The organism is Sorangium sp. So ce367 (assembly GCF_051520455.1).
Classification (GTDB): Bacteria; Myxococcota_A; Polyangia; order Polyangiales; family Polyangiaceae; genus Sorangium; species Sorangium cellulosum_B.
In genome coordinates, this window is record NZ_CP150334.1 from 11,400,415 (window position 1) to 11,515,757 (window position 115,343).

General features: G+C 71.8%; 90 protein-coding genes, 2 tRNA genes and 2 pseudogenes (1 of these 94 running past the window's edge). 44 read left to right on the forward strand and 50 right to left on the reverse strand.

Annotation, left to right across the window (positions count from 1 at the left end; genetic code table 11):
• The 3 genes from WME97_RS43260 to WME97_RS43270 all read left to right on the forward strand — a co-directional run.
• Positions 1-1,201 carry the 3' portion of a type VI secretion system Vgr family protein gene (locus WME97_RS43260; protein WP_437546673.1) on the forward strand. It extends 959 nt beyond the left edge of the window, so the window shows 1,201 of its 2,160 coding nt (coding positions 960-2,160); its start codon lies off the left edge, out of view; it ends in the stop codon at positions 1,199-1,201.
• Between the two features lie 59 nt (positions 1,202-1,260).
• Complete coding sequence (locus tag WME97_RS43265) at positions 1,261-2,130, forward strand: hypothetical protein (RefSeq protein WP_437546675.1); 870 nt, start codon at positions 1,261-1,263, stop codon at positions 2,128-2,130.
• 74 nt (positions 2,131-2,204) lie between these two features.
• Entirely contained in the window at positions 2,205-5,336 is a 3,132-nt protein-coding gene (locus tag WME97_RS43270) for a hypothetical protein (protein ID WP_437546677.1), read from the forward strand.
• A 19-nt stretch (positions 5,337-5,355) separates the two neighbouring features.
• Here the strand turns inward: WME97_RS43270 and WME97_RS43275 are convergent, their stop codons facing one another.
• The 4 genes from WME97_RS43275 to WME97_RS43290 form a co-directional block, all read right to left on the reverse strand.
• The gene (locus WME97_RS43275) at positions 5,356-6,240 is read right to left on the reverse strand and encodes a zinc metalloprotease HtpX (protein WP_437546678.1); all 885 of its coding nucleotides are present in this window, start codon (positions 6,238-6,240) and stop codon (positions 5,356-5,358) included.
• Positions 6,241-6,501: 261 nt separating this feature from the next.
• The gene (locus tag WME97_RS43280; RefSeq protein WP_437546680.1) at positions 6,502-7,155 is read right to left on the reverse strand and encodes a hypothetical protein; all 654 of its coding nucleotides are present in this window, start codon (positions 7,153-7,155) and stop codon (positions 6,502-6,504) included.
• On the reverse strand, positions 7,152-8,084 hold the full coding sequence (locus WME97_RS43285) for an ABC transporter permease (protein ID WP_437546682.1): 933 nt from the start codon (positions 8,082-8,084) through the stop codon (positions 7,152-7,154). Before WME97_RS43285 ends, WME97_RS43280 begins: the two co-directional genes overlap by 4 nt.
• Positions 8,085-8,131: 47 nt before the next feature.
• A complete protein-coding gene (locus WME97_RS43290) occupies positions 8,132-10,324 on the reverse strand; it encodes a MopE-related protein (protein ID WP_437546684.1) in 2,193 nt (730 codons plus the stop codon).
• Between the two features lie 137 nt (positions 10,325-10,461).
• Here WME97_RS43290 and WME97_RS43295 point away from each other — a divergent pair, with 137 nt between their 5' ends.
• Positions 10,462-11,889, forward strand: a complete 1,428-nt coding sequence (locus tag WME97_RS43295) for a sensor histidine kinase (protein ID WP_437546686.1) — start codon at positions 10,462-10,464, stop codon at positions 11,887-11,889.
• A gap of 152 nt (positions 11,890-12,041) precedes the next feature.
• Here WME97_RS43295 and WME97_RS43300 read toward each other — a convergent pair whose 3' ends face one another.
• From WME97_RS43300 to WME97_RS43310, 3 genes are all read right to left on the reverse strand, one after another.
• Complete coding sequence (locus WME97_RS43300) at positions 12,042-12,482, reverse strand: hypothetical protein (RefSeq protein WP_437546688.1); 441 nt, start codon at positions 12,480-12,482, stop codon at positions 12,042-12,044.
• Positions 12,483-12,515: 33 nt separating this feature from the next.
• Positions 12,516-12,932 carry a hypothetical protein gene (locus WME97_RS43305; RefSeq protein WP_437546690.1) on the reverse strand — a complete coding sequence of 139 codons (417 nt, stop codon included), beginning with the start codon at positions 12,930-12,932 and terminating at the stop codon, positions 12,516-12,518.
• An 85-nt stretch (positions 12,933-13,017) separates the two neighbouring features.
• A complete protein-coding gene (locus WME97_RS43310; protein ID WP_437546692.1) occupies positions 13,018-14,139 on the reverse strand; it encodes a site-2 protease family protein in 1,122 nt (373 codons plus the stop codon).
• A gap of 259 nt (positions 14,140-14,398) precedes the next feature.
• Between WME97_RS43310 and WME97_RS43315 the strand changes: the two genes are divergently transcribed.
• The gene (locus tag WME97_RS43315; protein ID WP_437546694.1) at positions 14,399-16,489 is read left to right on the forward strand and encodes a carotenoid oxygenase family protein; all 2,091 of its coding nucleotides are present in this window, start codon (positions 14,399-14,401) and stop codon (positions 16,487-16,489) included.
• Here the strand turns inward: WME97_RS43315 and WME97_RS43320 are convergent.
• On the reverse strand, positions 16,471-17,094 hold the full coding sequence (locus tag WME97_RS43320; RefSeq protein WP_437546695.1) for a hypothetical protein: 624 nt from the start codon (positions 17,092-17,094) through the stop codon (positions 16,471-16,473). The genes WME97_RS43315 and WME97_RS43320 overlap by 19 nt on opposite strands.
• Positions 17,095-18,121: 1,027 nt before the next feature.
• Between WME97_RS43320 and WME97_RS43325 the strand changes: the two genes are divergently transcribed.
• A complete protein-coding gene (locus WME97_RS43325) occupies positions 18,122-18,871 on the forward strand; it encodes a hypothetical protein (RefSeq protein ID WP_437546697.1) in 750 nt (249 codons plus the stop codon).
• A 231-nt stretch (positions 18,872-19,102) separates the two neighbouring features.
• Here WME97_RS43325 and WME97_RS43330 read toward each other — a convergent pair whose 3' ends face one another.
• The 3 genes from WME97_RS43330 to WME97_RS43340 form a co-directional block, all read right to left on the reverse strand.
• On the reverse strand, positions 19,103-20,932 hold the full coding sequence (locus tag WME97_RS43330) for a glycoside hydrolase family 15 protein (RefSeq protein WP_437546699.1): 1,830 nt from the start codon (positions 20,930-20,932) through the stop codon (positions 19,103-19,105).
• 74 nt (positions 20,933-21,006) lie between these two features.
• Complete coding sequence (locus tag WME97_RS43335) at positions 21,007-21,555, reverse strand: response regulator transcription factor (RefSeq protein WP_437546700.1); 549 nt, start codon at positions 21,553-21,555, stop codon at positions 21,007-21,009.
• Positions 21,552-22,853: a sensor histidine kinase gene (locus tag WME97_RS43340; RefSeq protein ID WP_437546702.1), complete on the reverse strand. Its 1,302-nt coding sequence runs from the start codon at positions 22,851-22,853 to the stop codon at positions 21,552-21,554. Before WME97_RS43340 ends, WME97_RS43335 begins: the two co-directional genes overlap by 4 nt.
• A 169-nt stretch (positions 22,854-23,022) precedes the next feature.
• Between WME97_RS43340 and WME97_RS43345 the strand changes: the two genes are divergently transcribed.
• Positions 23,023-23,745 carry a hypothetical protein gene (locus tag WME97_RS43345; protein ID WP_437546704.1) on the forward strand — a complete coding sequence of 241 codons (723 nt, stop codon included), beginning with the start codon at positions 23,023-23,025 and terminating at the stop codon, positions 23,743-23,745.
• Here the strand turns inward: WME97_RS43345 and WME97_RS43350 are convergent.
• The 4 genes from WME97_RS43350 to WME97_RS43365 form a co-directional block, all read right to left on the reverse strand.
• Positions 23,730-24,230: a hypothetical protein gene (locus WME97_RS43350; RefSeq protein WP_437546706.1), complete on the reverse strand. Its 501-nt coding sequence runs from the start codon at positions 24,228-24,230 to the stop codon at positions 23,730-23,732. The two genes, WME97_RS43345 and WME97_RS43350, sit on opposite strands and share 16 nt — an antisense overlap.
• The gene (locus tag WME97_RS43355; protein ID WP_437546708.1) at positions 24,227-24,607 is read right to left on the reverse strand and encodes a phage holin family protein; all 381 of its coding nucleotides are present in this window, start codon (positions 24,605-24,607) and stop codon (positions 24,227-24,229) included. The genes WME97_RS43350 and WME97_RS43355 overlap by 4 nt, the downstream gene beginning before the upstream one ends.
• A 238-nt stretch (positions 24,608-24,845) precedes the next feature.
• Entirely contained in the window at positions 24,846-25,724 is an 879-nt protein-coding gene (gene prmC / locus WME97_RS43360; RefSeq protein WP_437546710.1) for a peptide chain release factor N(5)-glutamine methyltransferase, read from the reverse strand.
• 2 nt (positions 25,725-25,726) lie between these two features.
• Positions 25,727-27,154 (reverse strand): phosphomannomutase/phosphoglucomutase, encoded by a 1,428-nt coding sequence (locus WME97_RS43365; RefSeq protein WP_437546711.1) that lies wholly within the window; start codon positions 27,152-27,154, stop codon positions 25,727-25,729.
• Between the two features lie 281 nt (positions 27,155-27,435).
• On the opposite strand from WME97_RS43365, the gene WME97_RS43370 reads away from it, so the two are divergent.
• From WME97_RS43370 to WME97_RS43395, 6 genes are all read left to right on the forward strand, one after another.
• A complete protein-coding gene (locus WME97_RS43370; protein WP_437546713.1) occupies positions 27,436-28,578 on the forward strand; it encodes a hypothetical protein in 1,143 nt (380 codons plus the stop codon).
• A gap of 37 nt (positions 28,579-28,615) precedes the next feature.
• Positions 28,616-29,161, forward strand: coding sequence for a 16S rRNA (guanine(966)-N(2))-methyltransferase RsmD (gene rsmD / locus WME97_RS43375; RefSeq protein WP_437546715.1), 546 nt, complete (start codon positions 28,616-28,618; stop codon positions 29,159-29,161).
• A gap of 253 nt (positions 29,162-29,414) precedes the next feature.
• Entirely contained in the window at positions 29,415-29,957 is a 543-nt protein-coding gene (locus tag WME97_RS43380) for an AgmX/PglI C-terminal domain-containing protein (RefSeq protein WP_437546716.1), read from the forward strand.
• A gap of 10 nt (positions 29,958-29,967) precedes the next feature.
• A complete protein-coding gene (locus WME97_RS43385; RefSeq protein WP_437546718.1) occupies positions 29,968-30,387 on the forward strand; it encodes a hypothetical protein in 420 nt (139 codons plus the stop codon).
• Positions 30,388-30,406: 19 nt separating this feature from the next.
• Complete coding sequence (gene truA / locus WME97_RS43390; protein ID WP_437546720.1) at positions 30,407-31,291, forward strand: tRNA pseudouridine(38-40) synthase TruA; 885 nt, start codon at positions 30,407-30,409, stop codon at positions 31,289-31,291.
• A 79-nt stretch (positions 31,292-31,370) separates the two neighbouring features.
• Complete coding sequence (locus WME97_RS43395; RefSeq protein WP_437546721.1) at positions 31,371-32,573, forward strand: exo-beta-N-acetylmuramidase NamZ family protein; 1,203 nt, start codon at positions 31,371-31,373, stop codon at positions 32,571-32,573.
• 16 nt (positions 32,574-32,589) lie between these two features.
• Here the strand turns inward: WME97_RS43395 and WME97_RS43400 are convergent, their stop codons facing one another.
• On the reverse strand, positions 32,590-32,976 hold the full coding sequence (locus WME97_RS43400) for an SPW repeat domain-containing protein (RefSeq protein WP_437546723.1): 387 nt from the start codon (positions 32,974-32,976) through the stop codon (positions 32,590-32,592).
• A gap of 443 nt (positions 32,977-33,419) precedes the next feature.
• Positions 33,420-33,968 carry an HD domain-containing protein gene (locus tag WME97_RS43405; protein WP_272102011.1) on the reverse strand — a complete coding sequence of 183 codons (549 nt, stop codon included), beginning with the start codon at positions 33,966-33,968 and terminating at the stop codon, positions 33,420-33,422.
• A gap of 635 nt (positions 33,969-34,603) precedes the next feature.
• Between WME97_RS43405 and WME97_RS43410 the strand changes: the two genes are divergently transcribed.
• Together WME97_RS43410 and WME97_RS43415 are read left to right on the forward strand one after the other, a co-directional pair.
• The gene (locus tag WME97_RS43410) at positions 34,604-36,436 is read left to right on the forward strand and encodes an OmpA family protein (RefSeq protein ID WP_437546725.1); all 1,833 of its coding nucleotides are present in this window, start codon (positions 34,604-34,606) and stop codon (positions 36,434-36,436) included.
• 179 nt (positions 36,437-36,615) lie between these two features.
• Positions 36,616-38,163: a DUF3344 domain-containing protein gene (locus tag WME97_RS43415; protein WP_437546727.1), complete on the forward strand. Its 1,548-nt coding sequence runs from the start codon at positions 36,616-36,618 to the stop codon at positions 38,161-38,163.
• Between the two features lie 15 nt (positions 38,164-38,178).
• Here the strand turns inward: WME97_RS43415 and WME97_RS43420 are convergent, their stop codons facing one another.
• From WME97_RS43420 to WME97_RS43430, 3 genes are all read right to left on the reverse strand, one after another.
• Positions 38,179-39,177: an Rpn family recombination-promoting nuclease/putative transposase gene (locus WME97_RS43420; RefSeq protein WP_437546729.1), complete on the reverse strand. Its 999-nt coding sequence runs from the start codon at positions 39,175-39,177 to the stop codon at positions 38,179-38,181.
• A 726-nt stretch (positions 39,178-39,903) separates the two neighbouring features.
• A complete protein-coding gene (locus tag WME97_RS43425; protein WP_437546731.1) occupies positions 39,904-41,901 on the reverse strand; it encodes a zinc-ribbon domain-containing protein in 1,998 nt (665 codons plus the stop codon).
• A 212-nt stretch (positions 41,902-42,113) separates the two neighbouring features.
• Entirely contained in the window at positions 42,114-43,538 is a 1,425-nt protein-coding gene (locus WME97_RS43430) for a hypothetical protein (RefSeq protein ID WP_437546733.1), read from the reverse strand.
• 929 nt (positions 43,539-44,467) lie between these two features.
• Between WME97_RS43430 and WME97_RS43435 the strand changes: the two genes are divergently transcribed.
• Both WME97_RS43435 and WME97_RS43440 read left to right on the forward strand, forming a co-directional pair.
• Positions 44,468-46,789: an SdrD B-like domain-containing protein gene (locus WME97_RS43435; RefSeq protein WP_437546735.1), complete on the forward strand. Its 2,322-nt coding sequence runs from the start codon at positions 44,468-44,470 to the stop codon at positions 46,787-46,789.
• Positions 46,790-47,217: 428 nt separating this feature from the next.
• Entirely contained in the window at positions 47,218-47,688 is a 471-nt protein-coding gene (locus WME97_RS43440) for a response regulator (RefSeq protein WP_437295895.1), read from the forward strand.
• 55 nt (positions 47,689-47,743) lie between these two features.
• Here WME97_RS43440 and WME97_RS43445 read toward each other — a convergent pair whose 3' ends face one another.
• Entirely contained in the window at positions 47,744-50,632 is a 2,889-nt protein-coding gene (locus WME97_RS43445; protein ID WP_437546737.1) for an Eco57I restriction-modification methylase domain-containing protein, read from the reverse strand.
• 385 nt (positions 50,633-51,017) lie between these two features.
• Between WME97_RS43445 and WME97_RS43450 the strand changes: the two genes are divergently transcribed.
• The gene (locus WME97_RS43450) at positions 51,018-51,701 is read left to right on the forward strand and encodes a DsbA family protein (protein WP_437546739.1); all 684 of its coding nucleotides are present in this window, start codon (positions 51,018-51,020) and stop codon (positions 51,699-51,701) included.
• 94 nt (positions 51,702-51,795) lie between these two features.
• The gene (locus tag WME97_RS43455; protein WP_437295898.1) at positions 51,796-52,875 is read left to right on the forward strand and encodes a hypothetical protein; all 1,080 of its coding nucleotides are present in this window, start codon (positions 51,796-51,798) and stop codon (positions 52,873-52,875) included.
• A gap of 117 nt (positions 52,876-52,992) precedes the next feature.
• Here the strand turns inward: WME97_RS43455 and WME97_RS43460 are convergent, their stop codons facing one another.
• Positions 52,993-53,943, reverse strand: a complete 951-nt coding sequence (locus tag WME97_RS43460) for a LysR family transcriptional regulator (RefSeq protein WP_437546740.1) — start codon at positions 53,941-53,943, stop codon at positions 52,993-52,995.
• Between the two features lie 292 nt (positions 53,944-54,235).
• On the reverse strand, positions 54,236-55,636 hold the full coding sequence (locus WME97_RS43465; protein WP_437546742.1) for a glycoside hydrolase family 6 protein: 1,401 nt from the start codon (positions 55,634-55,636) through the stop codon (positions 54,236-54,238).
• Between the two features lie 755 nt (positions 55,637-56,391).
• Here WME97_RS43465 and WME97_RS43470 point away from each other — a divergent pair.
• Positions 56,392-57,687, forward strand: a complete 1,296-nt coding sequence (locus WME97_RS43470; protein WP_437546744.1) for a metallophosphoesterase — start codon at positions 56,392-56,394, stop codon at positions 57,685-57,687.
• 1,223 nt (positions 57,688-58,910) lie between these two features.
• On the opposite strand, the gene WME97_RS43475 is transcribed toward WME97_RS43470, so the two are convergent.
• Both WME97_RS43475 and WME97_RS43480 read right to left on the reverse strand, forming a co-directional pair.
• Positions 58,911-60,197, reverse strand: a complete 1,287-nt coding sequence (locus WME97_RS43475) for an Hsp70 family protein (protein WP_437546746.1) — start codon at positions 60,195-60,197, stop codon at positions 58,911-58,913.
• 137 nt (positions 60,198-60,334) lie between these two features.
• On the reverse strand, positions 60,335-61,858 hold the full coding sequence (locus tag WME97_RS43480; RefSeq protein WP_437546748.1) for a serine/threonine-protein kinase: 1,524 nt from the start codon (positions 61,856-61,858) through the stop codon (positions 60,335-60,337).
• An 815-nt stretch (positions 61,859-62,673) separates the two neighbouring features.
• Between WME97_RS43480 and WME97_RS43485 the strand changes: the two genes are divergently transcribed.
• Positions 62,674-64,596 carry a methionine--tRNA ligase gene (locus tag WME97_RS43485; protein WP_437546750.1) on the forward strand — a complete coding sequence of 641 codons (1,923 nt, stop codon included), beginning with the start codon at positions 62,674-62,676 and terminating at the stop codon, positions 64,594-64,596.
• 416 nt (positions 64,597-65,012) lie between these two features.
• On the opposite strand, the gene WME97_RS43490 is transcribed toward WME97_RS43485, so the two are convergent.
• The 4 genes from WME97_RS43490 to WME97_RS43505 form a co-directional block, all read right to left on the reverse strand.
• Positions 65,013-65,168 (reverse strand): hypothetical protein, encoded by a 156-nt coding sequence (locus WME97_RS43490; protein WP_436626287.1) that lies wholly within the window; start codon positions 65,166-65,168, stop codon positions 65,013-65,015.
• A 473-nt stretch (positions 65,169-65,641) separates the two neighbouring features.
• Positions 65,642-66,856, reverse strand: a complete 1,215-nt coding sequence (locus tag WME97_RS43495; protein ID WP_437546752.1) for a poly(ethylene terephthalate) hydrolase family protein — start codon at positions 66,854-66,856, stop codon at positions 65,642-65,644.
• The gene (locus WME97_RS43500; RefSeq protein ID WP_437546754.1) at positions 66,853-67,974 is read right to left on the reverse strand and encodes a hypothetical protein; all 1,122 of its coding nucleotides are present in this window, start codon (positions 67,972-67,974) and stop codon (positions 66,853-66,855) included. The genes WME97_RS43495 and WME97_RS43500 overlap by 4 nt, the downstream gene beginning before the upstream one ends.
• Positions 67,971-68,987 carry a transposase gene (locus WME97_RS43505; RefSeq protein WP_437555610.1) on the reverse strand — a complete coding sequence of 339 codons (1,017 nt, stop codon included), beginning with the start codon at positions 68,985-68,987 and terminating at the stop codon, positions 67,971-67,973. The genes WME97_RS43500 and WME97_RS43505 overlap by 4 nt, the downstream gene beginning before the upstream one ends.
• On the opposite strand from WME97_RS43505, the gene WME97_RS43510 reads away from it, so the two are divergent.
• From WME97_RS43510 to WME97_RS43520, 3 genes are all read left to right on the forward strand, one after another.
• Complete coding sequence (locus WME97_RS43510) at positions 68,951-69,088, forward strand: hypothetical protein (protein WP_437555694.1); 138 nt, start codon at positions 68,951-68,953, stop codon at positions 69,086-69,088. The two genes, WME97_RS43505 and WME97_RS43510, sit on opposite strands and share 37 nt — an antisense overlap.
• Before the next feature lie 3 nt (positions 69,089-69,091).
• Positions 69,092-69,385 carry a hypothetical protein gene (locus tag WME97_RS43515; RefSeq protein WP_437555695.1) on the forward strand — a complete coding sequence of 98 codons (294 nt, stop codon included), beginning with the start codon at positions 69,092-69,094 and terminating at the stop codon, positions 69,383-69,385.
• 118 nt (positions 69,386-69,503) lie between these two features.
• Positions 69,504-72,587 (forward strand): glycoside hydrolase family 3 protein, encoded by a 3,084-nt coding sequence (locus tag WME97_RS43520; RefSeq protein ID WP_437546756.1) that lies wholly within the window; start codon positions 69,504-69,506, stop codon positions 72,585-72,587.
• 527 nt (positions 72,588-73,114) lie between these two features.
• Here the strand turns inward: WME97_RS43520 and WME97_RS43525 are convergent.
• Positions 73,115-73,270, reverse strand: a complete 156-nt coding sequence (locus tag WME97_RS43525) for a hypothetical protein (protein WP_436626287.1) — start codon at positions 73,268-73,270, stop codon at positions 73,115-73,117.
• On the reverse strand, positions 73,267-73,845 hold the full coding sequence (locus WME97_RS43530) for a transposase (RefSeq protein WP_437555612.1): 579 nt from the start codon (positions 73,843-73,845) through the stop codon (positions 73,267-73,269). Before WME97_RS43530 ends, WME97_RS43525 begins: the two co-directional genes overlap by 4 nt.
• Here WME97_RS43530 and WME97_RS43535 point away from each other — a divergent pair.
• The gene (locus tag WME97_RS43535) at positions 73,809-73,946 is read left to right on the forward strand and encodes a hypothetical protein (protein WP_237244081.1); all 138 of its coding nucleotides are present in this window, start codon (positions 73,809-73,811) and stop codon (positions 73,944-73,946) included. The two genes, WME97_RS43530 and WME97_RS43535, sit on opposite strands and share 37 nt — an antisense overlap.
• On the opposite strand, the pseudogene WME97_RS43540 reads toward WME97_RS43535, so the two are convergent.
• Together WME97_RS43540 and WME97_RS43545 are read right to left on the reverse strand one after the other, a co-directional pair.
• A pseudogene (locus tag WME97_RS43540) lies at positions 73,911-74,063 on the reverse strand (hypothetical protein); the annotation flags it as partial. The gene WME97_RS43535 and the pseudogene WME97_RS43540 overlap by 36 nt on opposite strands.
• 26 nt (positions 74,064-74,089) lie before the next feature.
• Entirely contained in the window at positions 74,090-74,272 is a 183-nt protein-coding gene (locus tag WME97_RS43545; RefSeq protein WP_437546758.1) for a hypothetical protein, read from the reverse strand.
• Positions 74,273-74,752: 480 nt separating this feature from the next.
• Here WME97_RS43545 and WME97_RS43550 point away from each other — a divergent pair, with 480 nt between their 5' ends.
• From WME97_RS43550 to WME97_RS43565, 4 genes are all read left to right on the forward strand, one after another.
• Positions 74,753-75,913 (forward strand): Kelch repeat-containing protein, encoded by a 1,161-nt coding sequence (locus WME97_RS43550; RefSeq protein WP_437546760.1) that lies wholly within the window; start codon positions 74,753-74,755, stop codon positions 75,911-75,913.
• A 276-nt stretch (positions 75,914-76,189) separates the two neighbouring features.
• Positions 76,190-78,103: an ATP-binding protein gene (locus WME97_RS43555; RefSeq protein WP_437546762.1), complete on the forward strand. Its 1,914-nt coding sequence runs from the start codon at positions 76,190-76,192 to the stop codon at positions 78,101-78,103.
• Between the two features lie 112 nt (positions 78,104-78,215).
• The gene (locus tag WME97_RS43560) at positions 78,216-79,349 is read left to right on the forward strand and encodes an RNA ligase family protein (RefSeq protein WP_437546764.1); all 1,134 of its coding nucleotides are present in this window, start codon (positions 78,216-78,218) and stop codon (positions 79,347-79,349) included.
• On the forward strand, positions 79,346-80,077 hold the full coding sequence (locus tag WME97_RS43565) for a nucleotidyl transferase AbiEii/AbiGii toxin family protein (RefSeq protein WP_437546766.1): 732 nt from the start codon (positions 79,346-79,348) through the stop codon (positions 80,075-80,077). Before WME97_RS43560 ends, WME97_RS43565 begins: the two co-directional genes overlap by 4 nt.
• A 50-nt stretch (positions 80,078-80,127) precedes the next feature.
• Here the strand turns inward: WME97_RS43565 and WME97_RS43570 are convergent, their stop codons facing one another.
• On the reverse strand, positions 80,128-81,387 hold the full coding sequence (locus tag WME97_RS43570; RefSeq protein WP_437546768.1) for a cellulase family glycosylhydrolase: 1,260 nt from the start codon (positions 81,385-81,387) through the stop codon (positions 80,128-80,130).
• Positions 81,388-81,904: 517 nt separating this feature from the next.
• Positions 81,905-82,123: a heavy-metal-associated domain-containing protein gene (locus tag WME97_RS43575; RefSeq protein ID WP_437546770.1), complete on the reverse strand. Its 219-nt coding sequence runs from the start codon at positions 82,121-82,123 to the stop codon at positions 81,905-81,907.
• Between the two features lie 380 nt (positions 82,124-82,503).
• On the opposite strand from WME97_RS43575, the gene WME97_RS43580 reads away from it, so the two are divergent.
• The 4 genes from WME97_RS43580 to WME97_RS43595 all read left to right on the forward strand — a co-directional run bounded on the left by WME97_RS43580 (position 82,504) and on the right by WME97_RS43595 (position 88,500).
• Positions 82,504-82,833, forward strand: a complete 330-nt coding sequence (locus tag WME97_RS43580; protein WP_437546772.1) for a FeoA family protein — start codon at positions 82,504-82,506, stop codon at positions 82,831-82,833.
• Positions 82,830-84,791, forward strand: a complete 1,962-nt coding sequence (gene feoB, locus WME97_RS43585) for a ferrous iron transporter B (protein WP_437546774.1) — start codon at positions 82,830-82,832, stop codon at positions 84,789-84,791. The genes WME97_RS43580 and feoB overlap by 4 nt, the downstream gene beginning before the upstream one ends.
• A 79-nt stretch (positions 84,792-84,870) precedes the next feature.
• Positions 84,871-87,411 carry a PAS domain S-box protein gene (locus WME97_RS43590; protein WP_437546776.1) on the forward strand — a complete coding sequence of 847 codons (2,541 nt, stop codon included), beginning with the start codon at positions 84,871-84,873 and terminating at the stop codon, positions 87,409-87,411.
• Positions 87,412-87,660: 249 nt separating this feature from the next.
• Positions 87,661-88,500 (forward strand): SDR family NAD(P)-dependent oxidoreductase, encoded by an 840-nt coding sequence (locus WME97_RS43595; protein WP_437546778.1) that lies wholly within the window; start codon positions 87,661-87,663, stop codon positions 88,498-88,500.
• Between the two features lie 59 nt (positions 88,501-88,559).
• Here WME97_RS43595 and WME97_RS43600 read toward each other — a convergent pair whose 3' ends face one another.
• Together WME97_RS43600 and WME97_RS43605 are read right to left on the reverse strand one after the other, a co-directional pair.
• Positions 88,560-89,975 carry a sugar porter family MFS transporter gene (locus WME97_RS43600; protein ID WP_437546780.1) on the reverse strand — a complete coding sequence of 472 codons (1,416 nt, stop codon included), beginning with the start codon at positions 89,973-89,975 and terminating at the stop codon, positions 88,560-88,562.
• A gap of 68 nt (positions 89,976-90,043) precedes the next feature.
• Positions 90,044-90,250 carry a hypothetical protein gene (locus WME97_RS43605; protein WP_437546782.1) on the reverse strand — a complete coding sequence of 69 codons (207 nt, stop codon included), beginning with the start codon at positions 90,248-90,250 and terminating at the stop codon, positions 90,044-90,046.
• 358 nt (positions 90,251-90,608) lie between these two features.
• On the opposite strand from WME97_RS43605, the gene WME97_RS43610 reads away from it, so the two are divergent.
• Positions 90,609-91,334 carry a hypothetical protein gene (locus tag WME97_RS43610; RefSeq protein ID WP_437546784.1) on the forward strand — a complete coding sequence of 242 codons (726 nt, stop codon included), beginning with the start codon at positions 90,609-90,611 and terminating at the stop codon, positions 91,332-91,334.
• A gap of 192 nt (positions 91,335-91,526) precedes the next feature.
• Here the strand turns inward: WME97_RS43610 and WME97_RS43615 are convergent, their stop codons facing one another.
• Positions 91,527-91,976, reverse strand: coding sequence for a hypothetical protein (locus WME97_RS43615; protein ID WP_437546786.1), 450 nt, complete (start codon positions 91,974-91,976; stop codon positions 91,527-91,529).
• 287 nt (positions 91,977-92,263) lie between these two features.
• Here WME97_RS43615 and WME97_RS43620 point away from each other — a divergent pair, with 287 nt between their 5' ends.
• Positions 92,264-93,070 (forward strand): SDR family oxidoreductase, encoded by an 807-nt coding sequence (locus tag WME97_RS43620; protein WP_437295922.1) that lies wholly within the window; start codon positions 92,264-92,266, stop codon positions 93,068-93,070.
• A gap of 83 nt (positions 93,071-93,153) precedes the next feature.
• Here WME97_RS43620 and WME97_RS43625 read toward each other — a convergent pair whose 3' ends face one another.
• The 4 genes from WME97_RS43625 to WME97_RS43640 are packed head-to-tail and all read right to left on the reverse strand — an operon-like array spanning position 93,154 to position 95,263.
• Positions 93,154-93,495: a hypothetical protein gene (locus WME97_RS43625; protein WP_437546788.1), complete on the reverse strand. Its 342-nt coding sequence runs from the start codon at positions 93,493-93,495 to the stop codon at positions 93,154-93,156.
• Positions 93,492-94,127, reverse strand: a complete 636-nt coding sequence (locus WME97_RS43630; RefSeq protein WP_437546790.1) for a type I restriction endonuclease — start codon at positions 94,125-94,127, stop codon at positions 93,492-93,494. Before WME97_RS43630 ends, WME97_RS43625 begins: the two co-directional genes overlap by 4 nt.
• A gap of 28 nt (positions 94,128-94,155) precedes the next feature.
• A complete protein-coding gene (locus tag WME97_RS43635) occupies positions 94,156-94,590 on the reverse strand; it encodes a hypothetical protein (protein ID WP_437546792.1) in 435 nt (144 codons plus the stop codon).
• Positions 94,577-95,263 carry a DUF433 domain-containing protein gene (locus tag WME97_RS43640; protein WP_437546794.1) on the reverse strand — a complete coding sequence of 229 codons (687 nt, stop codon included), beginning with the start codon at positions 95,261-95,263 and terminating at the stop codon, positions 94,577-94,579. The genes WME97_RS43635 and WME97_RS43640 overlap by 14 nt, the downstream gene beginning before the upstream one ends.
• Here WME97_RS43640 and WME97_RS43645 point away from each other — a divergent pair.
• The gene (locus WME97_RS43645) at positions 95,262-95,489 is read left to right on the forward strand and encodes a hypothetical protein (protein WP_437546796.1); all 228 of its coding nucleotides are present in this window, start codon (positions 95,262-95,264) and stop codon (positions 95,487-95,489) included. The genes WME97_RS43640 and WME97_RS43645 overlap by 2 nt on opposite strands.
• A 303-nt stretch (positions 95,490-95,792) precedes the next feature.
• Here WME97_RS43645 and WME97_RS43650 read toward each other — a convergent pair.
• From WME97_RS43650 to WME97_RS43660, 3 genes and pseudogenes are all read right to left on the reverse strand, one after another.
• Positions 95,793-96,011: pseudogene (locus WME97_RS43650) on the reverse strand (type I restriction-modification system subunit M N-terminal domain-containing protein); the annotation flags it as partial.
• 530 nt (positions 96,012-96,541) lie between these two features.
• Positions 96,542-96,614 (reverse strand) — tRNA-Lys (locus WME97_RS43655).
• A 79-nt stretch (positions 96,615-96,693) separates the two neighbouring features.
• Positions 96,694-96,767 (reverse strand) — tRNA-Arg (locus WME97_RS43660).
• A gap of 352 nt (positions 96,768-97,119) precedes the next feature.
• On the opposite strand from WME97_RS43660, the gene WME97_RS43665 reads away from it, so the two are divergent.
• Entirely contained in the window at positions 97,120-98,172 is a 1,053-nt protein-coding gene (locus WME97_RS43665) for a penicillin-insensitive murein endopeptidase (RefSeq protein WP_437546797.1), read from the forward strand.
• 13 nt (positions 98,173-98,185) lie between these two features.
• On the opposite strand, the gene xth is transcribed toward WME97_RS43665, so the two are convergent.
• Positions 98,186-98,995 (reverse strand): exodeoxyribonuclease III, encoded by an 810-nt coding sequence (gene xth, locus WME97_RS43670; RefSeq protein WP_437546799.1) that lies wholly within the window; start codon positions 98,993-98,995, stop codon positions 98,186-98,188.
• A gap of 79 nt (positions 98,996-99,074) precedes the next feature.
• Positions 99,075-99,962: an alpha/beta fold hydrolase gene (locus WME97_RS43675; RefSeq protein ID WP_437546800.1), complete on the reverse strand. Its 888-nt coding sequence runs from the start codon at positions 99,960-99,962 to the stop codon at positions 99,075-99,077.
• Positions 99,963-100,015: 53 nt separating this feature from the next.
• Here WME97_RS43675 and WME97_RS43680 point away from each other — a divergent pair, with 53 nt between their 5' ends.
• Positions 100,016-100,582 carry a pentapeptide repeat-containing protein gene (locus WME97_RS43680; protein WP_437546802.1) on the forward strand — a complete coding sequence of 189 codons (567 nt, stop codon included), beginning with the start codon at positions 100,016-100,018 and terminating at the stop codon, positions 100,580-100,582.
• A gap of 49 nt (positions 100,583-100,631) precedes the next feature.
• Here the strand turns inward: WME97_RS43680 and WME97_RS43685 are convergent, their stop codons facing one another.
• Positions 100,632-101,294, reverse strand: coding sequence for a response regulator (locus WME97_RS43685; RefSeq protein WP_044970202.1), 663 nt, complete (start codon positions 101,292-101,294; stop codon positions 100,632-100,634).
• Between the two features lie 345 nt (positions 101,295-101,639).
• Between WME97_RS43685 and WME97_RS43690 the strand changes: the two genes are divergently transcribed.
• The 6 genes from WME97_RS43690 to WME97_RS43715 all read left to right on the forward strand — a co-directional run bounded on the left by WME97_RS43690 (position 101,640) and on the right by WME97_RS43715 (position 112,163).
• Positions 101,640-102,053, forward strand: coding sequence for a response regulator (locus WME97_RS43690; RefSeq protein WP_437546804.1), 414 nt, complete (start codon positions 101,640-101,642; stop codon positions 102,051-102,053).
• Between the two features lie 88 nt (positions 102,054-102,141).
• Complete coding sequence (locus WME97_RS43695; RefSeq protein ID WP_437546806.1) at positions 102,142-105,186, forward strand: glycoside hydrolase family 65 protein; 3,045 nt, start codon at positions 102,142-102,144, stop codon at positions 105,184-105,186.
• Complete coding sequence (locus WME97_RS43700; protein ID WP_437546808.1) at positions 105,180-106,169, forward strand: universal stress protein; 990 nt, start codon at positions 105,180-105,182, stop codon at positions 106,167-106,169. Before WME97_RS43695 ends, WME97_RS43700 begins: the two co-directional genes overlap by 7 nt.
• 123 nt (positions 106,170-106,292) lie before the next feature.
• Positions 106,293-108,656, forward strand: a complete 2,364-nt coding sequence (locus WME97_RS43705) for an AAA family ATPase (RefSeq protein ID WP_437546810.1) — start codon at positions 106,293-106,295, stop codon at positions 108,654-108,656.
• 62 nt (positions 108,657-108,718) lie between these two features.
• Positions 108,719-109,534, forward strand: coding sequence for a hypothetical protein (locus tag WME97_RS43710; protein WP_437546812.1), 816 nt, complete (start codon positions 108,719-108,721; stop codon positions 109,532-109,534).
• Between the two features lie 562 nt (positions 109,535-110,096).
• On the forward strand, positions 110,097-112,163 hold the full coding sequence (locus WME97_RS43715) for an ATP-binding protein (RefSeq protein WP_157907273.1): 2,067 nt from the start codon (positions 110,097-110,099) through the stop codon (positions 112,161-112,163).
• A gap of 26 nt (positions 112,164-112,189) precedes the next feature.
• Here WME97_RS43715 and WME97_RS43720 read toward each other — a convergent pair whose 3' ends face one another.
• Both WME97_RS43720 and WME97_RS43725 read right to left on the reverse strand, forming a co-directional pair.
• Positions 112,190-112,711: a M17 family peptidase N-terminal domain-containing protein gene (locus WME97_RS43720; RefSeq protein WP_437546814.1), complete on the reverse strand. Its 522-nt coding sequence runs from the start codon at positions 112,709-112,711 to the stop codon at positions 112,190-112,192.
• A gap of 5 nt (positions 112,712-112,716) precedes the next feature.
• A complete protein-coding gene (locus WME97_RS43725; RefSeq protein ID WP_437546816.1) occupies positions 112,717-114,339 on the reverse strand; it encodes a thiamine pyrophosphate-binding protein in 1,623 nt (540 codons plus the stop codon).
• Positions 114,340-115,343: the final 1,004 nt, after the last annotated feature.

Sequence of the window (115,343 nt, forward strand, 5' to 3'; positions counted from 1 at the left end):
GTGCCGGCTGCTGGGCGCCGGGGCGATGTTCACGCTCGAGCACCCGACCTCGAAGTGGAACGGGTCCTACCTCGTCACCGCGATCGAGCACCTCGCGCACGAGCGCGGCTACTTCGCGGCTGGAGGCGGCGAGCAGGAGCCGTATCGGTGCCGCTTCGAGGCCATCCGGTGCGGCCAGGACGGGGAAGAGGCCGCGTCGCGCTTCGTCCCTGCCCGGATCACACCGCGGCCGCGGATCCACGGCAGCCAGACGGCGATCGTCACCGCGGAGCCGTCCGATCCGGAGGCCGAGATCAACGTCGGAGGGCCCTCGGCCATCGGCTGCGTGCGCGTGCGCTTCCACTGGGACATCGACGTGGGCCGCCACGAGAGGGAGGCGACGTCGTGCTGGGTGCGCGTCAGCCAGATGTTCGCCGGCGGGCGCGGGCACGGCGCGGTCTGGCACCCGCGCGTCGGCGACGAGGTGGTCGTCGACTTCCTCGAAGGCGACCCCGACCGGCCGCTGATCACGGGGCGCGTGTACAACGGGATCAACCTCCCGCCGGAAAACGCGACGAAGCGGCCGACGTACAGCGCCATCAAGAGCTACACGAGCCCGTTCGACGGCAACTACAACCTGCTGTCGTTCGAGGACGCCCAGGGCGAGGAGGAGATCCGCCTGCACGCGGCGCGCGATCTCACGACGGAGATCACCCGCAACGCGAGCCGGACCGTCGGGGTCGACGACGCGACCGAGGTGGGCGGGGACCAGAGCACCCGCGTGGCCGGATCCCAGTCGACGAGCGCGGGATCCATCACGCAGAGCGCCGGGACCACGGTCGGCGTCCACTCCGGCACCGGGATGACGCTCTCGGCCGGGACGACGTTCGTCGGCTCGGCCGGAGAGAACATGTCGCTCGGCGCAAGCGGCAACAACACCATCACGGCCGGATCCCACCTGTCGCTGGGCGCGCCGATCATCGAGATCACGGGCGAAGGGAACATCAACGTGGACGCCCCCTGGATCGACATCAAGGGAGGACCGAAGCTCCGGGCCGGCGCCGCGCTCGTCGAGGTCAATGGCGCCGCGACCGTCCTGATCAACGGCGGAAGCTCGATCTCGATCAAGGGCGGCACGATCAACGTCTCCGGGGGGACGGTCAACGTCACCGGAGAGGGGACCGTGACGATCAAGGGCGCGGTCGTGAACCTCAACAGCTGATCGGCTCGACCGGAGAGGACGCGCGCCGCGGGCGGGCGCGCGCCGGAGGAACCAGGAAGATGGCGAGAGACGCAACGAAGGCGTCCGGAACGACCCCGGCCGATCCCCCCGAGATGACACACGGCGGGCTGACCATCGAGCGGTATGGCGAGATCTCCGCGCACCTGCGCCGCTTCCCGCGCTCCGCCAAGGCGGAGGTCCTCGCCCGCCTGAACGTCGCTGACGCGGACTGGGATGCCGCGGTGTGCGGGTGGACCGACGCGCTCGCCGACGAGAGCGCCGACGGCGGCGAGGCCCTCTCGAACCGCTTCTGCCGGGCCTTCGCCGGGGCCGAGGCGCGCCTTCGGCGCGAGCAGCCGGCGCTCGCGTCGCTCGGCCCGCTGCCGGCGGCGATCCCGCCGGCGCTGGCGGCGGTCCCGCCGGGCATGCGGCACTTCACGAGCCTGCGGGAGACCGTGGAGGCCTCGGCCGAGGCGTTGCGCAGGCCGGCGCTCCCGTTCGCGCCCCGCGCGCCCGGAGGACCTGGCGAGGGCGACGCGCGCGCGACACCCCTCGCGGATCGCGCGCGATCGTCGACTTCGCCCGCCCGAGCTGCGGCCCCGCCCGGGGGCGAGACCGCCGACCTGTCGACCGCCGTGGCCTCGGCGCTCGGCCAGGAGAATCCGCTGCCCTTCCCCAGGGCGCCCGCCGGCGCTGCACCCGCCGCCGCGGCGCTGTCGCTCGAGCGACATGCGGCGATGTGCGCGGAGATCGCGATAGCCCCCGACAAAGGGGCGGAGATCATCGCGCGTTACGGGCTGACGGAGGCGACACGAGCGCAGGCGGATGAGCACTGGCGAGCGCGGATCGCGGCGGAGGCGGCGACGGGAGACGCATGGCGGCGGGCCTATATGCTCCACCGGGACTGGCTGCTAGGCCGCTCCTCCTGAGAGGGCCCGTATCGACGCCGGCAGCGCGCCTGACGCCTGCACGCTCGCCAGGAGCTGCGGTACCGTTCGCCCCCATGCCGGGATCTCAGCCCTATCCGTTTGCGTTCTTCGGGGCAGCGCCGAGCGACTGGTTCGACCTCGAAGGGGACCTGTTCTCCTACGAGCTCTGCTTCGTGGCGCCCCCGGACGCGGCCGCGCGGCGCGCCGTCGGCGAGGCGTGGGAGCGGGCGCTCGACGCGCGCGCGGTGGAGCACGGCGAGCCCTTCCAGTGGGCCGATCGCTGGGCGCTCGTGCGGGTGCGGCCGGCGGGGTGGAGCAAGGCGTGCGTCGCCGACATGGCGCGCGCGGTCCAGCAGGCCCTCACCGCGGCGCACGGCGCGCACCCGATCGAGGTGGCCTCCCTGGCCGAGGCGATCGAGAGCGACAGCGACTGGGACGCCTGGTCCGCCGAGCAACGACCCGAGCCCCCGACGGGCCCGAGGTGGCCCGTCGAGCTGCCCCGCTTCGGCGGTGGCAAGCGCTTCGACGCCGCGTGCGCGGTGGATCCGGCGGTCGAAGCCGCGCGCGAGGCGGCGCGCGCCGCGCCCCCCGAGGAGAAGCGCTCATCGGCGAGCACGGCGGGCGACGACCACGACGCGGACGAGACGGACGAGGTGGAGGCCAGCGACGACGACGACACGCCCAGGGTCATCTCCGGCGGGCTCCGGCTGGAGCGCGTGCCGGGGTACAAGGCGCCCGAGCCCCCCGACGAGCAACGGAAGCTCTTCGGGCGGAGCGGCGAGGTGCAGATCGCGCCGAACGGCCTCGTCTTCGGCGTCGCCAAGCCGAAGCGAAAGCCGCCTGTCGCCGCGTGGATCGAGCACGGCGAGCTCCGCACCGCTCAGGGCGATCCGCTCGCCACCACGACCGGCGCTCACGTCGCCGCACGCGACGACGGCGGCGCGGCGCTGATCGGGGAGGATTCGGAGGCCGTATGGGAGGTCGTGTTCGCGGAGGGCTCCGTGCGGCGCCTCTTCAAGCACGACGAGCCGTTCTCCGACGTCGCCTACGGCCCGGAGGGCCGGGTGCTCGTGCTCGCGGGCTCGATCGACGCCTACCGGCGGGAGGGCTCGGACGTCGCGCTCGAGGGGCGCTGGGACCTCGACGGCTACGGGATGCAGTCGGTGTTCGGCGGACGCCTGCTCCTCGTGAAGTGCTTCGACGACGAGGACGAGAGCGCGGACGGCGTCACCCTCCTCGGCTACGACGGATCGACGATGCGCCGGCTGGCCCGCGTGCGCATCTCGATCGGCGACATCGTGATCGACGGCGCCCGCGTCATCGTGGAGGACGGCAGCGAGTACTACGCGCTGCTCGGCCTGGAGGAGCTCGCCGCGCGCTTCGCCGCGCAGCCGGACGCCTTCCCCGAGCTGAAGAAGCGCGAGCCCGGCGACGAGGACGAGGACGAGAGCGCGTCCGGCGAGGGCGACGACGAGGGCGAGAGCGCGTCCGGCGAGGGCGACGAGGACGAGGACTCCCGGCCAGAGGTGCTGGAGGGCGCGCTCCGCCTGGAGCGGCGGAGGTCGCGCGAGGTGCCGCCCGAGCCCGAGATCGAGCGCGCGGAGCGCGATCTGTTCGGGTCGAGCTCCTGTGTCTCGGTCGCGCCCGGCGAACGCGTCTACGGCATCGCGAAGCTCCGGCGCAAGCCGGCGACGGCCGCCTGGATCGAGGGCGGGGAGCTCAAGCGCGCCGAGGGCGAGGCGCTGCCCAGCCCCCACGGCTACATCGCGGCGCGGGAGGACGGCGGCGCGGTGCTGTACGGCTTCGACTACGAGCTCGTCGCCGAGCTCTCCTTCGCGGACGGCAAGCTGCGCCGCCTCTTCGAGCACGAGGCGTCGATCTCCGAGATCGCCTACGGCCCGGAGGGCCGCGTCATCCTCGCCACGGACGAGTCCCTCGACGTCTACCGCCGCGAGGGAGAGGGCGCCGTCCTCGAGCAGCGCTGGGGCGTGAGCGGTTACGGCCTGACCCCCGCCCTCGGCGGCCGGCTGCTCCTCGTCAAGAGCTACGAGGGCGAGGACTCCGAGGACGGGCTGACCCTCGTCGGCTTCGACGGGAGCAAGCTGCGCCGCGTGGGCCGCGTGAAGGCCTCCGTGGGCGACGTCCGGATCGCCGAGGGCCGGGCCTTCATGGATCACATCGGCGACACCTACGAGCTGCTCGGCCTCGACGCGCTGGTCGAGCGGCTGGCCACGGACCCCGACGCGTTCCCCGAGGTCGCCCTGTACACGCCGTCCGAGGAGGACGATGACGACGACGAGGCGCCGGAGTCAGGCCCGAGGAAGGCGCCCGAGGAGTACGCCATCGAGCCCGCCCCGGGCCGCGTCGGCGTGCGCTACCTGGGCAAGCAGCGCCCGCTGCCGGAGGACGAGGAGGACGTCCCGAGGGACGTGCGCGCGCGTTTCGGAGCGGGCGCGCGGGAGCTCGAGCGCTACCGCCCCGCCGACGTGTACATCGGGTGGAAGAAGGAAGCCCGGCGCTCCTTCGTCTTCGCCGTGCTGAAGGACGGGGAGCTCATCGAGACCGCGGTGAAGGCGAGCTCCCCCTCGTCGACGGGCCTTGTGAACGCGGATCGGAGCGCCGCGCTCGTGGCGACCGACGGCGACGCCAAGCTCTGGTGGGTGGACCTCCCGCACGGCAAGCCGGTCCTCGTGCACGACTTCAGCAAGGAGGAGAGCGAGGACGAGATCTACACGCTCGAGGCGCTCGCCTCCGGGCGGGTGATCGTGGGCACCTCGTCGGAGACCTGGATCTTCTCGGTCAGCGGCGGCGCGTCCAGGCTGGAGGCGCGCGGCGACCTGGATCTGCGCGTCGTGGAGAGCGCCGCGGGGGGCCGTGTGGCCGTGCTGGAGGCCTCCGAAGGCAAGCCCATCCGGGTCTGGGGCGTCTACGACGATGGCGTCCGCACGCTCGCCGAGCTCGAGCCGGAGCCGCTCAGCTTCGAGCCGAGCGCTGACGGCAAGTTCTTCTTCGAGGCCGTGAATCGCCTTGGCTGGTATGAGCTCGTCAACCTCGAGGACGCCTGGGAGGCCGGGCGCCGTGACACCTCTGGCGAGCACTACCCGCGCGTGGCGCTCGCGCCGAAGCCCCCCGAGCAGGACGAGGACGACGACAGCGACGACGAGGACGGCGACAGCAACGACGAGGATCCGCAGTCCGTGGAGTGAAGGCGGCCGCTGCCCGCCGTCAGGCCATCACGCTCGAAAAGCCCCGCGCCGTCCGGCCGCTCGACGCCATCGAGAGCAGCCGGCTCACGCGCTCCTCCGTCGTCGGGTGCGTCGAGAACCACTTCAGCACCGAGCCAGCCCCGGCGAGCGGGTTGACGATGAAGAGGCTGGCCGTCGCGGGGCGCGCCGCCTCGGGGGGAACGAGCGCCACGCCGTGCTCCAGCTTGGACAGGGCGCTGGCGAGCGCCTCCGGGTCCCCGGACAGCTTGGCGCCGAGCTCGTCCGCCATGTACTCGCGCGACCGCGAGATGCCGAGCTGCACGAGGGTCGCCGCGATCGGCGCCACGATCGCGAGGGCCAGCCCGCCGAGCGGGCTCGCGCCGTCCTCGTCGTCCGACGATCCGCCGAATATCCCGGCGAAGCTCACGGCATGGGCCACCCACGTGATGCCCGAGGCGAACGCCGCCGCGATCGTCGATACCAGGATATCGCGGTTCTTGATGTGCGCGATCTCGTGCGCCAGCACGCCGCGCAGCTCACGCTCGCTCAGGAGCTGCATGATGCCCTCGGTCACCGCCACGACGCCGTGCTCCGGGTTGCGCCCCGTGGCGAAGGCGTTCGGCTGCGCGTCCGGGATGACATAGACGCGGGGCTTCGGGATCCCCGCCCGACTCGAGAGCTCCTCCACCATCCGGTGCAGCCCCGGGGCCTCGAAGGGCGAGACCTCGGCGGCTCGGTGCACCGCGAGCACGATGCGGTCGGACATGAAATAGGCACCCAGGTTCATCGCGAGCGCGAGCACGCCGAACAAGACGAGGTACCCGGGCCCCAGCGCCCCGCCGATGGACACCAGGATTGCCGACATGACGCCGAGCAACAGGATCGTCTTGATCTGATTCTTCATGAACTTCGTTCCCTCCTCGGAACGGAGCGCTGCAAGAGCCGCTCCCCCGAGATCGATGTGTCGCGCGTGTCGCATTGCAATACCGCGCGCCCCCCGATCAGCAGACGTCGTGTCCTGCGGATTCCCGCCTGTGGCTCTCCCGACCGCCACCCCTGCTGGCCCGCCCCATTTCGCCCCGCCGCCCCGTTTCGCCTCGCGGCCCATTCCACCTCTGACACCGCGATACGCGAGCTCAGCGCGGAATGCGCCCGCCAGCGCGCCTCACGCCTGCCAGATCGCCAGGAGCCACACCGCGACGCCCGCCGCGCACACCGCGAGCCCCGGCGCCGCCTTCGGCCATACCCACTGCCCCGTCACCGTGACCCCGCGCCGGACCACCCAGACGGCGCCCGCGACCCACGCCGCGAACGCCCCGACGAGGGCGACCACCCAGCCGACCCGCGGCGCGTCGTCGCGCGCGAGCGCCGCGAGGTGCTGCCGCTCGACCGTCGCGGCAGGCTCTGTCCGCGTCCCCGGCGGGCGCGGCGCGGCCGCCGAGAGGCGGGCGATGGCCGCGTTGGCCAGCTCGAGATCCTCCGCGTGCGGCGTCGTGAGCCACCGCGTCTCCAGGGCGGCCGTGCGCACCGCGCGCCACGCGAAGAGCGCCGTGTCGGCCCGACCGAGGCCCTCCGCGGCCGTCGCGAGCGCGATCAGCCGCTCGTACGCCACCCGGACGTGCGGCGCCCCGGGGGCGTACCAGCCCGCCGCCCGCCGCGCGTGGAGCGCGGCCGCGTGCGCGTCGCCGGCGCGCAGGGCGTCCGTGCTCTCCGCGATCTCCCGCTCGCCCGCGGCCACCACCCGCAGCGACGCCGCGCCGACGAGGAAGCCGGCGACCGCGAGGCCGCGCAGCACGCCGAGCACGACCGAGAGCCTCACAGAAAGTCGCGTCTCTTGAAGACGAACGCCGCCACCGACAGGAGAACGAGCGCCCACCCGGCGCACGTGATCGCCGCCCAGCCCAGGTACACGAGCAGGTTCGCGTCAGCGACCTCGCCCGCGAGCAACGGGCGCGGCGGCACGTAGATCTGGAGGTTCGGGACCACCTTGGAGAAGGCGCGCGCCGCGGCGCTGATCTGGGGGCCGAAGTACTTCACCGGCAGCCGGGCGAGCGAGTCGGCGTTGCGCCCGATGAGGAAGACGCCGAGCGTGAGCAGCGAGGACAGGAACGGCGTCGAGAACGACGAGAACAGCGTCGCCACCGCGGCGACGATGCCGACCTCGAGGAACGCGAGCGCGCTGCCCGCGAGCACGACGCGCCGCTCCGTCGGCGCGCCGTCCGCGAAGAGCACGCCGAGCAGGAGGAAGACCGCCGCCCAGGGGACGAACCCGTACGTGCGCGCCATCGGCGAGCGCCACGCCACGAGCCCGAGCGCCGCGAGCGAGGCGGCCCCGGCGCCCGCCACGAGGGCCAGCGAGCGGCCGGCCAGCACCGCGCTGATCTGCAGGACGAGCCCGGCGTCGGCCAGGATGAACACCCCGAGCGTGAGCAACGTGCCGAGGTACTTGCCGACGAGGTACTCGCCGCGGCGCACCGGGCGGGCCAGGATCGGGAAGATCGTCTTCTGCTCGAGCTCGCGGTACAGCGACGTCGCGCCGATGATGACCGCGACCGCGATGCTGAAGAGCGAGATCGACGCGACGCCGAGGTCGCTCACGACCCGCGCGCCGTTGCGGAGCGTGTAGGCGCCGACGATGATCGAGTAGAACGCGACCGCGAAGGCGACGCCCGCGAGGCCGATGAGGATGCGCGCCCGAAGCGATTCCCGGTAGGTGTTGAGGGCGATCGCAGAGATGCGGCCGAACATCGGGGCGACGTTAGCAAGGGACGGGGGGAGCTTGAAAGGGCCGCGGGTCAGGGGCCGGCGCCGTCCCCGGGGTCGACGACCCGCACGTCCAGGAACCAGAGGCCGTGCGCGAGCGCGTGGCCGTCGATCTGGAGGTAATACACGCCAGGATCGAGCACGAGATCGAGGAAGCTCCGCTGGGGATCCGTACCGATCGTGCAGGAAAGCGGCATTTCGACGCCGGGACAGCCCGGGCCGCGGCGGACCGAGAGCAGCGTGTCGTAGCTCGAGCCGGCCATGTCGAGCACGACCCGCCTCCGCGCGGTCAGCGTGAGCCGGAGGAGCTGGTCCCGGGCGCCGCCCTCCTCCGTGCCGGCGCGGTCGCAGCCGGCGTCGAAGTCCGCGGCGGCGTTGGCCGTGTTGCCCTGGAAGAAGCCGCCGCTCTCCGGGATCTCCAGCGCCCCCTCGCACGCGTCGGAGAAGGGCACCAGCGTGGGCGGCACCGCAGGCCGGACGAACGCCGTCACGCTCACGGGCTGGCCGAGCTGCGCCTCGGCCACGACCCGGTACGACCCCGGCGCGACGTTGCGCCGCGCGCTCCGGAGCGGCGTGACCTCCCCCTCGCTGCACGCGAGCCGATCGCCCTCGCCGCCGCACGCCGGCGTGGACAGGGCGATCGCGCCGGTGTCGCCGGCCGACAGCTTCTCGACGAGCAGCACGTCGGACGCGACCGGCAGCTCGAGCGCGTACACGGCGTCGACGGCCGCCGGGCCGCAGCCGAGATCCACGTCGTCCTGGTGGCCGAGCAGCGACACGGAGACCGTCCGGTTCGGCGCGAGCTCGGCCGCCCCTTCGCACGCCTCGTCCGGCGGCGGCTCGGTCGGCGGCGAGAGCTCCAGCGTGACGAGCACCGAGGTCGGCGCCGTCGCGGAGACCGCCACGGCGTACACCCCCGCGGGCAGCGCGCGCCGGAAGAGGTGCGGCGCCGCCGCCGTCTGGCACGCGAGCTCGTCCTCCGGCAGCGCGCACGCGGCGCTCCGCAGCGAGAGCGAGGGATCGCCGTCGCCGTCGGTCGAGATCGCGTAGAGGTCGACGTCCTGGGGCTCGGCGAGCTCGAACGTGTACACGAGCTCCCCGAGCCCGGTCTCGCACGCGGTCCCGAGATCCAGGGCGGCGTCGAGGATCGTCGCCAGCGCCGGCGCCCCCGGCGAGAGGGGCGCCGCCGTGCCGCACGTCTCGTTCTCCGGCGCCGGCGCCGGCGGCAGGAACGCCACGTCGACGATGACCGGCGCGCCCACCTTCGTCGTCACGTAGAGCGGCAGCGCCGTCGCCCGCTCCGGATCGCCGAGGCCGCGGGCCCGGAGCTTCGCGAGCTTGCCGCCGTCCGCCGTCTCGTGGGGCCCCCCGCACGCGAGCTCGGTCGCGGCATCGCCGCACTGGCCGGCGAGCGTCACGGCGACGTCGGTGGCCTCCGTCTCCGCATCGGGGGCCTCCGTCCGCGCGGTCACCTCCACGTCGACAGGCGGCCCCGGCGGCAAGATCACCGCGGCCACGACGTCGTGCGTGCTCGCAGGGCGGGGCAGGCCGCACGAGCTCGCGTAGTGGAAGCCCGCGCCCGCCGTCGTCATCGCGTACGAGCCCGGCGCGGAGATCTCCAGCGCGTCCAGGCACGTGTCGTGCTCCGGAGACACACAGCCGCCCTCGTCGGCGCGCCCGTTGCAGTCGTCGTCCCGATCGTTGCCGCAGACCTCGGGCTGCGCCGACGACACCGTGGGATCGGCGTCGTCGCAGTCGCCCCCGCCGCAGTGCTCGTCGGGATCGCCGTCGAGATCGGCGTCGCGCGGCGCGCTCGAGCACGTCTTTGTCGCCTCGTCGCACGCGTCGATCGTGCAGGTGCTCTGATCGTCGCACGCGACCGGCGCGCCGGGCACGCAGCCGAGCCGCGGGTTGCAGCGCTCGACGCCGTCGCAGTGGACGTCGTTCTGGCAGGCGCTGTCGTCCGGCGTGAAACGGCACCGCCCGAGGGCGGTGTCGCACGCATCGAAGGTGCAGGGAAATCCGTCCTCGCACTGATCGTCGTCGACGCACGGGCCGCCCAGCGTCGGGTCCGCTGGAGCTTGCTCGCCGCCGGCGCCGCCCTCACCGCCCTCGCCGCCCGCTCCACCGGCCGACGGGAAGGGGCTCGGGGCGCTCGAGGCGCAGGCGGCGCCGGAGAGCGCCGCCGCGGCGACCGCTCCGCAGAGGAGAGCGAGACGCGTCAAGGAGGAAGGCGGCAAGAAGGAGGAAGTGTGAGTCCGCATCGAACGAGGTGAGCGGCAATGAGCGTAGCAGGGCACCGCCACGTCTGGCATCATGGCGCGCGATTCCGCCGAGCGTCGCGGATAGAGGGAAAAACAGGGTGACCAGCGACAGATTGACCCGACCCGAGCTGACGTGGCTGCTGGCGCAGGAGGCGCGGAGCGCCGCCCAGAAGCTCCGCCAGGGCGTGGGGATGATCGCGACCGAGAGCGCGCCGCCGCCGACGCCGTCGCCCGACGACAGCTCGGGCGGCGTCGAGAGCACGCTCAACCGGCTCGACGAGGCGGTGAGCATGCTCGCGTCGCTCCACGGCCGCCCCCTGCCGCGCGGGCGGCGCGGCCGCGTCGACCTGACCGCGCTCCTCTGGGAGGTCGCGCCCGAGGCGCGGGTGCAGATCGAGATGGGCGAAGGGACCACCGTGTTCGGCGACGAGACCGAGCTCCGGCGGATGCTCCAGGTGCTCATCGCGCAGGGCGGCGACCCCTCGAGCCTGACCGGGGCGCCCGACGTGAGCATCCACCGCGTCGGCGACGAGGTCAGCGTCCGGGTCAACCTCGGCCCGGAGACGCCCGTGAACTTCGAGACCGAGCGCGTGTGGCTGTCGCGCATGGCGCTGCGCTACGGCGGCCGGCTCGAGCTCGACGGCCTGATGCAGACGCTGACGCTGCCCGCCGAGGTCGATCTCCAGCGCCTCGAGGTCGAGAGCCTCAAGAAGGAGCTCGCCGCCGCGCAGGCCCAGGGCGAGGCGTACGCGCGCGAGCTCGCCGCCGTCTTCTCGCGGGTCGAGGGCGAGCGCGAGCGCGGGTCGCTGTCCGGCGTCATCTCGCGGCTCGGCGGCAGCGAGCCGGTGTCGCACCTGCCGCCGAGCGGCGACAGCCTCGCGGTGCTCGTCGCCGCGGTGCGCGTGCTCGGCACGCAGCTGCGCGGCATCCTGTCGGCGATCGGCCGCGACATCGCGCCGCTCCGGACCCACGGCGGCGACGCGGGCGAGACGGCCTCGTCGGTGGGGCGCCACGTGACGGCGGCGTCAGAAATTGTCAGTGATCTCGCCAGGTTGGGCGCGTGTCCGCTCCACGAGTTCCCGCGCCACTGCGACGTCGCCGACGTGCTGCGCGACGTCGTGAAGGACGATCTCGCGCGCGCGGCCCGCCACGACGTGCGCGTGGTGGTGGAGGCGCCGGAGACCGCGCAGGAGGTGGTGCCGCAGGGCGCGCTGACGGTGCTGCTGCACGCGCTGCTCGATCACGCCATCAGCGCGTCGCCGCCGGGCAGCGAGGTGCTCGTCTCCCTCTCCGAGGGCCCGAGCGGGGTCGAGATCACCTTCGACGACGCCGGTCCGCCCCTCCCGGCCGCGGCGCGGAGCGTCGTGCTGAGCCGCGACTTCGAGGCGGTCGCGCAGGGCCGCCCGCCGGCGCTGCCGCTCATCGCGGCGCACGCGATCGCCGCCCATACGAACTACGGTATCGCCATCGAGGACGGTCCGCGGGGCGAGACGCGGGTGCGGCTCACGATCCCGCGATCGGGCTAGCGCCGCGTGGCAGAAATCCTGCCACGGCTCTGCCTCGCGAGCGGAGAGAGATTCAACGCAAAGGCGCCAAGTCGCAAAGGCGCAAACCTGCACAAAATCTGTTCTTTTTTGCGCCTTTGCGGCTTTGCGCCTTTGCGTTGAAATCTCGCCTGCTACCGCAGGAATGAGCTCGGCGGGAAGTCGACGTCGAGGTTGAGCGTGGCGCCGCGCACGATGTTGATGTCGTCCACCGTCAGCGTCGTGGTGACGGGGCGGTCGTTGCCACGCTCCACCAGCGTCGCCGTGGCCGTGTACTCATCGGGCGGGAGATCCACGGTGATGCTGAAGTCGTCGCAGCGCGCGTAGTCTCTCGCCACCTCGCGGCTGCCCCGGTAGACGATCAGCTCGAAATCCGCTCCTCCGCGGCTGTGCTGGGAGCACGCCCGCGAATCGATCCGGTTGGCCACGGTCCACTCCAGCGTCAGGCTCCCGACGGCCTGCACGGGCCGCGGCCGGCGCTGGGGGCTGGGCTCCACGTCGACGATGCACCCCAGGGCCAGGAAGCTCGATAACGCGAGGCCGCAGAGGGGAAAGACGCTCTTCTCCTGATTCATCCTCGTACCCGTCCTTTCGCTGCTGCCCCGCTGTCAACGAGGTGTGTAGTAACGGCGCCCCCGCTCGCGCGGATAGCTCAGCTCGCGCTCCGGCACGTACCGCGGCGACGTCCGGAACGTCTGCCTGTAGCGCTCGAGCTCCATGGGCTCTTCCTCGAAGATGACCCAGCCCCGGTTCGTCGGGTAATACCAGCGGCCGTCGACCAGGTACGCATACGTCCCGCGGAAATAGACGCGCGGATACGCGGCGATCTCCACCGGGACGACCTCGGCGCGCACCGCCGGAACGCCGGACACGACGAACCCCCCCTCGGTCCCGACCGTGCCCATACACCCCATGAGCAGCGAGGCGCCGACCACGAGCGCAGCCGCGGCGAGCGAGGCCCTCGTCACACCGAGAGATCTGGACCGCCCTCGCACGGGCGGAGTCACGTTGTTGCTCTGCTTCACGTCATTGCTCCTCCGAGCGCAACTCAGCAACGCGAGTGCCAGCGCGGCCCGACTCGAGATCTCCGGATCTCCGCCGGCGCGGCGCTCAGCGGGCCGCGCGGAGCGCGCCGGCGAGCGCGAGCGCGCGCTGGATCTCCGCCGACGTCACCAGGCCGATCACGCGCTCGCCCTCGTCGAGCACCGCGATCACGCTCGCCTCGCCGCTCGCCAGCGCGTCGAACGAGCGGGACGCGTCGTCGTCCGCGTGCGCTCTCGGCACATCCACGGGCATCACCGCGCCGACCGTCGCCGGCGCGGCGCCGCCCTGCAGCTGGCGCGCGAGATCCCAGACCGTGACGACGCCGATCTCGCGGCGCCCCTCGCCGTCCCGGGGATCGTCGATGACCCGCGCGCCGACCAGGTTGTGGCGCAGGAGCCGCTCGGCCACCGCCCGAGGGCTCTCGTCCGCATACGCCTCGCCGAGCCGATCGGTCATGAACCGCGCGACCGGGATGCCGCGGAGCAGCTCGTTCGTGCTGGAGCGCGCCTGCTCGGCCGACGCCCCCATGTAGACGAACATCGCGATGAGCACCAGGATGAGGTTCCACGAGAGCAAGCCGAAGAGCCCGAAGGCCACCGCCATCACCTTGCCTGTCGCCGTGGCGATGCGCGTCGCGCGGGTCCGCCCGAGACGGCGCAGGAGCAGCCCGCGCAGCACCCGGCCGCCGTCCATCGGGAAGGCCGGCAGCAGGTTGAACGCGCCGAGGAGAGCGTTCGTGATCGCGAAGGCCACGAGCGCGGCGCCGATCTCCGCCGGCGCCGGGAGCAGCCGATACGCGACGTAGCTGCCGAGCGCGATACCGAAGCTCATGAGCGGGCCGGCGAACGCCATCCACGCCTCGTGCTCGGGATCGTCGCGCTCCATCTGCGAGACGCCGCCCAGCATCATCAGCGTGATCGCGCGCACCCGGATCCCGTTCTTGAGCGCGACGAACGAGTGGGCCAGCTCGTGCACGAGCACCGCCACGAACAGCCCGACAGCCAGGATCGCCCCCCAGGCGAGCGGCGGCAGGCGCATCTCCTCGCGCGGAATCCCGAGCGACGACGCGATCACCGAGAACTGCGACGACGCCACATAGGCCACGTACGGCAGGAAAATCAGCAATGTGATGTGCAGCCGTATCGGGATTCCGCGGATCCGCAGGACTGTCAGCCCCTGGTCGAACATGTGCCTCCTGATCCACAGGTACAGATGGGGCCGACAAGCACCTTCGCAAGCCGCCGAGACAGCGCCAGTGCGCGGAAGACCAGGGCAGCCGCGCGGCGCCGCCACGCAATGCAGAGAGGGGCGCGGCGCTGCGAGGGCGCCAGCGCGCGTCCGTCCCAGGCGGGAATCACGGGGAGGGGAGCGTGTTCGGAGGCGCGCGGCGCAGCGCGGCGCCCACGCGGCGCGCGGATTGGCGTAGCTTGGTGTGACCGAGGTCGTCATGCGCCAGCGCGTCCCCGATGCATTGATGGCAGCGAGCACGGAAGAGCTGACGAAGGTCGAGCTCGCGGTCCTTGAGTCATCCCACTCGGGCGGCGTGCCGAGGGACCTCACGGGCCACGTGTTCGCGATCGGGCCCGTCGGCTCGGTGGACGGCGACCTACCCAGAGCGGACGGCGCGCCGATCCTCAATGGCAATGGGATGATCTACCGGCTCGACTTCGGCCGCGGCGCGGCGGTCCGGCTGACCTCGAAGATCGCGCGCACGCCCTGTTATCACGCGGACGCCGCCTCGCGCCCCGGCACGCGCTTCGAGGCGCTGGGCTTCCGTGACGCAGGGCTGCTCCGCTTCTCGCCGCACCTCGGCCTGCGGAACCACCTCAACACCGCGTTCGTGCCCATGCACGCGCCGCGCGCGCCCGCGCGCCTGCTCGTCACGAGCGACACGGGCAGGCCCTACGAGATCGACCCGGCCACGCTGGAGCTCGTCACGCCGGTCGGGCGCAACAGCACGTGGTACCCGGCCGCGCCCGTCGATCACCCCTTTCCGATGACGCTCTCGAGCGCGCACCCCTGCTTCGACGCGGAGCGGGGCGAGCTCCTCACCGTCAACTACGGCCGCTCGCTCCTCCACCTGTTCGTCGCGTCGCTGCCGCGGCTCGACGAGCTCGGCGCGCTCCCGCGCTCGTGGGATCGGCTCGCCGCGGCGGCCGCGTCGATGATCGAGCAGCAGCTCGTCCGCCCGAGGGCGGACCGGATCGAGGCGTTCGCCAAGCGGGCGCTCGAGCTCCTGCCCGCGCGCCTCCGCCCGAGCGCGCCGCCCGGGCCGGGCGACCTCCTCGCGCGGCAGGCGGCGCGCTTCGGCGGCGTGGCGCTCGACGAGCCGGCGGGCGACTTCGCGTTTCTCCTGCGATGGGACGGCCACAACGAGCCCGAGCGGCACCCGCTGGTCCTGCCGAGCGGCGCGCCGGTGCGCATCGAGCAGAGCGTGCACCAGATCGGCCTGACGCGGCGCTGGGTCGTGCTCGCGGACACGGCGTTCAGGATCGGCCTGGAGAGCGTGGCGTTCCGGGGCTCCAAGGAGAGCCCCGGGATCGAGCGCCTCGTCCGGTCGCTCCTTACGATGCCCCACGAGCCGAGCACGACGTTCTACCTGGTCCGGCGGGACGCGCTGCGGCCGGGCGGCGGGCCTGTCGTGGTGAAGCGGGTCGTCGTCCCGCTGGAGACTCTCCACTTCCTCGTCGACTACGAGGACGCGGGGGACCGCATCACCGTGCACGCGGCGCACAACTGCGCGACGGATCATGGGGAGTGGCTCCGGCCCTGCGATCGGCACGCCGCCGACAAGACGCCGGCGCCGCCGCGCCTGCGCGGCCTGTTCCCGCTCGGGCAGGCGGACGTGAACCGGATCGGCCGGTATACCCTCGACGCGGCGGCCGAGCGCGTCGTGGACCAGGCGGTGTTCGCCGATCCCGCGCGGGCGCTCGGCGTCGGCCTCTATGCGTACCGGGAGACGGGCGCGTCGTGGATGCCGCCCGATCGCCTCGAGAACGTCTACTGGCGCGGCGGCGGGATATGGGATGAGCTGTCGACCGAGTTCATCGACCGGCTCTATGCGGCGCACCCGCACAGGTCGCTCCCCCTCCCGGCGCTCCGCCGGATGCGCGCGGAGGGCGGCCACCCCGACAGCCTGTTCCGGTTCAACCACCGCGCGATGCGGATCGAGGATCGCTACGAGTTCCCGCGGCGCGCCGTGGGGTCCTGGCTCAGCTCGCTTCAGTTCGTCCCGCGGCGCGGCGGCAGCGGGGCCGACACGGACGGCTACGTCGTGGCGATCGTCGCGACGCCGTGCCGCGCGGAGGTCTGGATCTTCGACGCGACGAACCTGGCGCGAGGGCCGCTCTGCAAGCTGGGACACCCGTCGTTCCGGCCGGGGCTGACCCTCCACACGGCGTGGCTCAACTCGGTCGCTCCGTGGAGGGGTGGATACAGGGTGCCGGTGCGGGAGGATTACGAGGAGTTCGTGGCAGAGGCCCCCGGGGAGCAGGTGAAGGCGCTCTTCGAGGAGGAGGTCTATCCGCGGTTCGCGTGAGCCGCGGAGAGGAAAGGCTGGGAGCCGCGAGACGAGGGCGGCTCGGCGCAGCGCGGGGGGACCTCGGCCCCGGGGCCGTCGACCCGCTCGAGCAGCACGCCCGTGGCGCCGTCTCCCAGGATCTCCGTGATCTGGTGGTTACCCCACGGCTGCCCCTCGCGCAGGCGCCGCGACCGCACGTCGCTCGCCACGATGAGCACGCGCCGACACCCCCTGTCGAGGTGCCGATTCGCCAGCTCGACGGCCGCGGAAAAACCGCCCTGAGCGGGCGTGAGATCGATCGTCAGCGCGGGCACGAGGCCGGCCATGCACGCGGCCAAGGCCGCCGCGCCCGCGTCCCCTCCCCCGCCGTCGTCGCCCGTCATGATGAGGACATCGACGAAGGGATCGCGGAGCCGCCCCACCTCGATGAGCTCCCGCAGCACCGAGGCGGCCATGGAAAGCGTGGTCTCCGTCGCGCCGGCGAAGCGCCGCTCCGCGACCCCCGTCGCCTCGTGCAGCCAGTCCGCAGCGTGAGGGAGACCGTAGCTGGTGATGAGCTCCTGGTTCGTGACGACGCGCTCCGGCAGATAGGCGGCGACGGCCGCGATGCGACGCTGGACCATGTTTCTGCTCTGTTACGGCGCCGCGACCGACGCGCGCCGATCCTGCAAACCTTGGCCAGGGCAGCTCGATCCGGCGCTCCACCACCGCCGTTCGGCCAACGCCGAGCACGCTGGAGAGCCAGCGTCCTGGACGACATGAGACAACCCACCACCGAGTCGTCGAGAGCCGTGGGGCAAACTACACAATCAGATGCTCCCTCCCCGTCACCGACATCCTCCACTGGACCATTTACAGAACGTCCTGCGCAAGTGGGAATAACAGCCGATTCGGCTCCGTCCGCCGCCGGAGCAGGAAAGCGCCGCAGCGGGAGGGCCCTATTGCGACGCGGGCGGTCCCGTCGCCCGCTCGCCGCGTCGCGTCGCGCTCCAGCGGACGATTCCGACCGGAAGCGACAATTCCGCTCTCACGGGCAGAGGGATGCACAAACGTGTCGGAACGCGAGGCGCTGAGCAGGCAGGGCGCAGGGCGCATCTCTCGCCCGGACGGCGCCATCGAATTCGCCCGATCACGTCCGTTTGTGTCCGATCGCATCCGCCTGTGTCCGATCACGTCCGATCACGTCCGGTTGGGTTCGATCACGTCCGATCACGTCCCGTGATGTCGACGCGTCGTGAGCCCGCTCTTTTCTGGATCCGGAGGGAGGTTCACCCTGTTTTGAGGACACCTCCGCTCGCCGCGGCCACGGCGCGGGAGCGCGCGATCCGCGCCGCGGGGCGCCGCGCTCGCGTCTTCCTTCTTCCCGCGCGGCCCCGCGGCGCGCGGCGGGGCTCCTTCTATCCTATTTATCGTCATCGCGACGCCGCTCCAGCGAGCGCCGCGCTCGCCCGGATCCACCGCGATTGAATCGCGGAGAAATCCCAGGGGAGCGCAGATGCGAGGAGCGCCTGATTCGCGGACTCCATCCCGCGAATCCATGCTGTGCGAAGCGGCAGCCTCTGCACAGAAGAGCGAGGCACACAGCCTGCTCTTGGGTGCACCAAGGTGTTCGGGGGCCGCAAGGCTCATCAGGAACACCGGGGAGGACCAATGATCTCGATGCACAAGACGATGGGTTTCGCGATGATGCTGGCGCTCGGTGCCGGGTGCGCGGTCGGCGCGGACGACGACTTCGATATGGATGATGAGAGCGTCGACTCCGCGAACAGCGCGCTCGAGGCGGACGAGCGCGGCGGATACGCGTCCCAGTCGCAGGCTCAGGCTCAGGTCGGCCAGATGGGGCCCAGCAAGCTCGGTCTGCCCCCCAGCAAGGGTCTGCCCTCGAAGGGCGTTCCGATGCTCCCCAGCAAGGGCGAGCTGCCCAGCAAGGGCGGGCTCCTTCCCAGCAAGGGTGAGTTTCCGACCAAGGGCCTCCCGACCAAGGGCGGCTACCCGACCAAGGGCGGATACGCGCAGCAAGGCCCGGCGCAGCTCGGCCAGGCGTCCGACCTCTCGCAAGCTCAGATCGGCCAGGCGGGCCCGGCGCAGCTCGGCCAGGGCCCGGCGCAGATCGGCCAGGCGGGCCCGGCGCAGATCGGCCAGGCGGGACCGGCGCAGATCGGCCAGGCCGGCGTGGGGCAGGTGGGCGTGGTCGGGCAGGAGACCGGGCAGCGTGAGGGCGAGCGCTTCTTCGGCGGCTGCGGCGGCTTCGGCGGCTGGGGCGGCTTCGGCTGGGGTGGCTTCGGCGGCCTCGGCTGCGGCTTCGGCGGCGGCGCCCTCGTCTCGTCGTTCACGAGCTGCACGACGGCCATCATCCCGACGTTCGGCGGCTTCGGCGGCTTCGGCGGCTGCGGCTGGTGATCTGACCTCACCCTGCTGGCCGGCGCCAGGGGCTCCACGTCGCAGGATCCCTCGGCGCCGCGCCAGCCCCCTCCTCTGACGAGGCTCGCGAGCGCCGGCCGCCCGGGGTTGGATATCCCGGGCTGCCGGCAGCTGCTCTCTCCCCTTCGCCGCTCGCGCACGAGCCACGCCCCGCCGCTCGCCGGCGGGGGCGCGCGAGGACCCAGATCCGACCTTCAGCCGCCCTGACCTTCAGCCGCCGTGACCGAGCGCGCGATCCAGGTAGAACGCCGCGCTGACCAGGCCGAGGTGGGTGAACGCCTGGGGGAAGTTGCCGAGCAGCTCTCCGCTCGGCCCGATCTGCTCGGAGTAGAGCCCGAGGTGGTTGGCGTACGTCAGCATCTTCTCGAAGATGAAGCGCGCGTCGTCGAGGCGGCCAGCGCGCGCGAGGGCCTCGACGAGCCAGAAGGTGCAGATGCTGAACGTGCCCTCCTTGCCGGTCAGGCCGTCGCCCGCGCCCTTGCCGAGCTCGTAGCGGTGGACGAGCGTGTCGCTCGCGAGCTCCTCGAGCGTGCGGTCGAGCGTGCCGAGGATCCGCGGATCGGTCGGGGAGATGAAGCGCATGAGCGGCATGAGCAGGTTGCTCGCGTCGAGCGCGCTCGAGCCGAAGGCCTGCACGAACGTCCTCCGCTGCGCGTCCCAGCCGCGCGCCATGATCGCCTCGTAGATGTCGTCGCGCGCGCGCGCGACCCGCTGCCGATCGAGCGGCAGAGAGCGCTTGTCGCTGAGCCGCAGCGTCCGGTCGAGCGCGACCCAGCACTGGAGCTTCGAGTAGACGAACTGCTGCTTGCCGCCGCGCACCTCCCAGATGCTCTCGTCCGCGTGCTCCCAGCTCTGACATACCCAGGTTGCCATGCGCCGGAGCTCGCGCCAGAAATCATAAGAGATGGGAGATCCGTATTTGTCGAAGAGATATACCGAGTCGATGAGCTCGCCGTAGATGTCGAGCTGGAGCTGCGTCGTCGCCCCGTTGCCGACGCGGACCGGCCGCGACCCGCGGTAGCCGTCGAGGTGGGTGAGCGCGACCTCGGGTAGCTCGTGGCGTCCGTCGATGCCGTACATGAGCTGCAGCGGCCCGGTGGGGCCGTCCTCCTCGGAGACGCGGGCGCTCAGCCATTCCATGAAGCGCGCGGCCTCCTCGGTGTAACCGAGCCGGAGGAAGCCGTAGAGCGTGAACGCGGCGTCGCGCACCCAGACGTAGCGATAATCCCAGTTGCGGACCCCGCCGATCTCCTCGGGCAGGCTGGTCGTCGCCGCGGCGACGATCGCGCCTGTCGGCTCGAACGTGAGCAGCTTGAGGACGAGCGCCGAGCGGTCGACCATCTCGCGCCAGCGCCCCTTGTAGCGCGAGCGGGCGAGCCACGACCGCCAGAAGGCGACCGTGCGCCGGAGCGCGTCCTCGCCGTCGATCGGCGTGGCGAGCAGATCGGCGCTGGCCGTCCAGTCCTCGACCTGGCGCAGCGAGAACGTGGCCGACTCGCCGGGCTGGAGCACGAAGTCCGCGGTGACGCCGCCGGCGCCGTCGCTCGACAGGGGCACCGGGCTGATGAGCGCCAGGTCGACTCCATCGGAGTCGAAGACGGCGCCGCGCGGGTCGTCGAGGATCAGGCGGTGGGGGCGGCGGGCGAAGTCGATCGCGGGGCGGCAGGCGAGCCGGAAGCGCACCGCGCCGCGGACGGCCCGCGCGACGCGGACGATCTGGTGCATCCCGCGGCGGTAGGCGCCGTACGTGTCCCGGTGGATCGGCATGAAATCGCAGACCTCGCCGACGCCGTCCACGTCGAGGAAGCGCGTGAGCAGGACGTTGGTGTCGGGCATGTACATCTGCTTGTTCCGCGACGCGCCGTTCGCCGCGGAGAGCGCGAAGCGGCCGCCGCGCTCGTCGTCCAGGATGGCCGCGAACACGCTCGGGGAGTCGAAATGGGGGAGGCAGCACCAGTCGATGGATCCATCGATCCCGACCAGCGCGACGGAGTGCATGTCGCCGATGACGCCGTAGGACTCGATCGGTTTGTAGGGCATGGCCTCTCCATAGGGCCCGCTCGACCGAGCGGAACCGCCTCTCGTGGATCCTCCCCGCTACCCCCTCACGCCCCTCACGATCTCGGCGGCAGGCGCGAGAGCTTCCGCTGGAGCGAGCGGCGGTGCATCCTGAGCTTGCGCGCCGCCTCCGAGATGTTCCCCTCGCAGTCCGCGAGCACGCGCTGGAGGTACTCCCACTCCACCCGATCGAGCGACGGGAGGTCCTCGTCGTCATCGCCGCGCGCGGCCGGGGCGACGCCGAGCAGCGACCGCGCGCACTGGGCGGCGTCCACCGGCTTGGTCAGGTAATCGACCGCCCCGGCCCGGATCGCCGCCACCGCGTTCGCGATGGTGCCGTATCCGGTGAACACCACGATACGGATGCCGTCATCCATGCTCCGCAGCGTCCCCACGAGGTCGATCCCGCTCTGCCCTGGCATCCGGACGTCCACGAGCGCGTACTCGAACACGTGCCCTCGCGCCATCGCCGCGGCCTCCTCGGCGCTGGCGGCGAGGGACACAGCGAACCCGCTCTTGCCGAGCGCCTGCCCGAGCGCGGTCCGGAAGGTCGCGTCGTCGTCGACGATGAGCAGCGTCGGCTCGCCGGCGGCCTCGGAGCTCATGAGTCCACCGGCGCGAGGCGCAGGGCGACGCGCGTGCCGCGCGCGCCGCGCTCGTCAGGCCCCTGCCTCGGCGACACGGTGAGGCAGCCGCCGACCTGCTCGATGAGCGTCCGCACAAGGTAGAGCCCGAGGCCCATGCCCTCGCCGGGCGCCTTGGTGGTCACGAACGGCTCGCCGAGCCGCCCTTCCAGGCCGGGCGCGACGCCCGCGCCGCTGTCCTCGACGCTGATCACCGGCGCGCCGCCCTCGTCCCCGATGGTGACCACGATCGGCTCCGCGGCCGCGGGGCTCGGCCCGAGCGCCTCGAGCGCGTTGTCGAGCAGCGCGAACAGGGCCGCCTCGACGTCGGCCGCGTCGAGCGGCACCGTGCGGCGCGGCGCGAGATCGCCGCGCACCTCGACCGCGACGCCGGGGTGCGCCGCCTGCCACGCCTGCACGCCGCGCCGGGCCGCCTCGCCGACCTCGACCCCGGCGCGCAGGTCGTTCGCCCGGACGTCCGCCCGCATGCGCGCGATCACCACGCGGCAGCGCTCGACCTGCTCCGCGATCGTCCGGGCGCGGCGCCGCGCGGCGTCGCTCGATCCGGGGTCGCCGAGGCTCTCCCCGGCGAGCACCGCGATCGTGCCGAGCGGGGTGCCGAGCTCGTGGGCGGTGCCGGCCGCGAGCGCGCCGAGCGCCTGGAAGCGGGACGCCTCCTCCGCGCGCCGGCGCAGCGCCGCGTTCTCGGCCGCGCTCTCGTCGAGCGCGCGGCGGACCTTCAGGAGGACGTGGGCGACGAGCGCCGCGCTCAGCACGAAGGCGAGGAGCATCCCGTAGAGGTGGGTGGAGAACGCGCCGTGCTCCGGGTGGCTCGGGCAACACGCGCCGGCGGGGAGCGCGAAGAGCGCGGCGAAGAGGCAGGCCGCGAGCGCCGCGAGCGCAAAGGTCGTCCGCGGCGGCAGGAGCGCCGCGGCGAGGGCGACGTGCACGAAGAAGAGGGCGCTGAACGGGTTGCCCGCGCCGCCCGACGCGGCGAGGACCCCGGCGATCGCGACGAGATCGAGCGCCACGACGCCGGCGACGAGCGCCGTCTGCGCGCCCCGCTCCGACCGCACCCGCCGGTCGAGGGCGAGGTTGAGCCCGGCGGCCAGCGCCAGGATGGGCACGGCGATGGCGTACCGGACGTGATAGCCGAACAGCGCCTCGTCGACGGCCAGGGTCGCCGCGAGCAGCGCGAACACCGCCCAGCGCAGCCCGACGAGCCACCGGAGGACGATCCCGCCCGCCGGCGCCCGCTCCAGGGAAGCTTCGTGCGTCACGGCGGGATCCTAGCGCGAACGCCGAGGGGCCGCGCTCACCGCGGCGAGGACACGGCACGAACACGGGCGATCCTCCCGTGCGACGGCGCGCCGTCCGGCCCGCGCCGGTCCGCGCCGAGCGGCGGATTGCGATGCCGAGCCCCGCGTCATCGTATAGGAAAGGGAGCCCATGGCGACGTGTCCCCACCTCCGCCACCTCCGCCACCTCCGCCACCTCCGCCACCTCCGACGCGCGCGCACGTTCGCGCTGCCGGCGCTCCTTGGCCTCAGCCTGCTCCCCGCGGCCGCCGCGGCGCAGCCGGCGGCGTCCGGAGAGACGCCCGCCGCCGACCCGCTGTTCGCGCCCAGATCAGCCGTGCGGCGCAGCGGGCTCACCGCGGGCATCGCCGGAGGCCTGGCGCTCGGGAGCGCCGCCGGCTTCCAGAACGACGTCCAGAAGATCGGATTCCAGCGCCATTACACCGAGACCGGCGTCGGGATCGGCGGGGGAGGCTACGTCTGGATCGGCGGCGCGCTCGCGGACTGGCTCACGTTCGGCGCGGCCTTCGGCGGACACGGCCTGAGCGCAGCCGACCACGCCTCCCTCGCCGGCGGGTTCATGCTCCACACCGAGGTCTTTCCGCTCTTCTCGCTCGCGGATCGGTGGAGGGACGTCGGCCTCACCTTCGACGCCGGCACGGGCGTCGCGTACACGACCGCCGACGCCGACGGCGCCGAGGTCATCGACGGCGCCCTGCCGGCCCGCATCGGAGGCGGCGTGTTCTACGAGGGGATCCGGCTCTGGAAGGTGGCGATGGGCCCGTGGCTCTACGCCGACTACACATGGAGCACGTCCGTCCGCCAGCCCGGGTTCTACCTGGGGTGGCGCACCGCCCTCTACACCGGGCCCTGACCGGACGGCGGCCTGGTCCTCGACGTCGCGGCGCTGAGCTCGAGCGGGCTCCGCCGCGCCTGCGCGTCCCCCTCCGGGAGCGCCAGCGTGAGCCGGACGCCGCGCCGGATGAGCTGCATCGCCACGTACGACGCCATGCCCACCAGGATCCTCCGGCCGATCTCGCGGGACACGCTCGGCTTGCCGCGCGGCGCCACCTGCTCCGGGTGCCGCCAGAAGCGCACGAGCGCGCGGAGGCGCTCGCCGCCCAGCCGCTCGCTGCGCGCGCGCGCCCCCTTGATCAGCGCGATCGCCGCCGCGCCGCCCGCGATCGCGAGCAGGAGCCCGCCGGCGAGCACCTCGGGGCCGTGCCGGCGCACCCGCGACCGCACGTCGACGAGCGCGTGGCGCCGCCGATCGAGCGCCTCGATCGTGTGCATCAGCCGGTCGCGCAGCTCGTCCGCCCTGCGCTCGAAGTCCGCGCGTTGACCGTTCAGCCCCTTCATACGAGCTCCCGGACCAGCCGGACGTCCGCACCGAGGCGGCCCCGGGTCCTCTCGAGCGGCCTCCTCGGCGCGCGCTTGTAGCCGACCGCGCCCACCACGATCGCCAGCGCGATGAACGCGAGCCCGATCAGCAGCGCCGGCAGCGGCGCCGGCGCGATCGCCAGCGCGATCGCGACGAGCACCAGCGCGACCCCGAGGAGCGCCGCGGCCGCCGCGGCGCCGAGAGCGACGCACGACGCCTTCGCCCGCGAGATCTCCTCGTTCATCTCGTCGCGCGCCAGCGCGACCTCCACCTGCATCAGCTCCCTGGCCTCGGCGATCGCCTCCTTCACGAGATCTGCCGTCGAGCTCTCCGGCCTGGGATCCACCTGCCTCATGGGACACCTCTTCGCCTCGCGGCGTGAACGCGCTCGGGGGCGGCGCAGGCAGCCGGCGGCGCGCGGGCCACCGCCGAGCCCCCCGCCACCGACTGCGCCACGCCACCCTCGCCGTGCGTCGCTGTGCATACAGCGCGCCAGCCCCATCCTCGCGGAGGCGTGCGCGCTGCGCGGCCCTCGCGGAGGCCGCGCCATGCGGCCGCCGCGCCCGCTCTCGCCCTCTCTGGGCGGCGGGCGATCAGGGCAGGACGCCGGAGACCACGCGCTCGTGCCCGCCGTAGTCGAGGTGCCTCGAGACGCCGCCGAACCCCGCCGCGGCGAAGAGCTCTGCCACCGCGCCCGCCTTGCCGGCCTCGACCTCCATGGCCAGCACCCCGCCGGCGGCGAGCAAGGCCGGCGCGCCCGCGACGATCCGGCGCGTGAAGACGAGGCCGTCCGGGCCCCCCGCGAGCGCGAGGTGGGGCTCGTAGCCGCGGATGTCGATCTGCAGCGCGGCGACGTCCTCGTCCGGAATGTACGGTGGGTTCGCGGTGATCAGGTCGAAGCGAAGGCCGGACGGCACGCCGGCGAAGAGATCCGAGCGCAGGAACCCCGCGTTGACCGCGCCGAGGCGGAGCGCGTTCTCGCGGGCGACGGCGAGCGCGCCGTCCGAGATGTCGACGCCGAGGACGCGGCTGGTCGGCCGCTCGCACGCGAGGCTGATAGCGACGCAGCCCGACCCGGTGCACAGGTCGAGCACGCGCGCGGAGAGGGCGAGGTGCCTCGTCCGGGCGAGGCCGACCTCGACGAGGATCTCGGTGTCGGGGCGGGGGATGAGCACGCGCGGATCGACGCGGAACGGGCGGCCGTAGAACTCCCGCACACCGAGGAGATAGGCGACCGGCTCGCCGGCGCGGCGGCGCTGGTGCAGATCGCGGTAGGCGGCGAGCTCGGCCCGGTCGAGTGGCCGCTCGGCGTCGATGAGCAGCCCGACGCGATCGATGCCCAGCACCTTGCCGAGCAGGAGCTCGGCGTCGAGGCGCGCCGAGGACGCGCCGCGCTTCTTCAGGTCGCCCGTGGCCCAGGTGATCACCCGCCGGATCGTCCAGGCCTCGCTCTGCTGCTCGCCTTCGGACATGGTCACGGGAGCGGGGCGGCGGCGACGGCGTCGCGGACGGCGGCGGTGACGACGGCCTCGACCTCGGCGCGGGCCGCGTCGCGGTCCGCGACGGACCGCCCCTCGAACCGCAGCACCAGGATCGGGCCGGTGTTGGAGGCGCGGCAGAGGCCCCAGGCCCCGCCGCCGAAGTCGATGCGCGCGCCGTCGATGTCCACGACCGGACGGGCGCGGCGGAAGTGCTCGGTCACGCGGCGGACGACCTCGAACTTCACGGCGTCGGGGCAGTCGACGCGGATCTCGGGGGTGGCGAACGTCTCCGGCACGTCGGCGAGCAGCTCGCCGAGGGGCCGCCGCGCCCGGGCGACGATCTCGAGCAGGCGGACCGTCGCGTAGATCGCGTCGTCAAACCCGAACCACCGATCGGCGAAGAACATGTGCCCGCTCATCTCGCCGGCGAGCAGGGCGCCCTCCTCTTTCATCTTGGTCTTGATGAGCGAGTGGCCCGTCTTCCAGAGGATGGGGCGCCCGCCGCGCGCGGCGATGTCGGCGTAGAGCGTCTCGGAGCACTTCACCTCCCCGAGCACGGCCGAGCCGGGGCGCTCCGCGAGGAGCGAGCGCGCGAACAGGAGCAGCAGCTTGTCCCCCCAGAGCACCTCGCCGCGCTCGTCGACAACGCCGATCCGATCGCCGTCGCCGTCCCACGCGACGCCGAGCGCGGCGCCGGTCGCGAGCACGCGGGCGCGGAGCGCCTCGAGGTTCTCGGGCACGGTCGGGTCCGGGTGGTGGTTCGGAAAGAGGCCGTCGATGTCGCAGAAGAGCGCGTCCGGCGCGAAGCCGAGCGCCTCGAGCGTCCGGACGCCCAGCGGGCCGGCCGCGCCGTTGCCGGCGTCGATCACGAAGCGGACGTCGGTGCCGGGCAGGCGGGCCGCGGCGCGCACCGCCGCGATGTAGTCCTCCGCGAGATCGACCTCGGTGAGCGCGCCCCGCGCCGCCGCGCCGCCGCGGCCATCGGCGCCGCCCTGCTCGATGAGATCGGCGAGCGCCTGGATGTCCTCGCCGAAGAACGAGGCCTTGCCGCGCATGAGCTTGAACCCGTTGTCCGGCGCCGGGTTGTGGCTCGCCGTGATCATGATCGCGCCGTCGGCGTGGAGGTGGTGCGCCGCGAAGTAGAGCAGCGGCGTCGGCCCCACCCCCGCCGAGATCACGTCGGCGCCGCCCGCGAGCAGGCCGTCCGTGAGGGCGGAGAACAGCCGGTCGCTCGAGAGGCGGCCGTCCCGGCAGACCGCCACCTCCGGCCGAGCCCGGCGAGGAGGCGCCCCCGCGGCGAGCTCGCGGCCGAGGAGCCTGGCGAACGCGGCGCCGAGCTCGCGCGCGAGCTCGCTCGTGAGGTCGCGCTCGGCGGCGCCGCGGATGTCGTACTCGCGGAAGATGTGTCGGGGGACCTTCATGGACCAGGCAGAGGAGCACGCGGCGCCCGCGCTGCACGGCGGGCCGGCGCCCAGGACGCTCTGACACGGCGCAATCGTGGGCGAAACGAAAAACGCCGCCCGCGCAGCGTGGGCTCGCCGGCTCGTCGTCGCGCTCGCCGCCGCCTCGCCGCGCCGTCATCGCGATCGCGCCGCCTCGCCTCGCCGACATCGCGATCGCGCCGCCGCGCCGCCTCGCTGGCTCACGGATTGCGTTCCTGGCCGCCGGGCGGGTAACTTGGGCGCGTGGAGCCCAGGACCACATGATGACGCGCGCACAGAGGACCGGTCTCGCTGCCGTGGTGGCCCTCCTCGCCTGCAGCAACGCCGCCCATGCGGCGGAGCCGTCGCCCACCGCCCTGCCGATCACCGTCGTCGTCCTCCGGACAGACGACGCCTACGACCAGGCCGGCGCGCTGACCCAGGCGCTCCGCTCCGCCATCAAGGACGCCCCGGGGTGGTCGGTCCGCGAGGAGGATTTCTCGCTCGAGGTCCTGACGCTCTCCCTCCAGTGCGACGATCGGCCCGACGCGGGCTGCCAGGCCCGCATCGCCGACCAGATCAAGAGCGACCGCTACATCTGGGGCATGCTCCGCAAGAGCGACACCGAGGTCGAGGGCGAGCTGCACCTCTGGACCCGCGGCAAGCCCGAATCGAGCGTGCCGGTGAAGTACAGCGCGAACCTCACCGAGGCCAACGACGAGCCGCTCCGCAAGATCGCCGCGGAAGCGATCGCGAAGCTGACCGGCGGGCCGCCGAGCGGGGCTCTCCGCGTGAGGACGGGCGCCGCGCAGGCAAGCGTCTTCATCGACGGAAAGCCCGCCGGCAACGTGCACAACGGCGAGGCGACCTTCACGGTCACGGCCGGGCCGCACGACGTGCGCGTGAAGTCGGCCGGCTTCCTCGACTCCCAGGCGTCGGTCGTGGTCCTGCCCGTCGCCACGACGGACGTCGCGCTCAGCCAGATGCCAGCCGAATCGACGCAGACCAACTGGAAGCGCATGGGCGGGTTCATCGGCCTCGGCGCGGGCGCGGTGTTCGGCTCCGTCGCCGTCATCAGCTCCGTCCAGGTCGCGAGCATCCAGAGCGACGCGCGGTATGTGGCCTACCGAGGGCTGTTCACGGAGAACGTCGAGGACGTCTGCGCACTCGAGAACCGCAGGGCCATCCAGGACGACTTCACCGCCGACGCGAAGACCGCCCGCAAGGGCATCGAGCTCTGCGAGAAGGCCGACACGTTCATGGCGCTCCAGTACGTCTTCTACCCGCTGGCGGTGGCGTCCGCGGGCGTCGGCGCGTACCTGCTCGTGACGAGCGACGGCCAGCGCGCGGAGCGCGCCGGCTGGAGCGTGCAGCCCAGCGTCGGCCTCGGCGGCGGCGGCGTCGACGTGACGTACCGCTGGTGAGCTCTGCCTCGCTGCCCGCGGTGACGGGGGGACGACCGTGCGGGTGATCGCCGGCCGGCTCGGCGGGCGGAGGCTCGCCGCGCCGCGCGGCGAGGGCACGCGGCCGACGGCGGACCGCGTGCGCGAGGCGCTCTTCTCCTCGCTCGGCGACGTCACCGGCGCGCTCGTCTGCGACCTGTACGCCGGCACCGGCGCGCTCGGCATCGAGGCGCTCTCGCGCGGCGCGCGGCGCGCGGTCTTCGTCGAGAGCGGCCGCCCCGCGCTCGCCGTGCTCCGCGAGAACCTCGCCGCGCTCGGCCTCGACGAGGCGGCGCGGGTCGTCCCGCTCCCCGTCGAGCGCGCGCTCGATCTGCTCCGCGACGAGGGCCCCTTCGACCTCGCCCTGCTCGATCCGCCCTACGCCGTCCTGGCCAAGGCCGCCGCCGCGGCCGCGCGCCTCGCCGGCCCGCTCGGCTTGCTCGCCCCGGAAGGGCGCCTCGTCCTCGAGCACGCGCGCCGCGATCCCTCCCCGGAGATCGCCGGGCTCACCTGCGCCGCGAGCCGCGCCTACGGTGACACCGCGGTGTCGTTCTACACGCGCTGAAGCCGCCTGCGCGCGGCGCTGTCGCGTTCATCCGGGGCGCATCCAGTTTCCTGGCGCGCTTCCCTGCCCGCCCTTGTAGACTCGCCCCCGCCGGACGCGCCCGCGTCTCGGCTCCGGCGCACGACGGTCCCGCCGAAGCGGCCGGACCTCGCGCGTCTCTCCGGGAGGACTTCTCAACGTGTCCGCATCGATGCCTCCGTCGTCCCAGCAGATCCCGGGAAAATCCGGCGGCCCTGGGCCTTACATCGCAGGAATGGTCGTCCTTGCTGCGCTCATGGCGGGCCTGCTCTACTGGAAGCTTCGCCCGGAGCCGGCCGCGCCGCCTGCCGCACCGACCGCCGCTGTCCCCGCCGAGACGAAGCCCGCGGAGCCTCCGCCGCTGTTCGCGCCCCCGCCGCCGCCGCCCGTCGAGGAGGTCGAGGACGCCGGCGTGGACGCCGGCAAGGTCGCGTCGGGGCAGGGCCCGGCCACCACCGGCAAGTCGCCTTGCTCCGGCAAGTGCGGCGACGGCGCGACCTCGCCCGCGCTCGACTCCGCCGTCCTGGGGCTCGCTCGCTCGGCGCAGGGTTGTTATAACCGCGCGCTGCGCACCTCGGAGGTCTCCGGCAAGCTGACGGTGAGCGTGCAGGTGGCCTCCACCGGCGCGGTGTGCAGCGCCTCGATCCTCAACGACACGGTGGGCTCGGGCGAGATTGCGTCTTGCGTCCTGGGACGTTTCCGCGGCAAATCACTGCCTCCGCCGCAGAGCGGATGCGTCGTGGTGAACGTTCCGATCAACTTCACCATCAAGCAATAGGAAGCAGCCGATGCGAACGCTCCCCCCCCGGATGGCCAGCTTGCTCCTCCTCGCGCTCGCGCTCGCGCCGCTCGTCCTGCAGAGCGCCGCGTGCCACGTCGATGAAGGGACCACGGCGCTCTGCGACAACAACCTCGATGCCGACCAGGGAATCGAGAACGATCCTGCCGGTTGTTATCAGCTCCCGTCCTGCGTGGTGAACGGCCAGCTGGCGGCCCCTGAGGAGTGCTGCAAGAACGCGGAGGGCCTCGTCAACCTGGAGTGCGTCAAGGGGTATGCGTCGCGGACCTCCTCGGCCAGCACGGGCGGCGACGGCGGCTCGGACGGCGACGGCGGCTCGGACGGCGACGGGGGAAGCGGCGGCTCGGGTGGTGCGGGCGGCTCGGGTGGTGCGGGCGGCGCGGGCGGCGCCGGGGGGAGCGGCGGCTAGGCCGCGCGTCGATCGCGCCGTGGCGAGGAGCGCCGCTTCGAGCCGGGGGATCCTGCTCTCGGTCGCCTACGACGGGCGCCCGTTCGCGGGTTTCGCTCGCCAGCGCGACCAGCGCACGGTCTCGGGAGAGCTGCTCGGCGCGCTGCGGGTCATCGACCCCGGCATCCGCGAGATCCGCGGCGCGAGCCGCACCGACGCGGGCGTCCACGCGCGCGACCAGCGGGTCGCCTTCGACACGACGGCGCCGCTGCCGACGCGCGGCTGGGTCCTCGCGACCGCGCGCCACCTCCCGGACGAGATCGTGATCCGGCGCGCGGCCGTGGTGCGCCTCGGGTTCTCGCCGCGCTTCGAGAGCCTCCGCAAGCGCTACCGCTACCTGGTGCTCCGGGATCTGGTCCGAGACCCTTTCCTCAGCCGTCGCGCCTGGCGGGTCGAGGGCATCACGGACGAGGCGATCGAGCGGGCGCGCGCCGAGGCGCTCGCCGCGAAGGGCACCCACGACTTCGCCGCGTTCCGGACGAGCGCGGACGAGCGGACGACCACGGTGCGGACGCTGTACGGCGTCGAGCTGTCGCTCGATCCCGCGGACCCGCGCGTCGTGCGGATCGACGTCGAGGGGAACGCTTTTTTGCACAACATGGTGCGCATCCTGGTCGGCACCTTGATGGACGTGGCGCGCGGCCACCTCGCGCCCGGCGCGATCGCGCGCGCTCTCTCGTCGCTGGACCGGCGCGACGCAGGGATCACGGCGCCGCCGGACGGGCTCTACCTCGAGCGCATCCACCTGCGCGACGACGGGCAGGAGGCCTGGCCGGCGGGGCCTTCCGACGGAAGCTCGGGGGACGGGGACGACGCCGCGCCGGTGGACCTCGACGCGCCGGCGGAGCGCGCCCCCGAGGAGTGACGCCGCCCGTCGCCGCGCGTCACACAGAATCCACCGCGGACGCATGGACGGCCCGCGCTCGCCTTGGTAGCACAGCAACGTGCACGTCGGACTGGACCGCCTCCCGGATCTTCCGCAGCTCCAGCGCCTCCGTTCGACTCGCCTGGGGGTGCTTGCGCACCCGGCGAGCGTCGATCGCGAGCTGACCCACATCGCCTTCGTCCTCGAGCGCCTCCGCCTGCGCCCGCGCCTCTTCTTCGGCCCGGAGCACGGCTATGGCGGCGAGGCGCAGGACATGGCGACGGTGATGAGCAGCGTCGACGCGCGCTCCGGCGCGGGCATCGTCAGCCTGTACGGCGAGAGCTTCGAGGATCTCTCGCCTTCCGCGGCGGATCTCGCGCAGATCGACGTGCTCCTCATCGATCTCGCCGACGTCGGCGCGCGGTACTACACGTTCGTCTGGACGGCGCTCCTCGCGCTGCGGGCGGCCCACGCGGCGGGCGTGCACGTCGTGCTGCTCGACCGGCCGAACCCCCTCGGGGGCGCGGCGGAGAGCGTCGAGGGCGCGACGCAGGCGCCGGGGTTCCTGTCGTTCGTGGGCCTGGAGCCGGTGCCCATCCGCCACTCGCTCACGGTGGGCGAGCTGGTCGCGCTCTTCGCGCGGCGCGAGGGCATCCCGCTCGGCGACGTCGCCTGTGGGCTGCAGGTCGTGGCGGTCGAGGGTCATCGCCGGGAGGCGCTCGCGTCCGGGTGGGATCGCCCGTTCGTCTTGCCGTCGCCCAACATGCCGACGGCGGACACCGCGCTCGTCTACCCGGGCGGCTGCCTGCTGGAGGGGACGAACCTGTCGGAGGGCCGCGGCACGACGCGCCCGTTCGAGATCGTGGGCGCCCCCTGGCTCGACGGCCGCGATCTCGCCGCGCGCCTCGCGTCCACGGCGCTGCCGGGCTTCGTCGCGCGGCCGCTCACCTTCCGGCCCACCTTCCAGAAGCACGCCGGCAAGATCTGCGGCGGCGTCCAGATCCACGTCACCGATCCGCGCGCCTTCCTCCCGGTCGCGACGTACGTCGCGCTCATCGCGTTCGCCTGCAGGCAGCAGCCGGAGCAGTTCCGCTTCCGCACCGAGCGGTACGAGTACGTCGACACGATCCCGGCCTTCGATCTGCTCACCGGCTCCGCTGCCGCGCGCCTCGCCATCGAGGCCGGCGAGGATCCGCTGGCGATCGCCATGGAGGTGTCGCGCGCGGATCCGGCCTGGCCCGAGGTGATGCGGGAGGCGCAGGCGGCCGTCTCCGCCTGCTGAGCGCCGCCCGCGCGGCTCAGCGATCGTAGCGGTCGTACGGCTCCTGCCGGGAGGCGGCGCCGGTCGAGTACCTCGTGGTGAGGGCGACGAGCACGAGCGCGAGCCCGGTGACCACGAAGAAGGTCCGCGCCGGGAGATCGGCGGAGAACCCGAACAGCCAGGGCGACGCGAGGAGCGCGGCGGCGAGGGAGGTCTCCAGCGCGCCGTGCACCGAAAACGGGATCATCCTGGCCGCGCCGAGCGGCTGATCGGACAGCAGCGTCACGACGAGGTGCGCCACGGCGGCGACGTAGCAGACCGCCGTGGGCACCGGATCGAGGCGGAGCGCGAGCGGCGCGAGCGCGAGCAGGACGACGACCGCGTAATCGACGTATCCATGGTGGCGGGGAGATAGAAGCTTCATCGGTGCCTCCTTGGAGGAGCTCCCCTCAGCCGGTGCATCGCATGTGCCGGTGAGCGGCTGTCGGCGCGCGCGCCCCGGCCGCTCCGGAACGCAGCGCCGGCCAGGATCAGCGTGGTTGTCGCTCGCCCGGGACGGGCAGGAGGGGTGCTCGTCGTGCTCACAGGAAGGGAGCGGAGGGCGCGAGTGAACCCGATCCGGCACGGAGCGGGGCAGGGTGGCTCACGGGAGCGCTGGGCCCTTCACGCTCGCTCTCGCCGAGCGCGCAGCCCCGAGAGGGCCTCTCCGGAGTCCGGCGCGCGTCGCCGTCACCTCGTGCACGTTCGAGACACACCGTGTCTCCGAGGCCTCGGTCTCCAGGATCTCCTGGCCGCGGGCGGAGCTCCGCTCGCCGCCGAGCCCGAGGCCCCGGAGCGCGTCGCCGAGCCCCCCCGCGGATCCGGCGCTCAGCCCGTCGACAGGAGCTCGTCGAGCACGGCCCCGTACTCGTCGAGCAGCGGGTGCGGCGGCAGGCCGCGGCACATCGCGCGCAGCTCTTCGAACCTCGCGATCTGCATGTCCCTGCCGCGCTTGAACATCGACCACGGATCGCCGTGCTCTCGCGCGCAGACGATGATCGACTGGAAGTTGTCTATCTTGTCAGCCAGCGTGATCGCCTGCGCTTCCCAGGGCTTCTTCGGGAACGCCTCGAGATAGAGCCGCTTGCGGTCTTCCCAGGGCAGCGCCCTGTCCTGCTCGGTCACGTGGCGGACGAGCGTGGCGACGCGATCGCCGAAGCGCTGGCTCAGCTCGTCGAACGTGACGCCCTGGTCCTCCATGGCGTCGTGCAGCGCGCCGGCCGCGACGACCTCGTCGTCGAAGCCGTGGCGCGCGAGCAGGACCGCCACGCCGGCGAGGTGGCTGATGTAGGGGACGTCGGCGTTCGGATACTTGCGCTTCTGGGCTCGATGCCAGACCGCCGCCTGGTCGAGCGCGCGCTTGAGGAGGGTGCCCATCGCGATGTCCCGCCACCATAGCCGCTCGGCGTCCAGAGCGCAGGCGCCCGAGCGCCCCCTGTGCCGTCCAGCAGGTCCTCCGTCCGGATCGGACCCCGCGCCGTTCGAGGCGCGCCCTCGAAGGCCGCGCCGGTTCGAGCGCCCGGCGTGCCACGAGCTCGGTGAGCGGCGTGCGCCGAGCGCGCTCGCTGCGCGGCGGGCAGGCGCCGCGAGGGGCGCGCCGGGCGAGGTGTGCGGCGCGCCGCCGCGGCGACAGGGGCTCTCCCGGCCCTCTCTGCGGCTCGACGGTCCTTCTCTTTCAGTCGTCCGGCGGGCAGCGCGGGATATCCGCTCTTCGACGAGGTCGACTTCGCCGGCGCGGCACGGCCCGCTCGCGGCGGCGTCGCTGCGATGAAGCGCGCGCCGCCTGCGCGCGATCGCCTCTCGTTCGTTCAGCGGATCGGGGAATGCGCTGGGGGTGGAGCGGAATGGTCGGGGAATGGCCGGGGAATGGTCCGGGGAGGTGCGCGCAAGTCCTACGAACATGCGGACGACGTCGCTCGTTGCTCAAGACTCCGCACTTGCCGACCTGTATACTCGTCCGCGACAGCGTCTTATATCGTCATGCGAAACCCGCCGATGCAGGGTGCCACCTCATGAGACTTTGGCCTCTCCGTTCGCTTGCCGCCGCGCTGGCCGCCCTCGTCGTTGCCTCTCTCCTTCCCGCGCCCGCGTACGGGCAGGACGCGCCGGTCAACCCCGGGGGCATGGCCCTGAGCCGCTTCGTGCCGGCGCCGGCCGGGGACCGCATGTTCAGCGTGCCGTCGCCGTTCGTGGCAGGGCACCTCACACCGCATGTGATGCTGCTCGCCGATTACGCGAGCAACCCGCTGGTCCTGCGGCGCGAGCGCGACGGCGCCGAGATCGGCGCGGTCGTCAGCGATCAGCTCACGTTCCACCTGGGCGCGTCGCTCCCGCTCTGGAACAAGCTGAGCGTCGACCTCGATGCGCCGCTCACCGCGCTGCAGTCCGGGGACAGCCCGAGCGGCGGCGGCCAGCAGTTCCCGTCGCCGAGCGGCGCGGCGCTCGGCGACGTGCGGCTCGGCGCGCGCTTTCAGATCCATGGCGCGTACCATGACCCGTTCCAGCTCGCCGTCGGCGCCTACCTCTGGTTGCCGACCGGCGCGGACGACTCGTTCGTGAGCGACGGGAGCGTCCGGGCGATGCCGTACGTCGCGGCCGGCGGCCGCATGGATCGGCTCGTCTGGTCGACCGCGCTGGGCACCGAGGTCCGGCGCTCCCAGTCGTTCGGCGGCGTGGCGCAGGGGACGATGCTCACGCTGGGCGGCGGCGTCGGGTTCCTCGCGCTGGACGGCCGGCTCCAGGTCGGGCCGGAGCTCAGCGCCGCGATGGTGCTCGAGGACGTCAGCAGTCGCTCGACCAACGCGGAGCTCCTCCTCGACGCGAGGTATCGATTCCTGCCCTTCATGGAGGCGGGCATCGGCGTCGGGCCGGGGATCACCTCGGGGATCGGGACGCCGGACGTGCGCGCCGTCGCGATGGCCGCCTTCACGCCGGAGCAGCCGACCGACCTGGACAGGGACGGCATCGGCGACCCCGAGGACGCGTGCCCGAGCGTGCCGGGCGTGCGCAGCGGCGATCCGAAGAAGAACGGCTGCCCGCCGCCGCCGGACCGCGACGCCGACGGCATCGTCGACGCCGAGGACGCCTGCCCCGTCGTCGCCGGCGTGCGCAGCGACGACCCGAAGAAGAACGGCTGCCCGCCGCCGCCGGACCGCGACGCCGACGGCATCGTCGACGCCGAGGACGCCTGCCCCGTCGTCGCCGGCGTGCGCAGCGACGACCCGAAGAAGAACGGCTGCCCGCCGGACCGGGACGACGACGGCGTGGCCGACGCCGAGGACGCGTGCCCCGACGTCAAGGGGCTCCGCTCGAAGGACCCGGCGAAGAACGGCTGCCCGCGCGACACCGACGGCGACACGTTCCGCGACGACACGGACGCCTGCCCGAGGGAGAAGGGCTTCGCGGATCCGGACCCGGAGAAGCACGGCTGCCCGAAGGCGGTGCGCGTGACCGAGAAGCACGTGGTGATCCTCCAGCAGGTGCAGTTCGACACGAACAAGGCCACCATCAAGCCGGTGAGCGATCCGCTGCTCGACGAGGTCGCCGAGGTGCTGAAGGAGCACCCGGAGATCGTGCTCATCGAGATCCAGGGTCACACCGACAACCGGGGCACGGTGGAGCACAACAGGATCCTGTCGCAGAACCGCGCCAACTCCGTCATGGCGGCGCTGGTCCGCCGCGGCATCGACTCGACGCGGCTGACGGCCCAGGGCTACGGCCGGGAGCAGCCCATCGACGACAACGCGACGGAGGCCGGGAGGCAGCGGAACCGACGCGTCCAGTTCAACATCATCAAGAAGGCCGCGTACAAGCCGCAGGCTGATGAGACCGGAGAGGATCGATGAGAAAGCAGTTGAGCATCACGGGGCTCGCGTCCCTCACGCTGATCGGGCTCACGACCGCCAGCGCGACGGCCGAGCCCAAGCTGCGTATACAGGTCGATCAGCAGGGCGACTTCGCCCTCATCGGGAGCTCGATCGGGCAGGAGTGCCGCTCCGCGACGCCGAGGCCCACGGAGGGCACGATGGGCGCATGCGGCCAGTCGACCGTCGAGTCGGGGCCCGATCTCTTCTGGAGGTCCGACTCGCCAGCTGACGGCAGAGCGGAGGCGAGCCTCGATATCACCCCGGAGATGGCGCGCACGACCGCGGTGCTGACGCTGCCCGAGGGGGCGACGGTGACCCACGCGTTCCTGTACTGGGCCGCGCGCAACACCGCCGGCGCCGATCCGGAGGTGGAGCTCCACCACGCGGCCGGCTACGACGGGACGGTGACCGCCATCGACTCGGTCGAGACGGTGATCAACCAGGGGAAGCCCAACGAGTCGCACAACTACCAGTCCGTCGCCGACATCACCTCGATCGTGAAGGAGAGCGGCGCCGGGGCCTACCGGGTGGGCGGCGTGGACGTCGTCGACGTGAGGGACAGCGACGACGACGTTGTCTTCGTGGCGTGGTGGATGGTGGTGTTCTACGAGGCGCCGAGATCGCCCATGCGCAACCTCGCGCTGTTCGACGGGCTCGACCGGGTCTCCGACGTGGGATGGCAGCAGGTCGAGCTCTCGGGCTTCAAGGTGCCCGACGCCGGCTTCGTGGCGAAGCTGGGCATCGTCGCGTTCGAGGGCGACAACTCGAACACCGGGGACAGCGTGTTCTTCAACCCCAAGAACCCGGGGAAGCCCGATCTGGCGGAGGCGCTGAGCGACGAGCTGAATCCCGCGGACAACTTCTTCAACAGCACCCGTTCGGCGCTCGGAAAGCCGGTGTCGGTGGAGGGTGATCTCCCGAGGATCCCGGGCACGCCTCAGAGCATGTCGGGGGTCGACATCGACATCGTGGATGTCAGCGCGAAGCTCAAGCCGGGGGACGATCGGGCCACGCTCGTCGCCACGAGCAGGGACGAGCTCTATTTCCTCGCGGGGTGGGTGACGTCGATCTCCAACTATGGCCCTGATTTCAGCAAATCGAGCAAGGTGGCCACGGATCTCGGCGGGCTGCCGACCTACCGCGGGGACGCCGTCGAATACCGCATCACGGCGACGAACACGGGCAATGACGAGGCCGTGGGCGCGGTGCTGACGGACGCGCTGCCTGCCGGGGTGACGTTCGTCCCTGGCTCGCTGTCGATCGTCGATGGACCGAACGCCGGTCCCCAGACGGACGCGCCCGGCGACGACCTCGGGGAGTACGATCCCGCGACGCGGACCATCAGGTTCTGGCTCGGGGATGGGGCGGACGGCGCGAAGGGCGGGAGCATCCCTGTCGACGGCAGCGTCACCGTGCGCTTCGAGGTGACGGTCGACGCGGACGCGCCGGACCTCATCAAGAACCAGGCGAAGATCGCCGCGGCGGGCGCGTTCGGCGCGCCGGTCAGCGACGATCCGACCGACGGCAACGGCGACGCCCCGGGCGCGCCGCCGACCGAAGTCGCCGTGGTGCCGGAGTCGTTCTACGCGGCCGGCAGCGGCATGCTCGGCCCCTGCGCGGCCAGCCCGCGAGGCCGGGATGGGAGCGCCGGCTGGCTCGCGGGGCTCGCGCTGGCCGGTCTGCTCTGCCGGCGGCGCAGGGGGTAGACGATCACCGCCGCGTCAGCGCTCGGTCAGCGCGTCGTCGAGCGTGGGCGCGGTGAGCACACGCTCGGTCCAGCCTTCGATCTGCGCGGCGTCGGCGGCGCGGATGCGCGCCTCGATCGGCTCCGGCAGCTCGCCGAAGCGCAGACGGAGCTGCTTCAGCAACGTGCTCCGCTGCCCCTCGAGCCGGCCCTCTCGCTCACCCGCCAGCCGGCCCTCCCGGCGCCCCTCCTCGCGAAGATAATCTGCGATGGTCACGATTTCCTCCTCGGCATCCGGTCCCGCCGCCACGAGCAGCCTCGGCAGCAGTTTGTCGGGCTCGCGCGGGTCGGCGATGCTCAAAATATACCGCCACACGCGCACGAGCGCAGCCCCTCCGTCAGGCGCCCGACGCACCTCCTGGACCACGTCGCGCCACGCCGACAGGCGCTCCACGAGCTCCTCGGGATCGCGCGCATGCCGGAAGCACCACAGCACCAGCCGGCCCAGCGCCGTCATCGCCCGCGCGCGTAGCGCCTCGTCCGTCTCCTGGCTGATGTCGTCCAGCACGAACCGGAACTGCGGCACATACTCGGCCATCAGCGCCAGCGTTTCCGGCGGCACCTCCAGCAGATCCTGGAACGAAACCGCCGCGCTCCAGCCACCCGCGCTGTGATGCAGCACCACCGGCAGGATGGCCGGGAGGAGCGTCGCCTTCGGGTGGCGCTCCAGGTAACCTTGCCAGATCCGCACCATGTACGTGAGCAGACGAAACGCCATCAGCGGGTGCGTCGTGCTCTGGTGCTCGAAGAGCACGTAGACGAACAGCGACGCTCGCTTCAGCCTGGCGGTGAAGAGCAGATCGCTATGGCTCGCGGCGAGCGCCTCATCGATGAAGCTGCCAGGTTGTAACGCCAGCGACGCGAAGTCGATGCGGGCCGCCAGGGCGGCAGGCAGCGCCTGGCGCAGCGCCCCCGCCGCGTGCTCCGGCTGTCCAAACGTGGACTTGAACAGAGCGTCATGAGGGGTAGGCGTCATCGTTCACCACCGCTGCCGGCGCGCACCTTGGCTGCGAGCTCGCCGAGCTCACACATCTCCCGCTGGTCACGGCGGCGCGCCGTCTCTGAGACCGATTCGCTAGCAAGCCGCAGACAGATTGGCCATGAAAAAGAAATCTATTTCTGGATACGATTCATGAGATGACATTCAGCGGTATCGCCCAATTACGACAATACAAGCCATCTCGTCTCACAATCGTCCCTCCCGCGCGCCCGTGCTGCTGGCGCAACCTGGCTCGGTTGCCTCAGGACAACGTTGCCGTCCCGCAGGCCAACAAGAAGAAGTGGGTGTCATCGAGTGCCCCCGAAGGCGCCGCGCACAGGCGACGTGGCGCCACCCATGAATTACGGGGATATCTGCCGAGTGATTTGGGATTGCGCTGAACAGGCGCTTTGCTCGCCATGCCCGGGGACCGTCCCCCTGGACGGCACCGTGGCTGCCCGCCCGAGCCGCTCTGCCCTGGTCACGAGCACCGCCATGTCGTCTCCTCTTCCCCGATGAGACGGGAGCTCCGGGCGCGCATCGGAGACCGTACCGCGCCGCTGGCAGAGACCTTGGAGCGCGCGTCAGAAGCCTCCCGGCACGCACCGCAGGCTCTGCCCACGTCACGAGCCCTCGGCCCGCTGCCGCGGGGCCCTCGCGCCTGAAGGAAGCCCTCCAGCGCCGCGAGAGCCTCTCGCGGGCGCGTCCGCGCCCGTGCCGCGCTCAGTTGATGGTGAAGGACTTGCTGACGGTGACCGAGCCCCCGCCGAAGGCAGGCACCCGCGCGCTGCGGAACAGCCTGGCGACGCAGCCGCCGACGCTGGTCCCGGCGAAGGGCGCCCCCTGGACTTCGGCCGACGTGACGCTGCCGCTCGGCGCGAAGGTGACCTTGACCCTGCCGGTCCCGGTCGGTCCGCCGGCCTTCTTGCAGCTCTTGGCGGAGCCAGCGGCCGCGCCGAGCGCCGAGCTCGCGGCGCCACGGTTGAACTCGGCGCCTCCGGACGCCGCCGGCTCCGGCTTCGATGCCGCCGGCTTCTCCGCCGCGGCAGCGGGCGCGGACGCCGGCTTCTCCGCCGCGGCGGGCGTCGCGGCGGCGGGCGTCGCGGCGGCAGGCGTCGCGGCGCTCGGGGCCTCGGCGCTGGCGGTGGGCTCCGCGGACGGCGCCGCTGTCTCCGCCGTGGACGGCGTTGCGGCCGCAGCGGTCTCGGCAGGCGTCGGCGCCGGCGCCGCCGTCTGCGCAGGGCTCGGCACCTCGGCGGGGGCGGTGTTCGCCTGCTCCGGCGTGGCCGTCGACGCCTCCGGCGTCGGCGACTGCATGAAGAAGAAGGCGACGCCGCCAATCAGCACGACCGCGGCGATCGCGGCCGCGATCAGACCGGTGCGGCCCTTCTTGGTCGAGGCCTCCGGCGCCGTGAGCGGAGAGAGCGACGAGAGCGACGCAAGCGACGCGGGCGGCACCGACGCCTTGGACGGAAGCGACATCGAGGGAGGCGGCCGCGAGTCCGTCACCGGCGCCAGCAACGGCGGCGGCGCGAGCATCGGCGCGGAGGCGATGGGGCCGCCGCCGAGGTTCAGCAGGTCGTCATAGCCGGCTCGACCGTTGTTCTTCGAGGGGCGGTTCGAGGGACGCCGGCCCGACGGGAGCTCGTCTTCTTCCTTCTGCTTGGCCGCCGCCGCGTTCTCGGTCGCGGTGAGCGCCGAGAGCGAGAAGAGGACCGAGTTCTCGTTGCGCTCGCCCACCTGGCGATCGAGGCCTGGCGGCGGGGCGGACGGGGCGGACGCGGCGGGGTCCTCGGCGCGCTCCGCGGCGCTGAAGACGTCGACCGCGGCCCCCCGGGCCGCGCGACGCGCGGCCGCTGGCGCCGGTGCGCCGCCTGGGGCCGGCGCCGCGGCCGCTGGGCTCGCCGGCGCCGCAGCCGCTGGACTCGCCGCGGCCGCTGGACTCGCCGGCGCCGCAGCTTCCGGGACCTTCGCCGATGCGACGGCTGCAGGCGCCGGGGTCGCGGCCCCCGCTTGGTTCAGGGCGCGCCGCGAGTCCTTCATGACCACGGTCCCCTCGGGCCCGAACCTGAGCCCAGCAGGCGCCGGAGCCGTGGGGACCGGCGCAGCTGCAGCCGCAGGCGCCGCCGCGGCGGCCGGCGCAGAGACCGCTGCGGGCGGAGGCGCCGCTGCGGCCGCCGGTGCAGCTGCAGCAGGGACGGCCGCGGCAGCGGGCGCAGCGGCAGCGGGCATGGGCGTCGCGATCGCGGGCGCCGCGGCAGCGGGCGCCGCCGCGGCGACGGCTGCTGCAGGCGCGGGCGCCGCGTCTTCCTGTGAGGAGAATCGCTCCTTGAGCTCCGGGACGCTGGCGATCGGCAGCCAGTCGCCCATCCCGTCCTTCCACACGTACGTGTCGTTGCTCAGGCCTCCGCGCGCGTACTCGGCCACGAGCTCGGCGGTCGTCATGGTCCGCTCGTCGCCCTCCGCGACGTTGACGGTCCACGTGTCGGGCGCCGCCGCCGCGGGCGCGCCGCCCACGTCGAGCTTCGCCTCGGCGTCATCCGACAGGTCGCCCTGCTGGTCCACGGTCGCGTCCTGCGGTGCGGCCGGGGCAGCCTCATTCGCGCCGTGGACCACCATCGAGTGGTTGCACTTCTTGCATTTGATCTTGACCGTCTTGCCGGCGACTTTCTCGTCGGCAATCGTGTACTTGGCCTGGCACGACTCACACGTAATCTTCATGCGACTGGCGCCCTTCCCGTTCCGGCATGCGGGCATGGGTTCAACGACCACACACGCGCACGATCACGCGGCCCGGTCGGTCGACGCAGAATAGCGGGACGGCGCGAGGCCGATCAAGGCGGCGACTTCTTTTATGATCGCCGCCGGCGCAGCGCCGCGTGATGACGCAGCGCGCGTCCACGTCCTCGCGCAGCGCGCGCAGTGTGGCGCGATCAATTGAGCAGCAGCAGCTGGGTGCCGTCCTTCCCGCAGAACATCGCCTCGCTCGGATAGCGGTCGCCGCAGGTTGGGCAGATCTTTCCACGAGCCCGCAGCGTCGGCCGGACCGGCGCCGCGGCTGCCCCTGCGGCGCCCGCGAGCGAGGCCCCCGAGGGCGCCGGCGCGCCCTCGGCGCCTGCGCTGTCGCGCTCGCCGGCGGCGCCGGCCGTGGAGGCCGGGCCTTCCACTTCGTCTCCTGTCCGCCGGCGGCCTCGGCGGAGCAGGATCAACCCGGCAAATCCGAGGCAGGCCGCGACCCCGCCCACGATGGCCACGAACAGGTTCTTGCGCTGGCGTCCCAGGTCCTCGCCCGAGGTCGTGCGCCCGCCGATGGTGCCGGCCGCGATCACCACGACGGCCGCCTGCTCGCTCTCGCCGGCCTCGTTGAGCCCGCTCGCCGCGAGGAGCGCGTCGTAACGATCGGGGCTCGTCACCTCGATCGCGACGGTCACCCCCTTGCCGGCGACGGACGCGACGAGGCCGAGCGCCCCCTCGCCCGCGCCGGCCCCGAGCGAGAGGGCGCCTGTCGCGTCGACCGTCGCGGCGGACGCGAGCGGCCCCGGCGCGATCGACCACGTGGGCCTCGTCGGGAGCGCGCACCCCTCCGCATCCATGACCAGCGCGCGGAACTGAAAGCGTTCGCCCGGCCGCATGAGCTTGCGCGACGGCGTGACCTCGAGGCGCGCCGGCTCGCCGGGGGCGTCGCAGGAGCGCGAGGCCGCGGGCTTCTTCTCGGCTGCGGCGGGCGCCGCGGACGGAGCGCTCACGACCGGCGGCGGAGCGCTCGCCACCGGCGGCGGGGCGCTCGCCGCCGGGGGCGCTTCGCCCTCGCGCCGGACGAGCGTGTAGGACCGCGTCCTCGTGACGGACGCGCTGCAGGTCGTGTCCTGGATGATGAACTGGTACTGCCCCGTCTCCACCATGTTGATGCTGGCGTCGGTCGCCTGGGTCGTGGTGGTGACCACGGCGCGGCGGGGATCGCTGGCCGGCGTCGTGCAGCGGGTCTGCCAGGAGCGCGCGTTGCCAGACGCCGAGTGCTTGCTCCGCGCGAGCCCGGGCATCTGCTCCCAGCATTCGGCGGTGCTCCACGACCGTCCGGCGCCCGAGATCGAGAGCTCCGAGCCGTGCTGCTGGATCTGCACGGCGCCGCCCGGGGCGCCCTGCGGGCGAGGCCTTGGCCCGCACGCCTGCCCCCAGGCGGAGACCGACCACTGTTCCGTGAGGGCGCTCGCGGTCCAGGACCCGCTCAGCGTCGGCAGGTCCTGCGCGGCGCCCGCGCGGGGGATGGCGACGGCGAGGGCAATGGACGCGAGCGACGCGAGCGACGCAAGGCGAAGCGCGTGGAGCGGGGCCGACGAGGCGAGCAGCTGGCGTCGCACAGGCGAACCGTAGCAGCGCCCGCGCGCGGGCGGCAGCCGGCAGGCTCGGAGCGCCGCCCGCGCGGTGCCGTGCGGCGCGAGGTGCGCGAGGTGCCAGACCGCAGCGAGCGGCGACGCGGTCCGCTCGTTCCGCCACCGCGTCCAGGGCGGCGGGGCCCCGCAGGCCCGAGGCGCAGGTCACCGGCGCGCGTGCGCCTGCGATGCGACGAGCAACGCCTTACGCGCAACCGCCCGGGGCCATCCTCACCAGCGCCCGAGAGCGTGCGAGAGCGCGCAAGACCAAGAGCCGTACAAAATGCTCACGCCGCGAAAAAGGATCTAGACAGGAAAAGTAAAGGTTCGTTACATTGAAAAATGGTCCCGTGCGCATTCTGCATCAAATCTCGTCAGGCACTCCCGCGTACCTGATCCGATCCTGCTCGTCCCTCGACCCCTGCGAAGGGTCGGAGAGGGCTGCTGAGGGTCGCCGCACGCCGCCGAACGCCCAGCGCGCCCCCAGCGGACCGCGAGCTGCGCACGCGCACCGACCGTCGAGCTGGCGAGTGATCTGGCCATCGAACTCGATGCGCCAGACTGCGCTCGGCTCCGCGAACCGTAAGCAGACGTTAGTAGACGCAAGCAGCCAAAAAGCGTCACCGCACGACCCAAAATTGTCACCGTGCAACTCAATGCTTTTCTCGCGCCTGCCGCCAAAAAGATCTGGACATCTCCATCCCTGAGTTGCTAACTTACACACTGTTACCTTGCGCATCCGCTCTCCGATCGAAGCACAAGCACCCGCGTACTTGATCCGATCCTGATCAGCCCGTGGGGGCTCATTCCGACCGGAGCCCGCGAAACCGACCTCGCCTGACCCGTGAGTCATGGTGCCTGCTATCCGGATGACGCTCCAGCAATGGTTCACCCGTGAGGACCTCGAGGAGCTACCAATGAAGCAGTTTGCAATCGCATCTTCTGTCGCGCTCGCCACGCTGTTCATCACCGCCACCAGCCTCGCCAACACGACCGCTCCGTCCCCCACGTGCACCGTGATCAAGCGGGGTGTCCTGGGGGATGTCTACAACGCCGAGATCTGGAGCCTCGCCCCGAGCTACCACGTCCCGACCCCGTTCGAGGTCAACACCGGGTACTCCAGCTCGGTCGGAGAGAAGCGCGCCCTGTTCCGCTTCGATCTGAGCCCCATCCCCGCCGGCTCTCTCGTCACGTCGGCCACGTTCTACGCCCAGACGTACACGAGCACCGCGCAGACCGTGTACGTCCACCAGGTGCTCGCCCCCTGGAGCGAGGAGCTCGTCACGTGGAACAACTTCGGCGGCATGGACCCCGCCGCGCTCACCTCGTTCGTGCCCAACGTCACCGGGTGGAGCTCGGTCGATCTCACCGGGATCGTCCAGGACTGGGTGGACGGGACGGCGCCGAGCCACGGGATCCTCCTCGAGGAGGGCGCCAGCGGGAAGACGTCGTACAAGGGCAGCGCCCACACCGATGTGTCTTACCGGCCTCTCCTCGAGGTCTGTTACACGGCGCCGAAGGGCTCGATCGGCGACAAGGTGTGGTTCGACGCCAACGCGGACGGCATCGAGGACGTCTCCGAGCTCGGCATCTCTGACGTCGTCGTCGACCTCTTCGGCGACGCGAACTGCGACGGCGTCGCCGACGGCGCCGCGCTCCAGAGTACCGTGACCGGCGCGAACGGCGTCTACCGCTTCACCGAGCTCGAGGCAGGCTGTTACGTCGTCGACGTCGACGACGCGACGCTCCCGCTCGGCCACATCCTGACCAGCGACGACGAGCCGCTCGGCGTGTCCCTCGACGCGGGTGAGAACATCGCCAACGCCGACTTCGGCTACGTGACGTACTCGTCGATCGGCGACACGGTGTGGCTCGACAGCGACGCCGACGGGCTCTACGAGCCGGAGACCGGCGAGCTCGGCGTCAACGGCGTCCGTGTCGAGCTGTTCCAGGGGGCCCAGCTTGTCGACTTCACGATCACCGGCACGAGCCCCTACACCGGCCAGCCCGGCTTCTACCTCTTCGACACGCTCCCGGCGGGCACCTACTCGGTGGTCGTCACGCCCGACAACTTCATGGCGAGCGGTCCGCTCGCCGGACAGGAGCCGACGGCCGACCCCGATGGCGGGCTCGACAACGTGGGCGTGGTCTCGCTCGGCTGGGCACAGGACCTGCTCGACGCGGACTTCGGTTACCAGCTCTCCTGCGGCAACGGCGTCTGCGGCGGTGACGAGAGCTGTTCCAGCTGCGCTGTCGACTGCGGCACCTGCCCGCCGGTCTGCGGCAACGGCACCTGCGAGGCCGGCGAGGACTGCGGGAGCTGCAGCGCCGACTGCGACGTCTGCCCGCCGGTCTGCGGCGACGGCACCTGCGACGCCAGCGAGAGCTGCAGCACCTGCGCGGACGACTGCGGCGCCTGCCCGCCGGTCTGCGGCAACGGCACCTGCGAGGCCGGCGAGGACTGCGGCACCTGCGCGGACGACTGCGGCGCCTGCCCCGCGGTCTGCGGCAACAACGTCTGCGAGAACGGCGAGGACTGCTCGAACTGCACCGGCGACTGCGGCGCTTGCCCCGCGGTCTGCGGCAACGGCGTCATCGAGGCCGGCGAGAACTGCCTCGAGTGCCCGAGCGACGTCGGCGTCTGCCCGCCGGTCTGCGGCAGCGGCGTCTGCGAGGCCGGCGAGACCTGCTCGAGCTGCGCGGCCGACTGCGGCGCCTGCCCGCCGGTCTGCGGCGACGGGGTCTGCAAGGCGGGCGTCGAGAACTGCTCGAGCTGCGCGGCCGACTGCGGCGTCTGCAAGTGCTCCTCCCCCGGCACCGGCTCCCCCGGCTACTGGAAGAACCACCCGAGCGCCTGGAAGATCACGAAGCTGACCATCGGCGGCAAGACCTATACGAAGTCCCAGCTCCTCGACATCATCAGCCGTCCGACGCGAGGCGACGTCACGTACATCATCGCGAAGCACCTCATCGTCGCCAAGCTCAACGTCGGTATCGGCAACCGGTCGAGCTGCATCGAGGACACCATCGCCAAGGCCGACGCCTGGCTCAAGAAGTACCCGCTCGGCAGCAACGTGAAGGACAACTGCGGCAGGAACGCGCCGTGGGTGACCGGCAAGCCGCTGTCCGAGATGCTCGACAAGTACAACAACGGCTATCTCTGCGCCCCCCACCGCGACGACCTTGACTGCGAGGACAACCGCAACGATCGCGACCATCACCGCGGCTGCGGCCGCTGAGACGTAGACGCGAGCGCCCCCGGGCCAGCGCCCGCTCCAGGCGACCAGCCTGGAGAGCCGCGGTAGCTGGCCCAGCCCCTCCCCTCCCCTCCGCCGTCGCCCTCCTCACCCCTAGCAGGGGGGCCGCCTCGTACTCAGGACGGAACGTATCTCGACGCCCGCGGACACCCCCACACCCCCGCATGGGCGTGTTCTGCCCCTCGCGCGACAAATTGCCCCTGCCGCCCCGAAGGGGGGCCCCTGCAGGCGCCGCCTACGCCTCGAACAGCGCCCCGACAACGAGCGGGGTCGAGCCCGTCGAGACCGCTCCACCGCAAGACAGGACAGCATGGCACGGGCGCTGCAAATCCTGCGGGGCTGAGCTCCGAGGACCGCGGTAGACGGTCCAACGACGCAGCGTTGGCGGGCCAGAAGAAGGAGAAGTTGCCATGAACCTGACGGAAAGCTGGATTGGCGATAAGCCCTTGGTCCCGCCTTGCGGCTTGTTCGGCAAAGGTCAGCATATCGTCCTGGCTGAAGACGACGAGGATTTCCGGTCCACGATCGCCATGGCGCTCCGCAGCGACGGGTTCGAGGTGTCCGAGGCGCGAAACGGCCTCGAGCTGCTCGACAAGGTGGCGCCCTGCCTCGGTGGGAACGAGCCCCCGAAGCCGATCGACGCGATCGTCAGCGATATCCAGATGCCCTGCTTCTCGGGGATGGAGATCCTGGAGGGCCTCGCCGAGGTGAGGCGGCGGCCGCCGGTCATCCTGATCACGGCGTTCGGCCACCCGCACCTCCACGCGACCGCGCGCAGCCTGGGCGCCTCGGCCGTCTTCGAGAAGCCGTTCGATCTGGACGATCTCCGCAGCGTGCTGTTCAACCTGAAGGACGCGCCCGGCTTCGACGGCGGTTACTGACGAGGACCGACGAGGACTGACGAGGGAGCGCTCCTCCGCGCTCCTCGGCCGCCGCTCAGCCGTCCGGCCGCGGGAGGGGGGTCGCCGCCGCCCAGCGCGCGACACAGCCCCGCTCCTCCTCGGTCATCTCCAGCATGTCCGCCACCATCCCGTCCAGGTGGCGCCGGGCGTCGGTCGGCAGGCCCGCGTTCGCCGGGCCGAGCTCCCGTCCGAGCGCGTCGAGCGCCGCGATCAGGGCGGCTCCCGCCGGCGGGGGCGCAGGGATCGCACGCAGGTGCGCAATCTTCACCTGCGGCATGCCCTCGCGCGCGTCCCGGTGACGCGTGTAATGCCACCAGCGGACGGGAGAGGAGTTGAGGTAACAGAGCAGCGCGAACTCGCTCCAGGTGGCGTCGGAGAAGCCGGCCAGGATCGAGTTGCGGAACGGGAGGCCGTCGCTCAGCGCGGCGATCGGATAGCGGGCGGTCTGGCGGATGAGCAGCCGCACCGCCTTCCAGTCCTCGTCCTTCCGGAAGCGGCCCTTCACGCCGGCGCGATCGACGTGGTGGCGCGGCGCGCGCGCGATCAGCTCGCCGACGTCTGTGCCTTCCCGGATGGGGCAGGTGTACGGCGGCTCCGGGGCGTCCGCGCGCCGGATGCGCTCGGCGTCCTCGGCCGTCGTCTGAAACCCGCGCTCGCCGAACAGGGCCGCCGGCAGCGGGGGCAGCGCGCCGAGCCGCTCGAGGAGCCGGCGGGACACGACGTCGAGATCCGAACGCGCGAGCGGCCACGGGGCGGCCACCGTCCGCGGGGCGGCGGGGGCGAGGCGGGTCGAGAGGAGGCCCATGCACGGCTGGAACACGCCGTCGAAGGCGTCGCTGCCGAAGCTCGGGAGATCGGAGTCCACGGCGCAGAGCGCGTCGTGCGCGCGCCGCGTCGGGCCGTATCCATCGAGATCCGACACCGACGTCGGGATGACGAGGCCGAGCCGCCCGCCCGGCCGCAGCAGCGACGCGGCCCGGTGCACGAACAGGCCGTGCAGCGAGCGGTAGCCGTGGAACGCCGGGTTCCTCCGGAGGTGGAGGTGGAAGACCTCGGGCGCGATCGGCTGCGCCGCGCGGCCGACGTACGCGACCCAGGGCGGATTGCCGATCACGGCGTCGAAGCCCGGCTCGGAGCGATCGAAGACCCCGGGGAACGCGAGCTCCCAGTGCAGGAACCGGCGCTCCTCGGCGATGCGCCGCGACAGCGCCGCCCGCGGATCGGCCGGCTCGCGCGCGGCGGCCATGTAGCGCGCGAACGTGGCCGGCGCCGGCGCCAGGGCCGCGAGCTCGCCCGCCGGCGGCCAGAACCACAGGGCCATCCAGGCGTCGAGCGCCCCCTGATCCGCTCCCTCGGCGCCCCCGGGCCCGTCGCGGGGCGCTCTTTCGGCGGCCTCCTGCGACGCGGCCTCCTGCGGCGCGGCCTCCTGCGGCGCGCTCTCCTGCGGCGCGCCCTCGGGCCGCGGGGGCGCAGGAGCCTGCCGCAGCAGGGCCCGCCGCGTTTGCCGCTCCCCGGGGCCGCGGGGAAGCCTCGCGGCGGACGGGAAGCCGCCGACCTCCGCGCGCTCGGCGCCGATGAGGCTATCGCCGCAGCGAAGCTTGCCGTCGAGGAAGCTCAGCGGGAGGCGCGCGTCCTGCACGACGAGCCACAGCGATAGCCTGGCGAGGTCGACCGCGAGCGGGTCGAGATCGACGCCGTGCAGACAGCGCTCCGCCACGAGCGCCATGGCGCGAGGGAGCAGCGGCTCGCCGGGGGCGAGGGGCGGCGCCGCGCCGGCGCTCTGCCATGCCTCGACGAGGCGCGCGGCGAGCTGGCGGCATGCCTCCACCAGGAACGCGCCGGACCCCATCGCGGGATCACACACGGCGAGCGCGAGGACATCCGCGGGTGCCGCCGGCCGGCCGTCCCTGCCGAGCAGCGGCGACAGCGTGCGCTCGACGACATGCGACGTGATCTCCCGCGGCGTGTAGTACGAGCCCGCGCGCCGCCGGAGCTGCCCCGGCTGGAGGTAGAGCGCGCCCCGCGCGATCCGGTCCGGCTGTCGCGGGGACGCGCGGCGCGCGAGCGCCTGCGACAGCTCGGCCACGCTGCCAGCCGCGGCGACGCGCGCTGCCGGCCGCGCGCCGAGCTTCAGGTCCGCCACCTCCTCGAGCTGCGCGAGCCGGTCACGGCCGGGGAGGGCGAGGAGCGCCTCCAGATCCACGACGACGTGCGACGGCAGGAGCGCCATCGACTCGCCCTCGGCGATCTCGAGGTCAAAAGCCAGGAGGCCCTCGTAAAGCGTGCCGAGGTGCTCGACCTCGAGCTCGCCGTAGCGCAACGGCACGCCGTCGTGCACGAGGAGCGCCGAGAGCACCCGGTGGAGCGCGCCGTCGCTGAGCCACGGTCTCCCCTCCAGGAAGGGGTGGGCGTCCGGATCGCAGAGGCCGCCGCGCGCGCCCCCGGGGCCGCGATCGCGGAGCGCGCAGAAGAGCGCCGCGATCCTCGCCCACGCGCCGTGGCGGCGCTCGAGGTCGTCTCCCTGCCGTCGCCGTTCTTCCTGGAGATCCTCGAAGAGCCGGGCGAGCGGCGCGCCGCCGCCTTCCACGCCGGCGAGCAGGCCGCGCGCCTCGGCGTAGAGGAGGAAGATGAGGCGCATCAACGCGGACACGAGGCCGGCGCGGAGGCGCCGCCGCCCTTCGGCGGAGCCGGCGCACGCGACGTCGCCGCCCTGCGGATCCGCCGCCTGAAGGCCGCGGAGGACCTCGCCGAGCGCGCCCTGCGCCTGATCGCGGAGCTGCCGCGCCACGCCGTCGGCGGACGGCGCGGATCCATCGAAAGACGCGCCCGTTCGCTTCGCGGCGCCGCGCTGGGCGAAGGCGCCGCCTCGTTCACGGTCGCGGCCCAGGAGGGCGGCGCTGAGCTGAGTGCATTCCGAGGACACGCAGGTTCCGCAACAGCATTGCGGATGGGACCGGGTGCAGGCAAGCGCCCCGGCGCGGCGTCGCGCCGGCCCGCGGCCGGGCGCGCCGCCGCGCGAACGCCGCGCCGGGAGGAACGCCGAGAGAGGACCTCCATGTCCTGCCCCCTTGCGGCGGTCTCGGCGCTTGCCGGTGTCGCGCCGCGAGCCGCGAGCCGCGCGCCGCCCTGGAGAGGAGTCCTTCCTCGCCTGGAGGTCCTCACCCAGCACGGTTTACCGAGATCCTCGTGAAAGCATCTCTCACACGCGACCACATCGAGGTACGGTTCGTGCCGCATGCTCAAGAATGAATCCTGAGCTGTTCGAACGATACGCACTCGCTCATTCACGCAATTCGCGCTCTGGCTCCGTGGCGCGGCGCGGCGCCCTGCTCGCCGCGCTCCTGCTCGGGATCTCGGCGTGCCACGACGCCGGCGAGACGCCGGTGCAGGAGCCCACCGGCGCGGTCACCGGCGGGATTGACCTCTATTCCGGCATTCCCCAGGACGGCATCGTCCTCGGGGATCCGAGCGCGCCGATCACGCTTGTCGAGTTCTCCGATCTGCGTTGCTCGCATTGCCGCGATTACGGGCTCGAGATCTTGCCGGTGATCCTCGAACGCCATGTGAGGACGAAGCAGGTGAAGCTCGTATTCCGGAATCTCGCGTTCCTCGGTCCGAGTTCCGTGCAGGCCGCGCGCATGGCTGCCGCGGTCGGGATGCAGGATCGGCTCTTTGATTTCGTCGACCGCTTCTTCCGGCTCCAGGCGCGCGAGCGCCCGGTGATCACGGACGAGCTCCTGTTGCGGGTCGCCTCCGAGGTGCCGGGCCTGGACGCAGAGCAGGCGATGGCGCAGCGCGACAGCCCGGAGGTCCTGCAGCAGCTCGAGGCCGCGCGGACCGAGGCGGCGGCTCTCCAGGTCCGGGGCGTGCCGGCGCTGTTCCTGATCCGGGAGGGGCAGGAGCCCCTCCGGCTCCGCCTCACCTCGATGTCGCCGGAGCCGATCTCCCGCGCGATAGGGCAGATCATGCTCGATCCGCAACCGCCCGGGTGAGCCGCCGCGACCGCCGCAACCGCCCGGGTGAACCGCCGCGACCGCCGCGACGGGCGCCGGCGCCTCGCGCGCTTTTTGGTACGCTCGCGCGGGGATGACCGCATCGCCGCTCGTGTTCCCTCCCCGCCCCCCCTCGCTGCGCGGCCGTCGCCGCGAGCTCGCGACGCTCCTGGCGACGGTCCGCGCGTCGCGCCCGACCCGCGTCGCGCTCGTCGGCACCGGCGGCAGCGGCAAGTCGACGCTCGCGTGCGCGCTCGGGCACAAGCTCGCGCGCGAGCTCCCCGGCGGGATCCACTGGTTCCGGGTCGGCGCATGGGACGCGCGCACGCTGCGCGGCATGCTGTCGCTCCGCTTCGGGGCAGGGCCGTCGCCGTCGCTGCCTGCGCTGCGGAGCCGGCTGCGGGCGCTCGGGGAGATGCTGATCGTTCTCGACAACCACGAGCACGACCGCGCCGTCGCCGAGCTGCTCGACGACCTCCGCGACGAGGCGGTGACCTGGGTCATCACGGCGCGGCGCTGCCTCGTCGCCGGCGTCTCCATCTTTCCGGTCATCGCGCCGCTCGTGACCTCGGGGCGGAGCCCCTTCCCCGCGGTCGCCTCGCTGACCCGCCTGCTCCGCTGGAACCCGGTCTCCCTGGAGCTCGCCGACGCGATCGTCGGCAGCGGCGCGGCCGACGTCGCCGAGCTCCACCGGTGGCTCGTGGCGGGCGGCGTCGATCGCGTGCGGGTCATCGATCACGAGGACGACCTCCCCGAGGTCGGCCTGCTCGTCGCGTGGGCTTTCCGCGGGCTCTCGCCGCCGGCGCGGCGGATGCTCGCGGTGCTGGCGCACTCGAACGGCGACCACATCGACGAGGGCTCCCTCGCCGAGCTCGCGCGGGCCGGGCGGCGCGCCGGCGACGCGCTGGCCTCGCTGCGCCGCTTCCGGCTGGTGCAGGAGCCGTTCGCGGGCCGCTTCGCGCTGCACGCGACGGTGCGCCACGCCGTGCTGAAGCGCACGCAGATGGATCAGCGCCGCTTCTTCGAGCATTACATGGCGCTCCTCGAGCGCTCTCCGGAGCGGCTCGACCTCGAGCAGACCCACCTGTTCGCGGCCATGGACTTCGCGCACGACGCCGGGAGCGTCGCGGCCGCGCTCCGCGTGAACGATCTGCTGTCGCGTCTCTCGCTCTGACACCCGCGCCGGCTCCGGGAGCCCGGTGCGGGCGCGAGCGTGGATGGGCGATGGGCGATGGGCGATGGGCGATGGGCGCGCGCTCGCCGCTCCTCCCTTGTTCGACCCCGCTCGACGTCAGGTCACCGCGGCGCGTCCGGGCCCCCCACCTTGCGGGCCCCCCACGTGCTGGCGGCAGAGATCGACGAGGCGCTTCAGCACCCACTGCCCCGCGGGCCCCTGCACGAGGCCCGGCCTGTGGACCACGGCGAGCGGCAGGACGTGCTCGTCGTCCCCCCACGCCGCCGGCCAGATCCGGACCAGGCGCCCGGCGTTGAGGTCGTCGCGGATCATGTGCTCTGGCAGGTTCCCCCAGCCGAGCCCCGCGCACAGGAGCTCTCGCTTGGTCTGGAGATCCACGACGCGCCAGGTGCGGGGGGACAGGACGGCCTGCTCCGGCGAGCGCCCTCCGCCGCGCTCGCTCAGCACGATCTGCACGTGCTCGCGCAGCTGCTCGGTCGCGACGCGCGTGCCGCGCGGATCTGCGGCGGCGAGTGGGTGTGTCTCGCCGACGACAGGCACCATGCGCACCGAGGTGAGGTGCTGGCGCTCGAGCCCCTGGGCCGTCGCCGCCGGCCCCACGACCCCGAGCTGGCATGTCCCGTCGAGGACGCGATCGGCGACGGCGGCCATGGTCTCGGTGTGGACGACGAGCTCCACGGTGGGGTAGGCGCGCGCGAACTCGACGCAGAGATCGACGAGCGCGGACAGCGGAAAGATCGCGTCGACGCACAGCGAGACGAGCGGGTCGAGGCCGCCGGCGAGCCGCTGCGCCGCGCTGCTGAGCGCGTCCGCGTCGGCGCACACCCGCCGCGCGGCGCCGAGCAGGACGCGGCCGTGCTCCGTGAGCGCCGGGATCCTCGTCGACCGGTCCCAGAGGGCGATCCCGAGCTGGCTCTCCAGGTTGGCCATCGCGTGGCTCACGGCCGACTGGACGCGCCGGAGCTTCCTTGCCGCGGCCGAGAAGCTGCCCTCGTCGGCGACCGCGATGAACGTGCGCAGCTGTTCGAGTGTGATGGAGTCGTGCACCGCGCTTCACCATGCCACGGCGCGGCGCAGTGCAGTGCGGTTCGGTCGTAGGGGTGCGTGCGTGCGCAGGCGCCAAAAGGTCGCGGGCCCTCTGCGCTGCTGATGTCCCTGAAAGCGGCGCGGCGGCCAGGACAGGCGAGGAGCGTTTTCCCAAGGGGTCTACCCTCCAGCGGGCCCGCGTCGTCCGCGGGAAGGTAGACCCCTTTTTCTCACGCTCCTCGCCTGCCCCGGCCGCCGGCCGCGCGCTCAGCCGAGCGCGCTCGTCACAGCTTGAAGCAGGCCGACCCGCCCGTCAAAGCGCCGGCTTCGCGTTCTTCACGCACTCCACGAAGTAGTCGTGGAACCACTGGCCCGCCTGCGGCGCGCGCGTGTCCGCGTTCTCCTTGCCGCAGAACAGGTCGTAGCGCGGCTGGCCCTCCTGGCCCACGCCGTCGGAGTCACCCGGCGGCTTGACCCACACGAAGGCGTCGAGGTTCGTCGCGCCGCCCGGGTTGGCCTTCGGCCGCTCGCCCATGCCCGCGCCCTTGTTGTTGCACCAGTAGCCCCAGTCCGCCCGGATGTTGCCGACGCCGTTACGGCTCGTATCGATGATGAAGTGCTTGTCGCCGAGGCCCTCGGCCGAGAGCGCCGAGGCCATGGCATCGACGTAGTCGAACTCACCGAAGCAGGGGTTGTCCTGCTGATCGTAGCTCTCCGAGCTGTAGCTGAGCTGCGTGTAGTTCGCGACGTTGGTCGCGAAGCCGCGGACGTTGGCCGGACTGCCGGCGGCCTTGATGACCTCGGCGAAGATCTTGGCGCCCTTCTTCTGGTTGTCAGGCCACCCGAGCCAGCCCGAGTGCGCCGCGTCGATGTACTGGTACACGTGCGGCATGTTGAGCTCCTTGAGCGTGTGCGCGACGTTGTCCCGGTAGGACTGCGCCGTCGTCTCGTCGCACCGCTTCCCGCCCAGGTTCGTCGCGATGTTGGGGAGCGAGTCGGGCTCGATGACCGCGGCGATGCGCTGACCCGAGTGAGCAGCGAGGATCTGCTTGATCGGGGCGATGTACTCTTCTTTGTACCGCTGGGTGCCGTTCTGAGCGAGCTGGAGCTCGCCGTTCGACGCCTCGGCGAAGCAGTCGCGGTTCGGAAGGTCGTAGATGACGATGAGCGCCGTGACCGGCTCGCAGAGCTCGTTCTGGCGCTTGAGCGCCGCGTCGAGGTAGGCCGGGAGCTCCTTGATCGCCTCGATCCGGTCGAGCCAGAACGCGGTCTGGATCTGCTTGACCTTCTCCATCTTCGCCTTCAGGGCCGTATCGGTCACCTGCGCGATCGACGAGTCGACCTTCTTGACGTAACCGGGGTCCACGAACAGCTCCGCGCCCGCGAAGGGGTTGCCGTTCGGAGCCGTGATGTCGACCGGGGTGGTGCAGTTGCCGCCGCCCGAAGCCGCGCTGGTCGTCGGGTCCACGGTGCCGGTGCTCGTCGTCGTCGGGTCGACGTTGCCGGTGCTCGTCGTCGTCGGGTCGACGTTGCCGGTGCTCGTCGTCGTCGGGTCGACGTTGCCGGTGCTCGTCGGGGTGCCCGCGCCCACGCCGCTGCTCGTCGGGGTGCCCGCGCCCACGCCGCTGCTGCCCCCGCCCGTCCCGCTGGTGTCACCGCCCCCGCCGTCCCCGCACGCCGTGAGCGCGAGGATGACCGCAACCGACGTTGCCAACCCCAGCTGATGCGTCTTCCTTCTCAGCATATTAAGCCTCTCATCACTTCAATGAAGAAACCAGGCCAATTCAACGCGTCAAATAGCGGGCCGAATTTAGACCAATGGCCTCTCTCGGGCAAGGACAAACGACGGCTATCCCACGCCAACGCGGCTGCGTCGTAGTACGCTATGTAGGTATTTTTCCACGAACGCTAGAACGATCGACACCTCGCGACGCGCGTCACGCGCGCGTCCTGCCCGCGCGCCGCCGCGGGAAGCTGCAGCGGTTCTGCAAGGAGAGAACGCACCGGCGGGGGGCGAGCGCGATCGGCTCAACGCAACGCGCAATCACCACGACTCCGCATTTGCGAGCGCGGCTGGGCCCGGATGTGACACGGCAGACGGATAGAAGAGTTTCAGTTCTATTTCCAAGGTTGTCAGCGGCGACAGACTCCGCTCCTCCGCGTGATGACACACACCAGGGCTGCTCGAAGCGCTGCGCCTGGCGTCATGCGAGGAGGCGACGCAGGGCGCCATGGAGCATCCGATGTCGAGGGGCGAAGTGCGCCGCTCGCCCGCGCGTGCGAGTGAGCCTTCTTCCCAGCCTTCCCAGCCGGACGCTCATGACGTGACAGCGCGTTAGATCGCGCTCGACGTCCGCGTGTCGCGGCGTCCGTCGCGGCGCGTTGCCGTCATCGGGCCGTCACGGAGGGCTTTCTGGCCGACCGCCGGCGATCGGTTAGGCTTCCGTCCCCCTTCGTGCAGAGCTGCCCATGCGCTTCGCGGTCTTCTCGCTGATCCTCGCCCTCGTCCTCGGCGTCCTGGGCCTGTACGTGCACCGGCGCGCCTCCAGGCTGCTCGGCCTGGGTGTGCGCGCCCGGCGCGCGCTGGCGTGCCTGTTGGCCGCCGGCATCATCGCCATGATCTCCGCGCGGTTCGGGCGCGGCGCGCTGCCGGACGGCGTGCTCCGCGGCATGGGGCTCGGCGGAAGCACGCTCTCGCTGGGCGTCTTGATCTCCGCGGTCCTGCTCGCCGTCGTGGACCTCGGCCGGCTGATCGCGCGGCTCGGGCGCGCCGCGCTCGGGCGCGCGACGGCGGCCGCGCCCGCGGACGGCGGGACGGCCCGCGCCGCCGGCTCCGCGCCCGGCCCCGCGGAGCGAGGGGCGCAGGAGGACGGCGGCCCCGCGGCCCTGCCGCTCTCGCCGCCGGTCGAGCTGCCGACGCTCGCCCGCCGCGACTTCCTCGCGACCGGGGCCGCTGGCTCCGCCTTCCTCATCGGCGGCGGCAGCGCTGTGTATGGCGCGCTGCTCGGGCGACACGACTACACAATCGAAGAGGTCGCCATCCCGATACCGGGCCTGCCGCGGAGCCTGGACGGGTTCACCATCGTGCAGCTGTCCGACATCCACCTCGGGCTGTTCGTCGGCGAGCCGGAGATGCGCGCCGCCGAGGATCTCGTGCGCGAGGCCCGCGGCGATCTCGTCGTGATGACGGGTGATCTCGTCGATTTCGATCCGAGGTACGCCGAGCACCTCGGGCGCCTCACGCGGAGGCTCGGCCCGCTCGCCCGGCATGGCGTCGCGGCGATCCCGGGCAACCACGACCACTTCGCCGGCATCGACGCGGCGCTGGGCGCGCTGGAGCGCGGCGGCGCCCGGGTGCTGAGCAACCGCGGGTGCGTCGTGGGCGGGCCCGGCGGCGCCTTTGCGCTGCTCGGCGTCGACGATGTGTGGGCGCGAGGGCGAGTCCCCGGCGGCGGTCCGGACCTCGGCCGGGCGATCGCGGACGTGCCCCGCGATCTGCCGCGCGTGCTGCTCTGCCACAACCCGGTGTTCTTCCCGGACGCGGCCGGGGAGGTGGCCCTGCAGCTCAGCGGCCACACCCACGGAGGCCAGATCAACCTCCTCGTGCGGCCCGCCGATCTGGTGCTCCCCCACGGCTACGTCGCCGGGCTCTACCAGCGTGGCGGTTCGCATCTCTACATCAACCGCGGCTTCGGCACCGCCGGGCCGCCCGCCCGCGTCGGCGCGCCGCCCGAGGTGAGCCGTATCGTCCTCGTCGCCGCCTGACGTCACGCCCGACGCCGTCCGCGTCGAGCTCGCGTGGCGCTGGCGAGCGGACAGCCGAGCCCGGCATCGATCTGCGGAGAGCCGCCGGGATCTCCCGGGCGGTCGAAGGTCTCCGGCAGTGGCGTGTTCTCCGGTTCTTGATTCCCGTGCTGAGGGTGTTCACCCTCCGACGTGCGATGAGCGCAACACGTGCGGCCCGTACGACACGCGCGAACCGTGAGGCGCGCGCGCCACGCGCGATGCGCGCGGCACGTGCGGCACGTCGACACGCGCTGACCGCCCCGGGCCCTCGGCGGGCGCTCCTCCTCGGGATCGCGCTCGCGATCGGCGCCGAGGGGTGCGCGCGAGCGCCGCTCGCCGCGCCTCTCGGCCGTGTCGGCCGCAGCGATCCGCCCGCCGCCCGGCAGGAGCGCGAGCGCGGGTTGGAGAGCGCGCCCCAGCCTGCGCCGGAGCCTCCGCCGCCCGCGGACGAGCCCGAGCTCATCGCGCTCGAGGTCCCGGACTTCGGCCCCGCGGTGGTCGTGACGCCGCGAGGCAAGGGGCCGCGTCCCCTGCTCGTGGTCGCGCACGGCGCGGGCGATCGGCCCGAATGGCACTGCGACATCTGGCGCGGGATCGTGAAAGGAGCCGGCTTCGTGCTCTGCCCGCGCGGCAAGCCGATCGACGTCCGGGCGCCGGACGCCGGGCAGATCTTCTACTACCCGGACCATCACGCGCTGAGCCGCGAGGTCGCCGCGGCGGTCTCGGCGCTGTCGGCGCGCTTCGGGGATCGGGTGGATCTCCGCGACCCGATCTATGCGGGGTACTCGCAGGGGGCGATCATGGGCGCGCTGCTCCTGCCCGGGCATCCCGCCCGCTTCGCGCGGGCGGCGCTGATCGAGGGTGGATACGGCAGCTTCGACGAGTGGACGCCCGGCGCCGCCCGGCGCTTTCGCGGCGGCGGCGGGGCGCGGGTGCTGCTCGCGTGCGGGCGGGCCGACTGCGCGGCGCAGGCGCGCAAGACGCGGGAGGTGCTCGAGCGCGGCGGCGTCACGGCGCGCGTCGTCCACGCCGTGGGCGCCGGCCACAGCTACGGCGGCCTGATGGAACGCGCGCTCCACGAGGCGTACCCGTGGGTCGTCGAGGGCGATCCCCGCTGGCTCGACGGCGAGGCCTCGCCGACCGGCGAGGCCGCGCCGCCCGCGGACGCTGCCGCGCCGACCGGCACGGCCGGCGCCCGCTCATCAGGACGCGGCGGCGATGCTGCGCGCGCGCTCGGCCAGCCCCTGGACGACGGAGTGGAAGCTCCGCAGCTGCCTCACCTTGCCCTCGCCGAAGCGCCGCTCGATGCCGCGCCGGAGCGCCGGCACCCTGGCGGTCCCGCCCGTGCAGCACACGACGTCGATGCCGTCGAATGACAGGCCCGCGTCCGCCACCGTCCGGTCGAGCGCGCCGAGGATGGAGTCGATCTGCCGCTCGCTCCCGGCCTCGAACTCCTCCCGGGCGATGCGCTCGCGGATGTGCATCGACGGGTAATCGAAGCGGAACTCCGCGGCCGCCTCGCCGGACAGCGCGCACTTGCTGCGCTCGATCTCCTCGAAGAGCCGGAAGGCCAGCGAGTCCTCCACGAGGCAGAGCAGGTTGTCCATGCGCTGCCGATCCTCGGGCCCGAGCGACCACGCCTTCACGTCGCGGAGGAAGGTGAGGACGTCGCGGTGCTGGAGCACCGTCATGTCGGCCGGTGAGCAGAGCTTCTCGGCGATGGATCGCGGCATGGTCAGCTGGTTCGAGCCGAGCGGGACGCGGTAGGTGACCTCCGCGCCGAAGTGGCGGGCGATCTTGTGGCGCATGAGGCTGCCGTCGAGCGCGTCCCCCGCCACCGAGACGCCGCCGAGCGACAGCACGTCGGACGGCGAGAACCCCTCCGGCCGCATCCGGACGATCGTGTAATCGGACGTCCCGCCGCCGAAGTCGGCGACGAGGACGACGGCCCCGCGATCGAGCTCCAGGTGGAAGTCGTGCGCGGCGGCGACCGGCTCGGGGCAGAACGAGACCTCGCGGAAGCCCGCGATGCGCGCCGCCCGCTCGAGGCGCTCCTCGGCGAGCCGATCGTCGGCCGGTTCGGCCGAGAACTTCGCCGGCCTGCCCAGCACGACGCGCGCGACGTCGGCGTCGAAGTGGCGGTTCGCCTGCTCGCGCATCTCCCGGAGGAAGCGGCCGATCAGGTCCTCGATGGTCACGACCCGGTGCCCGATCTGCGTGCCGGAGAAGCTGCGATCGGGGAGGTATTTCTTGATCGAGCGGATGAAGCGGCCCTGCATGCCGTTCGCGACGAAGTCGCTGATCGCCGCCGCGCCGCAGGAGAACCGCTCCTGCCCGAAGAACAGGAGGCTCCGGAGGACGGTCGGATCGGCCGCCGCGGCGTCGAGCGGGATGGGCGGGCAGGTCGCCTCCGCGCTGGCCGCCGAGAGCAGCGAGTTGGAGGTACCGAAATCGACGGCATACACCTCGGGCCTGAATCGTGCGGACATGATCTCGCCTCCTCGTGGGGTGCTTCGCGAGCACGCGGATCTCGCCGACATGGCCACTATTTACAAGCTATCGAATGCATGAGAGAATGGTGACGGGCTCGCGGGATGAGCAGAATTTGCGAGCCCCGCCCGCGTTGCTACGACACGCGGGTCACGCGCCGCAGCGCCACGGTGAGCGTGACGAGCGCGATCAGGGTCGGCACGGCGATCACGCCGACGTCCACCCAGCCGAGCCACTCGGCCGGGTCGAGGCCCAGGGCGGGGATCGGCAGCGCGAACGCGTTGTAGGCGGCGGCGCTGAGCGCGAGGACGCCGCACGAGACGAACAGCCACACGAGCGCGCCGAGCAGGCCGTGGCCGAGGCGCTCCATGGCCGGCGCGCTCCGCCAGCGGCCGACGAGGACCCGGAGGGTGGCGACGAAGGCGATGAAGGCGAGCGCGCCCGCGGCGCCCGCGGCGAGGAGGACCTCGCTCTGGCTGAGCGCCCGCCGCTCGGTGATGCCGTAGACCCTGCGGAGGACCATCGCGGCGCTGGTGAAGACGGCCGCGCCCGCGGCGAGGCTCACGGCGATGGACAGCAGCGACGCGACGGGGCGAGCGCGCCGCGCCTTGCGCGTCACGTCGTCCGCGCTCTGGCCCTGGGCGTTCGGGATGACGACCGTGGCCCGCTCGTCGTTCGGGGCGCCTTCGGTCACGGCGACGCCCACGCCGAGCGCGCGGGAAGGCGCGAGCGGATCCTGCAGATCGAAGTCCGCGAGCAGGCGATCGAGCTCCTGGGCGGACGGCGGCCGGTCCTCGCGCGCCCGGGCCATGGCGCGCTGGATCAGCGCCTCGAGCCCCTCGGGGATGGTCTTGTCGATGTCGCGCGGGCGCCGGGGGTCCTCGGTGAGCAGGCGGAGCATGGTCCGCGTCGGCTCCTCCTCGGGGAAGGGCCGCTCGCCGGTCAGCATGCGGTACAGCACGGCGCCGACCGCGTAGATGTCCGCGCGCGAGTCGACGTCGGCCGAGCCGCGCGCCTGCTCCGGCGCCATGTACTGGGGCGTGCCGACCACCGAGCCGGTGCGCGTGAGGTCGGCGCCGTCGAGCACCTTGGCGACCCCGAAATCGAGGATCTTCACGTGGACGCTGCCCCCTTCGCGCCGGACGAGGAACAGGTTCGACGGCTTGAGGTCGCGGTGGACGACGCCGGTCGCGTGGGCCGCGGCCAGGCCGCGGCAGACCTGGCGCGAGATCGTGATGGCGGTGGGGAGCGGCAGCTTGCCGACCTGGTCGAGGAAGGCGCCGAGGTCCTCGCCCTTGAGCAGCTCGGTCACCATGCACGGGCGCCCGTCCTTGAGGCGGACGATGTCGACGACGTCGATCACGTGCTCGTTGCCCACGCGCGCGATCGTCTGCGCCTCGCGCTCGAAGCGCGCCATCGCCTCCCGGTGGCTGGCGAAGTGCTCGTGCGGCACCTTGACGGCGAAGCGCTTCGGCAGGCGGATGTGCTCGGCGACGTAGACGCGGCCCATGCCGCCCGCGCCGATCACGCCGGTGATGCAGAAGCTCCCCGCGAGCAGCTCGCCGACCATCGGATCGGTCGCGGTCACGCCCTGGAGCTCCAGGGCCGTCGCGTCGATGGGGCAGACGAGGAAGTCGAGCGGGTACCGGACGCCGCACACGGGACAGCGTCGGGTGGGCCTCTCCGGGGGTACCTGTTGCCGTGCCTGGTCCGGGGCGGCTTGCCTGGCTAGGTCGGCCATCGACGGCGAGTCTAATCGAGAAGCGGGTTCCGGGCGCGACGGATCGGCCCCGGGGCTGGCGCAGGGCGACGCCGGAGAGCTCCGCCGGCTGCCGCGCGGCGGCCTGGCGGCGTCCGCGGCGCGTCCCGGTGTCACGCGGGCATGGGCCGGAGACCCACCTGGCCGGGCCTCATCACGTCGATGCCCACCCGTGGGGAGCTGTCGCTTTCGCTGGCTGCGCCGATGGGCGGGTGGTCCCGGACCAGCGAGCGACAGCGGAGCTCCGTGCCCACACGACACGCGCCGCGATCTGCGCGTGATCCGAGCGGGCCTGATCGCCGTGAAGGTGGAAGTCTTCAATGGCTCCCTCCTGTCTTCCCGGGGGCATCGATCGCGGACACCGGTGGACACGCAACCCCACGACGTCCGTTCGAGCGGGCAAAGAGGGGAATCGCGACACGGAGGACGGGTATCGAGCAGGACCTGAGAGATCCTTCATTTTATCGGCATTTTTTAGAGAAATATTGAACAGGGAGGCGGGGAGACGGGGAGATTCATGGGATTTTATTCCCCTTCTCCCCGCCTCCCCGCCTCCCTGTGAATTCTCCCGGACTATTCGAGGGGATGCGGCCACCTCGGAGCTCAGGCAGGGCCCGAGCCCTCTGCGGGCGCGGCTTCACGGCTCATGATGCGACGAAGGAAGCTTGAGGCGCGAGCGTTGTGCTGATGGGCCCGCTGGGGTATAGCGAGCTTCGATGGGATCTTATCACGGCGCCCCGACCGACGTCGCCTCGGTCCTTCGCCAGGTTCGCAGGCCCAGGCGGGCGGTCGTCACCGCAGGCATGCCCTACGCCAACGGGATGTTGCACCTTGGGCACCTCGCGGGGGCGCACGTCCCTGCGGACATCCACGCGCGGTGGCTGGGCCTCGTCATCGGCCGCGAGAACGTCCTCTTCGTCTGCGGCACCGATGATCACGGCTCCGCCAGCCAGATCGCGGCGCGCCAGACCGGGGTGCCGATACGCGAGTTCATCGACGGCATCCACGAGAAGCAGCGCGCGAGCCTCCGGCGGTATGACATCGATCTCGATGTCTACTCGGGGACCTCGCGGCCGGAGTGCTTCCCGATTCAGCAGGAGCTCGCGCACCGCTTCCTCCGGCGCCTGCACGACAACGGCCTCTTGGAGAAGCGCACGAGCAGCCAGTGGTTCGATCCGGAGCTCCAGTGCTTCCTCCCCGACCGCTTCGTGCGCGGGCGCTGCCCCAACCCGAAGTGCGACAACGGAGACGCGTACAGCGACGAGTGCGATCGCTGCGGTCACCAGCACTCGCCCTCAGAGCTCGGCAGCCCGCGCAGCGCGCTCAGCAACGCCACGCCGGTGATGCGCGACACCGCGCACTGGTGGCTCGACATGTGGGCCGTGTCCGAGACGCTCCGGGGCTGGATCCAGGGCAAGCAGGGCGCGTGGCGCCCGGCGGTGCTCGCGGACGTGCTGAACACCGTGATGCCTTCGCTCCGCTTCGAGGCCGAGCTCGCCCCGACGTACAAGGAGATCAAGGCGTCGCTGCCGAAGCACAAGGCGAAGTTCACGCAGGATCGGAAGGTCCTGCTGCAGCTCGGCAGCAAGCCGGAGATGGAGGAGGCGCGCGCCGCCCTGGCGCGCCATGGCGTCCCCAGCGAGCCCGTCGAGGACTGGGCTCACCGCGCCATCACCCGCGACGTCGCCTGGGGGCTCTCCTTGCCGGTGGATCTCGATCCGGAGCTCTGCGGCAAGACGCTCTATGTCTGGCCCGACTCGCTGATAGCGCCCATCGCCTTCTCGCAGGTCGCGCTCGCCCGGAGGGGCGTCGATCCGGCGCGGTACGTGGACTTCTGGTGCGATCCGGAGGCCAGGATCTACCAGTTCCTCGGCCAGGATAACGTCTTCTTCTACGTGCTCATGCAGGGCGCGATGTGGCTCGGTACGCAGCCCGATCCGCGCCGGCTGCCGGCGCCCGGCGAGCTGCAGCTCACCGACGTCCTCGGGTGCTTCCACCTGCTCGTCGGGGGCGACAAGATGAGCAAGTCGCGCGGAAACTTCTTCACCGCCGATCAGCTCCTCGACGAGAAGGGGTATTCACCGGACCAGATCCGTTATTACCTGGCGCTGCTCGGCCTCGCGGAGAAGCCGTCGAACTTCGATTTCGCCAAGCTCGACGAGCGCAACCGGTTCCTCGCCGGGCCGCTCAACGCAGCGTTCGAGCGGCCCATCTCGGCGGCGCACTCGAAGTTCGACGGGCGCGTGCCCCACGGCGCGCTGCTCGACAAGGTCGTTTCGGACACCCTGCGCATCGTCCAGCGGTATGTGCGCGCGATGGATCGCGCCGACTACCCGACGCTGCTCTTCGAGATCGAGAACTACGCGCGCGTCATCAACAGCCTCTTCGCGCAGTTCAAGCCGCACGACGATCGGCACCCGGAGGAGGGCCGCCGCGACGCTCTCTTCTCCTCGTTCTACGTGCTCAAGAACCTGATGATCATGCTCTACCCGTTCGTCCCGACCACGATGGATCGGCTGCGGGAGTCGCTCCGGCTCCCGCCGGAGGTCTTCCGCCTCGAGGAGCTCGGCACCCCCATCCCCGCCGGGCACGCCATCGGTCCCAAGCAGGTCTACTTCCCGCCGGCGCCGGAGGAATAGCTCCGCGTGTCAGAAATCCCGCCAGAAACATCGGTCGATGACGAGCGGTCGCCGGAAACAGTAGCGATTTTCATGGTTTCCGCCGGTCTCCCCGCCGAGGGCGGCTCCAATGTGGCCCAACGGGGCGCCCTCCGTCGCCGCGTCGTCAACGGGGCCGCGTTCACTCCACAGTCTGCGGCGGCAGGAACAGGGTGGGTCGCCGGTGCCGGCGCTCGATCAGCGCGTAGGTAAAAGAAGCCGGATCGCAGCGCGAAGAAGTGTAGCGCAGCAAACCGAAAGGGTGGGACCGCGAGCCTCGTGAGCGTGGTCCGGGCGGCGCCGAGCGCGCTACGGGGCGCATCGACGTGCCGTGGGCCCACGTGTCCGTCCGGGCGTTGGTCTGGCCCGGGAGGCGCGTCGCGAGACGCTATGCGGCGTCACCGGGCGCCTTGCGGCGCAGAACGGTGCTCTTCCAGTACGGCGGCCGCCGCGTCGGCGCTGGGAGAGCGAGCTGGGACGTCGGTCGGCTCGCCGAGCGCGGAGAGGAAGCGGGCGATGTTCCTTGGCTCGGTCACCATGGCGACGAGCTTCATCCGCCCCTTGCAAGCTGGGCACTCGAGGACATCGATCGCAAATGTGCGGCGCAAGATCTCGGCCCACGGTCGATAGCCGCCACGCTTGCGTTTCGGAGCGGCGTCATCGTCCGCCTTCGTAGGCTCTTGTGGCTTCGCAGGGCGCGGTCCGATGCGCTTGCGCGCCAACGTGGGCGACTTGCCGAGGCGAGCACGCCAGCGTACTTGACGGTGTGAAAGCGCGGCGGCGGGACGCTGGCCGCGAGGCGGCACAGGAGCGAGGCGCGTCAAGGGCGGCGCAGCCGCCGAGCCCTGCGAGGAACCCTTGACGCGCCCGAGCACCCCGGCACACTCAGGACGCGATGGGCCGACCATCACGCCTGTGACCGAGGCCCGCTCACTGTCGCGATGGCCATCAGCCAGGCCGAGCGAGAGAGCATCAACCAGTTTGACTCTCAACAGTCAGTGAAGCCTAGCCAGATCGGCCCCGTCGCTCAGGGGACCTTCATCAGGGCGTTCTGCTCTGCTTGCACGCGGCCATCGGTGCAGAACTTGCAGTTGTCGCCGTAGAAGAAGTTCCTGTTCGCTGTGTCATCCATCAGATGAACGCGGAACCAGGCCGCGGCCGACGACAGGGACACGCCATTTGCGCCCTGATAGACCCAGCTACCGTGATCCGCGTTGAGCTCGTTGAGGAAAAACGCGGGCTGATCGGTGACCGTCTTGAAGACATTGTTGACCCCGCTGCATTTCACCGTGGAGTCTTTCCCCCCGCAGAAGAACAACATGGGGGTGTGCACTCCCTCGAGGGCACTGGTGCCGCAAATCGTGCCGAGGGCCGAGAAACGGGGATCGGAGGCCGTCTTGCAAGTCGACATGCCCCCATAGGAATGGCCAAGCTGGCCGATCTTCGTGGTGTCGAGGGCGTGATAGTACGGGCTGCTCGCATCCTCGGCTTGTTCCAAGATCCAATCGAGGCCCGCGGTCGTGGGAAGAGGATCGCCTTCGGCGGTCGCGGTGCTGAGAGAAGCCACCACGACGAAACCGTGGGACGCGAGATGGTTGACGATCGGTCCGTATTGTCCGCACCACTGATTGCTGCCGGCGTTGACGACGCATTTCGGCGGGTTCTGCTCCGGATTGTCCCGGTAGCCATTGGCCCAGATCAGGATCGGATGGCAGTGGCCGCTGGTTGCGATATTGCTCGGGCGGTACACGTGGAAGCGCTGTTGCTCGTTCCCATAGATCGGATCGGGAACGACGCCGGCGAGGGGGCCGACGTTCTTGTCTGCGGTGACCGAGAAGGGGCCCGTCTTGGTAGGATCGGCCGTGGGGAACGGGTCGCCGACGCAGCCACTGACCGAGCCGCCGCTACCGGTCGTGCCGCCGCTTCCGGCATTTCCTTGGCCGCCGCTGCCCGTTTGCCCGCCCGAAGCCGCGCCACCCGTGGCCCCACTCGAGCCGCCCGACGCCGAGCCGCCCGACGCCGAGCCGCCAGCCCCACCACTGGATGCGCCGGCGCTGGATGCGCCGCCGCTTTCGGCCGTTCCCCCAGAGCCCGTCGCACCACCGGAGGCCGTGCCCCCGCTGCCCGTCCCACCGCTGTCCGTGCCAACCGCGCCCCCGCTCGCGGCAGCGTCCCCATTCGATCCGTTACCACACGCCGCGGTGGAAACGCACACGCCCAAAGCCAGTAGCCAACGCCTCATGGTGACTCTGTCCTCGCCCAGCCGCTCAGCGTCGTCAAGCGCTTTGGCGGACAGGACAAGTAAACGCGTTCCGCAAAGTCAAGATCCTCGGAGCCGTTCCTGGCTCGTGCAGTCCGACTGTACGAGCTTATCGACAGAACGGGCCTTATGCGATCAGACAGGCCTTCCACTCGTGAAACGCCTGCGATTACCGCGACGTCGCACCAAGCGGAAGGCATCCTACCGTATAGCTGTACACTACTGGCACCAAGCGGAAGGCATCCTACCGTATAGCTGTACACTACTGAGCTCGTCCAAACGGCCGCCGTCGCGGTTCGCGGCGCGTCGTGATGGCCAGGGTCGGCCGTCGTCGTCGTGAATATTGCGCGCACCCGGTACGTGTGCGGTACGAGCGCCTCGCGCACGAACGCCGTGAGCTCGTCGTCGACCACGTCGTGCGGGTCGTCTCGGATCAGGTAGACCGCACCGACGTCGGGGAAGTCGTCACTCTCGCGGCGGTCGCCCTGTCCGGTCACGGAGCGCACGCGCGACAGCGTGAGCACCTCGGGGGCCTGCGCGACCCACCGCCCCATGTCGTCGAACCGGAACGTTAACGCCCGCCGCCGTATGAGCGCCGCCAGGACGCCGGCGAGCAGCGTGAACATCTCGTCGGACGCATCGACCATCAGGCACACCGTGCGGCACGACCAGATCGCCGCTGTGATGTCGTGCCAGAGGGCACCCGAGCGCTCGCCCGTCGGCGCATCGTCGACGTGGAAGCCGAAGGTGAGCGGATCGACCGGCAGATCAAGCTCGCCGTCCTTCCACGCGACCACGCCCCGTGCGCTCCCGCCGCCGTCGCGCGCCGCGCGCTGGGATGGTGGCCCAAACGGCTCTGCAAACATGCGGAATCGTTGGCCCGAAACGGACCATTTGGGCCACCACCCGCGCTGGGGCTGCTCGCTGCTGACGGGCGCGTCGCTCTTCCAGATGGTGATGTAGTCGTTGACGGTGCTGCCGCTGAGCTTGTGGGCGTAGCCCCATCTCTGGATGTTCTCGACTGCCGACGAGAGCGATGTCTGGCGCACGCGGGGGCTCGCGCTGTAGCCGAAGCCCTCGAGGAAGGTCCGGCGCTTCATCCGTGTACGGCCGCGATCCGAGCGGGCGATGGACGTCGCGAGCTCCTCGCGAGCGCGTAGGTAAAAGAAGCCGGATCGCAACGCGAAGCAGTGTAGCGCAGCAAACCGAAAGGGTGGGACCGCGGGCGTCGTGATGGCTCGGTGCTGGGTCGAAAGAGCGTGGTCCGGGCGGCGCCGAGCGCGCTACGGGGCGCATCGGCGTGCCGTGGGCACACGTGTCCGTCCGGGCTTTGGTCTGGCCCGGGAGGCGCGTCGCGAGACGCTATGCGGCGTCCCCGGGCGCCTTGCGGCGCACAACGGTGCTTTTCCAGTACGGCGGCCGCCGCGTCGGCGCTGGGAGAGCGTGCTGGGACGTCGGTCGGTTCGCCGAGCGCGGAGAGGAAGCGGGCGATGTTCCTTGGCTCGGTCACCATGGCGACGAGCTTCATCCGCCCCTTGCAAGCTGGGCACTCGAGGACGTCGATCGCAAATGTGCGGCGCAGGAGCTCGGCGCGGTTTATCGACCGCTCGATAGCCGCCACGCTTGCGTTTCGGAGCGGCGCCTTCGTCCGCCTTCGTAGGCTCTTGTGGCTTCGCAGGGCGCGGTCCGATGCGATTGCGCGCCAACGTGGGCGACTTGCCGAGGCGAGCACGCCCGCGTACTTGACGGTGTGAAAGCGCGGCGGCGGGACGCTGGCTGCGAGGCGACACAAGAGCGAGAGCGGATCCATATCCACCGCGACAGTCCCGTCAGCGAAGGCGCGCTTGAGCGACAGCCGCACCAGGCCGTCCTGCTGCGGCTCGACGCGCTCCTTTGCGATCGGGGGTCGCAGCACGTAACGCAGCAGCGCCTCCCTCGCCGCGGCATGGTGCGCACCGGCGCGCGTCGCTGCGTGCAAGGTGAAGCCATCGAGCGCAGCGCACAGCGGCTTGTCGTACGCGAGCGCGCTCGGACAATACGACGAGAGCCCGCGGAGCCATTGCGGGGCGACGACGTATGGCGCGGCTCTCGTCCCGAGACGGCGGAAGCACAGAGCGCGGCCTCGGGCTCGTCGTCCTCCTCGACGTCGTGCTCGATCTCGAGATGCCCGTGCCGCCGGAGGGAACGGAGCATCCGCCCGACGGCGTGCTCTAGGACTTGACCGACCTCGCCCGTTCGCAGGTGACCGAGTTCGTTCCACACGAGCTCGGTGCCGTCTTCGTGATAAGCCCCGTCGAGGAAGACCACGTGCAGGCTCACCGAGGTGGAACCGCCGCTCGCCGCGCCGGAGGAAGCGTCCTGCTCGGGGTCGGCGCAGGCGGCGTCGAGCAGCGCAAAGGCGAGCAGCGCGCCCGCGATCGTCCAATGTTGCGACAGGCGTTCTTCCTTGCTGCCTTGGTGGCTGGAGGAGGATCGAGGATACCGAAAGCCTGGTCCGCCGAGAAGCGATGAATCGTGGTCTGCGTGTAGGTGTGGCGTGAGCGATGGCCGACAGAGGTCCTGATAGAAGCAGACTGCGGGACTATAAATTTGACGCCCCACTGCGCCGGGACCATGCTCCGGCGCTGGTATGAAGCATTGTAACCAATACGGTAGATGGCTGCTGGTCGCAGCCCTGACCATCCCTGTTCCCGCCTGCGGGGACGACTCCACGGATCCCCCGGCTGACGCGACAGGGTCGGGCGGCTCCGGCGCAGGCTCCACCACCGGCACCGCCGGTGGCGGCGGCGAGGGCGGCTCCGGCGCGGGCTCCACCACCGGCACCGCCGGCGGCGGCGGCGAGGGCGGCTCCGGCGCGGGCTCCACCACCGGCACCGCCGGCGGCGGCGGCGAGGGCGGCTCCGGCGCGGGCTCCACCACCGGCACCGCCGGCGGCGGCGGCGAGGGCGGCTCCGGCGCGGGCTCCACCACCGGCACCGCCGGCGGCGGCGGCGAGGGCGGCTCCGGCGCGGGCTCCACCACCGGCACCGGCGGTAGCGGCGGCGCGGGCGGCTCCGGCGCAGGCACCACCACCGGCACCGGCGGCAGCGGCGGCGCGGGCGGCTCCGGCGCCGGCTCCACGGGCACCGCCGGCGGCGGCGGCGAAGGCGGCTCCGGCGCAGGCTCCACCACCGGCACCGCCGGTGGCGGCGGCGCGGGCGGCGAGAGCGCGTCGGTCGAATGGCCGACGGTGACGAGCGAGATCGCGCTCGACCCGGAGATCGAGGACGCCATCGCCGAGCTGCTCGCGCAGATGAGCGTGGCGCAGAAGGTCGGCCAGATGGTCCAGCCCGAGATCCTGGCGATCACGCCGGACCAGGTCCGGGAGTACCACATCGGCTCGGTGCTGAACGGCGGCGGCTCCTGGCCGGGCCGCTCCAAGCACGCGACCGTGGCCGACTGGGTCGACCTCGCGGACGCCTATTACGCGGCCTCCATCGACACGAGCGGCGCGCCCGGCGAGCACCTCGGCATCCCCGTCATCTGGGGCGTGGACGCGGTGCACGGCCACAACAACGTGATCGGCGCGACGCTGTTCCCGCAGAACATCGGGCTCGGCGCCATGAACGATCCCGATCTCATCGAGGAGATCGGCGCCATCACCGCCGCCGAGGTCGCCGTCACCGGGCTCGACTGGGCCTTCGCCCCCACGCTCGCCGTGGTGCGGGACGATCGGTGGGGCCGCTCCTACGAGGGCTACTCCGAGGATCCGGAGATCGTGAGGAGCTACGCGGGCCGGATGATCCGGGGCCTGCAGGGCCGGCCGGCGGACAGCGCGGACCTGTTCAACGGCGCGCACGTGGTCGCGACCGCCAAGCACTTCATGGGCGACGGCGGGACCGAGCAGGGCAAGGACCAGGGCAACACCGTCTGCTCCGAGGAGGCTCTGCGCGACATCCACGCCCAGGGCTACCTCTCCGCGCTCGCGGCGGGCGCGCAGACCGTGATGGCGTCGTTCAGCAGCTGGAACGGCGACAAGATGCACGGCAATCAGTACCTGCTCACCGACATCCTCAAGGGCCAGCTCGGCTTCACCGGCTTCGTCGTCGGCGACTGGAACGGGCACGGCCAGCTCCCGGGTTGTAACAACACGCGGTGCGCCGCGGCGATCAACGCCGGGGTGGACATGATCATGGTGCCCAACGACTGGATGGCGTTCATCGAGAACACCATCGCCCAGGCGGAGAGCGGCGAGATCCCGATGGCCCGCATCGACGACGCGGTGACCCGGATCCTGCGCGTGAAGATGCGGGCCGGCCTCCTCGGCCCCAGGGCGAGCAAGGGCGCCCCGTCGACCCGGTCGGTCGCCGGCGACGCCGCGCTCCTCGCCGCGCCGGAGCACCGGGCCGTGGCGCGCGAGGCCGTACGCAAGTCGCTCGTCCTGCTCAAGAACAAGGGCGATGTCCTGCCGCTCAGCAAGTCGATGAACGTCCTCGTGGCCGGCAAGACCGCAAACAACATCCAGAACCAGTCCGGCGGCTGGACGCTGACCTGGCAGGGCACCGGCAACACCAACGCCGATTTCCCGAACGCGCAGTCCATCTACGCCGGCATCGAGGAGACGATCACGGCCGCCGGGCTGAGCGGCGCTGCGACCCTGAGCCCCGACGGCACCGCCGCGGCCGACACCTTCGACGCCGCGATCGTGGTCATCGGCGAGACGCCCTACGCCGAGGGCCAGGGCGATATAGGCAAGTTCGAGACGCTCGAGCACGCGAACCTCTACCCCGAGGACCTCGCCGTCATCGAGACCATCCGCGCCCAGGCGCCGAGTGTGCCCATCGTCACGGTGTTCGTGTCGGGCCGCCCGCTCCACACCAACAAGGAGCTCAACCGGTCAGACGCGTTCGTGGCGGCCTGGCTGCCGGGCAGCGAGGGCGGCGGCGTCGCCGACGTGCTCTTCGGCGATCACGAGTTCCAGGGCAAGCTGTCGTTCTCGTGGCCCTCGGCCGACTGCCAGACGTCCATCAACAGGGGAGACGGCGAGGAGCCGCTCTTCGCGTATGGCTATGGCCTCGTGACCACCGACGCCGACGCGCTCGGCGACGATCTGCCCGAGGTCTCCACGGGCCACGGCTGCGATGCCCCGGACCCGGGGGCGGCCGGCACCACGAGCGAGCCGCTCGAGATCTTCGTGGATGGCGAGGACAAGGGCGACTACGTGCTGCGCATCGGCGGCCCCTCGAACTGGGGCGGCATCGACGTGGGCATGGGGGCCACCCTGCCCGGCGGCGAGGTCAGCGTGAGCACGATCGACGGCGAGATCCAGGGCAGCGCCAAGCAGGTGACCTGGAGCGCGACGGGCCAGATCTACGCGCAGGTCTCGGCGGGCGCGCCCGGGGTCGATCTGTCGCCTTACTACAACTCGGAGACCTCGATCGTCTTCCGGGCGCGCGTCGATGCTCCGCCCGAGGGCCCGCTGGTCACGCTGTCAGCCCACTGCGTGTATCCCTGCCTCGGCGACATCAACATCGCCAATACGCTGACCTCCATCGCGGACGGGGAGTGGCACGAGGTCTCCGTCCCGCTGAAGTGCCTGACGGACAACGGGCTCGACATCACCAACGTCAACACGCCCTTCCTCCTCTACTCGGAGTCGCCGATGGACGTGGCGATCGAGGACGTCCGCTGGGAGCCCTTCACCGCCGGCCCCACCCCCACCTGCACGTTCTGATCCTCTAGAGCGGCGGGCCCCCGCTTCGGATACGGGCCCACCTCGACGTTTTCGGTGCTCAGCTCCCTTTCGTGCGCTTCCGCGCCGAAAACACCGATCTGGGCCCGTCTCCTGTGCGGGTGACCGCCGCTCTGTTTCTCATGTACCGGACGCGGCTGAGCACCGCTCCCGGGCGCCTTTCGGGCGCCCCGCTTCACCCCTGGAGCGCCGGCCGGGCCGCCGCCGCGCGTGCCGGGCGCCTCCCGCGGCCGGCGTCGCTGCCGCGCGCCGCCGCCGCTCGGGTGGTGTACCCGGCGATGCGCGCGTAGCGCGTAGGTAAAAGAAGCCGGATCGCAGCGCGAAGCAGTGTAGCGCAGCAAACCGAAAGGGTGGGACCGCGGGCGTCGTGATGGCTCGGTCCTGGGTCGAAAGAGCGTGGTCCGGGCGGCGCCGAGCGCGCTACGGGGCGCATCGGCGTGCCGTGGGCACACGTGTCCGTCCGGGCTTTGGTCTGGCCCGGGAGGCGCGTCGCGAGACGCTATGCGGCGTCACCGGGCGCCTTGCGGCGCAGAACGGTGCTCTTCCAGTACGGCGGCCGCCGCGTCGGCGCTGGGAGAGCGAGCTGGGACGTCGGTCGGCTCGCCGAGCGCGGAGAGGAAGCGGGCGATGTTCCTTGGCTCGGTCACCATGGCGACGAGCTTCATCCGCCCCTTGCAAGCTGGGCACTCGAGGACATCGATCGCAAATGTGCGGCGCAAGATCTCGGCCCACGGTCGATAGCCGCCACGCTTGCGTTTCGGAGCGGCGTCATCGTCCGCCTTCTTAGGCTCTTGTGGCTTCGCAGGGCGCGGTCCGATGCGCTTGCGCGCCAACGTGGGCGACTTGCCGAGGCGAGCACGCCCGCGTACTTGACGGTGTGAAAGCGCGGCGGCGGGACGCTGGCCGCGAGGCGGCACAGGAGCGAGAGCGGATCCATGTCCACCGCGACAGTCCCGTCAGCGAAGGCGCGCTTGAGCGAGAGCCGCACCAGGCCGTCCTGCTGCGGCTCGACGCGCTCCTTTGCGATCGGGGGTCGCAGCACGTAACGCAGCAGCGCCTCCCTCGCCGCGGCATGGTGCGCACCGGCGCGCGTCGCTGCGTGCAAGGTGAAGCCGTCGAGCGCAGCGCACAGCGGCTTGTCGTACGCGAGCGCGCTCGGAGAAGACGGCGAGAGCCCGCGGAGCCATTGCGGGGCGACGACGTATGGCGCGGCTCTCGTCCCGAGACGGCGGAGGCACAGAGCGCTGCCTCGGGCTCGTCGTCCTCCTCGACGTCGTGCTCGATGTCGAGATGCCCGTGCCGCCGGAGGTAATGGAGCATCCGCCCGACGGCGTGCTCTAGGACCTGACCGACCGCGCGAGTTGGAAGATGACCGAGTTCGTTCCACACGAGCTCGGTGCCGTCTTCGTGATAAGCCCCGTCGAGGAAGACCACGTGCAGATGCGGATTGAGCCGCATGTCGCCGGACGTGCGTTGCACGACGGTCACCGCGCCGCTCTTGACCGCGCCGCACGCGCCTCGGCGCGCGGCGCCACCGGCAGCCCGAGCAGCCGTCCGATCGCCTCGTGAACGACCCGGGCCGCCACCTCATCCCCGAGGGCGACGGCGCGGCATAGGGTGCTGGCGAGCGAGGCGACCACCGCAGCCCGACGCGACGGATCGCTCACGGCGAGCTCCCCAAGCCCGGGGCTTGGCCGCTGGGCCCGGGTTGGGCCCACGCCTTCCGAGGGGCTGCGATCCGTCGTGACGCCCTCCCGAAATCCCCGGGTATCCGACGGATCGCGACGGTTCGCCCCCGCGGGATCGTCCCGCCAGAAACACCGGCCAATGGCGAGTGGCCGCCGAAAACAGCAGCTATTTCATAGCTTTCGCCTGTTTCGCCGCCGAGGGCGGTCCCGGTGCGGCCCGACGGGGCGCCCTGCGCCGCCGCATCGCGCGCGACCAAGGGAGTCGCGCCATCGCCGTCCCACCGTACAGCCACGCTGCACGCGCTGGTGAACATGGAGAACCTTGCGCGATCCGCCTACCTCCCGGAAAAGTGACGCTGTATCAGCGACTTATCCATGCATCGACGAAATACTTCTCCTGTACGCTCGCGATGCGCCGGGCGCGCGCCCGCCGTTTCCTGGATCAAGGAGGTCGCTCGGATGAGATGCAGGGTTCTGCTTCGGATCGTGCTCATCGCTTCTTTCTCACTCGTGCTCTTGCTCGCCGGTATCCGCCCGAGCGCCGCTCAGTCGAATTTGCCCTACTGGACCGAGATTCCGCAGGGCGGCGCCATCCCCGACGCCATCTGGGACGGCGCGAGCGCCTATCACCAGGGCATGTTCTACATCTTCGGTGGGTTGAACGGGACCTACCCGGATGACGAGCCCGTGGCCGATTTCAGCGCCTTCGACGTCGACACGCTGACCTGGTACGACCTCGGCCAGTACCCAGGCGGGCCGTCCGCCAGGGCCGAGTCGATGATGTGGTGCGTCGCCGAGGAGGACGCGCTGATCGTCTCCGGCGGGAGAGGTCCTTTCCGGCGCGGGCTCGACCTCACGCACCAGGACACGTTCCGGTTCGATCCGGTGCACGGGTGGACGCAGATCGCGCAGAGCGCGGCCGAGATCGGGCGCGCCAACCGCTCCACGGAGGCGGTCGCCGTGCGAAAGAAGGGGAAACACAAGACCGTCGCGTACGCCTTCTCGGGCTCGTCGTCGACGCTGCCAGCCTTCATCAACCGCCCTGACGGCCTCCAGCACAACCTGGTCCGCTACAAGAACGGCTGGAAGCAGGTCGCGACCGGCTCACCCGCCCCGCGCGCTCGAGCCCACCATCCGCTCGTCTACTCCCAGGGCTGGAACGCCCTCCTCGTCTATGGGGGATACACGAACGACGCCGTGAACGGGACCGGCCTGTTCACGCCGGAGAACTACCTCGGCGACCTCTGGTGGTTCGACGTCGACACGGAGACCTGGGATCAGCTCGTCTTCGACGAGGCCGCCGGACCGGGCCACCGCGACAACGCGAAGCTGATCGCCGATGAGCACAACGACCGCATCTGGCTGTTCGGGGGCAGCCAGTTCGACGGTACCACCCTGTCCGATGTCTGGTACTTCGATCTCCACACCGGGACCTGGACCCGCGTCGACACCGCGATGACGGGCCCCGCGCCGGCGCCGAGGTTCGGCCAGTTCTACTTCACTCGGAGGACCGCCACGGCCTACGAGCTCTACATCTTCGGGGGAGCGACCGCGGAGTTCGCGCCAGTGCTGCTCAACGACATGTGGAGATTGACGATCCCCCTCGCCTGCGGCGGCTGAGTCTCCCCAAAAGCTTCGAATACGCCGGTCTCAGGCGAATTCTCCGACCTCGCCCTGGTCACGATTTCCTGAACTCCACAGGCCGGACTGCCGGGCTGAACACGTTCCCTGACGTGGAGGGCCTGCGCCCCGGTCGCCATGCGAGAGAACACAACCATGCGGCCAAGCAGCCGCGCGACGCCGAGCACGCTCCGCAGCATGGTGACGTGAACGGCGAGTCGCCACGTCAGCAGGCTCGTGCCTTGGCGCAGCTCTCGTGTTACGAGGTTGGTGTCCATGGTGGGGGATGCTGGAACGCCGGGCGCCACGGTCGCGAAAGAACGGTTCCGCAAGTGGAACGACTTCGTCCGCGAGCTGGATCTCACCGACCCGCTGCGCCGTCTCGTACTCGACTCTTGGGAGCGCAGTCGGGCGGCGGCGGTCGACCCCGTTCGTCCGCCCTTCCGGCGGATCAACGACGAGGAGCTCGCGAGGAGGCTGGAACGGAGCGCCGACCTGGTCCGAGCCGCCATCCCTCACCTGCACTGGGCCGCCGCGCTCCTGCGGGCGTCGGAGCCGGCCGTCTACGTCGTCGATGGGGACGGCATCGTCCTTTACGCGGTCGGCACGTCTCCTTCGATGATGCAGACATTCGGCCTCCTGCCCGGATTCGACTGGTCGGAGCGGGCGATGGGGACCAATGGCGCCGGCACCGCCATTGCCGCCAATCGCCCGGTCGCGATCGTCGGGCCGGAGCACTTCGCGAGCGCGTTCGACGACTGCACGTGCACCGGCGCGCCGATCCACGCGCCCGACGGTACGATCATCGGCGCGATCGACGTCAGCACGTCCGTCGCGACCGGCAGCCCCGAGCGGCTCGCGCTGGTAGCGCACATCGCCTACACCATCGAGCGCGAGCTGCAGGCGGCATGGGAAAGTCGCCGCCGCGAGGCCGAGGAGGCAGGCCGGATCCAGGCAGAGGAGGCGCGCGAGCAGCTCGCTCACCTGCAGGCCGTCACGGCCGCGCTCGCCCGCACGAGCACCGCCGGAGAGTCCGCCTGCGTCGCGATCCGCGCGATCGGCGCGATCCTGCGGGCCCAGGGCGCGCGGGCCTACCTGCGAGCGGACGACCCACGAGGGCTGCGCCTCGTGGCCTCGACCGGCGACGACGGGACGTCGCCCTTTTCGGCGATCCCGTCCGATCCGGAGCAGCCGATCGTCCTGGCCCTGTGCCGCGGCGAGCTGGTCATCCTGCCGGACCCCGACGAGGCCGAGGGGGGCGCCACGCGCTTCGCCCCGAGCCCCACCCTGTCCGCGATGGCCTCGCCACGCCTCGTGGCGCTGCCGCTCCGGATCCACGGTCGGGATCTCGGCGGCCTGGTATTCGTCATCGAGGGGCCGTGCCGCCTCGATCCGGCGATGCGCCAGCTGGTCGCCACGATGGCAGATCAGTGCGCCCAGGCGGTCGAGCGCAATTGCCTCTTCGAGTCGGAGATGCGCGCCCGCGCCGAGGCACAGGATGCGGTCCGGCAGCGCGAGCAGATGCTCGGCATCGTGGCCCACGATCTCCGCAACCCCCTCAGCACGATCATGCTCCGGGCGGCCCTGCTGAAGCGGGAGCTCGGGTCCCGCGTCGACGAGGAGAAGTGGCGGGACGGCGTACGGACGATCGAGCGCGCAGCGCTCCACAGCAACCGCCTCATCGCCGACCTGCTCGACGTGGCGAGCATCGACGCTCGCCGATTGTCGATCCTGCCCGCCCCTCACGAGGTCTCCGACCTCATGGCGGATGCGACGGAAGCGGCGCGCCTCGGCGCGACCAGCCGCTCGTTGTCGGTGCACGTGGAGGTTCCGGCGGATCTGCCGCGGGTGCTCGCCGATCGCGACCGGGTCGTCCAGGTCCTCTCCAACCTGCTCGGGAATGCCCACAAGTTCACGCCCGACGGCGGGGCGATCTGCGTGCGCGCCGAGGCGCTCGACGGCGAGGTGGGGATCCACGTCCGGGATTCCGGTGTCGGAATCGCGGCCGAACACCTCCCACGCATCTTCGACCCGTACTGGACGCGCCCGAACAACAGGCAGCGCGGCACGGGCCTCGGTCTGGCGATCGCGCGAGGGATCGTCCAGGCGCACGGTGGGCGAATCTGGGTGGAGAGCCGGGTCGGCGACGGGAGCACCTTCTCGTTTACCTTGCCGCTCGCCGATCGCTGAAGCGCGCTGGAGGAAAATTGCTAACATATCGGAATGGCCTCGAGCGGGCTATCCTTCGCAGGCTGTTGACCGTGACGCCATTTGGTTAAAGTAAGCGCTTCGACGCCGAGTCATGCGCAGCCGAGCCGTGGTCGAGCTTGAACGCCCACTCGGTCGGAAGGCGTACTTCAAGATTCCGCACCTGCCCGGCTCTCGCACTGGCTCGTCCGACCGCACCGCTCCGCGCGAGCTTGCCGAGCGCTGCCTGGTCGCGCCGCGCCCCGGAGAAGAGGTGCTCGTGCAAGAGAAGCTCGACGGCTCCTGCGTCGCGGTCGCGCGCCTCGGCGACGCCGTGCTGGCGCTGGGCCGTGAAGGCACGCTCGCCGCGCGCTCCGAGAACCCCGGACGCCAGATGTTCGCGGCCTGGGTCGAGCAGCGCGCGGCCTCGTTTCGCGAGCTGCTCCACCCCGGCGGGTGGCTCGTCGGCGAATGGCTCGCGCTTGCGCATTCGACCCGTTACGAGCTCCGCCACGAGCCATTCGTGGTCTTCGACGCCTTTCATGAGGGCCGACAATGGACGTTCGACGAGCTCGACGCTCGGTTGCAAGGCGCATTTCCTCGTCCGACGCTCCTGCATCGAGGTGGCGCGCTCGGCATCTCGGCCATGCTCGAACGGCTGGGCAGAGGCGGCCACGGCGCCATCGAGCCGCCGGAAGGCGCTGTCTGGCGGGTCGAGCGCGCCGGGCGCGTGGTCGGCATGGCGAAATACGTGCGCAGCGACAAGATCGACGGCGCGCTCCTTCCCGAGAATGCAGGGCATGAAGCGGTCTGGAACCTGCTGGTCGTACATCAGCTGGCTCGCGATCTCGCGCAAGCTGGCTTCGAGGTCATCCGCACCAAGGTGGAGGCCGTCGGCCCGCACCGCGACCTGCCGCTCACGGACGATGTGGCCGCGCGGGCGCCGCGCACCAACTATTTCGAGCACCACGCCAAGGTCGTGCTGCCTTCGCCCGATAGCGAGGCCGAGGTGTCGCGCGCGTTCGCCGAGCTGGGGGCCTACCTGTCGCGCGGCGCGCCGCGCGCGGACGGCGTCGAGCTCCGCTTCGTGACGCTGCGCTCGTGGGGCCTGGGGCAGGCTTCGGCCGACGCGCGCTTCGATCAGGTGCTGGCGCTCGCAGCGCGGCTCGGTCTGCCGCTGCGCAACCGTACGCGTGAGTACACCGTCTATGATTCGGCGCTCGATGTGGACACGGGGTGGATGGCTTGAGCCTGATCCGTTCGTGGCTCGAGCTCATGCCGCGCACCGAGTTCGGCGCCGACGCCGTGCTGCGAGGCAGCCAGCTCACGGCGAGCTGGGTCCCCGGGCGAGTCGCGGCGGATCTCGACTTCGTCCTGATGGGCGACTGGAGCCTCGATCGCGCCACGCGCGTCGTGAATCAGCTCCTGGGTTCGAGCGAGCTGCCGGCTGAAGGCGTCGTCGCTGACCTCTGCGTCAAAGCGTGGGGCATCTGGCTCGAAACGCCCTGGCCTGGCCTGCGGCTCGAGCTTTCACGCGGCGAGCGGAAGCTACAGGTCGACTTCGGTTGGGGCGAGGTGCTCGGCGTCGCTCCGCGCCCCTTCGAGCTGGAAGGTTGCACGCTGCCGGCCGTCGCGCCCGAGGTGATGTTCGCCTGGAAGGTTCACTCGCTGGTGGAGCTCGGTCCGCGTGGTCGCTGGCACCCGAAGACGCTCATCGATCTGGTGCTCCTGGCCCGGCACTGCACGCTCGATCCCGTGGCCACCAAGCGTTGCGTCGAGAGCGCCTTCGCCAGCCGCGAAATGAGCCTCAGCGCGCTCGACGCGTTCTTCACGGCCGAGGATTGGGGGTCCGGCCGCAGCAGCCGTCACAAGTGGAAGAAGTACGTGGCAACGGCGCCGTGGGTCACCTTCTCGCGCACCGACGCCATCCGCGAAGCGCGCGAGGTGGTGCGGTCGTTCCTGCACCCCGCCAGCTGACGAAGCCGCGCCGAACGCGGGCGCCCGGGTCCGGGGACGTCGTCACGCCATTACCTGCACGATCCGGTCTCGATCGAGCGAGGGCGAACCGAGGTGTTCTGGATGCTGTTCGGGTCGGTCACCGCGACCTCGCGACCCCAGCCGGTGAGCCCCGCGAAGGTCCCGTTGGTCGTCATGTCGAACGGCCCGTCGCTCTGACAGTCGCTGTTCTTGACGGCGCCCCACGACCAGGCGAGCCACCCCACCTCGAGCTCGACGCTCCTGGCCAGGAGCGTCTTGTAATCGAACGGGTGCTTGCCGCACTCGTACACGGCGTGCTGCGCGAACTCGCCGACCATCAAAGGCAGGTTCAACGCCACGGACTCCTGCAGCTCTTTCGTGATCGTGGCCCCGCTGCCGTCCGTCCACCACATGTGGACGCTGAGCAGGATGTTCGGGTCGTGCTTGACGAGCGCGGGGCCGACGGCCTGGAGCTGGTCGATGTTCTGCCCCCACTTGGAGGCGTCGATCACGAGCGGGACCGTGATGCCGGCGCCGCGCATCCGGGTGATGGCCTGCTTGTAGCCCGCCTCCCACGCCGCGTTGTCCACCTGGTCCCCGACCTCGTTGCCGATGTTGACGAGCAAATTCTGCTCGTGCTTCTTGATCACGGCGACGACATCCGCTCTCGTCCAGTAGTCGACGAGGCTCGGCAGGAGATCCCATTTCCCCGTCGCGTCGTGGAGCTCGACGATCGGAATGAGCTTCTGCGCGAGCGCGTTCGTGATGGCCTGATCGAGGCCCGCCGAGGACTCCGTGGCGAGCCAGACGATCCGCACCGCGTTGGCGCCGGTCTTCGCGATCTCCGCGAACTCCGGCAGGCCGTCGGGCCCCGACGACAGCCACACGACCATCTCGTTGATGCCCCGGAGCAGCACCTTCTCTCCGCAGCGGTCGTAGAGAAAGCGGCCGCGCACCGAGAACCCCGTCGACTCCTGGTCACCCCCGCCGGCGCCCGCGCCCGAGGTGGCGCCGCCAGCGCCGGACGTGGCGCCGCTGCTCGAGGCGGCGCCGCCGCCGGACGTGGCGCCGCTGCTCGACGTGGCGCCGCCGGCGCCGGACGTGGCGCCGCTGCTCGACGTGGCGCCATCGGCGCCGGACGTGGCTCCGGTGGCCCCCCCGCCCGCGCCCGATGCGCCGCCGCCCGCTCCGGTCGTCTCCTGCCCCGAGCCCTGCGGGTCGTCCGAGTCGTCTCCGCATCCCGCGGAGAGGCCCAGCGCCATGAGGGCTGCTCCGGTCCAACCAGCCACCGACCCGTGAAGAACGCGCATCGTGATCTCCTTCTGCCTCTCCCCTGATTGCACCTGGCGACGTCCGGCTTCGACCCTGCGTGACCGCACGGTGAACCCTTCTCGTTCCGCAGGTCGAACAGGTCCTGCACGCCGCGCAGCGGCGCGGGCAGCGCGCCAGTGACGCCCTGCATGGACAGGCCTGGGAGGAACCCACGGCGAGGAGAGGACCTATTCCATCCGCGGGTCCACGAGAATGAAGAAACCAAGAAACCGCGGACGGGGCTCACGACGCCTGCGACATGGCCCGAGGCCCGCGGGAAGCGCGGACAGCAAACCACTTAATCGGTTCATTGTCCAGCGCCTCGATGGGCGCCGCGGGGCCGGGATGTCCGAGGGGACGAGCGCGCTTCGGAGCTCGCGGAGACGGCCACATGTGTGAGCCGGCCTTCGCTTGAATCAATCGGTAAAGTTTTCACCGCATCGTCGAGCGCGGCGTGGGAGATCTCATGGCGCGATGCGCGGTCATGAGATCACGCGCCGCGGGCGCTGCGTGCGTTCAGGCGGCGCGCGGGCGCACGCCGTAACCGGCCCCGCGCACGGCCTCGACGAGGGCGGGAACGGGCGCGCTCGCCGGATCGTGCTGCACCACGACGGCGCCCTCGCGCAGGCGCACGTCGACCTTGGCCACGCCGCCGAGCTCGCGGAGCGCGCTGTCGATGTGGCGGACGCAGGACGGGCAGCTCATCCCGTCCACCTGGAGCATGGTCTCTTTCATGGCGTCTTCCTTTCGGCGACCCACGGGCCGCTCACCTTCGGAGACGCAGCCCTCGGGGTTCATTACACCCGAGCAGCGGCGGGTCTGCTATGGAGGGTCGTGAGGCGCTCGCGTCGCGCACCCACGAGAGCGGATCGAGGGTGCGCCGGGCCCCGAAGCGAGGAACAGCGCGGTTATCTCCAGGACCGGCAAGGGTTGGCCACCTGGGCAGGAACAGGAGAACAGGCGTCCCCGCCACGCCAGAGCGGCCAGCCGCCACGGCAGCGGGTCGAGAGACGCTCGACATCCCGGCCGAACCCGTTCACAATGGCAACAGATTTGAAATTGATTTTCAAAATCTGGCAGGACCCATGGTTTCCAGCGTTCCTCCCCAACTTGACGTGACCTTCCCCGACGTGGACTCGACCGGCAGCGTGGCCGGCACGGATGCCCCGGCGCACGCCGGCGCCGCAGCTCCTGCGGGTCCGCTCTCCGAGGTGCGCGCCGGTGAGCGCGTGATCGTGGTCGAGGTCGGCCTCGACGCCGAGCTCGCCGGGTGGCTCGGTGCGATGGGGATCGGCCCCGGCCAGACGCTCACGTCGATCCGGCGCGCGGCGTTCGGCGGGCCGCTCCACGTGCGCACCGGGTCGGGCGGGGAGCTCGCGATCAACGCGACGCTCGCGCGCTCGATCCTGGTGGCGCCCCTGCCCTCGCAGAGGCGGGTCGGATGACCGCCTGCCATGCAGGCACGGAGCGCCTCCCGACATCGACAGAGCGGCCGCTCATCGCGCTGCTCGGGCGACCGAACTCCGGCAAATCGTCGCTGTTCAACCGGCTGACAGGCGGCAGCGCGCACGTCGGCAACTTCCCGGGGATCACCGTCGACATCCTCACGGCCGACGTCCGCATCGCGGGCGGGGCCGTCGCGACGATCGCGGATCTCCCCGGGCTTTACTCGATCGAGGCCGTCGTCGATCCGGCGACGGACGAGGGCGTCGCGCGCCGCTTCCTCGACCGCACCGGCGAGGGCGAGCGGCCGCGCCTCGTCGTCCAGGTGGTGGACGCCACGCAGCTCGGGCTCGGCCTGCGGCTCACGCGTGAGCTCGTGCGGCGCGGGCTCGCCCCGCTCGTCGTCGCCACGCAGCGCGACGTGCTCGAGGGCGAGGGGCGTGGGCTCGACGTCGGCGCCCTCGAGCGCGCCATCGGCCTGCCCGTGCTGCTCGTGAGCGCGAGGGACCCGGCCGCCCGGGGCGTGGTGCTCGACGCGGCGGCCGCGCGGCTCGACGCGATCGCGTCGGGCGCCGTGGAGCCCCCCGGCGCCGCGGCGTGGGATCCGGATGAGGTGGCGCGCGCCGTGTACGTCGAGCCGCCGCGCCGCGACGCCGCCGCGGAGCGACGGAGGACGTTCACCGCGCGCGCCGACGCCGTGCTGCTCCACCCGGCGGCCGGCCCGGTGCTGTTCCTCGGGCTCATGGCGCTGCTGTTCGCCGCCGTGTTCCTCGTGGCCACCCCGGTCACCGAGGTGCTCGACGCGGCGATCGGCGAGCTCGGCAGCCTCGTGTCCCGCGCCCTCGGCGGGGGGCTCGCCGCCTCGTTCGTCGTCGACGGCCTGCTCGGCGGGGCGGGGACGGTGCTCGCCTTCATGCCGCAGATCGTGATCCTCACGATCGCCATGGAGCTGCTCGAGGCGAGCGGGTACCTCGCGCGCGGCGCCTTCCTCGTCGACCGCCTGCTCCAGCTGATGGGGCTCAGCGGCCGGGCGTTCCTCCCGCTGCTGATGGGGCACGCGTGCGCGGTGCCCGCCGTGCACGCCACGCGCATCCTGCGCGACCCGCGCGAGCGGCTCACGGCGATCCTCGTCCTGCCGCTCATGGCCTGCTCGGCGCGGATCCCGACCTACGCGCTCCTCCTGACGACCTTCTTCGCGGCCCACGGCGCCTGGGTGCAGGCGCTGCTCTTCGTCGCGCTCTACGTCTCCGGCATCTTCTCCGGGCTCGTCGCCTCGCTCGTGCTGCGGCGCACGGCGACCCGCGGGCGCTCGCTCCCGATGGTGCTCGAGATGCCGGCGTACCGCAGCCCCGAGCCGCGGCTCGTGGTCCGCAAGGCGGGCCAGGCGGCGTGGCGGTTCACCCGCGACGTCGGGACCGTGATCCTGGCCGTCTCGGCCGTGCTGTGGGTGCTCTTGAAGGTCCCCATGCCGGGCGCCGCGCCCGCGGCGCCGCCGGCCGCCGCGGCCGAGAGCGCGGCGACATCGCTCGAGGCGACGTCGCTCGAGGCGAGCATCGCCGGCAGCGTGGGGCGCGCGCTCGAGCCGGTGACCGCGCCGCTCGGGTTCGACTGGCGCATCAACGTCGGCCTCATCGGCTCGTTCGGCGCGCGCGAGGTCATGGTCGGGACGATGGGGGTCATCTTCGGCGTCGAGGACGCCGACGACGAGCCCGCGCCGCTCGCCGAGCAGATCCGCGAGGCGAGGCGCCCGGACGGGGCGCTCGCGTACTCGTCGCGCACCGGGCTCGCGCTGCTCGCGTTCTTCGTCCTGGCCTGCCAGTGCATGAGCACCGTGGCGGCGATCCGGCGCGAGACGAAGTCGTGGCGCTGGCCGGCGTTCGTCCTCGCCTACACCTACGCGGCGGCGTACGTCGCGGCGCTCGTCGTCTACCAGGGGAGCGGGCTGCTCGGGATGCCGTGAGGCGGCGCCGCGCAGGGAGCGGCGCGCGCCGGCGATCCTGGCCCTGGCGAGCAGGAACAGATCGGCATCCGAGGAAGTCATGCCGAGGGACCTGATCGCGTCGACCCTTCAGGCGGCGCGGCTCCCGTGCAACAATCGGTCAATTCCGGTGGGGGCCACGTTATCGGCAGAAGAGATCGAGGCGTCGATCGGCCGCGACGAGGAGGTCGCCTGCGCGGCCTCTCTCAGCCCATGCGCTCGCCGCGAGCACTACCCGGCGCCGGGCGAGCTCATGGCGCGCGCGGCGCCCCGCATCGCGCGCGTGGCCGATCTCGACGAGCTCGCTGCGCTCCTGCTCGACCAGGCGATGGAGCTCGGCGCTCGCGCTGCCTACCTGCTCCTGACCTCCGAGGACACCGGCGAGCTCGGGCTCCATTCCCACCGCCACGTGCCCGCCGACATCTGCCTCTGCCTCGCGCGGGTGGCGCGAGGCGCGCCGCTGCTCGATGAATGGGCGGCGAGCTCGGGTCGGGTTCAGGTGATGGTCGATGCGCGCTCGCTCGATCCGGCTCCGTCCATGACGCGAGAGCTCTGCGCGCGGACCGACGCACAGAGCGCGGTCTCGATGCCCCTCTGCGTCCGCGATCGCTGCCTTGGCGTCCTCTCGTTTTGCCTGCCCCGCCCTTATCCTTGCGCCGACGTCGATCTCGGCGCGCTCGCCGCGCTCTTCGCGATCGGCCTGGACAGCGCCCTCGCGCGCCGGGGGAGCGCGCGGACCTCGGATCGCATGGCCCAGGAGCTCCGACGCACGAGTCACCTGGAGAGGGCGCTCCGGGAGAGAGAGGAGCGCTTTCGGGCGATCTTCGACGGGGCCCTCCAGTTCATCGGCCTGCTCTCGCCGGAGGGCATCGTCCTGGAGAACAACCGCACCGCTCTCGAGTTCTGCAGGGCCACGGAGGCAGAGACGATCGGCCGTCCGTTCTGGGAGCTGTCGGGGTGGAGCCCCGAACACAGGGAGCACGTCCGCGCCGCCGTCGCCGAGGCCGCCGCGGGCCGGCTCGTGCGAGACGAGATCTACGTGAACGGAGCGACCGGGCGGCGCTTCATCGATTTCTCCATCAAGCCCATCATCGACGACCGTGGCAGGGTCGTGATGCTCATCCCCGAGGGGCGCGACATCACCGAGCGCAGGCAGATGGAGCAGTCGCTCCGCGAGAGCGAGGAGGACTTCAGGCTCACCTTCGAGAACGCGCCCATCGGCATGGCCATCGTCGGGCTCGGCGGGGGGTTCATCCGCGTCAACCACGTCTACTGCGAGATCGTGGGCTACACGGCCGACGAGCTCTCGCAGCTCCGCTTCCAGGACATCACCCACCCGGACGACGTGGACACCGACGTGGGCCTGGTCGAGCGGCTGCGCGGCGGTGAGATCCCGCGCTATCAGCTCGCCAAGCGATACATCCACAAGAACGGCACGACCATCCACGTCGTCCTTCATACGTCCGTGGTGCGTGACGAGAACGGCGAGCCCATCCACTACATCGCCCAGGTGGAGGACGTGACGGCGCGCAAGCAGGCCGAGGAGGAGCGGGAGCGCCTGCTCGCGCAGCTGGACGCCGAGCGGAGGACGCTGCGAACCGTCTTCGACAGCGCGCCCGTCCCGCTCCTGCTCGTCGATCGGAGCGGCGCAGAGCGCCTGATCGCCAACCCGCACGGGCGAGATCTCACCGGGGGCGCGGAGGAGCGGGAGCAGTGCGTCGGTCGCGTGCGGCGCCCGGACGGCACCGCCCTCCTGCTGGACGAGCTGCCGTCGAGCCGGGCGATGCGCGGCGAGACGATCCTCGGCGAAGAGCTCCTCGTCGCCAAGGCGGACGGCTCGTCCGGAACCTTCCTTATCGCCGCCGCGCCGCTCCGCGACAGCGCGGGGGAGATCACGGGCGCCATCGTCGCCGGCGAGGACATCAGCGCGTTGAAGGAGCTCGCGCGCATGCGCGAGGAGTGGACGAGCATCATCGCTCATGATCTGCGTCAGCCGATCACCACGATCCTCCTCAAGGCCTCTCGGCTCGCGACGGAGCCGCAGTGGAGCGACAGGGCGCAGCACATCCGGGCCAGCGCGATGCAGCTCAACCGGATGATCGACGATCTGCTCGACGTCTCCCGCCTCGAGTCGCACCGGCTGGATCTCAGGCATGTCGAGGTGGATCTGCCGGCGCTCATCCGAGCGACGGTGGAGCGGACGGCCGACGCGACGAGGGGACATCGGGTCGACGTCGAGGTGCAGGACGGGATCCCGCCGCTCCTGGCCGATCCCGGGCGCCTGGAGCAGGTGCTCACCAACCTGCTGTCCAACGCAGCCAAGTACGGCGCGCCCGAGACGCCGATCAGGATCGCCGTGGAACGGCGGAGCGGCGAGGTGTCCGTGGCGGTCGAGAACGAGGGGAAGGGCATCGCGCCGGACGAGGTGCCGAGGCTCTTCACCCGCTATTACCGGACGCGCGAGGCGAAGGCAGGAGGCGCCGCCGGGCTGGGCCTCGGGCTCTACATCGTGCGGGGGATCGTCGAGGCCCACGGGGGGCGGATCTGGGCGGAGAGCGCACCCGGGAAGACGACCTTCCAGTTCACGCTGCCGCTGCCGTAGCGACGAAGCGCGGACCTGACGCTCCGCCGTACCGCGCGAGACAGCCACCAGGAGACATCGCGACGGCCTGGTGCCCCTCCTTGACAAATGCCACTGAGGCGCACATCATTTTCCTGTCGCGGCTCCCCGCCGGTTTTAGCGATCTCGGGCTGAGAGGAGCGCGCCTTCCCAGGTACGGAGTTCATCCATCGGCCGTTGTCCGCCGGTGGATGCCGGGAGACGGCCCTCACCGGATCCACGAGGAACACCATGGAACACGACAAGGTCGCGCTCATCACGGGCGCAAACCACGGTATTGGGCTCGAGCTCACGCGTCGTCTGCTGTCGGAGGGCTTTCAGGTCATCGCGCTGAACCGCTCGGGGTTCCCCGAGGACGATGCGCTGATCCGGGAGGGCATCGAGCGCCGGAGGCTCCGTGTCCACAAGGCGGATCTGTCCGATTTCGAGGGCCTCAGGCGGGCGCTCGACGCGATCAAGGCGAGCGAAGAGAAGATCGACGTGCTGTTCAACAACGCTGGCGGCAGCGCCCCGGAGCTGACCTTCTCCAGGCAAGGCCGCGAGCTGCACTTCGAGCTCCAGACGGTGGTGCCGTATGTCATCGCGATGGAGCTCAGAGGGCTGCTGCGGAAGGGGGACTTGAAGACGGTCGTGAACACGTCCTCCAATGCGTTCGAGATGACGAGGCGCTTCGATCCGGACGCCCTGGAGCGCCCGGCATCGTTCAAGCAGCTCTTCGGCCCTTACGCGACCTCCAAGCTCGCGCTCTCCCTCTGGACGCGTGAGGTGGCGCCGCTGCTCGCGGGGGACGGGATCAAGATCCGGAGCGTGGATCCCGGGCCCAACAACACGCTGAGGAAGGGAAAGCGGTCGGGGCTGCCGTTTTACGTGGAGCCGCTGATGAGGTTCCTGTTCCCGCCCCCGAGCCAGGGGGCTTCGCGGCTCTACGAGGCGGCGTTCGGCGCGAACCGGGACCTCTCAGGCGTCCATTTGAAGAAGGACCGCGCGAGGGATCTCCCGTTCCGGGAGCATGGCCCGAGGGTGCTGGAGAAGGTGCGATCCATCCACGAGCGGGAGTTCGCCGCCCCCTGAGGTTCTCGAGACAGCCGCGCCTCGCTGACACACATCTCCTCTCCCCAGGCGGGCGCACATCACATCTCCTCGAGCTCCTTGCCCTTCGTCTCGGGGATGAAGGCGACGACGAACACCAGCGAGGCCGCCGCGGCGGCGGTGTAGAGCCCGTAGGCGATGCCCAGGCCGGCCGCCTTGAGCGCGGGGAAGGTCGCGCTCACGAGGAAGTTCGCCACCCATTGCGCGGCGGCCGCGATCGAGAGGGCGAGGGCGCGGATGCGGTTCTCGAACATCTCGCCGAGCAGGACCCAGGTCACCGGGCCCCAGGACGCCCCGAAGCAGAAGACATACAGGTTGGCGGCCAGCAGCGCGGCGGGGCCGGCGGCGCCCGTCAGGACGGGGTTGCCCGCGGCGTCCTCGCCCGCGGCGCCGAACACGGCCGCCATGGCGCCGAGCGTCAGCGTCATGCCGATGGATCCCGCGATGAGCAGCGGCCTGCGCCCGACGCGGTCGACGGTCGCGATGGCGACGAGGGTGGTCACGATGTTCGTGACGCCGGTGATGACCGTGATGGCAAGCGAGCTTCGCTCGGAGAACCCGACCGCCTGCCAGAGGACGCTCGAGTAATAGAAGATGACGTTGATGCCCACGAGCTGCTGGAACGCCGAGAGGCCGATGCCGATCCAGACGATGCGGAGCAGCCCGGCGCGCCCGCGCAGATCCGCGAGCCTGGGCCGGCGCTCGGACGAGAGCGTCCTCTGGATCTCGACGAGCTTCGCCTTTGCGGACGCGCCGAGGAGGCCACGGAGCACGGCGAGCGCCTCGTCCACACGCCCCCTCGCCACGAGGTGGCGCGGAGACTCGGGGATCAGCAGCGCGCCGAGCCCGTAGAGGAGCGCCGGTGGGACGGCGCTCCAGAACATCCATCGCCAGGCCTGTGCCCCGAGCCAGAACGGGCCCGTCGCCGAGCCCGCGGACGTCGCGATGGCGTAATCGCCGAGCAGGGCGACGAAGATGCCGAGCACGATCGCGAGCTGCTGGAGCGATCCGAGGCGGCCGCGCAGGTGGGCCGGTGCGATCTCCGCGATGTAGGCGGGAGCGACGACGCTGGCCGCGCCGATGGCCATGCCGCCGAGCACCCTCCACGCGCTGAAGTCCCACGGCGAGATCGCCGCCCCCGAGCCCGCCGCGCTGACGACGAACAGCAGGGAGGTCGCGATCATCGTCCGCGTCCGGCCGTAACGGTCGGCCAGCCTGCCCGCGAGCATCGCGCCGGCAGCCGCGCCGAGCAGCGCCGAGGACACGGACAGGCCCACGGTCCCCGGGTGCGCTGTGAATACCCTCTCCAGCGCTCCGACGGCGCCGTTGATCACGGCGGTGTCGAACCCGAACAGGAAGCCGCCCAGCGCGGCGACAGACGCGATCAGGGCGATCCGTACCGTCGAGAGGGGCTCCTCGCCGCGTTCATCCCCCTGCTGCGCCGCGGGCTCTGCCATGCCCCCGGTGAACCACGAACCGTGCCGCCGACCGCCCCGGTGCGTCGACGACGCACGGGCATGACCAGCTACGGCGCCGCCCCCGGCGCCGCCACGATCGCTTCGAGGCGGCCGAGCACCACCTCGAGCCGCTCGATCATCGCCTTCAGGTCCGCCCGGTACGCTCGATCGTCGGTGTGGACCAGCTCGTCTCGCATCCCCACGAGCCGGGTCGAGAGGGCCGTCCTTGTGTCATCCGCTTCGCGCTCACTGAGCTCGAGATGCAGCATGCTCATATCTCCTCCTGACGCGGGGCATGTACCTCGGACGAGCGTTCGTTCACGGGCGCTCCCGCGCGGCTGTTCGGGCCGCCGGCCGGCGCCTCTCGTCTGCTCGCTCGCCTGGCGTTCGCCGCTGCTCCTTTCGACAGTGCATGAGGTCTGCGCTGCCCGAGGACCGCGAGGGAACATGGTGACGCGACGCCTCGCTGTCATCGGCCGCGGCGATCGGGCAGCGCTCCGGCCCGTTCGACACGCGGCGAGAGACCGATGAGCCCGTGGACCCGGATCGCCTCGACGGCCTCCGACGGGGCGCAGAACATGCAAGCCAGAGGCGCGTAGCCGCGGCGAGGCCACGCCTCAGGACGGGGGAATCATGCAGACGCCAGGACCCGAGGAACGTGAACGGTTTACACAGCAGGAGAGCCCGATCGCGCCGATATCGGGCGCGCGGCGCAGGCTGGAGGAGGAGAGGGAGGCGCCGCGGATCGTGCTCGGCGGCTCGCTCGCCGAGGTGGTGTGCGGCGCGGGGACGATCGTCCTCGCCATCCTCGGGCTGACGGGGTTCATGCCGGGAGAGCTCACCTCGATCGCCACGATCGTCTTCGGCGCCGGGCTGATCGCGCATGGCGGCGCGATCGCCTCGCGCTTCGGCGCCCTGGCGCGCACCACGGCGCCCGTCGAGTGGGACACGCGCGCCGAGCTCGGCGGCGGCATGGGCGCGGAGCTCGTCGGCGGCGCGGCGGGCATCGTGCTCGGCATCCTCGCGCTCCTCGGGCTCGCCCCCGGGGCGCTGACGTCGGTCGCGGTGATCGTCTTTGGCGGCGCGCTGCTGCTCAGCGGCGGTACGACCGCGGACCTCGGCGCGCTCGACGTGCGCGGCGCGCACCAGCACCTCGCCCACGTCGCTCGTCAGGCGGCGATGGCCGCCGCCGGCTTGCAGTCGCTCGTCGGCGCCGGAGCGGTCGTGCTCGGCATCCTCGCGCTGGTCGGCATCCATCCCCTGGTGCTCACGCTCGTCTCCCTGCTCGCGCTGGGATCGGCGATCGTCACGAGCGGCTCGGCCGTCTCGGGGCGCGCGGCGGCGGCGCTTCGGCGCTGAGCCCGGGCCTCGCAGAGGAGGCCGCGAGCGGCCTCTCCCTCTCCACGCGCGTGTCATGACCCCGCGCGCTTCCGGATCGACCTGGCCTCGACATCGATGTGCTTCGTGCTTCACATCGCGTCGCTGGCTGTCGCTGGAGGCGCGCGCAGGGTTGATGGGGAAGGCCGTCTGGCAGGGGGCTGGGGCTGCTGGCTACCCGACCGATGTCGGCCCGATGACGGCGGCAGACGATGGGGATCGAGGGCTGCTCTGCTTCTCGACGGTGATGAGCAGCTCGAACTCGGCGTGCGGCACGGTCATCCCGGGCAGCTTGCCTCTCCGGTTGTCAGCATTGTAGTCGAGCACTCCGACCCGTCGCCACGGGGACTCGGAGCTCGGGCGCTGCCAGACGACGAAATGCGTGCTGCCGGCCTCGATCCGCTCGGGCGGCGAGAGGTGAACGACGTTCACCAGCAGCCGTGTGGTCGCGGCGTCAGAGTCGATGTCGGCGGTGATGTGCGCATCGGCGCCGGGCGCGAGCCGCGTGCCCTGAATGGTTTGCTCGCTCGGACCGCCGCAGCCCGCGAGCGCCATGCTCGCGAGAAGAGCGAGCGTGAGCCCTAGCCGGCCGCCGATCCGTCGTCCCATGTCAACGTGCTTCATATCGCCACCTCGATCGCCTCTCTGCTTCACGGCGGACCCGCTGTCCCCGTCGGGCGTCGCGTCCGGGCTGGCCGGTGCCACAGCCCCTCGGCCGCATCGTGGCAATTTGAGCAAGCGTCGTGCCGAGGTGGGATGTGCATCGGCGGATGGCGGAGAGGCGAGCACATCCACGACAGCGCCACCGCGCTGTTCCAGGAGGATGCCTGGCGGCCTGGAAGCGCGGCCCGAGGGCGCCGGAGGTCGCTCGGCGCCTGAACAGCTGATATAGCTCCGCCCAGGACATCGCAATGAGTGCCACCACGACGGCTCAGCCTCCCATCGTCTTCATCACCGGTGCCTCCTCCGGCTTCGGCGCCGCCATTGCCCGGCGCTTCGCCGGCCTGGGCGCGCGCCTGGTCCTCGCCGCCCGCCGCTACGAGCGCCTGGAGGCGCTCGCGGCGGAGCTCTCGGACAGCCGCATCGCCGGCCCGGCTGGCGCGCGCGCGCCGGCGATCCACCTGATCCGGCTGGACGTCCGCGACCGCGGCGCGGTCGACAGGGCCATCGCCGAGCTCCCGCCCGAGTTCTCCGAGGTGACCGTGCTGGTCAACAACGCGGGCGGCGCCCTCGGGCTGTCGCCGGCGCACCAGGCGAATCTGGACGACTGGGAGGAGATGATCGACACCAACGTCAAAGGCTTGCTTTACTGCACCCGGGCGCTGCTGCCCGGCATGGTGGCGCGCGACCGCGGGCACATCATCAACATCGGCTCGGTCGCCGCGGAGACGCCGTACCCCGGGAGCAACGTCTACGGCGCGTGCAAGGCGTTCGTCGCGCAGTTCTCGCTGAACCTGCGCTCCGACATCCTCGGCAGTCGGGTGCGCGTCACAGACATCGAGCCCGGCATGGCGGAGACCGAGTTCTCGGTTGTGCGCTTCAAGGGAGATCAGGAGAAGGCCGCCGCCGTGTACCGCGGCGTGAAGCCGCTCTCGGCCGAGGACATCGCCGAGTCCGTCGTGTGGTGCGCGATGCTCCCCGAGCACGTCAACGTGAACCGGCTGGAGCTGATGCCCGTGATGCAGGCGTTCGCCGGCTTCGCCGTCAAGAGGAGCTGAGGCGCGCGGCGCACAGGCTCACGCCGGCTTGATTTACGCACGCGCCTGGCTAGCCAGCTGCTCGGCTCACGCCGTCTTTAACATCACGCTGAGGTTGCGTCGTTTGCCGGGGAGGTCCGGTAGGCGGCCACCATGGTCGAGCCGAGAACGAGCACACCTACATAACTGAGTCGCTGTACTTGCTCTTCCCGTCGCCCCAGTACGACTCGTTCTTGTCCTTCGCCCCGTCGACGTCGACGCCGCGGGAAGTGCGTCACGATGTCGCCCGCGATCGTGTCGAGACGCTCCTCGCGGGTGATCAGGTGGTACTGCCGCGCGAACTCGCGCTCGACCTTCTTCTGCTGCTCCTCGTCGAGATCGGCCTGGTCGAGCAGCTCGGTCAGATCGTCGGCGAGATTCTCGAAGCTCGAGGATACGGGCTTCATAGTAGAGCGGGACGGTCGCATGGTCCTCGATCGAAGCCGTTCGAGAGGATGGCGATTGCGTTGAACCAGAAGATCTGAGGGATCGTGCCGAGGTAGTCGCGCAAGTTCTGCCGGTAGGCGTTCTCGACGTTGCTGTGCAGGCTTTTCAGCTCGACGAAGACGAGCGGGAGGCCGTTCACGAAGCCGCCCAGATCGGTGCGGCGCAGGTACGTCTCCCCCTGGACCCAGAGCTGCTGAACGACGAAGTAATCGTTGTTCGTGGGCCGGTTCCAGTCGATGACGCGGATGCGCTGGGTGGCGTCTTTCTCATCCTCGGCCCCGGCGACACGGACCTCGACGCCGTCCTTCAGCAGGCGGTAGATCTCGCGGTTCGCCTGCGCGAGGCTCATCGCGGATCGGTCGCGCGTGAGCTCCTCGATGGCCTGGTCGATCGCCTCGGGGGATGCGCCTCGGTTGAGCTTCTCGAGCGCCGGGCGAAGGTGGCGGATGAGGACGACATCGCCGCGGTTCTCACGGCCGAGGGTGCCGTGCTCGCTGAGCACCTCCTCCATCGCGTTCACGGTCGCCCAGCCCATCGCCATGAAGAGGTCGAGAGCCGCCTGCTCGATGTCGCTCTCCAGCGTTGCGTTCACCGAGGCGATTGTGTCACGATTTTTCGAGCTACTTGAGCTCCTTCGGCGGCTTCAGCCACTCGCCGTCGGCCAGCAGGACGCGCAGGCTCTTGCCGCTGCTCAGGCTTGCGGCGAGGGGGAGGCCGAAGCGGCGCAGGACGCGCTGGATGAGCGGCAACGCCTCGACGAAGACCTGCGCCATCGCCGGCGCCGTCAGGTCGCCGCGGCCGAGCATGATGCACGCGACGTTCGCGCAGACCAACGCGAGGCGTTCGAGCGCGTTCACACGGATGTTCTTGTCCTTGGTCAGGACGACCCAGCCACGGCGGCCGACCTCGACGAGCCACTCGGCATCGGGCGTGTTCTGCGCGAAGTGATCGTCGTGGGCGTGGACGTCGAGCTTCGCCGCTCGCAGCGCTTCGACGACGAGCCCTCGGCCGAGCGACCGGTCGACGAAGTAGGTGAACGGCTCACGCAGCTTCACGCGTCTCGCACCGGATCGCGTCCTCGATCTTCTCGATCTCGACGCCGTAGTCCTTCGCGAGAAGCCGCACGGACTCGCCGGCCCGGTAGCGCTCGGTGACGATGCGGGCCTCGATCCCCGTGCCAGCGATCACGGGCTGGCCGAAGCCGCGCCGCGGGTCGACCACGATCGTCTTCGGCTGGCTACCGATCGCTGTGCTCCGGACCCAGGGGTAGAGCCGCGCGGCGAGGCCCCCTTCCCAGTCGATGCGCGCGAGGCTCGCGTCGAGGACCTCCCGGAGCACGGCTTGGCCCTCGGCGGAGACGTTCAGCAGGCGGTCGGCGTGCTGGACGAACAGGTTCGCCCCGTCCGTCCGGAAGCTCGCGTGGACGAGCGGCCGGGCATAGCCGAGCTCGTCGCCGACGAACCGCAGCGCCTTGCGGACGCGCTGCATGGAGATGCCGTGCACCCGCCGCATCGAGGCGAGCACGAAGGCCTCGATAAGGTTCGAGAACGAGAGGGCGAGGGGCGAGCGCTCGGCCGGCTTGAAGAGCGCCTTGCGCGGACCGTCGCCCGAGGCCCAGAGGCGCAGGGTGGACGGCGACAGGCGGACGATCCGCGCGGCACGCGGGACCGGATACGCCGGAAGCTCCTCCGGGGCCCTGCTGTCGTAGATGTCTGCCTTCGGCGCCATGGGGTTATTCTACCACGCGGCTGCGGCGAGCGCGCGGCTCGAGCGCTGCGCGGCCTGGTGCCAGCCATCACGCGCAGGGTGTTTCCAGTCCGCTAACGTCGATCTCGCCGGAGATGAGGAGAGAGAGAAGCAGGTCGCGCTGTCCGGCGAGCACCTTGTTCCGTCGCTGCATCACTTCAACCTGCTGCAGCAACGGGTCAACAAGCGAGCCAAAGCGCGCTTGTAGCTCTCGCGATGAGATATGGACGTCGAGCAGGTGTAAGGCGTTCCGATTGATGCCAGACCAGCGGCATTCTGCCGAGAGAAATCCATCGAGCGCAGCAGATAGAGTAACCAATAGGGGTTGCTCCCCTTGAAGTCCTTCACAAACAACGTGGTATTCAGTGGCCAGAATGGCTCGCGAATGAGGTAAACCTCACCTAGCGTACCGTATCGCCCTGTCACGATCCCCGGGGCGTCGATCTTTGCGGCGTCGTGGGTACCTGTGATGCCAGAGGACGACACAACAGGAATGCTACCGGAGCGTCGCTCACGTTCCGGGAGGTCGAACCCTCTCGAAGCGGGCCTTCTCCGGGACGAAGAGGACCCCCTCCGCATGGTAGTCGTCCTTGCTGACGCCGCCCCGGCGGCGGGACGACGCGAGCTTCTTCTCAGCCTCGGCGAAGCGGTGGTCGGCGTATTTCAGGAAGATCAGCGCGAGGACCGGCGTCACGTACTCGGACGGCTGGAGGGCGGAGTTCGTCCAGAGCTGGTCGGCGGCAGCCTAGAGGCGCTTCTCGAAGTCGGCGCGGAGGGGCATCGGGTAGTCTTTCTACCCCGATGGTGGAGACCGGGTGTCTCGCCTCGGACGAGCCGCGACGGCGGACCCGCCGGGTCGCTCGATCGGCGTCGGTCCGAACGCGAAGAGGCTTGGGCACGGCTCAGCGGAGCGAGCGACGGCGGGCTGCGCTCGGGCTACGAACCCCGGAGGGATCCCGCTTCCGCGTGGGAGGTTCAGCCGATGCCCATCACGGCCGACCTCTCTCTCGCTGCGATCGAGCCCTCCACCACGCTCTTGTGATCGTCGGCGGCTTCGCCGTGAGCTGCCTCCGCAGCTCGGTGAGCAGCGCCCCTGCCGCTGCGCCGCTCGTATGCGAAGCGCGCGGGCAGGCCGATGGGGCAACCCAGAACGCCGAAAGCCCGGCGACCCACGGGTCCCGGGCTCTCAACTACCTGTGCCAGCCGTCGTCCCGGCTGTCCTTGCCAGCCCCTCGGGCTGGCTTCCTCAATCATCTCGGGTGGGCCATGAAGGACTTGAACCTTCAGCCAATGGATTAAGAGTCCACTGCTCTACCAATTGAGCTAATGGCCCGAGTGAATTGTCAAACCGACTGAACCTGAGAGGGCTCCCGGGATCTCGCCGGAACGCTTGGGTCGCCCGTTGAGCCCGGCACGCCCGGCCTGATTCGAACAGGCGACTTTCGGATTCGAAGTCCGACGCTCTATCCAGCTGAGCTACGGGCGCTCCTGCGCGCCCCTCGGCGGGGCTCGCGGAACGCTTCTAACCGCACCGGCGGCGATATGTCAAGGCGTTGTAGCGGCATGATGCGCAATTTTTAGGCCGCCCCACTCCGCGGAGCCCGGACGGACGTGCGCGCTGGGTGCATCCGGGCTCCTCCCCCGTCGCCCACCGGCGCCTGCCGCGCGGCCACGGCCAGCGGCACGCCCTCCCCGGGCGCGCCTGGGCCGACGCGGCGGCGCCGGGCCCGGGGCGGCTGCCTCCTGCTCTCCTGCTCCCGGCGCGGCTGCGCCTTGCCCGGCCGGCTGCGAAAGAAGTTCTCTGTCCGCGGCGCCGCAAGGTAGGGTCCGGCCCCGTCATGCCGCTGCTCCGCCCGCTCTCTCGGCGCTGCCTCGCGTCGCGAGGCCCCATCGCCGCGCTCCTCCTCGCCCTCTCGCTCGCCGCGCCGGCCCAGGGCGCCCCCGCCGCGGGCGCGCAGCCGGCCGCGGCCGAGCAGCAGCCGGGCAAGAGCCCGCAGAACAAGCGCCCCGCCGCGCGGCGGAGCTCTACCGGCGGCGAAGGCGAGTCGCGGGCGGCGCGCAGCGCCCGATCCAAGGAGAAGGCCCAGGAGCGCGACGGCAAGAAGCGCGCGGCGAGGCGGGACGACGCGTCCCGCGCGGAGCGCGGCGGCACCGACGCAGACGCCGACGAGCGGAAGCTGCTGTCGAAGGGCGCCCCCAACCGCGGGCGGCTGACCGGCGCCGTGCGGCTCCGATCGTCGAGGCACCTCAAGACGCGCGAGGGCGCCAGGACTTGGGGGCTGCCCGTGCTCGTGAAGACCCTGCGGCGCGCCGCCTTCCAGGTGGCCAAGAAGCACGGCGACTCCGCGCTGCTCGTCGGCGACCTCTCGGCCAGGACGGGCGGCGCGCTCGACGGGCACAACTCCCACCAGACGGGGCGCGACGCCGACGTCGGTTTCTACGTCGTCAACTCGAAGGGCAAGACCCTCCGTACGGACCGGTTCGTGGCGTTCGACGATGAGGGCAACGCCATCGGCCTCCCCGGCGCGCGGTTCGACGACGCGCGCAACTGGGCGCTCGTCCAAGCGCTGCTCGAGGATCGGCAGGCGGGCGTCAAATACCTCTTCGTCACCGACGCGCTGCGGGCGCGGCTGCTCGCCCACGCCGCGAAGAAGCGCGTCCCAGCAGACCTCCGGGCGCGGGCCGCGGCCGCGATGATGAGCCCGAGGGACGCCGACCTGCACAACGACCACTTCCACATCCGCGTGATGTGCCCCCCGTCGATGCGCGGCGCCTGCATCGAGGAGTCGCTGGCCCGCCCCGCGTGCGCCGCCGATGAAGCGAAGAAGGCCCTCGACTCCGCGGCGTCCGCGGCGACGGAACCGGACATCTACGGCGTGCCTTCCCGCTGACGTCCGCCCGCGCTCAGGCCCCCGGCGCGACCCCGGGCGGCGCGTCGCCGTCCGCGATCTCCACCACGACCGGCGCGTGATCGGACGGACGCTGGAGCTCGCGCGGGCGCGTGTCGATCGACACATCGGTGCACCGCGCGGCGAGCGGGCGCGTCACCAGCGCGAGATCGATGCGGAGGCCCTTGTTGCGCCTGAACGCGCCCATCCGGTAATCCCACCAGCTGTACGCCTCCTTGGCGGGGTGGCAGGCGCGGAACGCGTCCACGAGCCCCCACTCCATCAGGCGGCCCAGCGCGGCCCGCTCGTCCGGATGGCAGAGCACCTGCCCCTCCCACTTCTTCGGCTCGGCGACGTCGATCGCCTCGGGCGCGACGTTGAAATCGCCGCAGATCACGATCGGCTGATCCGGGCGGTAGCGGGCCTCGAGCTCGCTCCGCAGCCGCGCAAGCCACGCGAGCTTGTAGGCGAAGGCCGGCGTGCCCACCGCCTGGCCGTTGGGCACGTAGACGTTGATGACCCGGATCCCCTCGATCGTCGCCGCCAGCATCCGCCGGGCGACGTCCTGCTCATCGCCGTCGAGGCCCTTCTTCACGTCGTTGACCGAGAGGCCGAAGCGCGTGGCGATCGCGACCCCGTTGTAGGACTTCTGGCCGAAGATGACCGAGCGATAGCCCACCTCGGAGAGCGCGGCCTCGGGGAAGCTGCCGTCCTCGACCTTCGTCTCCTGCATGCAAACGACGTCGGGCGCGGCGCGGACCAGCCAGCTCGTGAGCTGCTCGAGCCGCGTGCGGATGGAGTTCACGTTCCAGGACGCGATGCGCATAGGTCCTCCGGGCGATAGCGGATGAAGAGCCGGGCGGGAAGCCTGGGTTCGGAGCACGCGCGGGGTCCACGGCGCCCGATCACAAGGCGGCCCGGATCACGTCGAAGAGGCCCTCCGGATCGTCGACATGGAGCCAGTGGCCGGCGCGCGGCAGGACGTGGACCGAGAGCCAGGGCGCGCGCGCCGCGAGCGCCTCGAAGCGATCGCGCGAGGCCGGCGAGATCGACGCGGACCTGCCGCCGAGGACGACATGGATGCGCCGCTGCTCCACGCCCGGCACGCCCGGGCCGGCCGGCGGGTCCTCCAGGACGTGCCACAGATCGCGGGCGAAATAGTCGGTGAGCAGCGCGTCCAGGATGTCGAGGTCGAGCCGGATGCGAAAGCCGTCGCCCTCGCGGCGGACGTTCATCGCCAGCCAGTCCGCGATGCCGCGGCTGAACCCGGCGGCGTGCACCGCCTCGAGGAACGCCTCGCGCGACGGCATCGGCTGCGGGATCGCGCGGAGCATCTCGAGCACGCCGGGGCTCTCCGATCCGCTCTCGCCGGCGGGCCTCGCGCTCGGATCGGCGTCGAGGATGAAGCCGCGCTCGATCCCCGTCGGCCGGCGCTCGAGGTAGGCGAGCGCCACCTTGCCGCCGAACGAATGGCCCATCACGCCGCGGATATCGAGGCCGAGGCGGTCGCCCAGCCGGAGCAGATCGTCCGCGGCCGCCGCGATCGTGTGGGGCGCAGGCGGGCTCTGCGACATGCCGTGGGCCCGCAGGTCGACAAGGATGAAGCCCCACGGCCGGGCGGCCGCGCCAGGCGCGCCCTCGGCGGCCTGCGCCTCGGCGAGGCGTCGGATGAAGGTGCGCCAGTTGGCGCCCGAGCCGAAGATGCCGTGCAGCACGAGCATCCAGCGGGCGGGCGCCGCGGAGGGGGCGGAGACGAGGGCGTGGTGGGGCACGAAGCCGTCGTGTGCGTTCATGGCTCTCCGGACCGCGCGAGCGCGCGGCCTGCGCCTAGCGCTAGCATGGACCCATGGCCAAGAAGCCCCCCATCGCGCCGCCGAGCGCGGACGCCACGGAAGACGAGGGCATCCAGCCGGCGAAGCCCGCGCGGTTTCACGGCGCGGCGCTCGCCGGGGCCAGCTTCGACGACGTCGACCTTCGCGGCGCGCGCCTGCACAACGCCTCGCTCGCGGGGGCCGAGCTCGACGACGTCGACCTGCGCGACGCGCGCCTGCACAACGTCTCGCTCGCGGAGGCCGAGCTCGACGACGTCGACCTTCGCGACGCACGCCTGCACAACGTCTCGCTCGCGGAAGCCGAGCTCGACGACATCTCGCTCGCCGGCGCGCGCTTCAACGACGCCGACGCCGCCGCGACCCGCTGGTCCGACGCGAGCCTGCGCCGCGCTCGCTTCGAGGGGTCGGACCTCCGCGAGGTCGAGATCGTCGGCTGCGCGATCGACGGGCTCACCATCGACGGCGTGCGGATCGATCGCCTGCTCGAGGAGGCGAAGGATCGATCACGCGCGAGCCAGGCCCCGAAGGCCACCGAGAAGGAAGCGCCGCTGAAGAAGCCGAGAAAGGGGCGGAAACCGTAGCGCCCCACCCGCGGAGCGAGCGGGCAGCGCCCCGCGCGACCGCGGGCGGTTACGCCTCGATGAGCCCGGTGCGGACCGCGATGCGGGTCAGCTCGACCGCGCTCTTGCACCCGAGCTTCGCGTAGATGCGCACGCGGTGGGTCTCCACCGTCTTCGGGCTGATCGTCAGCCGCGCGGCGGTCTCGCGCGTCGACACGCCGGCCGCGAGCAGCCGCAGGACCTGGCGCTCGCGCGGCGTCAGCGCGTCGAGACCACCGGAGCCCTCGCTCGCCGGCTTGCGCATCGCGCGCACCACGGCCCCCGCGATGCTCGAGGAGAGCGGCGCTCCCCCGGTCGCGATCCGGCGGATGCCCTCGATGACCTCCTCGAGCTTCGAGGTCTTCACGAGATACCCCTGCGCGCCCGCGCGGAGCGCCTCGGCGACGCGGAACTCGTCGTCATAGCCGCTCAACACGAGGAGCTTCGCCTGCGGCAGCTGCGCTCTCAGCGCCCCGAGGAGCTCGATGCCGTCCCGGTCGGGGATGTTGAGATCGACGAGCACGACGTCCGGCTTGCAGCTCGCCGTCTCGCGCAGGGCGTCGGCCGCCGTCCCGGCTTGGCCCACGACGACCATGTCGGGCTCGTCCGAGAGCGCTCGAGCGAAGCCTTCGCGAACGACGGGGTGATCGTCGATCAGATAGATGTGCAGCTTGCTAGCAGGGGTTTCCGCCATGGTGACCGCAGGGGGATTGGAGTGTCCTTCAGACCACAATTCGATACCCATGAGCAGTTCAAGTCAAGCTGCTCGGGTCGTCCTGGGAGGAACCTTACAGGGGTATCAGGTGCTCAACGATCTGCAAGCAGCGGCGCGGCGGCAAGCCCAATTGGTGAGGAAAACTCCGTCCTGAGCGAGTTTCGGAGCTCGACGGAGATCCGCGCGACGTGGAATGCGCAACGGAGGACGTGATGGACGGTGCAACGATGCGCCCAGAGCGGCCTGCGCATGCGGTCGCGGCAACCGTCTGGTATCCTTCGCGCGCCTCATGCGCCGGAATGGCCAGCGATCCAGGGAAATACGATGAGCTCGCCGGTCCCCGCTCCCGGCCCGGCCGCCACCTCGCCCTCGCCGCGCGCGGCCGCGGAGATCTTCGTCGTCGATGACGACCCCGCGCTCGTCGAGTCGCTGCTCGACCTGCTCTCCGACGAGGGCTACCGCGTTCAGGGCTTCACGCGGCCGCTGGAAGCGCTCGATCGCCTCGCCCGCGGCGCGCGGCCGCGGGCGGTCCTGCTCGACTACGTGATGCCCGAGATGACCGGCGAGGAGTTCCTCACCGCGCTCGCCGCCGCAGGCGTCGAGGTGCCCGTCCTCCTGCTCTCCGGCGTGAACGAGCCCAACATCCGCGGCGCCGTGGCCGGCGTGCTGGCGAAGCCCTTCGACGTCGACCGGCTCCTCGTCGTGCTCGAGCGCCTGACCGGCGCCGTGCAACGCTAGCGCACCGGCGTCGCGGCCCCCCGATCCTGGCTCGCACAGGCGCGGCGGCACGCTCCTCGCGTCCCCTGACCCCCAGGAGGAGCCGAGGATGTCGTCGCTGCTCGTAGAAGACAGCGCTACCGGGCCAGCCGTCCTCGCGCGAGGCGGATCGGGCAGCCCCAGCATCGCGAACGCGTCGGCGGCCGCGATCAAGCTGCCGGCCGAGCTGCACCACCGCTTCCGCTTCATCGCGATCGACGCGGGCCTCCTCGGGGAGGTGGCCGACGGCGCCGCGGCGCTGCTCGACGCGCTGCTCGCGATGGGGGTGCGCGTGGCGCTCTTCACCGACGAGCCCATGCCCCACCTCGCGCGGCGGCTCGCTCGCGGCGTGCGCGCCGAGAACCGCAGGCGGCTCTTCCTCGGCGCGCTCGAGGGCGCGGAGCTCCACGGCTTCGATCGCCGCGGCGCCGCGGTCGCGCTCGCCGCCGGCGCGGAGCCGGACGGGCGCTCCGCCGTCGCCGCGCTGCTCGCTCAGGTGATCGCGCCGCTCCGCATCGAGCCGCACGATCGGCTCGCGATCTCGCCGGAACCACGCGAACCACGCGAATCACGCGACGGCGCGGCGGCCTCCGCGGCGCGCGGCCTCCGCGGCGCGCCGGAGCTCGCGGGCGCCGTCCACGCGACGGCCGGCGCGCAGCGGCTCCACGAGATCCTCGCGCTCCAGCGGGATCTCGAGGGCCAGCTCGGCTCGCTCGCGGCGCCCCGAGACGCCGCGTGGCTCATCGAGGAGCCAGGGTTCGACGTCGCGCGCGAGCACGAGATCGAGTCGCTGCTCGCGATCGCCAACGGCTACCTCGGCTCGCGCGCGTCGCTGCCGGAAGGGTCGAGCGTGTCGCGACCGGCGACGTTCATCGCCGGCGCCTTCGAGCCCTCGGCCGACGTGAGCCGCGTGCCGGAGCTCGTCATCGCCCCCGACTGGGGCCGGCTGAGCGTCGCCATCGAGGGCGAGTCGTTCTCCGCGGAGACGAGCGGCGTGCTGCACCACCGCCGCGCCCTCGACATGCGGCGGGGCGTGCTGCTGCGCGAGGTCCTGCGGCGCGGCGAGGGAGGCCACCTCACGCACCTGCACACGCTCCACGCGGCGTCGCTCGCGAACCGCCACGTCCTCATGGAAGCGCTCAGCGTCGCCCCCCTCAACTTCACCGGGACGATCCGCGTCGACGCGATCCTGAGCGGCGACGTGAAGAGCGCGAGCGGCGCGGCGCACTGGGCCGGCTTCGCGGCGGACGCGGGCGCGAAGAGCCTGCTGCTCGTCGGGCACACGCACGGCGGGCTCGTGACCGCGATGACCTCGCACCTGCGGGAGCTCCCGGAGCAGGCCGCGGAGAGCTCGCCCCCGCTCGAGGCCCTCGAAGGCGCGCGCTGCGAGCGCACCACCGGCGCGCAATCCGTCGCCGAGCGGTGCGACGTCGGAGTCCGCGTCGCCGAGCAGCGCCGCCTCTTCCGGACGACGACGCTGCACACGTCGCGCGACACGCCCACGCCGCGCGAGGCGGGCCAGGCGCTCCAGGACGAGCTGTCGCGCCGCGCCATGGCCGACGTGCTCGGCGAGCACACGCGGGCGTGGGCGGAGCGATGGCGCCACGCCGACGTCGAGATCGACGGCGCCCCCAGGATCGAGCGGGCGCTCCGGTTCGCCCTGTACCACCTCATCGGCGCCGCGAACCCGGACGACCCGCGCTGCTCGATCGGCGCGCGCGGGCTCAGCGGGGAGGCGTACCGCGGCCACGTCTTCTGGGACACCGAGACCTTCCTCGTCCCGTTCTACACGCACTGCTACCCCGAGGCCGCCCGCGCGCTGCTCCTCTACAGGCACCGCACCCTCGCCGGCGCGCGCCGCAAGGCGAAGGCGCTCGGCTACGAGGGCGCGCTCTACGCGTGGGAGTCGGCGGACACGGGCGACGAGACGACGCCGCCGCTCGTCGTCACGCCGTTCGGCGAGGTGGTCCGGGTGCTCTCCGGCGAGCAGGAGCACCACATCAGCGCCGACATCGCGTACGCGGTGCACGCGTACGTCCGCGCGACCGGCGATCTCGACTTCCAGCGCGGCGAGGGGGCCGAGATCCTGATCGAGACGGCCCGCTTCTGGGCGAGCCGCGCCGAGCTCGGGCCGGATGGCCACGCCCACATCCGGCGGGTGATCGGGCCCGACGAGTACCACGAGACCGTCGACGACAACGCGTTCACGAACTGGATGGCGCGCCACAACCTCCGCGTCGCCGCCGCGCTCGTCCGGCGCGACGCCGCGCGCGCGGACGTGCTCGCGCGGCTCGACCTCCGGCCCGACGAGCCCGACCGCTGGTGCGACGTCGCCGACCGCCTGCTCCTCGGGATCGACCCGCAGACCGGCCTGATCGAGCAGTTCGCGGGCTACTTCGGCCTCGCGCCGTTCTCCATCGCCGACTACGCCGTCCGCAGCGCGCCGGTCGACGTCCTGCTCGGGCGCGAGCGGACGCAGGCCTGCCAGGTGGTGAAGCAAGCGGACGTCGTGCAGCTCATCGCGCTGCTCTGGAGCACGGTGCCCGCGAGCGCCCGGCGCGACAACTTCCTCTACTACGAGCCGCGCACCGCCCACGGCAGCTCGCTGAGCCCCAGCGCCCACGCGCTCGTCGCCGCCCGGCTCGATCTCCACGCCCACGCCGAGCGCTACTTTGAGCAGACCGCCGACATCGACCTCGGCAACACGATGGGCAACGCCGCGGGGGGCGTGCACATCGCCGCCATGGGCGGCCTCTGGCAAGCCGTCGCGTTCGGCGTGGCCGGCGTCACGCGCGTGCCGCGGAGCGCGCTCTCGGAGGCGCTCCCCCACGCGCCGCCTTGCCCCGACGAGGACGAGGCGATCGGGATCGAGCCGCACCTCCTGCCGGGCTGGCGGCACCTCAAGATCCCGATCGCCTGGCGAGGCCGCGCCCTCGAGATCCATGTGGAGGACGGGGCGGTCGAGGTCGCGCTGGAGGGGAGCGCGCCGCTGCCGATCTGCCTGCTCGACGCGGGCGCGCCCGCCTGCGCCGTGCTGGCGGAGCCGGGCCGCCGTTATGCGACGCGGCGGCTGGGCGGCCGCGTCATGCCATGGGAGGAGGTCACGCCATGCTGAGCGCCGTACGCGACGGGTCCCCGGTCGGGCTCGGGGCACCACCCGAGCCGGCGTCCCCGGCCGAGCCGCCCCACGAGGCGTTCGAGGAGGCCGACGAGCGCCCTCCGCAGAGCGGCCTCCAGCGCAGGAGCGTGGTCGTCGCGCTCCACGGCCGCCGCGCCCACCTCGGCGCCGTCGCGCTCGGGCGGCTCATCGCCCACGGGCTCGAGGCCCCGCTGCGCGGGCTGTGCCTCTCCACGGAGCCGATCGACGCGAGCGAGGTGCCGGCCCACTTCGGGATCGCCCCGGAGGCGCTGCAGGGCATGGTGCTGGACGTCGAGGCGAGCGGCGACCCGCCCGGCGCGCTCGCGTCCGCCATGGCGAGCTACGGGGCCGCGCTCGTGATCGTCGCCTCGCACGCCGACGATCCCACCGACGAGCGCTTCGGCGTCGGCCAGCTCGCGGCGCGCGCTCTCGAGTCCACCGCGCTCGGCGTCCTCGTCATCCGTGAGGAGCCCTCCCCGCCGCGGCTCCAGCGCATCCTGCTGCCGCTCGACGGGAACCCCAGCACGGCCAGCGCGATCACGCCCGTCGGGGAGGTCGCCCGCAAGCTCGGCGCCGAGCTCGACATCGTGATGGTCGGCTGCGCTTCGCCGCGGGAGGCGGCGGACGACGGGCCGCCCGTGTCGACGCCCGTGCCCTCCGAGCCGGGCGCGATGGTGGCGCCCCTCTACGTCGACCAGCCCCAGCACGAGTGGCCCGCGTTCACCGAGGAGTTCCTGGCCCGGTTCCTGAGCGCGATCGGGCACTGCCCCCACGGCGTCTCCACGCGGTTCTTCCTCGGCAAGGGCGAGCCGGCGGCGGAGATCGCGCGCCTCGCCTGGCAGCTGGCGAGCGACCTCGTAGTGCTGGTCTGGCACGGGCAGCTCGCCGATCACCATGGCGGCGTCATCCGCGACGTGCTCGCTCGGGCGCCGTGCCCCGTGCTGGTCCTGCGGCGCTAGCGCTCCCGACGTGGCGCGCCCCGGCGGCGGCCAGGCGCTCCCGCGGCCCTCGATCGGCGCGCGGGCACCTCGCCGGGCGGGCTCCACGCCAACGACCGGCGAAAGGCGCTATGGTGCGCCGCCATGGTCTCCCGGAAGCTGCCCCCCAGCGAGTGTCGCAAGATCGTAGAGCCGCAGAGCTTCCGCTTCTCCACGACGGAGGAGGTCGCGCCGCTGTCGGCGGGCATCGGCTCGCAGGAGCGCGCCCTCGCCGCGCTCGCCTTCGGCCTCGACATCCGCCAGCCCCGCTTCCACGTCGTCGTCGTCGGCGCGCCCGGCACGGGCCGCACGTTCTGCGCGCGCGCCGTCGCGAAGCGGATCGCGGCGAGCCGCCCCACGCCCGACGACATCCTCCTCCTGCCGAACCCGCACCGCCCGAGCGAGCCGACGGTCCTGTCGCTGCCGCCGGGCGAGGGGCGCCCCTTCGTCGAGGCGATGGAGGAGCTCCACGAGAAGCTGGTCGACGCCCTGCGCGGCGCGACCGAGGGCGAGCGCTTCAAGCAGGCGCGCGGCAAGATCCAGCGCCGGGTGAACGCGGAGGAGCGGCGGCTCGAGGAGCAGCTCAAGTCCGCGGCGCGCGAGCTCGGCCTCGACCTCGTGCGCGGCGAGGACGAGGTGCAGATCACCTCGATCGAGGACGCCGCCAACGCGCCGGACGGCGAGGCCCTGCTCGCCATCGCCGGCTCCATCGAGGAGTTCGAGATGCGGCTCGCCACCGTGCAGGACGAGGCCGACGTCGAGCTGCGCGGCGTCGTGAAGCAGCTGCTCAGCGACGGGGTGAAGGCCTGCTTCCAGCCCGTGCGCGCGCGCTTCGAGGGGCGCAACGACATCAGCGCCTTCCTCGCGGACGTCGAGACGGTCGTGTCGAAGGAGTTCCGCCTGCTCGTCGACGAGGCGCGCGGCGAGGAGGGCGGCGCCACCCTCCCGCGCGGCGTCGTCGTCCCGACGCTCCTCACGGAGCACACGCCCGACTCCGGCGCCCCGGTCGTCGATGTCCCCTACCCCACGCTGACCGCCCTGTTCGGCCGCACCCACGCGCCGCCCGACTCCGGCTTCCCGCCGGAGCCCGGCTTCGCCGTCGCGGGCGCCCTCCACGAGGCGGCCGGCGGCTTCCTCATCCTGCCCGCGGGCGCGCTCCTCAAGAACGAGGCGCTCTACGAGCAGCTCAAGGCCTGCCTCCTCGCGGGCAAGTTCATCGTGCCCGAGCACAACCCGTCGTACTTCCGCGGCACCGCGGAGGAGCTGCTCTTCCCGCCGATCCCCATCGACGTGAAGGTCGTCCTCGTCACGAACCCGCAGCTCTACCAGGACCTGCACGACGCCGATCCGGAGTTCTCGCAGCTCTTCAAGGTGCAGGCGCGCTTCGAGACGACGATCTCGCTCGATCAGGCGCTCCTCACGTACCCCGCGTTCCTCGCCGGCTTCGCGCACGATCGCGGCCTCCCGCCGATCACGGCCGACGGCGTGACCGCGCTCCTCTTCCACGGCGGCCGCCTCGCGGAGAGCCAGACCAAGGTGAGCGCCCAGGTCGGGCTCATCGCCGAGGTCGCGACCGAGGCCGGCTACCGGGCCCAGCGCCGTGGCCGCAAGGTGGTCGACGGCCCCGAGGTCAACGAGGCGCTCGAGGCGGCGCGGCGCCGCGGGAGCCATTTCCGCGACCACGTGCACGAGCTGCTCTCGGACGGGACGATCCGCATCGACGTGACCGGCCGGCGCGTCGGGCAGGTCAACGCCATCTCGGTCCTGTCCGACGGCCCGCAGACGTTCGGCCGCCCCTGCCGCGTGACGGCGGTCGTCTACCCGGGCCGCGAGGGCCCGGTGAACATCGCGCGCGAGGTCGAGATGTCCGGCCCGCTCCACAGCAAGGGCGTGCTGGTCCTCACGGGCTTCCTCGCGGCCCGGTTCGCCCAGCACCGCCCGCTATCGTTCGGCGCCTCGCTCGTCTTCGAGCAGACCTACGAGCCCATCGAGGGCGACAGCGCCTCGTCGAGCGAGCTGTACGCGCTCCTGTCCGCGCTCTCCGGCGTCCCGATCCGGCAGGAGCTCGCCGTGACGGGCAGCATCGATCAGCAGGGGAGCATCCAGCCCGTGGGCGGCATCAACGAGAAGATCGAGGCCTTCTTCGATCTGTGCGCCGCCAAGGGCCTGACGGGCGAGCAGGGCGTGCTGATCCCGAGCGCGAACCGCGACGCGCTCATGCTGCGGGGCGACGTCGTGACGTCGATCGAGGCCGGCCGCTTCCACGTGTTCGAGGTGAGCTCCGTCGAGGAGGGCATCGAGATCATCACCGGCGTCCCCGCGGGCGTCGCCGACGCGGACGGAAGGTACCCGGAGGGGACCGTGTTCCACGCGGCGGACCAGCGGCTCGAGCGCTTCCACCAGGCGATCGCCGACACGCAGAAGGGCGGGACGAGCGCGGATCCTCGAAGAATGCTCAGGGAGCGCTGAAGAGGACCGATGGCAGCGAAGCGCACGGCCGAACCCGCGCCGATCCACGCCGGAGCCCGCCGATGACGCGGCGGCTTGTCCTGCTCGCGGCGGCCGGCGGCGCGGCGCCGCTGCTGGCGTGGGGCGCGCTCGCGCGATGGCGTGATGGGTCGCTCTCGCTCGGCGCCGCCTGCGCGGCCGCCGCGGCGATCGCGCTGCTGGTCCTCCTCGGCGGCGTCGTCCGGCGGCGCCTCGCCGCGGGGCCCGGTGTTTCCTTGCGCCAGGCGCCCGGGACGCCTCGACTCCCGCGGACGGGGCGGCCGGCCGCGCGCCCGGCGGAGCGCGCCTTGACGCCGCCGACCGAGCTCGACGATCCGCGGACCATCTACGCCTTTGCAGCCCAGGCCGTCGGTCAGTCGCTCGCCTGGGAGGGGAGCTACAAGGCGGCGGCCGCCTCGCTGCGCGACGTGCCTCGCGACTGGATACCTCCGCAGGTTCGGGTGCTCGTCATGAGCAACCTCGCCCAATGGCAGCTCTGCGCCGGCGACATCGAGTCCGCCCGGCGGCTCCTCCCGGACCTGGACGAGGAGCGCGCGTCGGCGTCGGTGCGGCCGCTCGTGCGGGGAGCGCGCGCCGCGGTGCTCGTGCGCACCGGCGACGTCGAGGCCGCGCTCTCCCTGATCGGCCTCCGGGATGGCGAACGGGAAGAGCCGACCGAGGTGCGCCAGCGCTACCGCATCACCCGCGCGCACGCGCTCACCGCGCTCGGCGAGCCCGCCGCGGCGCGCGCGGAGCTCCGCCGGGTGGTCGATGACGTCGGCGTCGACGAGCTCTGCCGCTGGATCCCCGCGGGCGGGCCCGCCCGGGCCACGATGATCGAGCTCATCGACGAGGGCTGACGGATCCGCGCGTCTCCGATCTTCCGCGCCGCCCGGGCCTGGCTCCGCCGAGGAGCCAGCGCGGTGATGATCTCCGCTCCTCGCCGCCGCGCGCTCACGCCCTTTTCGACACTGGCACGCCGGCGCGCCGCCGCGAGGCCGCGACTCGCCAGGCGCGGATCTCGAGTCGCTCGAGTCGGGCGCAACTCGGATCGTCACGCCGCTTGTCAAGCGTCATTTCCCTGGTTTGTCGCGCGGGAAGCCCCTGTCTGCCGGCGCCGGGCGCTCGAAGCCCACAGCGCGCATCGTGTGCGCTTCCCCGGGGATTCCGGTTCGCGGTGGGGGAAGCCACGTTGCGAGCGCCTGGCGGCTGGTAGAAAAAGGATGCTGTACGCAAAGTGCATCGGGCCAGGTAGCCTTTTCGCGTCGACCGGGGGAGAACGCATGCCAACCTGTATGGGTGGCCAATGAGGGTGGAGGCGCCACGGGGGGTGATCGGCGGGTGTTGCACCGGTTCAACCAGCCCCACGCGCCCCGTCCTGGCGACTCCCCTCGCTCACAGGAGCCCGCCCCGGAGGCTCCCGTGAACCGCCCAGCGGATACGCCGTCCCATCGCATCCTCATCGTGGACGACAGCCCCACGTACCTGAACCAGGTCGCGGCGGCGATGCGCGACGAAGGCTACTTGCCGGTGCTCGCCCACTCGGGGGAGGAGGCGCTCGCGCGGCTCACGGTGGCGCGCGTCGACGGCATTCTTCTCGACATGGTGATGCCGGGTCTGTCGGGCCCGGCCACGTGCCTCCGCATCAAGGCGAACGCCTCGTGGCGCCCGATCCCGCTGCTGATGCTCACCGGCCGCGACGACCACAAGGCGATCCTCGACGCCCTCTCGGCCGGCGCCGACGATTTCGTGACGAAGACGGGCGAGCTCACGGTGCTGAAGGCGCGCCTGCGCGCCCAGCTGCGCAGGAAGCATTACGAGGATGAGAACCGCAGGATGCGCGAGCTCCTCCTGCGCCGGGAGATGGAGGCGGCGGAGGCGCGCGCCGACCGGCGCCTCAAGCAGAGCGAGGAGCGGTTCCGCCTCATCGTGGAGGGCGTCCAGGACTACGCCATCTTCATGCTCGACCCCGCCGGCCGCATCGCCAGCTGGAACCCGGGCGCCGAGCGCATCAACGGCTACCGCGCCGACGAGATCATCGGCTGCCACTGCTCGGTCCTCTTCCCGCCGGAGGACGTCGAGCTCGGCAGGCCCGCCGCGGAGCTCGAGTCCACCGTGGAGACCGGCCGCTCGATCCAGGAGGGCTACCGCGTCCGCAAGGACGGCACCCGCTACTGGGCGAACGAGGTGATCAGCGTGCTCTTCGACGAGGCCGGGCAGCTGCGCGGCTTCGCGAAGGTCACCCGCGACGTGACGGAGCGCCGCCGCGTCCACGAGGCGCAGCGCATCCTCGTCTCCGCCGGGCAGATCCTCGGCGAGTCGCTCGATTTCGAGGAGACGCTGCGGCGCGTGGTCCGCGTCGCGCTCCCCGACTTCGCGTCGATCTGCGTGCTCCTGCTGCAGGACGAGTCCGGCGCGATCGATCGGCAGGTGACCGCCCACGCGGATCCGTCGATGGCGATGGCGACCGAGCTGCTCGGCAGGATCACGGCCGACTCTGCCGGGCGAGGGATCGGCAGGGTCCTGCGCACCGCGCAGCCGGAGCTCATCCCCAAGGTGACCGACTCCTTCGTCCGCGCGATCTCGTTCGATCAGGCGCACTACGAGGCGCTGCGCTCGCTCTCGCTCGCCTCGCACCTCACGGTCCCGCTGACGGCGCGCGGCCGCACGCTGGGCACGCTCTCGTTCGCCTCGACGCACCGGCGCTACGACGCGGTCGATCTCGACCTCGCGCAGGATCTCGCGCGGCGCGCGGCGCTGGCCGTCGACAACGCCCGGCTCTACCGGGAGGCGCAGCTCGCGGTGCGCGCGCGCGACGATTTCCTCACGATCGCCTCGCACGAGCTCCGCACGCCGCTCACGCCCATGCAGCTGCAGGTCGACGGCCTCCTGCGCGCCGGCAAGCGCGGCGGCCTCACCGCCGAGCGCGCCACGCCGCGGCTCGAGATGATCAAGCGGCAGGTCGAGCGGCTCGCCCGGCTCATCACGAACCTGCTCGACATCTCGCGCATCTCCGCGGGCCGCCTGCAGATCGAGCTCGAGGACGTCGATCTCGCGGCCACGGTGAACGAGGCGCTGGAGCGGTTCCGCGAGGAGCTCTGCGCGGCCGGCTGCCCCGTCAACCTGTCGGCCCCCGCCTCGATCGTCGGCCGGTGGGATCGCCTCCGGCTCGATCAGATCGTCACGAACCTCCTCTCGAACGCCGTCAAATACGGCGCAGGCAAGCCCATCGACGTCACGCTGGAGGACCTCGCGGATCGCGCCCGCCTGACGGTGCGGGATCGCGGCATCGGCATCGCCCCGGAGCAGCAGGCCCGCATCTTCGAGCGCTTCGAGCGCGCCGTCTCCAGCGAGAACTACAGCGGCTTCGGCATGGGGCTGTGGATCGTGCGGCAGATCGCCGACGCGCTCGGGGCGACGATCCAGGTCGACAGCCGGCCGGGCGAGGGGGCGACCTTCACCGTCGACCTGCCGAAGGAGCCTGCCTGACGCCCTCCACGCCGCGCGCCGCGTGACTAGAGCGCCCGCCGCACCCGGCGTCGCTGCTCGATCATGTGCTGGGTGATCTGCTGCCTGCCGTCGGCGCGCTCCACCAGCGTCCACACGTTGTCGCCGCGCTCCCTGCCCGCGCAGTCGAGGAGCGCGTCGGCCGCCTGCTCGGCGGGGATGAGCCCGTCGTGCCGCCCCGGGAGCTCCACCACGGCCGCGCGCGTGCAGAGCCCGCCCATCGTGGCCAGCATCCGGCGCACGATCTCGCGGAAGATCGCCTCGTCGAACGCGTCGCGCTCGCCGGCGCCGAACAGGACGAGCTTGTCGAACGCCATGCGCGGCTTGCACGGGATCATGACGACCTCGCCGAGCTCGCCGGTGATCAGGCCCTGCCGCCTCAGCTCGGAGATCCGGCCGCCGAGCCGCCAGTCGCAGAGGCCGGCCACGCCGTGGGCCGGCCGCGCGTCGCTGAACGGGGCGCACGCGAGCACCTCCGAGTCGAGCTCGTCGAGGCTCTGCAGGTCGGGGGAGATGAACCGTAATTCCACGTGGATCAGACGCTGATGGCGCCCTTGCGGAAGTCGCTCTTCGCGATCTTCACGTTGACGCAAGCGGGCCTGCCGCACCGGAACGCCTCGTCCAGCGCGGGCCCGAGCTCCTCGACGCGCTCCACGCAGGCCCCGAAGCCGCCGAGCGCCTCGACCACGCGGTCGTACCGGGTGAAGTCGAGCGACGTCGCCGGCGCGCGGCCCTCGCCGTAGAGCTCCACCTGCCCCCGGCGGATCTGCGTCCAGGCAGCGTCGTTCCCGATCACGCTCACGACGGGGATGCCCTGGCGCACCATCGCCTCGAACTCGAGCGCGTGGAAGCCGAACGATCCGTCGCCGTACACGAGGACCACGTTGGCCTCTGGCCGCGCCAGCTTGGCCGCCATCGCGTAGCCGGGACCGACCCCGAGGGTCCCGAGCGGGCCGGGGTCCATCCAGAGCTGCGGCCACTCGAGCTTCAGCACGTTCGCGGCCGTGGCCACGAAGTCCCCTCCGTCGCCGATGACGATGTCGTCCTTGCCGAGGCGTTTGCCGATCTCCGCGCAGACGCGCAGCGGGTTCGGCGGGTCGCCGTCGCTCGCGATCTCCGCCAGCATCTTCGCGCGCGATCGCTCCTCGGCCTCGCGCACGGCCGAGAGCCACGCCGCGGCCGTCTTGTCGGGCACCTCCGCGAGCAGCTGCTCCAGGACGACGCCGCTGTCCCCGTCGATCCCGACGTCGACGCGGCGGTTCCTGCCGAGCTCGCTCCCGTCGAGATCGATCTGGACGACCTTGGCCGCCGGGCTGATGGCGCGGCCGTACTCGAGGCGGAAGTCGAAGGGGGTCCCGAGCACCACGCAGAGGTCGGTCTGCGAGAGCGCGAAGCGGCGCGAGCGGCTCATGAGCCCCGGGTGCGCGTGGGGCAGGGCGCCTCGGGCCATGCCGTTCAGGTAGAAGGGCGCCTTCACCGCGTCGGCGAAGCGGCGCAGCGCGTCGCGCCGCGGCGACCACCGGAGCTGGCTCCCGACGATGAACATGGGCCGCTCGGCGTCCCTCAGCAGGGCCGCGGCCCGCGCGACGGCGGCCGGGTCGCCCCCGGGGCGAGGCGGGGCCGCGGGCGCGGTCGCGGGCGCCTCGTCGCCGGCGTAGTTCATCAGCAGGTCGAGCGGCATCTCGAGGAAGACCGGGCCTGGCACGTTCGCCTGGGCGATGCGGAAGGCCGAGTCCACGTACTCCTGGATGCGATCGGTCGAGGGCACGGAGACGCTCCACTTCGAGATGGGGCGCATCAGCTCGACGTGGTTCATGTCCTGCAGCGAGCCCATGTCGGCGAGGGCGCGCGGGCCGGCGCCCCCGAGGACGACCATCGGGACGCCCGCGCGCTGGGCGTTGGCGACGGCCGTCACCACGTCCGTCACGCCGGGCCCCGCGGTGACGGCGCACACCCCCGGCCTCCCGGTCACCCGCGCGTACCCGTCGGCGGCGTGTCCGGCGGTCTGCTCGTGTCGCACGTCGACCACCCGGATGCCGTCATCCAGGCACCCGTCGTAGATCGCCTGGATGTGCCCGCCGCACAGGGTGAAGAGGTGCGTCACCCCGTGTCTCGCGAGGGCCTTCGAGACAAGCCTGCCGCCGTGCACCTGCGCCATGGGGCCGGCATATACCATGTGCGACCCAGCGTCCTGCCGGCGAGCGGTCGGTTCGCGCCGCCGCCCGTGCGCGGGCGCGCGCCGCCCCGGCCAGGTCGCCGGCCCGGGCCGCTCGGCGCCCCGCGCCGGCGCTCCGGGGACGAGCCCCGTGCCACGCGTCGACGGCCGCACGACCCTCGCGCCGCGGCGGCGCGTCGAGGAGTCCACTCGTCAAAACATCACCGGAGCTCGGGGGTCGTGTCCGCCTGAAACCCCCATTGTCCGGGTGGTAGGCAAGTGTTCTTCCTAACCTCCCGACCTCGGCTGAGCTCTCTCGGGATCAGAGCACCACCCGCTTGCTGGCGCGCGCGCCGCCTCCCTGACGGGTGATCCACGCTATCGCCCGATCAGGTCGGCTATCCGACCGCCGAGAAGGATAACCCCCCTTCCCGGGGTGTTACTGTAAAAATACAGCTCCGCCACAGCGCCGACTCCGACCTTGGATGCGAGGTCGTCGCCCCACCGCGACGGCCGACGCCTTTGCGATCACAACCCGACGCTGTTCTCTTCTATCCGGGCCACGAGATGATATAGTTGGAACCTTATTGCAGGTGCCAGCTCGACACCGCCACCTCTCTCGACCTCTCCCCGGTGCTCCTTCCCTGCAGCCGCCGGCCTCGGAGAGGGTCCGGTTCTCTGCCGGCGGGGCCATCGCGCCGCCGGCGGTCGCCTCCGGCGTCGGCGCTCCCCGCAACCTGGCGGAAACATTTCGGAGGGGGCTGGGTGGGTGGCGCCCCCGAGCTTCTGTGAGGAGCGTAACCGGTTCAGGGCCGTCGCGGCGATCGGCGGGCGCTGGGTGGTTGGCAACACAGGGCGTGTCGAGCTCACCGAGCCCTCGCGGGGCGCGCGCGGCGCGGCCTGCCGCGATGCATGGCGCGCGGCGAGGGAGCGCCGCGGCGACCGGGCAGCGGGTCCGGCCGATGGCGGCGCTGGCGCGGCTCGCCTGCCGCGTGGCGATGACACAC

Bases quoted from the DNA above. Each gene is read 5' to 3' on its own strand.
- WME97_RS43265 (WP_437546675.1), top strand. From the start codon at position 1,261: ATGGCGAGAGACGCAACGAAGGCGTCCGGAACGACCCCGGCCGATCCC.
- WME97_RS43270 (WP_437546677.1), top strand. From the start codon at position 2,205: ATGCCGGGATCTCAGCCCTATCCGTTTGCGTTCTTCGGGGCAGCGCCG.
- WME97_RS43275 (WP_437546678.1), bottom strand. From the start codon at position 6,240: ATGAAGAATCAGATCAAGACGATCCTGTTGCTCGGCGTCATGTCGGCA.
- WME97_RS43285 (WP_437546682.1), bottom strand. From the start codon at position 8,084: ATGTTCGGCCGCATCTCTGCGATCGCCCTCAACACCTACCGGGAATCG.
- WME97_RS43300 (WP_437546688.1), bottom strand. From the start codon at position 12,482: ATGAATCAGGAGAAGAGCGTCTTTCCCCTCTGCGGCCTCGCGTTATCG.
- WME97_RS43310 (WP_437546692.1), bottom strand. From the start codon at position 14,139: ATGTTCGACCAGGGGCTGACAGTCCTGCGGATCCGCGGAATCCCGATA.
- WME97_RS43315 (WP_437546694.1), top strand. From the start codon at position 14,399: ATGCGCCAGCGCGTCCCCGATGCATTGATGGCAGCGAGCACGGAAGAG.
- WME97_RS43320 (WP_437546695.1), bottom strand. From the start codon at position 17,094: ATGGTCCAGCGTCGCATCGCGGCCGTCGCCGCCTATCTGCCGGAGCGC.
- WME97_RS43325 (WP_437546697.1), top strand. From the start codon at position 18,122: ATGATCTCGATGCACAAGACGATGGGTTTCGCGATGATGCTGGCGCTC.
- WME97_RS43330 (WP_437546699.1), bottom strand. From the start codon at position 20,932: ATGCCCTACAAACCGATCGAGTCCTACGGCGTCATCGGCGACATGCAC.
- WME97_RS43335 (WP_437546700.1), bottom strand. From the start codon at position 21,555: ATGAGCTCCGAGGCCGCCGGCGAGCCGACGCTGCTCATCGTCGACGAC.
- WME97_RS43345 (WP_437546704.1), top strand. From the start codon at position 23,023: ATGGCGACGTGTCCCCACCTCCGCCACCTCCGCCACCTCCGCCACCTC.
- WME97_RS43350 (WP_437546706.1), bottom strand. From the start codon at position 24,230: ATGAAGGGGCTGAACGGTCAACGCGCGGACTTCGAGCGCAGGGCGGAC.
- WME97_RS43355 (WP_437546708.1), bottom strand. From the start codon at position 24,607: ATGAGGCAGGTGGATCCCAGGCCGGAGAGCTCGACGGCAGATCTCGTG.
- prmC (WP_437546710.1), bottom strand. From the start codon at position 25,724: ATGTCCGAAGGCGAGCAGCAGAGCGAGGCCTGGACGATCCGGCGGGTG.
- WME97_RS43365 (WP_437546711.1), bottom strand. From the start codon at position 27,154: ATGAAGGTCCCCCGACACATCTTCCGCGAGTACGACATCCGCGGCGCC.
- WME97_RS43370 (WP_437546713.1), top strand. From the start codon at position 27,436: ATGATGACGCGCGCACAGAGGACCGGTCTCGCTGCCGTGGTGGCCCTC.
- WME97_RS43380 (WP_437546716.1), top strand. From the start codon at position 29,415: ATGGTCGTCCTTGCTGCGCTCATGGCGGGCCTGCTCTACTGGAAGCTT.
- WME97_RS43385 (WP_437546718.1), top strand. From the start codon at position 29,968: ATGCGAACGCTCCCCCCCCGGATGGCCAGCTTGCTCCTCCTCGCGCTC.
- WME97_RS43400 (WP_437546723.1), bottom strand. From the start codon at position 32,976: ATGAAGCTTCTATCTCCCCGCCACCATGGATACGTCGATTACGCGGTC.
- WME97_RS43405 (WP_272102011.1), bottom strand. From the start codon at position 33,968: ATGGGCACCCTCCTCAAGCGCGCGCTCGACCAGGCGGCGGTCTGGCAT.
- WME97_RS43410 (WP_437546725.1), top strand. From the start codon at position 34,604: ATGAGACTTTGGCCTCTCCGTTCGCTTGCCGCCGCGCTGGCCGCCCTC.
- WME97_RS43415 (WP_437546727.1), top strand. From the start codon at position 36,616: ATGGGCGCATGCGGCCAGTCGACCGTCGAGTCGGGGCCCGATCTCTTC.
- WME97_RS43420 (WP_437546729.1), bottom strand. From the start codon at position 39,177: ATGACGCCTACCCCTCATGACGCTCTGTTCAAGTCCACGTTTGGACAG.
- WME97_RS43425 (WP_437546731.1), bottom strand. From the start codon at position 41,901: ATGAAGATTACGTGTGAGTCGTGCCAGGCCAAGTACACGATTGCCGAC.
- WME97_RS43435 (WP_437546735.1), top strand. From the start codon at position 44,468: ATGAAGCAGTTTGCAATCGCATCTTCTGTCGCGCTCGCCACGCTGTTC.
- WME97_RS43440 (WP_437295895.1), top strand. From the start codon at position 47,218: ATGAACCTGACGGAAAGCTGGATTGGCGATAAGCCCTTGGTCCCGCCT.
- WME97_RS43455 (WP_437295898.1), top strand. From the start codon at position 51,796: ATGACCGCATCGCCGCTCGTGTTCCCTCCCCGCCCCCCCTCGCTGCGC.
- WME97_RS43470 (WP_437546744.1), top strand. From the start codon at position 56,392: ATGCGCTTCGCGGTCTTCTCGCTGATCCTCGCCCTCGTCCTCGGCGTC.
- WME97_RS43475 (WP_437546746.1), bottom strand. From the start codon at position 60,197: ATGTCCGCACGATTCAGGCCCGAGGTGTATGCCGTCGATTTCGGTACC.
- WME97_RS43485 (WP_437546750.1), top strand. From the start codon at position 62,674: ATGGGATCTTATCACGGCGCCCCGACCGACGTCGCCTCGGTCCTTCGC.
- WME97_RS43490 (WP_436626287.1), bottom strand. From the start codon at position 65,168: ATGAAGCTCGTCGCCATGGTGACCGAGCCAAGGAACATCGCCCGCTTC.
- WME97_RS43495 (WP_437546752.1), bottom strand. From the start codon at position 66,856: ATGAGGCGTTGGCTACTGGCTTTGGGCGTGTGCGTTTCCACCGCGGCG.
- WME97_RS43500 (WP_437546754.1), bottom strand. From the start codon at position 67,974: ATGAAGCGCCGGACCTTCCTCGAGGGCTTCGGCTACAGCGCGAGCCCC.
- WME97_RS43510 (WP_437555694.1), top strand. From the start codon at position 68,951: ATGGCGCGGCTCTCGTCCCGAGACGGCGGAAGCACAGAGCGCGGCCTC.
- WME97_RS43520 (WP_437546756.1), top strand. From the start codon at position 69,504: ATGAAGCATTGTAACCAATACGGTAGATGGCTGCTGGTCGCAGCCCTG.
- WME97_RS43525 (WP_436626287.1), bottom strand. From the start codon at position 73,270: ATGAAGCTCGTCGCCATGGTGACCGAGCCAAGGAACATCGCCCGCTTC.
- WME97_RS43535 (WP_237244081.1), top strand. From the start codon at position 73,809: ATGGCGCGGCTCTCGTCCCGAGACGGCGGAGGCACAGAGCGCTGCCTC.
- WME97_RS43550 (WP_437546760.1), top strand. From the start codon at position 74,753: ATGAGATGCAGGGTTCTGCTTCGGATCGTGCTCATCGCTTCTTTCTCA.
- WME97_RS43555 (WP_437546762.1), top strand. From the start codon at position 76,190: ATGGTGGGGGATGCTGGAACGCCGGGCGCCACGGTCGCGAAAGAACGG.
- WME97_RS43560 (WP_437546764.1), top strand. From the start codon at position 78,216: ATGCGCAGCCGAGCCGTGGTCGAGCTTGAACGCCCACTCGGTCGGAAG.
- WME97_RS43570 (WP_437546768.1), bottom strand. From the start codon at position 81,387: ATGCGCGTTCTTCACGGGTCGGTGGCTGGTTGGACCGGAGCAGCCCTC.
- WME97_RS43575 (WP_437546770.1), bottom strand. From the start codon at position 82,123: ATGAAAGAGACCATGCTCCAGGTGGACGGGATGAGCTGCCCGTCCTGC.
- feoB (WP_437546774.1), top strand. From the start codon at position 82,830: ATGACCGCCTGCCATGCAGGCACGGAGCGCCTCCCGACATCGACAGAG.
- WME97_RS43590 (WP_437546776.1), top strand. From the start codon at position 84,871: ATGCCGAGGGACCTGATCGCGTCGACCCTTCAGGCGGCGCGGCTCCCG.
- WME97_RS43595 (WP_437546778.1), top strand. From the start codon at position 87,661: ATGGAACACGACAAGGTCGCGCTCATCACGGGCGCAAACCACGGTATT.
- WME97_RS43600 (WP_437546780.1), bottom strand. From the start codon at position 89,975: ATGGCAGAGCCCGCGGCGCAGCAGGGGGATGAACGCGGCGAGGAGCCC.
- WME97_RS43605 (WP_437546782.1), bottom strand. From the start codon at position 90,250: ATGAGCATGCTGCATCTCGAGCTCAGTGAGCGCGAAGCGGATGACACA.
- WME97_RS43610 (WP_437546784.1), top strand. From the start codon at position 90,609: ATGCAGACGCCAGGACCCGAGGAACGTGAACGGTTTACACAGCAGGAG.
- WME97_RS43615 (WP_437546786.1), bottom strand. From the start codon at position 91,976: ATGAAGCACGTTGACATGGGACGACGGATCGGCGGCCGGCTAGGGCTC.
- WME97_RS43620 (WP_437295922.1), top strand. From the start codon at position 92,264: ATGAGTGCCACCACGACGGCTCAGCCTCCCATCGTCTTCATCACCGGT.
- WME97_RS43625 (WP_437546788.1), bottom strand. From the start codon at position 93,495: ATGAAGCCCGTATCCTCGAGCTTCGAGAATCTCGCCGACGATCTGACC.
- WME97_RS43645 (WP_437546796.1), top strand. From the start codon at position 95,262: ATGGGGTTATTCTACCACGCGGCTGCGGCGAGCGCGCGGCTCGAGCGC.
- WME97_RS43640 (WP_437546794.1), bottom strand. From the start codon at position 95,263: ATGGCGCCGAAGGCAGACATCTACGACAGCAGGGCCCCGGAGGAGCTT.
- WME97_RS43665 (WP_437546797.1), top strand. From the start codon at position 97,120: ATGCCGCTGCTCCGCCCGCTCTCTCGGCGCTGCCTCGCGTCGCGAGGC.
- xth (WP_437546799.1), bottom strand. From the start codon at position 98,995: ATGCGCATCGCGTCCTGGAACGTGAACTCCATCCGCACGCGGCTCGAG.
- WME97_RS43675 (WP_437546800.1), bottom strand. From the start codon at position 99,962: ATGAACGCACACGACGGCTTCGTGCCCCACCACGCCCTCGTCTCCGCC.
- WME97_RS43680 (WP_437546802.1), top strand. From the start codon at position 100,016: ATGGCCAAGAAGCCCCCCATCGCGCCGCCGAGCGCGGACGCCACGGAA.
- WME97_RS43685 (WP_044970202.1), bottom strand. From the start codon at position 101,294: ATGGCGGAAACCCCTGCTAGCAAGCTGCACATCTATCTGATCGACGAT.
- WME97_RS43690 (WP_437546804.1), top strand. From the start codon at position 101,640: ATGAGCTCGCCGGTCCCCGCTCCCGGCCCGGCCGCCACCTCGCCCTCG.
- WME97_RS43695 (WP_437546806.1), top strand. From the start codon at position 102,142: ATGTCGTCGCTGCTCGTAGAAGACAGCGCTACCGGGCCAGCCGTCCTC.
- WME97_RS43700 (WP_437546808.1), top strand. From the start codon at position 105,180: ATGCTGAGCGCCGTACGCGACGGGTCCCCGGTCGGGCTCGGGGCACCA.
- WME97_RS43705 (WP_437546810.1), top strand. From the start codon at position 106,293: ATGGTCTCCCGGAAGCTGCCCCCCAGCGAGTGTCGCAAGATCGTAGAG.
- WME97_RS43710 (WP_437546812.1), top strand. From the start codon at position 108,719: ATGACGCGGCGGCTTGTCCTGCTCGCGGCGGCCGGCGGCGCGGCGCCG.
- WME97_RS43725 (WP_437546816.1), bottom strand. From the start codon at position 114,339: ATGGCGCAGGTGCACGGCGGCAGGCTTGTCTCGAAGGCCCTCGCGAGA.